Annotated in this window: 110 protein-coding genes and 2 tRNA genes (2 of these 112 running past the window's edge); 72 read left to right on the forward strand and 40 right to left on the reverse strand. The window is 61.3% G+C overall.

The features are described 5' to 3' along the window. A protein-coding gene (locus CCGE531_RS02785; protein WP_245459053.1) for a GNAT family N-acetyltransferase crosses the window boundary here: on the forward strand, positions 1-833 show its 3' portion. It extends 7 nt beyond the left edge of the window; only the last 833 of its 840 coding nucleotides appear in the window; its start codon lies off the left edge, out of view; its stop codon occupies positions 831-833. 2 nt (positions 834-835) lie between these two features. Here the strand turns inward: CCGE531_RS02785 and CCGE531_RS02790 are convergent, their stop codons facing one another. Both CCGE531_RS02790 and CCGE531_RS02795 read right to left on the reverse strand, forming a co-directional pair. Continuing rightward, the gene (locus CCGE531_RS02790) at positions 836-2,245 is read right to left on the reverse strand and encodes an adenylate/guanylate cyclase domain-containing protein (RefSeq protein WP_120662821.1); all 1,410 of its coding nucleotides are present in this window, start codon (positions 2,243-2,245) and stop codon (positions 836-838) included. 168 nt (positions 2,246-2,413) lie between these two features. Further along, on the reverse strand, positions 2,414-4,702 hold the full coding sequence (locus tag CCGE531_RS02795; RefSeq protein ID WP_120662822.1) for an NADP-dependent malic enzyme: 2,289 nt from the start codon (positions 4,700-4,702) through the stop codon (positions 2,414-2,416). Positions 4,703-4,814: 112 nt separating this feature from the next. Between CCGE531_RS02795 and mutS the strand changes: the two genes are divergently transcribed. The 20 genes from mutS (at position 4,815) to CCGE531_RS02895 (ending at position 26,954) form a co-directional block, all read left to right on the forward strand. Next, positions 4,815-7,556, forward strand: a complete 2,742-nt coding sequence (gene mutS / locus CCGE531_RS02800) for a DNA mismatch repair protein MutS (RefSeq protein WP_120662823.1) — start codon at positions 4,815-4,817, stop codon at positions 7,554-7,556. A gap of 25 nt (positions 7,557-7,581) precedes the next feature. Then, positions 7,582-7,878 (forward strand): hypothetical protein, encoded by a 297-nt coding sequence (locus CCGE531_RS02805; protein ID WP_245458961.1) that lies wholly within the window; start codon positions 7,582-7,584, stop codon positions 7,876-7,878. A 149-nt stretch (positions 7,879-8,027) separates the two neighbouring features. Further along, on the forward strand, positions 8,028-10,943 hold the full coding sequence (locus tag CCGE531_RS02810; RefSeq protein WP_120662824.1) for a [protein-PII] uridylyltransferase: 2,916 nt from the start codon (positions 8,028-8,030) through the stop codon (positions 10,941-10,943). Beyond that, positions 10,940-12,541 (forward strand): murein biosynthesis integral membrane protein MurJ, encoded by a 1,602-nt coding sequence (gene murJ, locus CCGE531_RS02815; RefSeq protein ID WP_120662825.1) that lies wholly within the window; start codon positions 10,940-10,942, stop codon positions 12,539-12,541. Before CCGE531_RS02810 ends, murJ begins: the two co-directional genes overlap by 4 nt. 270 nt (positions 12,542-12,811) lie before the next feature. Further along, positions 12,812-13,204 (forward strand): VOC family protein, encoded by a 393-nt coding sequence (locus CCGE531_RS02820; RefSeq protein WP_120662826.1) that lies wholly within the window; start codon positions 12,812-12,814, stop codon positions 13,202-13,204. Positions 13,205-13,316: 112 nt separating this feature from the next. Next, a complete protein-coding gene (gene trpS / locus CCGE531_RS02825) occupies positions 13,317-14,381 on the forward strand; it encodes a tryptophan--tRNA ligase (RefSeq protein ID WP_120662827.1) in 1,065 nt (354 codons plus the stop codon). A gap of 74 nt (positions 14,382-14,455) precedes the next feature. Continuing rightward, positions 14,456-14,947, forward strand: coding sequence for a universal stress protein (locus tag CCGE531_RS02830; RefSeq protein WP_120662828.1), 492 nt, complete (start codon positions 14,456-14,458; stop codon positions 14,945-14,947). A 117-nt stretch (positions 14,948-15,064) separates the two neighbouring features. Further along, positions 15,065-15,631 carry a NifU family protein gene (locus CCGE531_RS02835; RefSeq protein WP_120666417.1) on the forward strand — a complete coding sequence of 189 codons (567 nt, stop codon included), beginning with the start codon at positions 15,065-15,067 and terminating at the stop codon, positions 15,629-15,631. A 24-nt stretch (positions 15,632-15,655) separates the two neighbouring features. Next, positions 15,656-16,312 carry a tRNA (adenosine(37)-N6)-threonylcarbamoyltransferase complex dimerization subunit type 1 TsaB gene (gene tsaB, locus CCGE531_RS02840; protein WP_120662829.1) on the forward strand — a complete coding sequence of 219 codons (657 nt, stop codon included), beginning with the start codon at positions 15,656-15,658 and terminating at the stop codon, positions 16,310-16,312. Positions 16,313-16,314: 2 nt separating this feature from the next. Further along, positions 16,315-16,809: an N-acetyltransferase gene (locus CCGE531_RS02845; RefSeq protein WP_120662830.1), complete on the forward strand. Its 495-nt coding sequence runs from the start codon at positions 16,315-16,317 to the stop codon at positions 16,807-16,809. 121 nt (positions 16,810-16,930) lie between these two features. Next, positions 16,931-17,359, forward strand: a complete 429-nt coding sequence (locus CCGE531_RS02850; protein ID WP_120662831.1) for a Fur family transcriptional regulator — start codon at positions 16,931-16,933, stop codon at positions 17,357-17,359. A gap of 30 nt (positions 17,360-17,389) precedes the next feature. After that, entirely contained in the window at positions 17,390-18,187 is a 798-nt protein-coding gene (locus CCGE531_RS02855) for a lysophospholipid acyltransferase family protein (protein ID WP_120662832.1), read from the forward strand. Positions 18,188-18,247: 60 nt separating this feature from the next. Next, a complete protein-coding gene (miaB, locus tag CCGE531_RS02860) occupies positions 18,248-19,660 on the forward strand; it encodes a tRNA (N6-isopentenyl adenosine(37)-C2)-methylthiotransferase MiaB (RefSeq protein ID WP_120662833.1) in 1,413 nt (470 codons plus the stop codon). A gap of 30 nt (positions 19,661-19,690) precedes the next feature. Continuing rightward, positions 19,691-20,743, forward strand: a complete 1,053-nt coding sequence (locus CCGE531_RS02865) for a PhoH family protein (RefSeq protein WP_120662834.1) — start codon at positions 19,691-19,693, stop codon at positions 20,741-20,743. Between the two features lie 18 nt (positions 20,744-20,761). Beyond that, positions 20,762-21,268 carry an rRNA maturation RNase YbeY gene (gene ybeY / locus CCGE531_RS02870; RefSeq protein ID WP_120662835.1) on the forward strand — a complete coding sequence of 169 codons (507 nt, stop codon included), beginning with the start codon at positions 20,762-20,764 and terminating at the stop codon, positions 21,266-21,268. Between the two features lie 25 nt (positions 21,269-21,293). Then, positions 21,294-22,466 carry a hemolysin family protein gene (locus tag CCGE531_RS02875; protein WP_120662836.1) on the forward strand — a complete coding sequence of 391 codons (1,173 nt, stop codon included), beginning with the start codon at positions 21,294-21,296 and terminating at the stop codon, positions 22,464-22,466. A 179-nt stretch (positions 22,467-22,645) separates the two neighbouring features. Next, positions 22,646-24,247, forward strand: a complete 1,602-nt coding sequence (gene lnt, locus CCGE531_RS02880; RefSeq protein ID WP_120662837.1) for an apolipoprotein N-acyltransferase — start codon at positions 22,646-22,648, stop codon at positions 24,245-24,247. Between the two features lie 151 nt (positions 24,248-24,398). Next, positions 24,399-24,815, forward strand: coding sequence for a helix-turn-helix domain-containing protein (locus CCGE531_RS02885; RefSeq protein ID WP_120666419.1), 417 nt, complete (start codon positions 24,399-24,401; stop codon positions 24,813-24,815). A 187-nt stretch (positions 24,816-25,002) separates the two neighbouring features. After that, entirely contained in the window at positions 25,003-26,256 is a 1,254-nt protein-coding gene (gene metK, locus CCGE531_RS02890) for a methionine adenosyltransferase (RefSeq protein WP_120662838.1), read from the forward strand. Beyond that, positions 26,253-26,954, forward strand: a complete 702-nt coding sequence (locus CCGE531_RS02895; protein ID WP_120662839.1) for a tRNA (guanosine(46)-N(7))-methyltransferase TrmB — start codon at positions 26,253-26,255, stop codon at positions 26,952-26,954. Before metK ends, CCGE531_RS02895 begins: the two co-directional genes overlap by 4 nt. A 161-nt stretch (positions 26,955-27,115) precedes the next feature. On the opposite strand, the gene CCGE531_RS02900 is transcribed toward CCGE531_RS02895, so the two are convergent. Continuing rightward, positions 27,116-27,373: a DUF1150 family protein gene (locus tag CCGE531_RS02900; RefSeq protein WP_120662840.1), complete on the reverse strand. Its 258-nt coding sequence runs from the start codon at positions 27,371-27,373 to the stop codon at positions 27,116-27,118. A gap of 159 nt (positions 27,374-27,532) precedes the next feature. Continuing rightward, positions 27,533-27,964 (reverse strand): Hsp20 family protein, encoded by a 432-nt coding sequence (locus CCGE531_RS02905; protein WP_120662841.1) that lies wholly within the window; start codon positions 27,962-27,964, stop codon positions 27,533-27,535. A gap of 231 nt (positions 27,965-28,195) precedes the next feature. Here CCGE531_RS02905 and CCGE531_RS02910 point away from each other — a divergent pair, with 231 nt between their 5' ends. After that, positions 28,196-29,140: a nucleoside hydrolase gene (locus CCGE531_RS02910; RefSeq protein WP_120662842.1), complete on the forward strand. Its 945-nt coding sequence runs from the start codon at positions 28,196-28,198 to the stop codon at positions 29,138-29,140. 65 nt (positions 29,141-29,205) lie between these two features. On the opposite strand, the gene CCGE531_RS02915 is transcribed toward CCGE531_RS02910, so the two are convergent. From CCGE531_RS02915 to CCGE531_RS02925, 3 genes are all read right to left on the reverse strand, one after another. Then, positions 29,206-31,551, reverse strand: coding sequence for a methyl-accepting chemotaxis protein (locus CCGE531_RS02915; RefSeq protein WP_120666420.1), 2,346 nt, complete (start codon positions 31,549-31,551; stop codon positions 29,206-29,208). A 193-nt stretch (positions 31,552-31,744) separates the two neighbouring features. Beyond that, entirely contained in the window at positions 31,745-32,644 is a 900-nt protein-coding gene (locus CCGE531_RS02920) for a ribokinase (protein WP_120662843.1), read from the reverse strand. A gap of 103 nt (positions 32,645-32,747) precedes the next feature. Continuing rightward, on the reverse strand, positions 32,748-33,926 hold the full coding sequence (locus tag CCGE531_RS02925) for a DNA recombination protein RmuC (RefSeq protein WP_120662844.1): 1,179 nt from the start codon (positions 33,924-33,926) through the stop codon (positions 32,748-32,750). Positions 33,927-34,112: 186 nt separating this feature from the next. Between CCGE531_RS02925 and def the strand changes: the two genes are divergently transcribed. From def to truA, 5 genes are all read left to right on the forward strand, one after another. Next, positions 34,113-34,628 carry a peptide deformylase gene (def, locus tag CCGE531_RS02930; protein WP_120662845.1) on the forward strand — a complete coding sequence of 172 codons (516 nt, stop codon included), beginning with the start codon at positions 34,113-34,115 and terminating at the stop codon, positions 34,626-34,628. A 64-nt stretch (positions 34,629-34,692) separates the two neighbouring features. Next, positions 34,693-34,983: a plasmid stabilization protein gene (locus tag CCGE531_RS02935; protein ID WP_120666422.1), complete on the forward strand. Its 291-nt coding sequence runs from the start codon at positions 34,693-34,695 to the stop codon at positions 34,981-34,983. Continuing rightward, on the forward strand, positions 34,980-35,399 hold the full coding sequence (locus tag CCGE531_RS02940) for a type II toxin-antitoxin system VapC family toxin (protein WP_120662846.1): 420 nt from the start codon (positions 34,980-34,982) through the stop codon (positions 35,397-35,399). The genes CCGE531_RS02935 and CCGE531_RS02940 overlap by 4 nt, the downstream gene beginning before the upstream one ends. A gap of 72 nt (positions 35,400-35,471) precedes the next feature. Further along, entirely contained in the window at positions 35,472-36,419 is a 948-nt protein-coding gene (gene fmt, locus CCGE531_RS02945; RefSeq protein WP_120666423.1) for a methionyl-tRNA formyltransferase, read from the forward strand. After that, positions 36,419-37,225 (forward strand): tRNA pseudouridine(38-40) synthase TruA, encoded by an 807-nt coding sequence (gene truA, locus CCGE531_RS02950; RefSeq protein WP_120662847.1) that lies wholly within the window; start codon positions 36,419-36,421, stop codon positions 37,223-37,225. The genes fmt and truA overlap by 1 nt, the downstream gene beginning before the upstream one ends. A gap of 15 nt (positions 37,226-37,240) precedes the next feature. Here the strand turns inward: truA and CCGE531_RS02955 are convergent, their stop codons facing one another. The 3 genes from CCGE531_RS02955 to dapD all read right to left on the reverse strand — a co-directional run bounded on the left by CCGE531_RS02955 (position 37,241) and on the right by dapD (position 40,037). Then, entirely contained in the window at positions 37,241-37,840 is a 600-nt protein-coding gene (locus CCGE531_RS02955; RefSeq protein ID WP_120662848.1) for a hypothetical protein, read from the reverse strand. Beyond that, positions 37,827-39,020 (reverse strand): succinyl-diaminopimelate desuccinylase, encoded by a 1,194-nt coding sequence (gene dapE / locus CCGE531_RS02960; protein WP_120662849.1) that lies wholly within the window; start codon positions 39,018-39,020, stop codon positions 37,827-37,829. The genes CCGE531_RS02955 and dapE overlap by 14 nt, the downstream gene beginning before the upstream one ends. Positions 39,021-39,179: 159 nt before the next feature. Next, on the reverse strand, positions 39,180-40,037 hold the full coding sequence (gene dapD, locus CCGE531_RS02965) for a 2,3,4,5-tetrahydropyridine-2,6-dicarboxylate N-succinyltransferase (protein WP_120662850.1): 858 nt from the start codon (positions 40,035-40,037) through the stop codon (positions 39,180-39,182). Positions 40,038-40,251: 214 nt separating this feature from the next. Here dapD and CCGE531_RS02970 point away from each other — a divergent pair, with 214 nt between their 5' ends. Further along, the gene (locus tag CCGE531_RS02970; RefSeq protein WP_120662851.1) at positions 40,252-41,124 is read left to right on the forward strand and encodes an LOG family protein; all 873 of its coding nucleotides are present in this window, start codon (positions 40,252-40,254) and stop codon (positions 41,122-41,124) included. A 62-nt stretch (positions 41,125-41,186) separates the two neighbouring features. Here the strand turns inward: CCGE531_RS02970 and CCGE531_RS02975 are convergent, their stop codons facing one another. Both CCGE531_RS02975 and CCGE531_RS02980 read right to left on the reverse strand, forming a co-directional pair. Continuing rightward, positions 41,187-41,822: a calcium-binding protein gene (locus CCGE531_RS02975; RefSeq protein WP_120662852.1), complete on the reverse strand. Its 636-nt coding sequence runs from the start codon at positions 41,820-41,822 to the stop codon at positions 41,187-41,189. A 113-nt stretch (positions 41,823-41,935) separates the two neighbouring features. Continuing rightward, positions 41,936-42,640: a pyrimidine 5'-nucleotidase gene (locus CCGE531_RS02980; RefSeq protein ID WP_120662853.1), complete on the reverse strand. Its 705-nt coding sequence runs from the start codon at positions 42,638-42,640 to the stop codon at positions 41,936-41,938. A gap of 217 nt (positions 42,641-42,857) precedes the next feature. Here CCGE531_RS02980 and CCGE531_RS02985 point away from each other — a divergent pair, with 217 nt between their 5' ends. Together CCGE531_RS02985 and CCGE531_RS02990 are read left to right on the forward strand one after the other, a co-directional pair. Then, positions 42,858-43,628, forward strand: coding sequence for an isocitrate lyase/phosphoenolpyruvate mutase family protein (locus CCGE531_RS02985; RefSeq protein ID WP_120662854.1), 771 nt, complete (start codon positions 42,858-42,860; stop codon positions 43,626-43,628). Positions 43,629-43,699: 71 nt separating this feature from the next. Then, positions 43,700-44,125 (forward strand): lipocalin-like domain-containing protein, encoded by a 426-nt coding sequence (locus CCGE531_RS02990; protein WP_120666425.1) that lies wholly within the window; start codon positions 43,700-43,702, stop codon positions 44,123-44,125. Between the two features lie 187 nt (positions 44,126-44,312). On the opposite strand, the gene argB is transcribed toward CCGE531_RS02990, so the two are convergent. Continuing rightward, complete coding sequence (argB, locus tag CCGE531_RS02995) at positions 44,313-45,200, reverse strand: acetylglutamate kinase (protein WP_120662855.1); 888 nt, start codon at positions 45,198-45,200, stop codon at positions 44,313-44,315. A gap of 181 nt (positions 45,201-45,381) precedes the next feature. Here argB and CCGE531_RS03000 point away from each other — a divergent pair, with 181 nt between their 5' ends. From CCGE531_RS03000 to CCGE531_RS03010, 3 genes are all read left to right on the forward strand, one after another. Further along, a complete protein-coding gene (locus CCGE531_RS03000; protein WP_120662856.1) occupies positions 45,382-45,921 on the forward strand; it encodes a sigma-70 family RNA polymerase sigma factor in 540 nt (179 codons plus the stop codon). Then, complete coding sequence (locus CCGE531_RS03005; protein WP_120662857.1) at positions 45,918-46,631, forward strand: anti-sigma factor; 714 nt, start codon at positions 45,918-45,920, stop codon at positions 46,629-46,631. Before CCGE531_RS03000 ends, CCGE531_RS03005 begins: the two co-directional genes overlap by 4 nt. Positions 46,632-46,842: 211 nt before the next feature. Continuing rightward, positions 46,843-47,400: a fasciclin domain-containing protein gene (locus CCGE531_RS03010; protein WP_120662858.1), complete on the forward strand. Its 558-nt coding sequence runs from the start codon at positions 46,843-46,845 to the stop codon at positions 47,398-47,400. A gap of 75 nt (positions 47,401-47,475) precedes the next feature. Here the strand turns inward: CCGE531_RS03010 and yihA are convergent, their stop codons facing one another. Together yihA and CCGE531_RS03020 are read right to left on the reverse strand one after the other, a co-directional pair. Continuing rightward, positions 47,476-48,135: a ribosome biogenesis GTP-binding protein YihA/YsxC gene (gene yihA, locus CCGE531_RS03015; RefSeq protein WP_120662859.1), complete on the reverse strand. Its 660-nt coding sequence runs from the start codon at positions 48,133-48,135 to the stop codon at positions 47,476-47,478. A gap of 124 nt (positions 48,136-48,259) precedes the next feature. Then, positions 48,260-48,772: a DUF6428 family protein gene (locus tag CCGE531_RS03020; protein ID WP_120662860.1), complete on the reverse strand. Its 513-nt coding sequence runs from the start codon at positions 48,770-48,772 to the stop codon at positions 48,260-48,262. A gap of 42 nt (positions 48,773-48,814) precedes the next feature. Between CCGE531_RS03020 and CCGE531_RS03025 the strand changes: the two genes are divergently transcribed. Genes CCGE531_RS03025 through arsK form a run of 4 tightly spaced genes read left to right on the forward strand, consistent with a single transcriptional unit; the run spans position 48,815 to position 51,488 of the window. Further along, positions 48,815-49,168, forward strand: a complete 354-nt coding sequence (locus CCGE531_RS03025) for a metalloregulator ArsR/SmtB family transcription factor (RefSeq protein WP_120662861.1) — start codon at positions 48,815-48,817, stop codon at positions 49,166-49,168. Positions 49,169-49,193: 25 nt separating this feature from the next. After that, complete coding sequence (locus CCGE531_RS03030) at positions 49,194-49,895, forward strand: MIP/aquaporin family protein (RefSeq protein WP_120662862.1); 702 nt, start codon at positions 49,194-49,196, stop codon at positions 49,893-49,895. Continuing rightward, the gene (arsC, locus tag CCGE531_RS03035; protein WP_120662863.1) at positions 49,892-50,320 is read left to right on the forward strand and encodes an arsenate reductase (glutaredoxin); all 429 of its coding nucleotides are present in this window, start codon (positions 49,892-49,894) and stop codon (positions 50,318-50,320) included. Before CCGE531_RS03030 ends, arsC begins: the two co-directional genes overlap by 4 nt. After that, positions 50,295-51,488 (forward strand): arsenite efflux MFS transporter ArsK, encoded by a 1,194-nt coding sequence (gene arsK / locus CCGE531_RS03040; protein ID WP_162943839.1) that lies wholly within the window; start codon positions 50,295-50,297, stop codon positions 51,486-51,488. The genes arsC and arsK overlap by 26 nt, the downstream gene beginning before the upstream one ends. A 107-nt stretch (positions 51,489-51,595) precedes the next feature. On the opposite strand, the gene yidC is transcribed toward arsK, so the two are convergent. The 3 genes from yidC to rpmH are packed head-to-tail and all read right to left on the reverse strand — an operon-like array spanning position 51,596 to position 53,959. Continuing rightward, a complete protein-coding gene (gene yidC / locus CCGE531_RS03045) occupies positions 51,596-53,398 on the reverse strand; it encodes a membrane protein insertase YidC (protein WP_120662864.1) in 1,803 nt (600 codons plus the stop codon). Beyond that, on the reverse strand, positions 53,398-53,799 hold the full coding sequence (gene rnpA / locus CCGE531_RS03050; protein ID WP_120662865.1) for a ribonuclease P protein component: 402 nt from the start codon (positions 53,797-53,799) through the stop codon (positions 53,398-53,400). Before rnpA ends, yidC begins: the two co-directional genes overlap by 1 nt. A gap of 25 nt (positions 53,800-53,824) precedes the next feature. Next, on the reverse strand, positions 53,825-53,959 hold the full coding sequence (gene rpmH, locus CCGE531_RS03055; RefSeq protein WP_041677194.1) for a 50S ribosomal protein L34: 135 nt from the start codon (positions 53,957-53,959) through the stop codon (positions 53,825-53,827). A 419-nt stretch (positions 53,960-54,378) separates the two neighbouring features. On the opposite strand from rpmH, the gene CCGE531_RS03060 reads away from it, so the two are divergent. The 3 genes from CCGE531_RS03060 to CCGE531_RS03070 all read left to right on the forward strand — a co-directional run bounded on the left by CCGE531_RS03060 (position 54,379) and on the right by CCGE531_RS03070 (position 58,283). Beyond that, a complete protein-coding gene (locus CCGE531_RS03060; RefSeq protein ID WP_120662866.1) occupies positions 54,379-56,388 on the forward strand; it encodes a methyl-accepting chemotaxis protein in 2,010 nt (669 codons plus the stop codon). 202 nt (positions 56,389-56,590) lie between these two features. Then, positions 56,591-58,081 carry a HAMP domain-containing sensor histidine kinase gene (locus tag CCGE531_RS03065; RefSeq protein WP_245459055.1) on the forward strand — a complete coding sequence of 497 codons (1,491 nt, stop codon included), beginning with the start codon at positions 56,591-56,593 and terminating at the stop codon, positions 58,079-58,081. 125 nt (positions 58,082-58,206) lie between these two features. Further along, a tRNA-Arg gene (locus CCGE531_RS03070) sits at positions 58,207-58,283 on the forward strand. A 127-nt stretch (positions 58,284-58,410) separates the two neighbouring features. On the opposite strand, the gene CCGE531_RS03075 is transcribed toward CCGE531_RS03070, so the two are convergent. Together CCGE531_RS03075 and CCGE531_RS03080 are read right to left on the reverse strand one after the other, a co-directional pair. After that, positions 58,411-59,967: an MDR family MFS transporter gene (locus tag CCGE531_RS03075; RefSeq protein WP_120662868.1), complete on the reverse strand. Its 1,557-nt coding sequence runs from the start codon at positions 59,965-59,967 to the stop codon at positions 58,411-58,413. Next, positions 59,964-60,413, reverse strand: coding sequence for a MarR family transcriptional regulator (locus CCGE531_RS03080; RefSeq protein WP_120662869.1), 450 nt, complete (start codon positions 60,411-60,413; stop codon positions 59,964-59,966). Before CCGE531_RS03080 ends, CCGE531_RS03075 begins: the two co-directional genes overlap by 4 nt. Positions 60,414-60,581: 168 nt before the next feature. On the opposite strand from CCGE531_RS03080, the gene CCGE531_RS03085 reads away from it, so the two are divergent. Further along, the gene (locus CCGE531_RS03085; protein ID WP_245459056.1) at positions 60,582-61,037 is read left to right on the forward strand and encodes a BA14K family protein; all 456 of its coding nucleotides are present in this window, start codon (positions 60,582-60,584) and stop codon (positions 61,035-61,037) included. Between the two features lie 46 nt (positions 61,038-61,083). Here CCGE531_RS03085 and CCGE531_RS03090 read toward each other — a convergent pair whose 3' ends face one another. After that, on the reverse strand, positions 61,084-62,010 hold the full coding sequence (locus CCGE531_RS03090; protein ID WP_120662871.1) for an oxidoreductase: 927 nt from the start codon (positions 62,008-62,010) through the stop codon (positions 61,084-61,086). 227 nt (positions 62,011-62,237) lie between these two features. Here CCGE531_RS03090 and CCGE531_RS03095 point away from each other — a divergent pair, with 227 nt between their 5' ends. The 6 genes from CCGE531_RS03095 (at position 62,238) to CCGE531_RS03120 (ending at position 68,591) form a co-directional block, all read left to right on the forward strand. Further along, a complete protein-coding gene (locus tag CCGE531_RS03095) occupies positions 62,238-62,936 on the forward strand; it encodes a methyltransferase domain-containing protein (RefSeq protein ID WP_120662872.1) in 699 nt (232 codons plus the stop codon). A 12-nt stretch (positions 62,937-62,948) separates the two neighbouring features. Further along, positions 62,949-63,602 carry a TetR family transcriptional regulator gene (locus CCGE531_RS03100; protein ID WP_120662873.1) on the forward strand — a complete coding sequence of 218 codons (654 nt, stop codon included), beginning with the start codon at positions 62,949-62,951 and terminating at the stop codon, positions 63,600-63,602. 244 nt (positions 63,603-63,846) lie between these two features. After that, positions 63,847-64,728 (forward strand): aldo/keto reductase, encoded by an 882-nt coding sequence (locus tag CCGE531_RS03105; protein ID WP_120662874.1) that lies wholly within the window; start codon positions 63,847-63,849, stop codon positions 64,726-64,728. 560 nt (positions 64,729-65,288) lie between these two features. Beyond that, the gene (locus CCGE531_RS03110) at positions 65,289-66,593 is read left to right on the forward strand and encodes an alpha/beta hydrolase (RefSeq protein WP_205586465.1); all 1,305 of its coding nucleotides are present in this window, start codon (positions 65,289-65,291) and stop codon (positions 66,591-66,593) included. 235 nt (positions 66,594-66,828) lie between these two features. Beyond that, complete coding sequence (locus CCGE531_RS03115) at positions 66,829-67,539, forward strand: SDR family oxidoreductase (protein ID WP_120666431.1); 711 nt, start codon at positions 66,829-66,831, stop codon at positions 67,537-67,539. Between the two features lie 14 nt (positions 67,540-67,553). Then, complete coding sequence (locus CCGE531_RS03120; protein ID WP_120662875.1) at positions 67,554-68,591, forward strand: 4-hydroxyproline epimerase; 1,038 nt, start codon at positions 67,554-67,556, stop codon at positions 68,589-68,591. A 221-nt stretch (positions 68,592-68,812) separates the two neighbouring features. On the opposite strand, the gene CCGE531_RS03125 is transcribed toward CCGE531_RS03120, so the two are convergent. Beyond that, on the reverse strand, positions 68,813-69,247 hold the full coding sequence (locus tag CCGE531_RS03125; protein ID WP_120662876.1) for an RbsD/FucU family protein: 435 nt from the start codon (positions 69,245-69,247) through the stop codon (positions 68,813-68,815). Further along, positions 69,231-70,478, reverse strand: coding sequence for an ROK family transcriptional regulator (locus CCGE531_RS03130; protein WP_120662877.1), 1,248 nt, complete (start codon positions 70,476-70,478; stop codon positions 69,231-69,233). Before CCGE531_RS03130 ends, CCGE531_RS03125 begins: the two co-directional genes overlap by 17 nt. Positions 70,479-70,724: 246 nt before the next feature. On the opposite strand from CCGE531_RS03130, the gene CCGE531_RS03135 reads away from it, so the two are divergent. The 6 genes from CCGE531_RS03135 (at position 70,725) to CCGE531_RS03160 (ending at position 76,942) form a co-directional block, all read left to right on the forward strand. After that, a complete protein-coding gene (locus CCGE531_RS03135) occupies positions 70,725-71,750 on the forward strand; it encodes a sugar ABC transporter substrate-binding protein (protein ID WP_120662878.1) in 1,026 nt (341 codons plus the stop codon). Between the two features lie 178 nt (positions 71,751-71,928). Then, positions 71,929-72,993 carry an ABC transporter permease gene (locus tag CCGE531_RS03140; RefSeq protein WP_120662879.1) on the forward strand — a complete coding sequence of 355 codons (1,065 nt, stop codon included), beginning with the start codon at positions 71,929-71,931 and terminating at the stop codon, positions 72,991-72,993. Next, the gene (locus CCGE531_RS03145) at positions 72,969-73,778 is read left to right on the forward strand and encodes an ATP-binding cassette domain-containing protein (RefSeq protein WP_205586466.1); all 810 of its coding nucleotides are present in this window, start codon (positions 72,969-72,971) and stop codon (positions 73,776-73,778) included. The genes CCGE531_RS03140 and CCGE531_RS03145 overlap by 25 nt, the downstream gene beginning before the upstream one ends. After that, positions 73,775-74,407: a nucleoside triphosphate hydrolase gene (locus tag CCGE531_RS03150; RefSeq protein ID WP_120662880.1), complete on the forward strand. Its 633-nt coding sequence runs from the start codon at positions 73,775-73,777 to the stop codon at positions 74,405-74,407. The genes CCGE531_RS03145 and CCGE531_RS03150 overlap by 4 nt, the downstream gene beginning before the upstream one ends. A gap of 143 nt (positions 74,408-74,550) precedes the next feature. After that, positions 74,551-75,591 carry a dihydroorotase gene (gene pyrC, locus CCGE531_RS03155; RefSeq protein WP_120666434.1) on the forward strand — a complete coding sequence of 347 codons (1,041 nt, stop codon included), beginning with the start codon at positions 74,551-74,553 and terminating at the stop codon, positions 75,589-75,591. Between the two features lie 199 nt (positions 75,592-75,790). Then, positions 75,791-76,942 (forward strand): GGDEF domain-containing protein, encoded by a 1,152-nt coding sequence (locus CCGE531_RS03160; RefSeq protein WP_120666436.1) that lies wholly within the window; start codon positions 75,791-75,793, stop codon positions 76,940-76,942. A gap of 16 nt (positions 76,943-76,958) precedes the next feature. Here the strand turns inward: CCGE531_RS03160 and CCGE531_RS03165 are convergent, their stop codons facing one another. After that, positions 76,959-77,438 carry an anthrone oxygenase family protein gene (locus CCGE531_RS03165; RefSeq protein WP_120662881.1) on the reverse strand — a complete coding sequence of 160 codons (480 nt, stop codon included), beginning with the start codon at positions 77,436-77,438 and terminating at the stop codon, positions 76,959-76,961. Further along, entirely contained in the window at positions 77,435-78,265 is an 831-nt protein-coding gene (locus tag CCGE531_RS03170; protein WP_120662882.1) for an NmrA family NAD(P)-binding protein, read from the reverse strand. The genes CCGE531_RS03165 and CCGE531_RS03170 overlap by 4 nt, the downstream gene beginning before the upstream one ends. 99 nt (positions 78,266-78,364) lie before the next feature. On the opposite strand from CCGE531_RS03170, the gene CCGE531_RS03175 reads away from it, so the two are divergent. The 3 genes from CCGE531_RS03175 (at position 78,365) to CCGE531_RS03185 (ending at position 80,842) form a co-directional block, all read left to right on the forward strand. Next, a complete protein-coding gene (locus tag CCGE531_RS03175; protein WP_120662883.1) occupies positions 78,365-79,015 on the forward strand; it encodes a TetR/AcrR family transcriptional regulator in 651 nt (216 codons plus the stop codon). A 124-nt stretch (positions 79,016-79,139) separates the two neighbouring features. Next, positions 79,140-79,838: an orotate phosphoribosyltransferase gene (locus tag CCGE531_RS03180; protein ID WP_120662884.1), complete on the forward strand. Its 699-nt coding sequence runs from the start codon at positions 79,140-79,142 to the stop codon at positions 79,836-79,838. A 77-nt stretch (positions 79,839-79,915) separates the two neighbouring features. Next, positions 79,916-80,842 carry a carbohydrate kinase gene (locus CCGE531_RS03185; RefSeq protein ID WP_120662885.1) on the forward strand — a complete coding sequence of 309 codons (927 nt, stop codon included), beginning with the start codon at positions 79,916-79,918 and terminating at the stop codon, positions 80,840-80,842. Positions 80,843-81,240: 398 nt separating this feature from the next. Here CCGE531_RS03185 and pgi read toward each other — a convergent pair whose 3' ends face one another. Next, the gene (gene pgi, locus CCGE531_RS03190) at positions 81,241-82,866 is read right to left on the reverse strand and encodes a glucose-6-phosphate isomerase (RefSeq protein ID WP_120662886.1); all 1,626 of its coding nucleotides are present in this window, start codon (positions 82,864-82,866) and stop codon (positions 81,241-81,243) included. A gap of 172 nt (positions 82,867-83,038) precedes the next feature. Then, the gene (locus CCGE531_RS03195; protein WP_120662887.1) at positions 83,039-84,736 is read right to left on the reverse strand and encodes a long-chain fatty acid--CoA ligase; all 1,698 of its coding nucleotides are present in this window, start codon (positions 84,734-84,736) and stop codon (positions 83,039-83,041) included. 350 nt (positions 84,737-85,086) lie between these two features. Between CCGE531_RS03195 and CCGE531_RS03200 the strand changes: the two genes are divergently transcribed. After that, positions 85,087-85,479 carry a PRC-barrel domain-containing protein gene (locus tag CCGE531_RS03200; protein ID WP_120662888.1) on the forward strand — a complete coding sequence of 131 codons (393 nt, stop codon included), beginning with the start codon at positions 85,087-85,089 and terminating at the stop codon, positions 85,477-85,479. 61 nt (positions 85,480-85,540) lie between these two features. On the opposite strand, the gene CCGE531_RS03205 is transcribed toward CCGE531_RS03200, so the two are convergent. Beyond that, positions 85,541-85,936, reverse strand: coding sequence for a VOC family protein (locus CCGE531_RS03205; protein ID WP_120662889.1), 396 nt, complete (start codon positions 85,934-85,936; stop codon positions 85,541-85,543). Between the two features lie 171 nt (positions 85,937-86,107). Between CCGE531_RS03205 and CCGE531_RS03210 the strand changes: the two genes are divergently transcribed. Then, positions 86,108-86,491 (forward strand): YciI family protein, encoded by a 384-nt coding sequence (locus tag CCGE531_RS03210; RefSeq protein ID WP_120662890.1) that lies wholly within the window; start codon positions 86,108-86,110, stop codon positions 86,489-86,491. Positions 86,492-86,540: 49 nt separating this feature from the next. On the opposite strand, the gene CCGE531_RS03215 is transcribed toward CCGE531_RS03210, so the two are convergent. The 4 genes from CCGE531_RS03215 to CCGE531_RS03230 form a co-directional block, all read right to left on the reverse strand. Further along, positions 86,541-87,290 (reverse strand): ABC transporter permease, encoded by a 750-nt coding sequence (locus CCGE531_RS03215; RefSeq protein WP_120662891.1) that lies wholly within the window; start codon positions 87,288-87,290, stop codon positions 86,541-86,543. Beyond that, on the reverse strand, positions 87,287-88,234 hold the full coding sequence (locus CCGE531_RS03220) for an ABC transporter ATP-binding protein (protein WP_120662892.1): 948 nt from the start codon (positions 88,232-88,234) through the stop codon (positions 87,287-87,289). Before CCGE531_RS03220 ends, CCGE531_RS03215 begins: the two co-directional genes overlap by 4 nt. Further along, the gene (locus CCGE531_RS03225) at positions 88,231-89,397 is read right to left on the reverse strand and encodes an ABC transporter permease (RefSeq protein WP_120662893.1); all 1,167 of its coding nucleotides are present in this window, start codon (positions 89,395-89,397) and stop codon (positions 88,231-88,233) included. The genes CCGE531_RS03220 and CCGE531_RS03225 overlap by 4 nt, the downstream gene beginning before the upstream one ends. Before the next feature lie 121 nt (positions 89,398-89,518). Continuing rightward, positions 89,519-90,427 carry an ABC transporter substrate-binding protein gene (locus tag CCGE531_RS03230; RefSeq protein WP_120662894.1) on the reverse strand — a complete coding sequence of 303 codons (909 nt, stop codon included), beginning with the start codon at positions 90,425-90,427 and terminating at the stop codon, positions 89,519-89,521. Between the two features lie 448 nt (positions 90,428-90,875). Here CCGE531_RS03230 and CCGE531_RS03235 point away from each other — a divergent pair, with 448 nt between their 5' ends. The 3 genes from CCGE531_RS03235 (at position 90,876) to CCGE531_RS34640 (ending at position 93,239) form a co-directional block, all read left to right on the forward strand. Next, the gene (locus CCGE531_RS03235; RefSeq protein WP_120662895.1) at positions 90,876-92,102 is read left to right on the forward strand and encodes a LysR family transcriptional regulator; all 1,227 of its coding nucleotides are present in this window, start codon (positions 90,876-90,878) and stop codon (positions 92,100-92,102) included. Between the two features lie 195 nt (positions 92,103-92,297). Beyond that, a complete protein-coding gene (locus CCGE531_RS34115) occupies positions 92,298-92,534 on the forward strand; it encodes a hypothetical protein (RefSeq protein ID WP_162943840.1) in 237 nt (78 codons plus the stop codon). Between the two features lie 315 nt (positions 92,535-92,849). Next, entirely contained in the window at positions 92,850-93,239 is a 390-nt protein-coding gene (locus CCGE531_RS34640; protein ID WP_205586467.1) for a hypothetical protein, read from the forward strand. A 162-nt stretch (positions 93,240-93,401) separates the two neighbouring features. On the opposite strand, the gene CCGE531_RS03245 is transcribed toward CCGE531_RS34640, so the two are convergent. From CCGE531_RS03245 to CCGE531_RS03265, 5 genes are all read right to left on the reverse strand, one after another. Then, the gene (locus tag CCGE531_RS03245) at positions 93,402-93,701 is read right to left on the reverse strand and encodes a putative quinol monooxygenase (protein WP_120662896.1); all 300 of its coding nucleotides are present in this window, start codon (positions 93,699-93,701) and stop codon (positions 93,402-93,404) included. Between the two features lie 147 nt (positions 93,702-93,848). Beyond that, positions 93,849-94,727, reverse strand: a complete 879-nt coding sequence (locus CCGE531_RS03250; RefSeq protein ID WP_120662897.1) for a glycosyltransferase — start codon at positions 94,725-94,727, stop codon at positions 93,849-93,851. Positions 94,728-94,906: 179 nt separating this feature from the next. After that, positions 94,907-95,386: a hypothetical protein gene (locus CCGE531_RS03255; protein WP_120662898.1), complete on the reverse strand. Its 480-nt coding sequence runs from the start codon at positions 95,384-95,386 to the stop codon at positions 94,907-94,909. A 178-nt stretch (positions 95,387-95,564) separates the two neighbouring features. Continuing rightward, positions 95,565-95,640: transfer RNA gene (locus tag CCGE531_RS03260), tRNA-Thr, on the reverse strand. Between the two features lie 138 nt (positions 95,641-95,778). Further along, positions 95,779-96,738: a nitronate monooxygenase family protein gene (locus tag CCGE531_RS03265; protein ID WP_120666438.1), complete on the reverse strand. Its 960-nt coding sequence runs from the start codon at positions 96,736-96,738 to the stop codon at positions 95,779-95,781. 389 nt (positions 96,739-97,127) lie between these two features. Here CCGE531_RS03265 and CCGE531_RS03275 point away from each other — a divergent pair, with 389 nt between their 5' ends. Beyond that, a complete protein-coding gene (locus tag CCGE531_RS03275) occupies positions 97,128-98,366 on the forward strand; it encodes a hypothetical protein (RefSeq protein WP_120662900.1) in 1,239 nt (412 codons plus the stop codon). Between the two features lie 128 nt (positions 98,367-98,494). On the opposite strand, the gene ppk2 is transcribed toward CCGE531_RS03275, so the two are convergent. After that, positions 98,495-99,376, reverse strand: a complete 882-nt coding sequence (gene ppk2, locus CCGE531_RS03280; protein WP_120662901.1) for a polyphosphate kinase 2 — start codon at positions 99,374-99,376, stop codon at positions 98,495-98,497. 247 nt (positions 99,377-99,623) lie between these two features. On the opposite strand from ppk2, the gene phoR reads away from it, so the two are divergent. The 7 genes from phoR (at position 99,624) to phoB (ending at position 107,283) form a co-directional block, all read left to right on the forward strand. After that, positions 99,624-100,880 (forward strand): phosphate regulon sensor histidine kinase PhoR, encoded by a 1,257-nt coding sequence (gene phoR / locus CCGE531_RS03285; protein ID WP_120662902.1) that lies wholly within the window; start codon positions 99,624-99,626, stop codon positions 100,878-100,880. Positions 100,881-101,064: 184 nt separating this feature from the next. After that, entirely contained in the window at positions 101,065-102,099 is a 1,035-nt protein-coding gene (locus CCGE531_RS03290; RefSeq protein ID WP_120662903.1) for a substrate-binding domain-containing protein, read from the forward strand. A 63-nt stretch (positions 102,100-102,162) separates the two neighbouring features. After that, the gene (gene pstC / locus CCGE531_RS03295; RefSeq protein ID WP_120666439.1) at positions 102,163-103,644 is read left to right on the forward strand and encodes a phosphate ABC transporter permease subunit PstC; all 1,482 of its coding nucleotides are present in this window, start codon (positions 102,163-102,165) and stop codon (positions 103,642-103,644) included. After that, positions 103,641-104,975, forward strand: a complete 1,335-nt coding sequence (gene pstA / locus CCGE531_RS03300; RefSeq protein ID WP_120662904.1) for a phosphate ABC transporter permease PstA — start codon at positions 103,641-103,643, stop codon at positions 104,973-104,975. The genes pstC and pstA overlap by 4 nt, the downstream gene beginning before the upstream one ends. Before the next feature lie 13 nt (positions 104,976-104,988). Beyond that, positions 104,989-105,804, forward strand: coding sequence for a phosphate ABC transporter ATP-binding protein PstB (pstB, locus tag CCGE531_RS03305; protein WP_120662905.1), 816 nt, complete (start codon positions 104,989-104,991; stop codon positions 105,802-105,804). 51 nt (positions 105,805-105,855) lie between these two features. Continuing rightward, complete coding sequence (gene phoU / locus CCGE531_RS03310) at positions 105,856-106,569, forward strand: phosphate signaling complex protein PhoU (RefSeq protein ID WP_077468624.1); 714 nt, start codon at positions 105,856-105,858, stop codon at positions 106,567-106,569. 30 nt (positions 106,570-106,599) lie between these two features. After that, positions 106,600-107,283: a phosphate regulon transcriptional regulator PhoB gene (phoB, locus tag CCGE531_RS03315; protein WP_120662906.1), complete on the forward strand. Its 684-nt coding sequence runs from the start codon at positions 106,600-106,602 to the stop codon at positions 107,281-107,283. Between the two features lie 151 nt (positions 107,284-107,434). Here phoB and CCGE531_RS03320 read toward each other — a convergent pair whose 3' ends face one another. Next, entirely contained in the window at positions 107,435-107,968 is a 534-nt protein-coding gene (locus CCGE531_RS03320; protein WP_120662907.1) for a GcrA family cell cycle regulator, read from the reverse strand. A gap of 424 nt (positions 107,969-108,392) precedes the next feature. On the opposite strand from CCGE531_RS03320, the gene CCGE531_RS03330 reads away from it, so the two are divergent. The 3 genes from CCGE531_RS03330 to CCGE531_RS03340 all read left to right on the forward strand — a co-directional run bounded on the left by CCGE531_RS03330 (position 108,393) and on the right by CCGE531_RS03340 (position 111,718). Further along, positions 108,393-109,592: an aspartate aminotransferase family protein gene (locus CCGE531_RS03330; RefSeq protein ID WP_120662908.1), complete on the forward strand. Its 1,200-nt coding sequence runs from the start codon at positions 108,393-108,395 to the stop codon at positions 109,590-109,592. A 170-nt stretch (positions 109,593-109,762) separates the two neighbouring features. Next, the gene (gene argF / locus CCGE531_RS03335; RefSeq protein WP_120662909.1) at positions 109,763-110,680 is read left to right on the forward strand and encodes an ornithine carbamoyltransferase; all 918 of its coding nucleotides are present in this window, start codon (positions 109,763-109,765) and stop codon (positions 110,678-110,680) included. Positions 110,681-110,728: 48 nt separating this feature from the next. Then, the gene (locus CCGE531_RS03340) at positions 110,729-111,718 is read left to right on the forward strand and encodes an Hsp33 family molecular chaperone (protein WP_120662910.1); all 990 of its coding nucleotides are present in this window, start codon (positions 110,729-110,731) and stop codon (positions 111,716-111,718) included. Positions 111,719-111,828: 110 nt separating this feature from the next. Here the strand turns inward: CCGE531_RS03340 and apaG are convergent, their stop codons facing one another. Next, positions 111,829-111,998: the 3' portion of a Co2+/Mg2+ efflux protein ApaG gene (gene apaG, locus CCGE531_RS03345; protein ID WP_120662911.1), read on the reverse strand. 223 nt of this gene lie beyond the right edge of the window; only the last 170 of its 393 coding nucleotides appear in the window; the start codon falls outside the window, past its right edge; its stop codon occupies positions 111,829-111,831.

A 111,998-nucleotide genomic window follows, 5' to 3' on the forward strand; every position in this document is an offset into this window, starting at 1 on the left:
AGTCTTCAAAGGCAACGGTTGCGCCGGTTGCCAGCGATGTGCTCGGACGCATCGGAAATTTAGAAACGCGCCTTGCCCGCACGGCGCGTGAAATCGATGCCGCTCAGGCCGTCCGCTATCGCGTTTTCGTCGAGGAGATGAACGCGCAGCTGCCGGCCGACGCCATGCGTCGCCAGCGTGATGTCGACAGTTGGGACGCCATTTGCGACCATCTTCTGGTTTTGGACCGTTCGATCGAGGGCGATTCGGAAGACCAGATCGTCGGCACCTATCGCCTGCTGCGCCAGGAAGTAGCCATGGCCAATGGCGGCTTCTATTCCTCTTCGGAATTCGACATCGACACGCTTCTCGTCCGCCATCCGGACAAGCGTTTCATGGAGCTCGGGCGCTCCTGCGTATTGCCGGACTATCGCAACAAGCGCACGGTGGAGCTGCTCTGGCAGGGCAATTGGGCCTATGCGCTGAAGCATGGCATGGGCGCGATGATCGGTTGCGCCTCTTTCCCCGGCGTCCTTCCGGAACAGCATGCGCTGGCTCTGTCCTTCCTCTATCATAATGTCGTTGCCAAGGACGAATGGACCGTCGGCGCTTTGCCGTCGCTTGCTCGCAACATGGATCTGATGCCGGTCGAAGCCATCAATCCGAAAAAGGCGCTGATGGCGATGCCGCCACTGATCAAGGGTTATCTGCGCCTCGGTGCGATGGTCGGCTCGACCGCCGTCGTCGATCAGGCCTTCAATACGACAGATGTCCTGATCGTCCTGCCGATCGCCAGCATTTCGGACCGCTACGTCAATTATTACGGCGCGGATGCCGGTCGCTTCGCGAGCTGATCTCAAGGGATCGCAAAAATATCGATCGCATCCGTAATGCCGCGAAGCGAGACATGATGCGATTGCGGCTTCAAACCCCGCGTCGTCAACAATTCGGCGGCGCGGGCATTCTCCAGTACCGCGCTTGTGGCAAATATCTCGCTCGACGTCGCCAGATGCTGCACGCGTGAGGCGATATTGACCGTTTGTCCGAAATAATCCTGCCGCTCGTTCAGGCTGACCGCAATGCACGGTCCCTCGTGGATGCCGATCTTCAGAAGAAGATCGTCGTTGCCGCGTTCCCTGTTGAGGCTCGACATGGCCTCTCGCATCCGCATCGCCGCGGCGAGCGCCCGGTCCGGCGTCGGGAAAGTGGCCATGACGGCGTCGCCAATGGTTTTGACGACCGCACCGGCCTCCGCCCCCACGATCTCGTGCAGGATACTGAAGTGTGTCTTGACCAGATCGAAGGCGGCAAGATCGCCGACCCGCTCGTAGAGTTCGGTCGAACCGCGCAGATCGGTGAAGAGAAAGGTGAGGCTGGCGATTTTCAGCCGCTGGTTGATGTCGATCGTATCGGTCCGGTATATGTCGCGGAAGGTCTGGTTGGAGAGCAGCCGCTTGGCGGTCAGGAATGGCCGGCGCTGGCCGAGCAGCGTGTGAAGTGCGTCATTGGCGATGCATACCGACGGCAGGGTGCGGACCTCCGTGTGGTTCTCTATGACGATGCGCAGCGGGCCGGGTCTAAGCTCGATGGTGTCGTGGTGCCGATGCATGCGATCGAAGACGAGCGTTATGCTCTGCCGTTCCTTGGATGGTTCGCCCTTTACGTCGATGAACTGCGCGCTATGGGTAACCGGTTCAAAAATAATGACGAATTCGGCCGGCAGCTGCAGCGATACGACAGCCTTTTCGCCCGCCGGCAGCTCCAAGGCTTCCAGCAGGAATTCATCGACCTTTTCCTCATAGCCCTCCTCCGGAAGGTCGACGCCCGAACTCCAGTAGATCTGGCGAAAATATTCATGAGGCGGCAAATCATGCGGATTGTGGGCGCCGATGTGGCGCAAGCGCGGACTGACGGTGAAGGTGACTTCGACCATCTCGTCGAGCGTCGGCTCGTAGCCGGCCGCACACAGGGTGCAGCTATAGGCTTCGCTCTGGACTGACTTCAGCGATGTATTGGCATCCAGAACGCCGCCGCATCCCGGACACAGCACATTCCACGACATCTCGAACAGGCCAAGGCGCGCGGCGTGCAGAAACGCGCTGATGGTTTGTTCTTCGTCGAAGCCATGGTCGTCGGCGAAGGCGAGCGCATTCATGCGGTTGAGCTTGCGGTCGGACGCCTCAAGGACCATCCGCTCGATTGCGTCGACAATATCCGGCCGCGCCGAATGGCGCAGCACTTCGAACAGGGGCTGAGCTTCAGTCATCCCCCATCCTACACCTATTTCATAGGGCAGCCATCATCTTTGTTCGGCCGCCCCAGAGTGGTTCAGTTTTTCGCGGAATCTCTGAACCACTCTATCTCTTTGTTGTCTCGCAATTCCGGACGGAAAACCGCTGCGCACTTTTCCTGGAAATTGCTCTAGTGGCAAAAGTCAGGCGCCTGCACCGTAGGCGGCGATGGCAGCCATGTTGACGATGTCGGAATCCTTGGCGCCCATGGAGGTGATCTGCACCGGCTTGTCGAGGCCGACGAGCAGTGGCCCGATCACGGTGGAGCCGCCGAGTTCCTGCAGCATCTTGGTGGAGATCGCCGCCGAATGGAACGCCGGCATGACGAGAACGTTTGCCGGCCCGGAGAGCCGCGAGAAGGGATAGAGGCTCTCCATGATCTTGCGGTCCAGCGCCACGTCGGCGGACATTTCGCCGTCGAATTCGAAGTTCAAATGGCGATGATCGAGGATGTTGACAGCTTCGCGCACCCGCTCGGAGCGTTCGCCCGAGGGATGGCCGAAGGTGGAATAGGCGAGCATGGCGACGCGCGGCTCATAGCCCATACGGCGGGCAAAGCCGGCAGCTTCCTCGGCGATATCGGCGAGCTCCACGGCCGTCGGCATGTCGTGCACGGCGGTATCGGCGACGAAGACGGTGCGGCCCCGGGCAAGCACGATCGATATGCCGATCACTCGGTGCCCCGGCTTGGCGTCGATGCAGCGGCGCACGTCTCCGAGCGCCGTCGAATAATTACGCGTCACGCCGGTCACCATGCCGTCGGCGTCTCCCAGCGCCACCATGCAGGCGGCGAAGTGATTGCGGTCGTTGTGGATCAGGCGCGTCACATCGCGATGCAAGTAGCCCTGGCGCTGCAGCCGGGCATAGAGATAGTCGATATAGGCATCGCCGCGCTTGGAAATGCGCGCGTTGACGATTTCGAGACCGGGGCGATTGAGATCGATGCCCGCGCGTTCGGCGGTGGCTTCGATCAGATCTTCGCGGCCGAGCAGGATCGCCGTGCCGAGCCCCTGATTGGCATAGGAGAGGGCAGCGCGCATGACCTGTTCTTCTTCTGCCTCGGCAAACACGATGCGCTTCTGGTACCGCCGTACGCGCTCATAGAGCTGTGACAGCGTCGAGGCGATCGGATCGCGCCGGGCCGAGAGCTCACGGGCATAGGCATCCATATCGGGCATGTCGCGGCGGGCGACGCCGCTTTCGATCGCCGCCTTGGCGACAGCCACCGGGATGGCCGAGATCAGGCGCGGGTCGAATGGCACCGGGATGATGTATTGCGCGCCGAAGCGCGGCCTTGCGCCCTGATAGGCGGCGACCACGTCGTCCGGCACGTCTTCGCGCGCCAGGCTTGCCAGCGCGTTGACGGCGGCAATCTTCATCTCGTCATTGATGGTGGTGGCGCGCACGTCGAGCGCGCCACGGAAGATATAGGGGAAGCCAAGGACGTTGTTCACCTGGTTCGGATAGTCCGAGCGCCCCGTCGCCATGATGGCGTCGTCACGGATGCGGGCGACTTCCTCCGGCGTGATTTCCGGATCGGGATTGGCCATGGCGAAAATGATCGGCTTGTCCGCCATGGAGCGGATCATATCTTCGGAGAAAGCATCCTTCTGCGAAAGGCCGAGAACGACGTCGGCACCCTGCATCGCTTCAGCCAGCGTGCGCTTGTCGGTCTTGACGGCATGCGCCGACTTCCACTGGTTCATGCCCTCGCTGCGGCCCTGGTAGATCACGCCCTTCGTATCGCAAAGGACGACGTTCTCCGGGTTGAAGCCCATGGCCTTGATCAGTTCGATGCAGGCGATGGCCGCCGCACCTGCGCCGTTGCAGACGAGCTTGGTGGTCTTCAGGTCGCGGCCCGTCAGTTCGAGCGCATTGATCAGGCCGGCGGCGGCGATAATGGCGGTGCCGTGCTGGTCGTCATGGAAAACGGGGATGTCCATCAGCTCGCGCAGCCGCTGCTCGATGATGAAACAGTCAGGCGCCTTGATATCCTCGAGATTGATGCCGCCGAAGGAGGGGCCGAGATAGCGCACGCAATTGATGAATTCGTCGACATTCTCCGTGTCGATCTCGAGATCGATCGAATCGACGTCGGCGAAGCGCTTGAAGAGGACGGCCTTGCCTTCCATGACAGGCTTGGAGGCGAGTGCGCCGAGGTTGCCGAGGCCGAGAATGGCCGTGCCGTTGGAGATGACGGCGACCATGTTGCCGCGCGAGGTATAGTCGTAGGCGGTGGCCGGATCGGCCGCGATCGCTTTTACGGGAACGGCGACGCCGGGCGAATAGGCAAGGGAAAGATCGCGCTGGGTTGCCATCGGCTTGGTCGGGTTGATCTCAAGCTTGCCGGGGCGGCCGTTCTTGTGGAAATCGAGCGCTTCCTGCTCGGTGATCCCCGTTCCCGAACGCGACTTGCTCTTGCTGTCAGCCATTGTTCCTCCAAACCTCCTGTGGGCGACCGGTCCCTCTTGCCCGATAGCTGTTGTCTTCTATAGCGGCGCGCGGATAGGGTGGCACCTCATTTTTTGGAAAAACTGCACCTCCGTGAACGAACGTATTAACGCCAGCATCGATGCTTTCTCGGCCGCCGAGCTTGCCTCGGAGGAAAGCCGCGCCTCGGCTACTCCGATGATGGAGCAATATATCGAGATCAAGGCGAACAATCCCGGTTCGCTGCTGTTCTATCGCATGGGCGACTTCTACGAATTGTTCTTCGAAGACGCCGTCGACGCCTCGCGCGCGCTCGGCATCACGCTGACGAAGCGCGGCCAGCACATGGGGCAGGATATCCCGATGTGCGGCGTGCCGGTTCATGCCGCCGACGACTATCTGCAGAAGCTGATTTCACTGGGCTTCCGCGTCGCCGTCTGCGAGCAGGTGGAAGATCCCGCCGAGGCGAAGAAGCGTGGCGGCAAGTCGGTGGTGCGGCGTGACGTCGTCCGCCTCGTCACGCCTGGCACGATCACCGAAGAAAAGCTGCTTTCGCCCTCGGAATCCAACTATCTGATGGCGCTCACCCGCATTCGCGGCGGCGCCGAGCCGCAGCTGGCGCTCGCCTGGATCGATATTTCGACGGGTGTGTTCCGGCTGGCAGAGACGGAAGCCTCAAGGCTGCTGGCCGATATCCTGCGCATCGATCCGCGCGAGCTGATCCTGCCGGATACGATGTTCCACGATCCGGAATTGAAGCCGGCTTTCGACATACTCGGCCGCACCGCCGTTCCGCAGCCGGCGGTGCTGTTTGACAGCGCCAGCGCCGAGGGCCGCATCACGCGCTATTTCGGCGTTTCCACGCTTGACGGCTTCGGCACTTTCAGCCGCGCCGAACTGGCCGCCGCTGCCGCCGCCATCGCCTATGTTGAAAAGACCCAGCTTGCCGAGCGGCCGCCGCTCGGGCTTCCGGAGCGTGAAAGCGGCGCCTCCACGCTTTTCATCGATCCCGCCACACGCGCCAATCTCGAACTGGTTCGCACGCTTTCAGGCGATCGCAACGGTTCGCTGCTGAAGGCGATCGACCGCACCGTGACCGGCGGCGGCGCCCGACTTCTCGCCGAACGGCTGATGTCGCCGCTCACCGATCCGCAGCGCATCAACGAGCGTCTGGATTCGATCGGCTTCCTGACGGAGGAGCCATCGCTTTGCAGTGATCTGCGCTCCGCCTTGAAGCATGTGCCCGACATGCCGCGCGCCTTGTCTCGGCTGGCGCTCGATCGTGGCGGTCCGCGCGATCTCTGGGCGATCCGCCAGGGGCTGGCGGCGGCGGCCGATGTCGCGCGCATGCTCGGTGGCGCACTTCTGCCTGAGGAATTGAAGGGTGCGCTGGCCGGGCTCAGCGCATTGCCTGCCGATCTCGAAGCCATGCTCGCCGCCACCCTTGCCGAAGAGCTGCCTCTGCTGAAGAGGGATGGCGGTTTCTTAAGAGATGGGGCGAATGCCGAGCTGGACGAAGTGCGGGCACTGCGCGACCAGTCACGCCGTGTCATCGCCGGCCTGCAGCTGCAATATGCCGAGGAAACCGGCATCAAGTCGCTGAAGATCAAACATAACAATGTGCTCGGCTATTTCATCGAGGTCACGGCCGGCAATGCCGGTCCGATGACGGATACGAGCGAGGCCAAGGCGCGCTTCATCCATCGCCAGACGATGGCGAACGCCATGCGCTTCACCACGACCGAGCTTGCCGATCTCGAAAGCCGCATCGCCAATGCCGCCGACAAGGCACTGGCCATCGAGCTGAAAGCCTTCGACCATATGGTCGCGGCCGTTGTTGCCGCCGCCGAGGCGATCAAGGCCGGCGCCCGCGCTCTGTCGGTGATCGATGTCGCGGCAGGTCTTGCGCTGCTGGCCGAGGAGCAGGCCTATTGCCGTCCCCTCGTTGACGCGAGCCGCATGTTCGCCATCGAAGGCGGCCGCCATCCGGTTGTCGAACAGGCGCTGCGCCGCCAGGCGAGTGGACCCTTCGTCGCCAACAATTGCGATCTTTCTCCACAGGCTGACGGCAAGGATGGCGCCATCTGGCTGCTGACTGGCCCGAACATGGGCGGTAAGTCCACCTTCCTGCGCCAGAACGCGCTGATTGCCATTCTCGGGCAGATGGGCTCTTTCGTGCCCGCCGCATCGGCCCATATCGGCATCGTCGATCGGCTGTTCTCGCGCGTCGGCGCTTCCGACGATCTGGCGCGGGGACGTTCGACCTTCATGGTCGAAATGGTCGAGACGGCGGCGATCCTCAATCAGGCGACCGAACGTTCCCTTGTCATTCTCGACGAGATTGGTCGCGGCACCGCTACCTTCGACGGCCTTTCGATTGCCTGGGCCGCCGTCGAGCATCTGCATGAAGCCAACCGATGCCGAGGCCTCTTCGCCACCCATTTCCACGAGCTGACCGTCCTGTCGGAAAAGCTTGGCCGGCTCTCCAATGCCACCATGCGCGTCAAGGAATGGGATGGCGACGTCATCTTCCTGCATGAGGTCGGACCGGGTGCTGCCGATCGCTCCTACGGCATTCAGGTGGCACGTCTTGCCGGCCTGCCGGCCTCGGTGGTGGCGCGCGCCCGCGACGTTCTGACGCGGCTTGAAGATGCCGACCGCAAGAATCCGGCAAGCCAGCTCATCGACGACCTGCCTCTCTTCCAGGTAGCTGTTCGTCGCGAGGAGGCGAGCGGCCGGCGAGAACCCTCCAAGGTCGAGGAGCGGCTGAAGACGCTCGATCTCGACGATCTGACGCCACGAGCCGCCCTCGACGTGCTCTACGAGTTGAAGAAAACCCTCACCAAGACCGGCTGATCACAGGCGATATCCCAAGGACAACATGATGCATCTCGAAGTTCTTCTCGCCGAAGTCCGCATTCTGGGCGAGCGCTTCTCTCCGATTGCCGCCCGCGGCAAGATCTGTGGCGAGGGTGAGCCCCCGGACTGTGAATCCGATCGCGGCCTCCTCGACATCACTCTGTCCTGCAGCCGCATTTCCGACATCTGCTCGAAGATCGCAAAGGCCGGCTATTGGGAATGCGAACGCGAGATGGTGACGCAGATCGGCGCCCAGTCGCGCAACATATTACATAGCCTGAACGAGCTCAGGCGGGCGATCGAGCCGGCAAGGCCCTAAAACTGCCGGTTTCTGCGTCGATTGCCGTCACGCTTCGTCAACTTTGGCCCGGTAGACACCATAGGGATCGTCGATTCCATGCATTCTACCCTCGAGAGACCCGGGCGTAGAATGCCTGTGTCAATCGCAGGCCAAAGGGGCTATAGCGCATGCAGACGAGAAGACAGGCGCGCCAGCAACGGGCCGCTGTCAGCGAACAGAAAGCCGATCGGCAGAGCATGGAAACGCATCATATCGATTTTTCGACCATTCTCGATGTCTCCGCGCTAAGGGCGGAATGCGAGGCTCTCGCCAAACGCCGCCTGGACAAGAATGAGGAGCGTTCCGCTCTGCTCGCGCTGTTGAAAAAGGCGAGCCAGGAGGGACGCGAGGCGGCGCGGCGGTCGCTGATCGCGGAAGGCGGCGGCCTTGATTGCGCTTATCGGATCTCCTGGCTGCAGGACCAGATCATCACCATCCTCTACGACTTCACCGTCCGTCACGTCTATCCGAAGCAGGCGGGTGCCTTCTCCGTGACGGCGGTCGGCGGCTATGGCCGCGATACGCTGGCGCCGGGATCCGATATCGATCTTCTCTTCCTCTTCCAGCCGAAGCCGGAGAGCGACACGCACAAGGCGGTCGAATTCATTCTCTATATGCTCTGGGACATGGGCTTCAAGGTCGGCCACGCCACGCGCACGGTCGAGGAATGCATCCGCCAGGCCAAGTCCGACATGACGGTGCGCACCGCCGTCCTCGAAACCCGCTATATTTGCGGCAACGCGCCGCTGGAGCGCGAGCTGCAGGCGCGCTTCGACAAGGAAATCGTCACCAATACCGGCCCGGAATTCATCGCCGCCAAGCTCGCCGAGCGTGACGAGCGCCATCGCAAGGCCGGCGATACCCGCTATCTGGTCGAGCCCAACGTCAAGGAGGGCAAGGGCGGCCTGCGCGACCTGCACACGCTCTTCTGGATCTCGAAATATTACTACCATGTCCGCGATCCCGCCGAACTGGTGAAGCTCGGCGTACTCTCGAAGCAGGAATATCGCCTCTTCCAGAAGGCCGAGGACTTCCTTTGGGCCGTGCGCTGCCACATGCATTTCCTGACCGGCAAGGCGGAAGAGCGGCTTTCCTTCGATATCCAGCGCGATATCGCCGAAGCCCTTGGCTATCATGCCCGCCCCGGCCTTTCGGCCGTCGAGCGCTTCATGAAGCACTATTTCCTTGTCGCCAAGGATGTCGGCGATCTCACGCGCATTCTCTGCGCGGCGCTTGAGGATCAGCAAGCCAAAGCCACCCCGGGGCTCACCGGCGTCATCAGCCGTTTCGCCAACCGTTCGCGCAAGATCGCCGGCACCGTCGAGTTCGTCGAGGATCGCGGCCGCATCGCGCTTGCCAATCCCGATGTCTTCAAGCGCGATCCGGTCAGCCTCATCAGGCTGTTCTTCGTCGCCGACATCAATGGCCTCGAATTTCACCCGGATGCGCTGAAGCGCGTCACGCGATCGCTGAACCTGATCGACAATGATCTGCGCGAGAACGAAGAGGCGAACCGCCTGTTCCTGGCCATCCTGACCTCGAAGCGCGATCCCGCATTGATCCTGCGCCGCATGAACGAGGCCGGCGTGCTCGGCCGCTTCATCCCGGAATTCGGCAAGATCGTCTCAATGATGCAGTTCAACATGTATCATCATTATACGGTGGACGAGCATCTGATCCGCACCGTCGACGTGCTGTCGGAGATCGACAAGGGCAAGGCCGAGGATGTTCATCCGCTGACCAACAAGCTGATGCCCAATATCGAGGATCGTGACGCCCTCTATGTTGCCGTGCTCTTGCACGATATCGCCAAGGGCCGCGAGGAAGATCACTCGGAAGCCGGCGCCAAGGTGGCGCGCAAGCTCTGCCCGCGCTTCGGCCTTTCGCCGAAGCAGACGGAGCTCGTCGTCTGGCTGATCGCGGAACACCTGACTATGTCGATGGTCGCCCAGACGCGCGACCTGACCGATCGCAAGACCATCATCGATTTCGCCGACCGGGTGCAGTCGCTCGACCGGCTGAAGATGCTGCTGATCCTGACGGTCTGCGACATCCGCGCCGTCGGTCCGGGCGTCTGGAACGGCTGGAAAGGCCAGCTGCTGCGCACGCTCTATTACGAAACCGAACTGCTGCTTGCCGGCGGCTTCTCCGAAGTGTCGCGCAAGGAGCGGGCCGAAGCGGCAGCCGAAGCGCTTGAACAGGCTCTTGCGGATTGGAGCCAGAAGGACCGCAAGGCCTACGTCAAGCTGCACTACCAGCCCTATCTGCTGTCCGTGCCGCTGGAGGATCAGATCCGCCACACGCAGTTCATTCGCCAGTCGGACAAGGCGGATAAGGTGCTTGCCACCATGGTGCGCACCGACAGCTTCCACGCCATCACCGAGATCACCGTTCTGTCGCCCGACCATCCGCGCCTGCTGACCGTGATTGCCGGCGCATGTGCGGCGGCCGGCGCGAATATCGCCGACGCACAGATCTTCACGACATCGGACGGCCGCGCGCTCGACACTATCCACGTCAGCCGCGAATTTCCCGACGATGCCGACGAGCTGCGCCGCGCCGGCACCATCGGCAAGATGATCGAGGATGTGCTGGCCGGCCGCAAGCGGCTGCCGGAAGTCATCGCGACGCGCACGAAGAACCGCCGCAAGAACAAGGCCTTCGTCATCCCGCCGTCGGTGATCATCACCAACAGCCTCTCCAACAAGTTTACGGTCATCGAGGTCGAATGCCTCGATCGCCCTGGCCTCTTGTCGGAAATCACGGCCGTTCTCTCGGACCTGTCGCTCGATATCCAATCGGCGCGCATCACCACCTTCGGCGAAAAAGTCATCGACACCTTCTATGTTACCGATCTCGTCGGGCAGAAGATTTCCAACGAGAACAAGCGAGCCAATATCACTGCGCGCCTGAAGGCGGTCATGGCGGGCGAGGAGGATGAAATGCGCGAGCGCATGCCATCAGGCATCATCGCGCCCGCCGCCACGCGCAGCGTCGCCGTCGAAAAGTCAGACCCCGAGAAGAAAGCCGGTTCTGCCGCATGAGCCTAGTCAAGAAATTCATCACGGTCGGTGGTGCGACGCTTGGCAGCCGCATCTTCGGCTTCGCACGCGAAACCCTGATGGCCGCCGCCCTCGGCACCGGGCCGATGGCTGACGTCTTTTACGCCGCCTTCCGCTTTCCGAATCTCTTCCGCCGCCTCTTCGCCGAAGGCGCCTTCAATGCCGCTTTCGTGCCGCTCTTTGCCAAGGAAATCGAGGCGAACGGCATCGACGGAGCAAAACGCTTCTCCGAAGAAGTGTTCGGCGTCCTCTTCTCGGTCCTGTTCCTGATCACCGTCGTCATGGAACTGGGCATGCCGCTAATCGTGCGCTGGATCATCGCGCCAGGCTTTGCCGACGACCCGGAGAAATTCACGATCACGGTGCGCATGGCCGCCGTCATGTTCCCCTATCTCATGTGCATGTCGCTGACGGCGATGATGAGCGGCATGCTGAATTCGCTGCATCATTTCTTCGCAGCGGCGGTGGCGCCCATCTTCCTGAATGTGGTCATGATCGGCGCGCTGTTCTATTCGCTCTATTTCGGCGCGCTGCCGCTGCAGACCGCCTGGTATCTGTCCTGGGGCGTACTAGCGGCCGGCATCCTGCAATTGCTCGTCGTCTACATCGGCGTCCGCCATGCCGGCATCAATATCGGCTTCCGCTGGCCGCGCGTCACGCCGAACGTCACGCGGCTGTTGATCCTCGCCATTCCCGCAGCCGTCACCGGCGGCATCACCCAGATCAACCAGATGATCGGCCAGGCGATCGCCTCCAGCCGCGAAGGCGCGATCGCCGCCCTGCAATATGCCGACCGCATCTACCAGCTGCCGCTCGGCGTTGTCGGCGTTGCCGTCGGCGTGGTGCTGCTGCCGGAGCTTGCCCGCGCCCTGAAATCGGGCCACCTGAAGGAAGCCGCCAATCTGCAGAACCGTTCGATGGAATTCGTGCTGTTCCTGACCTTGCCGGCCGCCATGGCGCTCTGGGTCCTCTCGGACGACATCATCCGCGTGCTCTACGAGCGCCGCGCCTTCCATCAGGAAAACACCCTCATCGTCGGCTCGATACTCGCGATCTACGGGCTCGGCCTGCCGGCCTTCGTGCTGATCAAGGCGCTGCAGCCCGGCTTCTACGCCCGCGAGGACACCAAGACGCCGATGCGCTTCTCCGGTGTGGCGGTCGCCGTCAATTGCGCCATCGCGCTCAGCCTCTTTCCCTATATGGGCGCGCCCGGCATCGCGGTCGCGGAGGCGACGGCCGGGTGGATCAGCACGGTTCTGCTGTTCACGACGCTGCTGCGCCGTGGTTATCTGACCTGGGAATGGGGGCTCGCGCGCCGTACCGCGCTGCTGCTTGTTTCAGCCGGCGTCATGACCGGCGCGATCATCTATCTGCAGCATCGTTGGGAACCCTATCTCGCCTCCGGCGCCTCGCTGCTGACCAAGGTGAGCACGCTCGGCCTGCTGATCGCGATCGCCATGGCAATCTATTTCGCCGTCGCCTTCCTGATCGGCGGCGCCGATCTCGGCATGATCCGCCGCAACATCAACCGCAAATCCGCCGCCGCTGCGCCGGATGCCGAGGTGGTGAACGGGGAGTAGGGGGCAAATCGGAGTCCGGCGTCTGCTGAAACCTCTATAACCCCCCTCTGTCGCTGTCGCGACATCTCCCCCACAAGGGGGAGATTGGTAATATGTGGTGGCCTCTCACGCCCAATTAATATCGCATCTGTTGAAGCCGAGGCTATTGTTTCTGCAGGACATGCGGCAAACTCCTAACGATCTCCCCCCTTGTGGGGGAGATGTCACGAAGTGACAGAGGGGGGTGCGCACTCTCCGCAAACTCGCAATCAATTTGATCCCGGAGCCCCCATGCCCCAATCCCTCTTCCTCGTTACCCTCGTCGTCGATGATTACGATCGCGCCAAGGCCTTCTATTGCGGTACCCTTGGCTTCGATTGCCTTCAGGACGAAGTGCAGCCGGAGGGCAAGCGCTGGGTCGCCGTCAAGCCGAAGGGCGGCGAGGGGGCGGCGCTGTTGCTGGCCCAGGCCGCCAGCGACAATCAGCGCGCCGCAATCGGCAACCAGACCGGCGGCCGCGTCGGCTTCTTCCTGAAGACCGACGATTTTGCCCGCGATCATGCCGCGATGAAGGCAAAGGGCGTGCGCTTTCTGGAGGAGCCGCGCCACGAAGTCTATGGCACGGTGGCGGTCTTCGCTGATCCCTACGGCAACACCTGGGATCTGATCCAGCATTCTTCCTGAGACTCTACCATATAGCCTCTTGATCCTGCCTGATCCCGCGTGCATAAGCCGCTCGAAACCAAGGGTCGAGCGCGAGCTCGCCCAGGCCCTCCACAAGCCTTTTGAGGACGACATGACCGAATTCAAGCCGCTCGTATTCTCCGGCGTTCAGCCCACGGGCAATCTCCACCTCGGCAATTATCTCGGCGCGATCCGCAAGTTCGTGGCCCTGCAGGAAAACAACGACTGCATCTATTGCGTCGTCGACATGCATGCGCTGACCGCCCAGCTCGTGCATGACGACATGCCGGGCCAGACGCGTTCGATCACCGCGGCGTTTCTTGCCGCCGGCATCGATCCGGAGAAGCATATCGTCTTCAACCAGTCGGCCGTGCCGCAGCATGCCGAGCTTGCCTGGATCTTCAACTGCGTCGCCCGCATCGGCTGGATGAACCGCATGACGCAGTTCAAGGACAAGGCCGGCAAGGACCGCGAGCAGGCCTCGCTCGGCCTTTACGCGTATCCGAGCCTGATGGCCGCCGATATTCTGCTTTATCGCGCCACCCATGTTCCTGTTGGAGACGACCAGAAGCAGCATCTGGAATTGACCCGCGACATCGCCATGAAGTTCAATCTGGATTTCATGGAGCACATTCGCCGCTCGGGCTACGGCATCGATATCACCGTTGGCGACGAGCCGGTGCATGCCTATTTCCCGATGGTCGAGCCGTTGATCGATGGCCCGGCGCCGCGCGTCATGTCGCTGCGTGACGGCACGAAGAAGATGTCGAAATCCGACGCCTCGGACCTGTCGCGCATCAACCTGCTCGACGACGAGGAAAACATCTCGAAGAAGATCCGCAAGGCCAAGACCGATCCGGATGGCTTGCCGAGCGAAATCGCCGGTCTCGCCGGCCGCCCCGAGGCCGACAACCTGGTCGGCATTTATGCGGCCCTTGCCGACAAGTCGAAAGCGGATGTCCTGTCCGAATTCGGCGGCCAGCAATTCTCCGTCTTCAAGCCGGCGCTGGTCGATCTTGCCGTGCATGTGCTCTCGCCGATCACCATGGAAATGCGCCGCCTGATGGCCGATCCCGGCCACATCGACGCCGTGCTCCGCGATGGCGGTGCCCGCGCCCGTGCTCGCGCTGACGTGACGATGAAGCAGGTTCGCGACATCATCGGCTTTCTCTATTGATGATGTCGTAATGGAAGCTTCCACCTGAAAACGGGGGCTTGCAAAACGTCCCCTTCGGGTGTCAGAGTCGCCGCATGGTATCAAAACGTCTCTCACGGCTCGAAGGTCACCGCCGCAAGTTCATGGCGGTCATCGACGGCACGCCCGAATGCCAGCGCGCCGTCCATTATGCCGGCCGGCGCGCCAAGAATTCCAATGGCGGCCTCGTCTTGCTCTACGTCATCCCCGAAGGCGATTTCCAGCAATGGCTCGGCGTCGAGGAGATCATGCGGGCGGAAGCACGCGAGGAAGCCGAGGCGGCAACCGCAAAGGCGGCGCAGGCCGTCCGCGAAAATATCGGCATCGATTCGGAGATCGTCATTCGCGAGGGATCGGCCGCCGAGCAGATCAATGCGGTGATCGAGGATGACCGGGATATCGCGCTTCTCGTGCTTGCCGCCGGTTCCGCCAAGGAAGGCCCGGGCCCGCTCGTCTCGTCGATCGCCGGGCGCGCCGCGGCCTTTCCGATCCCGGTGACTGTGCTTCCGGACACGCTGAACAACGAGGAAATCGACGCCCTCAGCTGATCGGCGCATGCCATTTCTTGAGAAACACTCTCTTGAATAGAATGGCCAAAAGGCCTATCTTCTTTTGAAATGTTCTAAAGTCGGGGCAGGGTGTTCGCCCGCCGCATGGAGATCAAGATGTTCATTCAGACCGAAGCGACGCCGAACCCCGCGACCCTCAAGTTCCTGCCGGGCAAGGTGGTGATGGAAAGCGGCACGGCCGAGTTCCGTAGCGCCGAGGAAGCCGAGGCTTCGCCGCTTGCTGCCCGCCTCTTCGAGATTCCGGGCGTGACCGGCGTCTATTTCGGCTATGATTTCATCTCGGTCTCCAAGGAAAGTCAGGAATGGCAGCATCTGAAGCCCGCCATCCTCGGCTCGATCATGGAGCATTTCATGTCCGGCAAGCCGGTCATGGGCTCTTCCTCGGTTTCTTCTGAAGTGCAGGATGCCGGCGGCGAATTCTTCGACGAGGGCGACGAGGCGATCGTGCTGACCATCAAGGAATTGCTGGATACCCGCGTGCGTCCGGCCGTTGCCCAGGATGGCGGCGACATCACCTTCCGCGGCTTCCGCGACGGCAAGGTCTATCTCAACATGAAGGGATCCTGCGCCGGTTGCCCGTCGTCGACGGCGACGTTGAAGCATGGGGTGCAGAACCTGCTGCGCCATTTCGTCCCGGAAGTGCAGGAAGTCGAAGCCGTTTAATCTCCGTATTTCGGAAAAATTGACATGATCGTACTGGCGCTCGACACGGCAGGTGTGGATTGCGCTGCCGCTGTGTATGATAGCGGCAGTGATTCTGTGATGGGGGAGGTCACGGAAACGATCGGACGGGGACATGCCGAGCATCTGATGCACGTTGTCGACGAGGCGCTGGCGAAAGCCGGTATGACGCTTTCGGCGATCGAGCGTGTCGTCGTGACCGTCGGCCCCGGTTCCTTCACCGGCATCCGCATCGGCGTCGCAGCCGCTCGCGGTTTTGCGCTCTCCCTCGATATCTACGCGGTTGGTGTTACGACCCTCGAGGTCATGGCGGCGACCGTGCGAGCACAGAATCCGGGCAAGTCGGTTCTGGCTGCCATCGACGCCAAGCGCGAGGAGATCTATCTCCAGGGCTTCGATGCCGATGGCAACCCGCTGGACGAGGCTCGGGCCGTGACGATCGACGAAGCGCGGGCGATTGCCAGCGCCTTTGACGGCATCGTCACCGGCACGGCCGTCGCCCGGTTGAGCGATGCGCCGCCGGCGGAGCGGCCAGACGCATTTCCGATTGCCATCATCGCCCGGCTGGGCGCCGGCAAGCCCGCCGGCGAAAAGCCGAAGCCGCTTTATCTTCGCGGACCCGATGCCAGACCGCAGGCCGGATTCGCAGTTGCCAGGCAATAGAAATGCTCGAATCCTATCTTACTCTGAAAGCCGAATACGAAATCATCCCGATGGAGCTGAAGGATTGCGTCGAAGTGGCGCTGCTGCACGGCGAACGCTTCCCTCGTGTTTGGGACGAGACCGAATTTCAGGATCTCCTCTCGCAGGAGACCACCTTCGGCTTCGTCGCCCGCCAGACCAACGCCATCCTCAAGAAGGCGCTTCCAGGATTCGTGCTGGCGCGGCATGTGGCAGGCGAGGGCGAAATCCTGACGATCGCCGTCAACGCCAAGCTCGGACGCTCCGGCCTCGGCTGGAGGCTGATGCAGGCCGCCCTCCGCGAAGCCCGCAGTCGCGGCGGCGAAGCCATGTTCCTGGAGGTTGATGGCGGCAATCAGCCGGCGCTCGGCCTCTACCGCAAGCTCGGTTTCGAGACGGTCGGCGAGCGCAAGGCCTATTATGTCAGCGACAACGGCACGAAATCGACGGCGCTTGTCATGCGCCGCGTTCTTCGCTAGAGCATTTTGCAGCCAGGTGGCATCACTTGGCGTCGCATAAATGCGGCAAAACAAACGGATAGAGCGGCAATTCGGCGCTCTGATCCTTGTGACAGTCCAAATAGACCGAAGACAGCATTTGATGGAAGACGCCGTAAAATCCCTGGAGGAGCTTTGCGCCGAGCGCGGCATGCGCATGACGGAGCAGCGCCGGATCATCGCGCGCATCATCGAGAATTCCGGCGATCACCCGGATGTCGAGGAGCTTTACCGCCGCTCGGTGCAGGTGGATGCGAAAATCTCGATCTCGACGGTCTATCGCACCGTCAAGCTGTTCGAGGACGCCGGCCTTCTTGCCCGCCACGATTTTCGCGATGGACGGTCCCGCTATGAGACCGTGCCGGAAGAGCATCATGATCACCTGATCGACCTGAAGAGCGGTGCCGTGATCGAATTCCACTCGCCGGAGATCGAGGCGCTGCAGGAGCGTATTGCCCGCGAACACGGCTTCAAACTCGTCGACCACCGGCTGGAGCTTTACGGCATCCCGCTGAAGAAGGACGAAGGTTGACGTGAAGGCTTTCATGCAGGAGCGAATGATTTGATGACCTGGCTGCGCATCGGCTGTGCCGCCCTGGTCATTGGCGTCGTCAGCGCCGTGATGCTGCCGCTGCAGATCCTCTGCCTGCGCTTCGACTGGAAGCTCAGGCGATATCTGCCGCGCTACTGGCATCGCATCGTCTGCTATTGGCTTGGCGTGCGCATCCATGTGGTCGGCAGGATGGAGACGAGCCGGCCGTTGATGCTGGCCTCCAACCATTCGTCCTGGCTCGATATCCTCGTCCTGTCGGCCGTGGCCGACGTCTCCTTCATCGCCAAGTCGGAAGTGCGGGATTGGCCGATTTTCGGCCTGTTCGCGCAGTGGCAGAAGAGCGTGTTCGTCGAGCGCGAGCAGAAGCGCAAGACCGGCGAACAGGTCAACGAGATCGCCGACCGCATGGCCGATGGCGAAATCATGGTGCTGTTTCCGGAGGGAACCACCTCCGACGGCAATCGGCTGCTCGAGGTCAAGTCTTCGCTGTTCGGCGCAGCCGCCGCGGCGCTGCCGAAGGCGCCCGGTGCCGTCGTGCATGTCCAGCCCGTTGCGGTCGCCTATACCCGCGTCCATGGCACGGCAATGGGCCGCTACTATCGCCCCCTGACGGCATGGCCCGGCGATATCGAGCTCGTGCCGCACCTGAAGGGCATCGCCCAGTGCGGCGCGATTGATGTCGACGTCTGCTTCGGTGAGGCGGTCGATTATCGCGCCGGCACCAACCGCAAGGAAGTCAGCGCCATCATTGCGCGGCGTATCCGAACCATGCTCGCCAGCCGCCTTCTGGGGCGCGAGATCGCCTGATTTCCAGGTGGTTCCAACTTTTCCGTTTTCTCCGAAAGCAAAAGCCACTACATAGCGGCCATGACCAAGGACAGCCTAACTCTCGACGCCCCGGTGGCCGATGCCTCGCAGCTCGGCCCCCGCGACGGCTCCAACAGCCGCAAGGTCTTCATCAAGACCTACGGCTGTCAGATGAACGTCTACGACTCGACGCGGATGAGCGATGCGCTTTCCCGTGACGGCTATGAGCCGACCGAGGACATGGAAGAGGCCGATCTCGTCCTGCTGAACACCTGTCATATCCGAGAAAAAGCGGCCGAAAAGGTCTATTCCGCGCTCGGCCGCCTGCGTGACATGAAGAAGCGCAAGGCTGCCGACGGCCGCGAGATGATGATTGGGGTTACCGGCTGCGTCGCACAGGCGGAGGGCGAGGAAATCCTGCGCCGCGCGCCTGCCGTCGACGTGGTCATCGGCCCGCAGACCTATCATCGCCTGCCGGACGCGCTTCGCCGCGCCAAGGAAGGCCAGCGCGTCGTCGACACCGAATATGCGATCGAAGACAAGTTCGAGCATCTGCCGATACCTGAGAAGACGAAGATTCGCGCGCGCGGCGTCACGGCCTTTCTGACAGTGCAGGAAGGATGCGACAAGTTCTGCACTTTCTGTGTCGTACCCTATACGCGCGGCTCCGAAGTTTCCCGCCCGGTCTCGCAGATCGTCGAAGAGGCCGAGAAACTTGTGGATGGCGGCGTGCGCGAAATCACCCTGCTCGGCCAGAACGTCAATGCCTGGCATGGCATCGGCGCCAGCGGCGAAACCTGGAGCCTCGGCGATCTCCTTTATCGCCTGGCCGAGATCCCTGGTCTTGCGCGCCTGCGTTACACGACCAGCCACCCGCGCGACATGGACGACCGGCTGATCGGCGCGCATCGTGACCTGCGCACGCTGATGCCCTACCTGCATCTGCCCGTCCAGGCCGGCTCGGACCGCATCCTGAAGGCGATGAACCGGCGGCATACCGCCGTGGAATACCTCGCGCTCATCGAGAAGATCCGCGCCGTACGCCCTGATATCGCGCTATCAGGCGATTTCATCGTTGGCTTCCCGGGGGAGACAGACCAGGATTTTGAGGATACATTGAGACTGATCGAGGAGGTGAATTATGCACAGGCCTTCTCGTTCAAATATTCCACGCGGCCGGGCACGCCCGGCGCGGAATTGAAGGATCAGGTGCCCGAAGAGGTCAAGACGGAGCGGCTGGAGCGTTTGCAGGCATTGTTGCTGAAGCAGCAGCATGCTTTTGCTGAGGCTTGCGTGGGCAAGGTTGTGGATATCCTTCTGGAAAAGCCGGGCCGGATGCCGGGACAGTTGATTGGACGCTCTCCCTGGCTGCAATCTGTGAATGTTGATGCAAAAGCATCGCAAATCGGTGACATTATTAACGTACGAATCACCGGAACCAGCACCAACAGCCTTTTTGCTGATTTGCTCTAGGTTCCGGACGGGCACAAGGAGCCGCACCGCTTGAACGGACAGGAATTGGTTTCTTCTTCATCGCGCCAGCCCCGCACCGCGAGCGACGCCAATCACTTCACCCTGACGTTCGAGAATAATCGGTTCGCCAGCGAACTTTTCGGGCAGTTCGACCAGAATTTGAAGCTGCTCGAGGAGCGGCTTGGCATCGATGCCCGCGCCCGCGGCAATTCCGTCGTCATAACAGGCGATGTGCTGGCCACCAATCAGGCACGACGGACGCTCGATTACCTCTATGACAAGCTGCAAAAAGGCGGCAATGTGGAGCGTTCCGACGTGGAAGGGGCAATCCGCATGGCGGTTGCCGCCGACGATCAATTGACGCTGCCGACCATGGAGAGAAAAGCCAAGTTGACGATGGCGCAGATTTCGACGCGCAAGAAGACGATCATCGCCCGCACGCCGACCCAGGATGCCTATATGCGGGCGCTGGAGCGCTCCGAGCTCGTCCTCGGCGTCGGCCCCGCCGGTACAGGCAAGACCTACCTCGCGGTTGCCCATGCCGCCCAGCTTCTGGAGCGCGGCGCGGTGGAAAAGATCATCCTGTCGCGACCGGCCGTCGAGGCCGGCGAGCGTCTCGGCTTCCTGCCCGGCGACATGAAGGAAAAGGTCGATCCCTATCTGCGTCCGCTCTATGACGCGCTCTACGATATGATGCCGGGCGACAAGGTCGAGCGCGCCATCACCGCAGGCGTCATCGAAATCGCGCCGCTCGCCTTCATGCGCGGCCGCACGCTCGCCAATGCCGCCGTCATCCTCGACGAGGCGCAGAACACGACATCAATGCAGATGAAAATGTTCCTGACCCGCCTCGGCGAGAACTCGCGGATGATCGTCACAGGCGATCCGAGCCAGATCGACCTGCCGCGCGGCGTCAAGTCCGGCCTGGTGGAAGCGCTGCAGCTGCTGGACAGCGTCGAGGGCATCACCATCGTTCGCTTCAAGGATACGGACGTTGTCCGCCATCCGCTGGTGGCGCGCATCGTCCGGGCCTATGATTCCACCTATGCCGTCAAGGCAGAGGAAAGCGATCCGCAGATCTGATCTGCGGTGCGGAAACCGATGGCCGAACTCGATATACAGATCAGCGTGGAGGAGGGCGACTGGCCCTCCGAAGAGCAGTTGCAAGTCCTGGCCGAGCGGGTGTTGGGAGCTGCGGCCGCCTATTTGAAGACGCATGAAAAGCAACCTTTTCCGAAGACGGCGCCTGAATTGTCGCTTGTGTTCACCGACGACGCCTCCATCCGCGAAATCAATGCGGAATGGCGCTCGCAGGACAAGGCGACGAATGTCCTTTCCTTCCCGGCCTTCCCGCTGCAGCCCGGCGGCAAGCCCGGCCCGATGCTTGGCGACATCATCATCGCCAGGGAGACGGTGGAGCGCGAGGCGATCGATCTCGAAAAGAGTTTTGACGACCATCTGACGCATTTGATGGTGCATGGTTTCTTGCATCTCTTCGGCTACGACCATATGAATAATAGCGAAGCCGAAAGAATGGAGGGGCTGGAGACTCGCATTTTGGCGAAGCTTGGCCTATTTGATCCCTATGCGGGACAAGACCCCATTTGATTTGAACCCTGCCTGACCAGGAACAATGAGCGACTTTACGACAAGATCGGCCCCCGAGGCCAAAGATGGAGCCGATGCAGCCTCCTCCGACGAGGTAGGCAGTAGTAGCAACGGCAAGCGATCACATTCTTCCTTCTGGGCGCGCGCTGCGCGTATCCTGCGACCGGCACAGGACTCTGCCCGGCTGCGCGAGGATCTCGCCGACGCGTTGATGACCAACGTCGCCGGTGACGATACCTTTTCCCCGGATGAGCGAGCGATGTTGCACAACATCCTGCGTTTCCGCGAGGTACGCGTCGAGGATGTCATGGTGCCGCGCGCCGATATCGAGGCGGTAGACCAGAATATCACCATCGGCGAACTGATGATCCTGTTCGAGGAAAGCGGCCGCTCACGCATGCCCGTCTACGCCGACACGCTGGATGATCCGCGGGGTATGGTGCATATCCGCGACCTGTTGTCCTATGTCGCCAAGCAGGCTCGAAACAAGCGCCGCGGGGGCAGCGCCAAGACGGCAGCCACTGCTGCGCCCGCGCCCGCGACTGAGAAGCCGGCGCGCTCGGCCAAGCCGAATTTTGACCTTTCGCGCGTCGATCTTCAGAAGACGCTGGCCGAGGCCGGCATCATCCGCAAAATCCTGTTCGTGCCGCCCTCGATGCTGGCTTCCGATCTCCTGCGTCGCATGCAGGTCAACCGCACGCAGATGGCGCTTGTCATCGACGAGTATGGCGGTACTGACGGTCTTGCTTCGCATGAGGACATCGTCGAAATGGTCGTCGGCGATATCGACGACGAGCACGATGACGATGAAGTCATGTTCAAGCGCGTCTCCGAAGACGTCTTCGTTGCCGATGCCCGCGTCGAACTCGAAGAGATCGCCGCCGCGATCGGCTCGGATTTCGATATCGCCGAGCAGGTGGACGAGGTCGACACGCTCGGCGGCCTGATCTTCTCCGCACTTGGCCGCATTCCGGTGCGCGGCGAGGTCGTGCAGGCGCTTCCGGGCTTTGAATTCCACATTCTCGATGCCGATCCGCGGCGCATCAAGCGGGTTCGCATCACGCGCAAGCGCCATCCCGCCCGCCGTCGGCCGACCGTCAAGCTGGAAGGTGAGGCAGGTGCGCCCGAACGCGATTTGCCGGCGCCGGAAACAATTGTTGAGGAAACCTCGACCGGGTCCAACACCGCCAGCCATTAGAGCAATTTCAGAAAAAGTGCGTAGCGATTTTCCATCCGGAATTGCTAGGAAACAAAGAGATAGAGCGGTTCAGAGTTCCGTGAAACGCTGAACCGCTCTAATCGGCACTTCAGCGGGACAAATCGCTCCATTTTTGAAAGACTGCGGCCAGTTGATTCGCAGTTGAACGGAGCTGGCGCATGGAATGGCTTTCGGGCCGGGTGATCCTCGTCTGGGGTTTCAAACGTGCGTTGCTTGTGATTTTTGCCGGTGCCATCGGCGTTCTGGCGCTGCCGCCTTTCGGCTTTTTCGCCGCGATGTTCGTCTCCTTCACGCTGCTGGTCTGGCTGCTGGACGGGGTTGCCGCGGGCCCGGACAGTGGCCTGCTCGGACGGCTGTGGCCGGCCTTCTTCACCGGCTGGCTGTTCGGCTTCGGTTACTTCGTCGCGGGTCTCTGGTGGCTCGGCCATGCGCTGCTGATCGATGCCGACGAGTTCGCCTGGGCCCTGCCGCTGGCGATCCTCGGTCTTCCTGCCTTTCTCGCGGTTTTCTACGGCGTGGCGACCATGCTTGCCCGTATCCTGTGGTCCGATGGCATGGGGCGCATCGCCGCACTCGCATTCAGCTTCGGCATCCTGGAATGGCTGCGCAGCTTTCTCTTCACCGGCTTTCCCTGGAACGCCATCGGCTATGGCGCCATGCCCATTCCGTTGATGATGCAGTCGGCGCATCCAATCGGCGTGCTGGGTGTCACGGTGCTTGCCGTTTTCGTCTTCGCGGCACCGGCATTGCTCGGCACGCGTCAAGGGCGGCTGCCGGGGATCGGCCTTGCCGTCCTCATCGTTACAGCGCATTTCGGCTACGGCTATTATGCGCTTAGCCAGCCGGAAGCTCCGCTCACCGATGCCAAGACGGCGCCGGTCGTGCGCATCGTTCAGCCTTCCATCGACCAGGAAACCAAGATGGACACGGCTGCCGATCGCGCCGCCATCTTCGACAAGCACCTGGCGCTTTCGGTTCAGCCGCCGGCAAACGGTGGCAAGCGGCCTGACATCATCGTCTGGCCCGAGACTGCGGTGCCCTTCATCCTGACCGACAACCGGGATGCCCTTGCCCGCATTGCGGATCAGCTCGAGGACGATCAGATCCTGATCACCGGTGCCGTCCGCGTCGAAGACATGGGACCGGGCGTCGAGCCTCGCTACTACAATTCGATCTACGTCATCGACGGGCGCGGCCAGATCATCGGCGCGTCCGACAAGACCCATCTCGTGCCCTTCGGCGAATATGTGCCCTTCGAACACATCCTCAGCTATCTCGGCATCGAGAATGTGGTGGAATTGCCGGGAGGATTTTCCGCGGCGGCCAAGCGGCAGCTGCTGACCTTGCCCGATGGCCTCAAATTCTATCCGCTGATCTGCTACGAGATCATCTTTCCGAATGAGATGACGCCGGAGATCCGGCAGGCCGATGCCATCCTCAACGTCACGAATGATGGCTGGTTCGGCGACACGCCCGGTCCATACCAGCATTTCCTGCAGGCAAGGGTGAGGGCGGTGGAGCAGGGGCTGCCGCTGATTCGAAGCGCCAATACCGGCATTTCAGCTTTTGTTGATCCGCATGGGCGCGTGCTTTCTGGTGTCGATTATAATCAACAAGGCTTCATTGATACCACTTTAGGTGGCGCAACCCTATCGCGCATCGACGACAAGGCCAGGAAAATATACTTTTGGTTGATTATCGGGGTAGCCGGCATAATCGCCTTGATTTCACGCATGGGTTTTATTTCCAGGGTGAATTGACCAAAAAACCCTAAAATTGCATAGTGCTTAGTGTCCGCCTTTCGAACGTAAACTGGAGGCCTTGGGGGCGTCGGCTGCAACGTGGCGTTATAGGGGTGGTGAAGGGTACCGGGTGGCAGGTCCTGAATTCAACCTATGTTAGGGTATTATGATGATTGAAAACAAAAAGAAGCCGAACCCCATCGACATTCATGTCGGTAGCCGCATACGCCTCCGCCGCACGATGCTTGGCATGAGCCAGGAGAAGCTCGGCGAAAGCCTGGGAATTACCTTTCAACAGATTCAGAAATACGAAAAAGGCACCAACCGCGTTGGCGCCAGCCGCCTGCAGAATATCTCCAGCATCCTCAATGTCCCGGTTTCCTTCTTCTTCGAAGATGCGCCAGGCGATCACTCGGCCGCCGGCGGCATGGCCGAGGCGTCCAGCTCCAACTACGTCGTCGACTTTCTGTCCTCTTCCGAAGGATTGCAGCTCAATCGCGCCTTCGTGAAAATTTCCGATGGCAAGGTCCGGCGCAAGGTCGTCGAGCTGGTCAAGGCGCTGGCCGCCGAGGCGGATGCCGAGTAGCCCTCGAAGCAAGGTCGAACCGATAAAGTCGAGAGGCGGTCATTTTTGGCCGCCTTTTCTGCATTTACGGCAAAATTTTATCACTCTGGCTGGGATATAAAGATATATTTATGTCCTTGTGCGGCTTGTTTTTCGAGCTGGAGGCGAATATCAAAAGCGGAGATTTGTTCTTTGAGGGGAATCCCGCATGCGCGCGAATTATCTGTTTACGAGTGAGTCTGTTGCCGAAGGTCACCCGGATAAAGTCTGTGACCGCATCTCCGATGAAATCGTCGATCTGGTTTACCGCGAGGCCACGAAGACCGGCGTGAACCCTTGGACCGTGCGCATCGCATGCGAGACCCTCGCCACCACCAACCGCGTCGTCATCGCCGGCGAAGTTCGTCTGCCGCCGAGCCTGATGAAGAAGGACAAGGATGGCAACGACGTCATCAATCCTTCGAAGTTCAAGGCGGCCGCCCGCCGCGCCATCAAGGATATCGGCTACGAGCAGGATGGCTTCCATTGGAAGAAGGCGCGCATCGACGTGCTTCTGCACTCGCAGTCCGCCGATATCGCCCAAGGCGTCGATAATGCCGCTGACCAGCAGGGTGACGAAGGCGCTGGCGACCAAGGCATCATGTTCGGCTATGCCTGCCGCGAGACCCCGGACCTCATGCCGGCACCGATCTACTATTCGCACAGGATCCTGCAGCTGCTCGCCGCCGCCCGCAAGAAGGGCGATGGCGACGTTGCCAAGCTGGGTCCGGACGCCAAGAGCCAGGTGACGGTCCGTTACGTCGACGGCAAGCCGTCCGAAGTGGCCTCGATCGTGCTTTCCACCCAGCATCTCGATGATAGCTGGGATTCGACGAAGGTTCGCTCCGTCGTCGAGCCCTACATCGTCGAAGCGCTCGGCGACCTGAAGATCGCTTCCGATTGCAAGTGGTACATCAACCCCACAGGCAAGTTCGTCATTGGCGGCCCGGACGGCGACGCTGGCCTCACCGGCCGCAAGATCATCGTCGACACTTACGGCGGCGCAGCCCCGCATGGCGGCGGCGCTTTCTCGGGCAAGGACACGACCAAGGTCGACCGTTCCGCGGCCTATGCCGCTCGCTATCTCGCAAAGAACGTCGTTGCCGCCGGCCTCTCCGACCGCTGCACGATCCAGCTGTCCTACGCCATCGGCGTTGCCCAGCCGCTGTCGATCTATGTCGATCTGCATGGCACGGGCAAGGGCGTCAGCGAAGACCAGGTCGAAGCGGCCATCCGCAAGAACATGGACCTTTCGCCGACCGGCATCCGCCGTCACCTCGATCTCAACAAGCCGATCTATGCCAAGACCTCGGCCTATGGCCATTTCGGCCGCAAGGCCGGCCGCGACGGCTCCTTCTCCTGGGAGCGTACGGACCTGGTCAAGGCTCTCAAGGAAGCCGTAAAGCTCCGGGAAGCTGCATGATCGATACCGAGCGTCGGTCGCGGGCGACGGAAGCATTCTTCGGCCGGCGCAAGGGTAAGGCCTTGCGCGGCCAGCAGGCTGAAAAGCTGGAAGCATTGCTGCCACAGTATATCGTCGATCTTTCCGCCCCGGCGCCGCAGCCGCTGAATGATCTTTTCCCGGTGCCGACCGAGCGTCTGCGCCTGGAAATCGGCTTCGGCGGCGGCGAGCATCTCATTTATAGGGCGCTGGAGCAGCCGAAGACCGGCTTCATCGGCGTAGAACCCTTCGTCAATTCAATGCAGAAGCTGCTTGTGCGCGTCGACGACGCCGGCGCGCACAATATCCGCGTCTACAATGACGACGCGACGCAGGTACTGGATTGGCTGCCGGACGGCTGCCTCGACCAGATCGACCTGCTCTATCCCGATCCCTGGCCGAAGAAGAAGCACTGGAAGCGCCGCTTCGTTTCACAGGTGAACCTTGCCCGCTTCCACCGCGTCCTGAAGCCCGGAGCCCTCTTCTGCTTCGCGTCCGATATCGACACCTATGTCAACTGGACGCTGCAGCATTGCCATGCGCATGGCGGCTTCGAATGGACTGCCCGGAATGCCGCCGACTGGCTGACGCCCTATGAGGGCTGGCCGAGCACGCGCTATGAGGCAAAGGCCCGGCGCGAAGGGCGCTCGTCCGCCTATCTGACCTTCAAAAGGGTCTGATTGCTCGTTTTCCAGGGCAAAAATTGGGGATCTCAGTGACCGCATCATCCTGTATGGACCGCCGCTCGAGGCGGTCTGGATCATGCGCATGCGTCGCGGGATGGGCCGGTTCGATGCGGTCCTTGCGAGCGGTGAAGTTCACCGCCGGGCGACGCTCGTGGTCAGTGCAGGCTGACCGTCTTCAGTTCGTCTTCCGCGGCACGATAGAAGGTGCTGGAGCGATTGTCCGTTAACAGGATCGGCGTGCCGTCGGCACCGAAAAGCGCCCAGAGATCGACATCAGGGTCGATGCTCGGCGCTTCCGGGAAGCAGCGCGATACTTCGGACCAATCCATTTTTCTGACATAAGCGACCTCGCCGGCGCCGATATTGGCAAGCTCGGATTGGGTCAGGCGGGCGGTAGCTTCTTTCAATAACATGCTCGTACCTCCACAGCATGAGGGACCAACGGCTCAGAGCATGGTGCCGAAAAATGCAAGCGGCTTTCGGGCGACATCATGCTCTAATTATTTGATTCTAGGCCGGATTCAGATTTCAGGTCGATTCGACCTAAAATTACCCGGCTCTAGGCCGTTGTCTTACTGTGAGACCGAAATGTTAATTTTCTTTACTATGCGGTCCGGTTCCGGCCGGATGAGGTCGACGGAGAGCAAGCCGTTCTTTAGCGTCGCGCCGAGCACCTGCATGCCGTCGGCAAGCACGAAAACGCGTTGGAATTGCCGGGCGGCGATGCCGCGATAGAGATAGTCGCGCTCACCCTGTTCGACCTGGCGTCCGCGGATCAGAAGCTGGTTTTCCTCGGTGCTGACATCGAGCTCCTCTTCCGAGAAGCCTGCCACGGCCAGCGTGATGCGCAGCCGCTCCGGCTCGCCCGACAGGCGGTCCGCACGCATCCGTTCGATATTGTAAGGGGGATATCCGTCACTGACCTTGGAAATCCGCTCCAGCGTCTTTTCCATGGTATCGAAGCCCAGAAGCAGCGGGCTCGCAAAGGGGGTCGTCCGGCTCATCGTCTCAAAGTCCTTGGGTAACAAGCGACCGTTCCGGACCTGATCTTCAGCACCCGGTTGTCCCTAATATGGGAGTACCCGCTTGTGAGTGCAAGCCATCGCATCTTCGCATTTGCGAGATGGAATCTTGCCGTGACGATTCGTTTCGTCACATGGCTTTCGAACGCTTGACAAAGCCTGACCGGACCCGCGACAAAGCCTGTCGATCTTTACCGGAGGAAAGCCACAGATATGACCGAACCCAGAAAAATCATCATCGATACCGATCCCGGTCAGGACGATGCCGCGGCGATCTTCCTCGCCTTCGGCAGCCGCCAGGAGATCGACGTTCTTGGCATCACCACGGTCGCCGGCAATGTGCCGCTGCGGCTGACGAGCCGTAACGCCCGCATCGTCTGCGAGCTCTGCAATCGCCGCGACGTCAAGGTTTTCGCCGGCGCCGATGCGCCGCTCAAGCGCAAGCTGGTCACCGCCGAGCATGTGCATGGCAAGACCGGCCTCGATGGCCCGGATCTGTCCGAACCGACCATGGAGCTACAGCCGGGCCACGCCGTCGATTTCATCATCGACACGCTGCGCAAGGAGCCGGAAGGGGCAGTCACCCTCTGTACGCTCGGACCGCTGACCAATATCGCGATGGCCTTCCAGAAGGCGCCTGACATCGTCGGGCGCGTGCGCGAACTTGTCATGATGGGCGGCGGCTTCTTCGAGGGCGGCAACATCACGCCGGCGGCCGAATTCAACATCTACGTCGACCCCGAAGCTGCCGACATCGTGGTCCGCTCCGGCGTGCCCATCGTCATGATGCCGCTCGATGTCACGCATAAGCTGCTGACCCGCAAGGATCGCGTCGCCCGCATCGCTGCCGTCGGCACTCCGCCGGCCAAGGCCATGGTCGAGATGCTGGAATTCTTCGAGCGCTTCGACATCGAGAAATACGGCTCGGACGGCGGCCCGCTGCACGACCCGACTGTGATCGCTTACCTTCTGAAACCCGAGCTGTTCAAGGGGCGCGAGTGCAATGTCGAGATCGAGGTAACGTCGGAGCTGACAGTGGGCATGACCGTTGTCGATTGGTGGCACGTCACTGACCGCAAGCACAATGCCAAAGTCATGCGCGATGTCGATGCCGACGGTTTCTTCGCGCTTTTGACGGAACGGTTCGCCCGCATCTGATCGGGACCATCAAAAAGGCCGCCGGATCGCTCCGGCGGCCTTTTGATTCATCAAACTGAGCCGGCTTAGAACTCTTCCCAGTCGTCCCGGGCAAGCGCATTGGCGCCCTGGGTCTGAGGAGCAGGCTTGCGCGTCGGTGCGGCCGCTGGTGCTGTTGCTCTGCGCGGAGAGACGGGCGCCCGCATCTGCTGGGCGGTGGCTCGCAATGCGCTGGCATTGTCCTGAGCGGCGCGTGCCGTGCGGAAGCGTGCGACGAGGGTCTTCAGCGTCTGGGCTTCCTCGGCAAGCGTCACGCTGGAAGCGGTGGTTTCCTCGACCATCGCGGCGTTCTGCTGGGTCACCTGATCCATCTGGTTCATGGCGGAGTTGATTTCCTTCAGCCCGATGGCCTGCTCGCTCGCGGAGGCGGAAATCTGGCGGATCAGGCCGTTGATCTCCATCACCTGCTGGGCGATCTTGTGCAGGGCGTCGCCTGTGCGGCCAACCAGATCCACGCCTTCTTTGACCTGTCCCGCCGAAGTGTTGATCAAGGTCTTGATTTCCTTGGCGGCATTGGCCGAGCGCTGGGCGAGTTCTCGAACTTCCTGTGCAACGACCGCAAACCCCTTGCCGGCCTCGCCGGCGCGGGCGGCTTCGACGCCGGCGTTGAGCGCCAGCAGGTTGGTCTGGAAGGCGATCTCGTCGATGACACCGATGATGCGAGACACTTCCTGCGACGACTGCTCGATGCCATGCATGGAGGAAATGGCCCGCTGGACGATCTCACCGGAGTGCTCGGCATCCTGGGACGCGGCATTGACGCTGCTTGCGGCGGTGCGGGCATTCTCGGCGCTTGAATTGACCTGCGCCGTGAGTTCGTTGAGGGCTGCTGCCGTCTCTTCCAGGCTTGCCGCCTGCTGCTCGGTGCGACGGGCGAGATCCGACGCGCTGTTGCTGATTTCACCGGTGCCGCTGCCGATGTTGCCGACGCTGACATTGACGGTGTGGACGGTTTCTTCGAGGCTCGCAAGCGCGGCATTGAAGTCCTGCTTGAGCTGGGCGTATTCGCCCGGGAAGTCGTCCGTGATCCGTTGATTGAGATTGCCCTTCGAGAGTTCGGCGAGGTTTTGTCCCAGAATGCTCACGATCTGGCGCTGCAGCGCGACGCTCTCGCCGCGTTCGGCTTCCGAACGGCGGCGCTCGCCCTCGGCAGCCAGGCGCTGATCGGTGGCTTCGCCTTCGAGGCGCTTGGTATCGGCCAGCTTGAAGCGGAAGCCTTCCAGCGCCTTGGCGACGGAACCGACTTCGTCGGCGCGGGCCTGGCCGGCGACCGGCTCGGCGTAGTTGCCGGCGCTGAGGCGGTTGACACTGGCGACGAGACCGGCGAGCGGCGTCTGCACGAAGCCGCGCACGGCGGCATAGAGAGCCAGCATGACGGCGGCGAGCACCAGGATGCCGGCGACGATCATCATATACGTCTGGTCACGCACCGGCGCCGCGATCGCGCTGTGCGGCACATCGATGAGGACGACCCAGGTCGCGCTGAGGCCCGGAACGGCGAAGGGATAGACGACGCGATCGAATTCCTCGCTGGCGTTTTCCGACAGGTTCCTGAGGACGTTTGCGGAGGAGGAGGTCAGCGCCGCCTTGATGACATCGGCGCCCGAGCCGTTATAATCCTTCATCAGCAGGTCCGGGGTCGGCGCGACGAGCCACTTGTTGTCCTGGGAAACCAAGAGAACGCGACCGGTGCCGAAAGGCTGCAGCTTCTGCAGCTTGGTGGAAAGCGAGGCAAGCGAGATGTCGACGCCCGCGATGCCGATCAGCTTGCCGCCTGATATCACCGGATAGGCGATCGAGCTCATGGTTGTGGGAACGTCGGTGCCCTGAGCCAGGTAGGGCGGGGTAATCGCACCCTTGCCGCTGTCGGCTGCAAGCTTCCACCAGGCGGCGGTGTAATCATTGTCGAAGGTGGAGTACTGGATGCCGCCGTCCTTGGTCTTGGACCAATAGGGCGTGAAGGCACCCTTGTCGTTGACGCCTTCATCCTTGTTGTTGGCAAGCTCCGTCGTCTTGCCGTCCAGCGCGCCGAGCTGCTCGCAGAACCAGCTGCCGAACGCGAAGGCGTTCTGTTCGACATTCGCCTTGAGGATGTTGATCATGCCCTTGCGATCGAAGGTATGGCCTTCGTGGCCGCGGCCGATGATGGCGGCCATGGAGCGGGCGGCGCTGGCCATTTCGCCGACATTGGCGGCGATCTCGTTGGAAATGGACTTGGCCTCGGTATTGGCCTGATCCATCGTCAGTGCCTCGACGCGATCGCGGGTCTGGGAAATCAATAAAAAGTTGGAGACCAGCAACACGAGCGCAATCGCCAGGCCGGTGACCAAGATCAGCTTGGCCGCAAGCGACTTCATACGAAAGATGAACATCATTTCCTCGAAAAAGCGATGCGTCGGATACACATTATCCAGATGCAAAGTCGGCGCAGGATGGCCCTGTCATGGGACCGCCGTTAAAATTCCTGCCGCAGCCGGAAGGCCATACGCGCCAGGCCAGAGGAGAATGATATGGAAGCGCAAAAATTTAATTAATTGCGCTTCGCATGGCCTACGAAATTTACTCTTAAAGCTTTTCGGCGACTTCGCTTGCAACCGGGATGGCCGGCTGCGCGCCCGGCTTCAGGCAGGCCAACGAACCGGCGACGGCAGCGCGGCGCAGGCTGGCCTTGAAATCAAGGCCCTGATCGAGGCTCGCGGCAAAATAACCGCAGAAAGTGTCGCCGGCACCGACCGTATCGACCGGCTCGATGACGAGGCCCTTGGCGCGCGAAAGCTCGCCGTCACGGACGGCGATGACGCCGTCGCCGCCAAGCGTGACGATCAGGGTCTGCCCGGTTTCGTCATGCAGCCGGACGAGGGCTGCTTCACGTTCGGCCGCCGACATGTTGTCCTGTCCGGCCAGCCGCTCGAATTCCGTCTCGTTGGCGATGACAATGTCGGCCAGCCGGCCGAGGCGGGCGGCCTCCGGGATCAGAGGGGCGAGATTGAGCACGGTGCGTACGCCCTTCGCCTTCGCAGCATTCAGCGCCATCTCGACCGCGGCGACGGGGATCTCGAACTGAAGCATCAGCGTATCGCCTGGGTTCAGTGCGGCGACGGCAGCCGCGGCATCTTCTGCCGTATTCGTGCCGTTGGCGCCGGGAACGACGGCGATCATGTTCTCGCCGTCGCCGCCCACCAGGATGAGGGCCGTGCCGGTCGGCTCGGACACGCGGCTAACGGCGGAAAGATCCGTGCCGGCCGCGTCGAGCAAGGCAAGCGCAGGCTCCGCAAAGCCATCATTGCCGACTGCTCCGCTCATGTGCACCGTTGCCCCGGCCCGGCGCGCGGCCAAAGCCTGGTTGGCACCCTTGCCGCCGGCGGCGGTGGAAAAGCCGTTGCCGGCGACGGTTTCGCCCGGCTTCGGCAAACGATCCGTGGTGGCGATGAGGTCCATGTTGATGGAGCCGAAAATAGTGATCATGCGGTGTCCTGCCCTGGCTGTTGATCTCGCATGACCCTGCCCGAAGGCCGCCTTATGTCTTTGTGGATCATGCGTCGATTGGGCGCGACACTGCCCGAAGCGATCAGTCCTCGTCAACTACCCTCAGCTTGAGTTGGCTGGTGCGGTTGTCGGCAGGCTTGGGCCGGTCCTCCGCACGCGCCTTCACCGGCTCTTTCGCGGTCTCGAATTCCAGCGCCTCTATCCGCTCGCCGCGCCTTGCCAGCTTGTCGGCCGAGGTGACGATCATGTCGACATCCTTCTGCGCCATGGCGAAATGGCCCTGGAGCTTGCGCACGCGTTCGTCCAGCCGCGAGAGATCGTCCATCAGATGCGCCACTTCGCTCTGGATGACATGAGCCTGCTCGCGCATGCGCTGGTCCTTCAGTACCGCCTGGATGACCTGGATCGACAGCATCAGCAGCGAAGGCGAGACGATGACGATGCGGGCGCGCTGGGCCTTCTGCACGATCGCTTCGAAATTCTCGTGGATCTCGGCGAAGATCGACTCGGACGGCACGAAGAGAAAGGCCGTATCCTGCGTCTCGCTCGGGATGAGATATTTTTCGGCGATATCGCGGATATGCAGCTCCAGATCCCTGCGGAATTGCTGGGCGGCGATCTTACCTTGATCGGGATTGGCGGCGCCGCGAATGGCGTTCCAGGCTTCCAGCGGGAACTTGGCATCGATAACAAGCGGCGGCGAGCCGTTCGGCATGCGAACGGTGCAGTCCGGCCGCGAGCCGTTGGAAAGGGTAGGCTGGAATGCGTAGGCGCCCATCGGCAGTCCATCGGCGATGATGGTCTCCATGCGCGCTTGGCCGAAGGCGCCGCGCGTCTGCTTGTTGGAGAGAATGGCCTGCAGGCCGACAACATCCTTTGCGAGTGTCTGGATATTGGTCTGTGCCGCATCGATGACGGCGAGCCTTTCCTGCAGTCGGCGCAGGTTTTCATGCGTCGAGCGCGTCTGCTCGCCGATCGTCGCCGTCACCCGTTGCGACATGCCGTCCAGCCGCTGGCCGATTGCCTGATTGAGCTCGGCCTGCCTGGAGCCGAATACTTCGGCCATGGTGGCGAGCCGCCCCTGCATCTCCGCCTGCGACCGTAGCAGCGCTGCCATCGTATGCTCGGCGTCGAGCATATCGTCCTCCGCGCGTGCTCTGCCGCGGACGAAAAGGACGATCATTGCGATAACAAGCAGAATGACGAGGCCGGTCAGAACCTGGACCGTGGAAATGGCTTGGCCGAAGACGATGAAGGACATGAAACCTGGCGCGCTGGTGACGTTCTTATCGGCACCATAGCAAAATTATTGTGAATATCCAGATCAAAACGTGAACAGAATTTTGGGGCCATTTGCGCCGACCCTGATGGCGATCGTTGAAAAAACACCGTCTCACCGCCATCTTGGCGATTCCATCGCACAACAAGATGCGTTATGGGAAACGTCATGACGATCAAGCCACTTATCATTTTGCCCGATCCGCTGCTCCGCCAGGCTTCGAAGCCCATTGAGCGCATCGATACCGACACTCAGCGCCTTGCCGACGACATGCTGGAAACCATGTACGACGCGCCGGGCATCGGCCTTGCGGCGATCCAGATCGGCGTCCCCCGCCGCATGCTCGTCATCGACGTTGCGCGCGAAGGCGAAGAGAAGAAGCCGCTGGTCGTCATCAATCCGGAAATTATCGCCTCGTCGGACGAGCGTTCGGTCTATGAGGAAGGCTGCCTTTCCATTCCGGATTATTACGCCGAAGTGGAGCGCCCGGCGCGCGTCACCGTCAAGCATCTCGACCGTGACGGCAAGGAGCAGCTCACCGAGGCTGACGGCTTGCTGGCAACCTGCTTGCAGCACGAGATCGACCACCTGAACGGCGTACTCTTCATCGACTATATCTCCCGTCTCAAGCGCGACATGGTGATCAAGAAATTCACCAAGGCCGCCAAGGGCAAGGCTCTCTGATCCCAGCCATTGAAAGAGAGGCTTGAAACGCCTATGATATCATTGATATCAAATGGAGGCGCGAGTGAGTGATCTTTTGATTCGCGATATTTCCGAGCCGATGAAGCACGATATCGCAGAACGGGCAAAGCAGGCCGGTCGCAGCCTCTCGGAAGAAGCAAAAGAACTTTTGCAGAAAGCCCTGATCGCAGAGAAAGCCGCAACGGAGGGCGCCGGAGTGTCTGCTTGGGACCTTCTGAGGCCAATTCTCTACGACGGCGATGATGCGGCGGCAACGGAATATGCCCGTATCATGGATGAGATCGAAGCAGAGCGAAAGACAGACTTCGGCCGTCCGGTCGAGGACTTCGAATGATCCTCCTCGATACGAATGTCATTTCCGAATTGGAAAAACCTGCACCCGATCAAAATGTTGCTATCTGGATGAAGGCTCGGCCAAGCACCGAGTTCTATCTTTGCGATGTCGTGGTGATGGAACAATCCTACGATGCTGAGCGCTTTTTACTTCGCACACGATCTGATCGCTACAAGCGAATTTTCAATGCGTTGCTTGCGTCGTTCCAAGGCAGGATACTTCGGTTCGATCAAAATTCCGCTATTGAGACAGGACGTATTCGCGCGCATCGTGAGCGCTCGGGGCATCAGATTTCCGTACAAGACGCCATGATCGCCGCCATCTGCCTTGCGAACGGTGCGACATTGGCGACGCGCAACACAAAAGACTTCGAAGGGCTTGATCTCAAGCTCATAAACCCGTTTGAAGGCGGCTAGCGTTTGACCTCGATGGCATGTGCAGTCGCTACCGGGTCAATCGAAACCTGATATCTTAGCCGGATGGATCGCATGTCGCTCAACATCATTTTCATGGGGACGCCCGAATTCTCCGTACCGACGTTGCGGTCCTTGATCGATGCCGGACATAAGGTTCGCGCCGTTTATACACAGCCGCCGCGCCCCGGCGGCCGGCGCGGGCTGGACCTGCAGAAATCGCCGGTGCATCAGGCGGCCGAATTGCTGGGCCTGCCGGTTTTCACGCCCGTCAATTTCAAGGATCCCGACGAGCGCCAGCGCTTTCGCGATCTCGATGCCGATGTCGCCGTCGTCGTGGCCTACGGCCTGCTGCTGCCGGAAGCGATCCTGACCGGCACGCGGCTTGGCTGCTACAACGGCCATGCCTCGCTGCTACCGCGCTGGCGCGGTGCCGCGCCCATCCAGCGGGCTATCATGGCCGGCGACAGCAAGACCGGTATGATGGTGATGAGGATGGATAAGGGACTCGATACCGGGCCGGTCGCTCTGACGCGCGAAGTCGAGATCGACGACACCATGACATCAGGCGAGCTGCATGACAGGCTGATGCTCGTGGGCGCGAGGGTGATGGCCGAGGCCATGAACAAGCTGGAGCATAACGAGCTGCCGCTGACCGCCCAGCCGGCCGAAGGTGTGCTCTATGCCGCAAAGATCGACAAGGGCGAAACACGCATCGATTTCGGCAAGCCGGCGGCCGATGTTCACAATCATATTCGCGGCCTGTCGCCGTTTCCCGGTGCCTGGTTCGAGGCTGAAATCGCCAGCAAGTCCGAGCGCATCAAGGTGCTCGGCTCGGAATTGGCCGAGGGCACAGGAGCCTCCGGCCAGGTCCTGACGGATGATCTCGTCATTGCCTGCGCGTCCGGTGCCATCAGGCTGACGAAGCTGCAGAAGGCTGGCGGCAAGCCACTGGCGGCGGCCGATTTCCTGCGTGGCACGCCGATCGTGCCAGGCACTGTGCTTGCCTCGGAGCAGGCCTGATGCCGCGTTACAAAATGACCGTCGAATATGACGGCATCCCCTATGTCGGCTGGCAGCGCCAGGAGAACGGCCCCTCGGTGCAGGGCGCAATCGAAGGCGCCATCCTGTCGCTGACGGGCGAGGCGGTTTCGATCCGTGGAGCGGGGCGTACCGATTCCGGCGTGCATGCCATGGGTCAGGTCATGCATGCCGACCTTTCCAAGGAATGGAAGACCTATACGCTGCGCAATGCGCTCAATGCCCATCTGAGGCTTGCCGGGGAGCGGGTCGCCATTCTCGATATCGTCGAGGTCGACGCGCGCTTCGATGCGCGCTTTTCGGCCATCCGCCGTCACTATCTCTATCGCATCATCGCCCGCCGCGCGCCGCTGGCGCTGGAGGCCGGACGCGCGTGGTGGGTGCCGAAGGACATGGATCACGAGGTCATGCATGCCGCGGCGCAGACCCTGGTCGGCCTGCACGATTTCACCACCTTCCGTTCGGCCCATTGTCAGGCAAACAGCCCGGTGCGGACGCTCGACCGGCTGGATGTGGCACGCAGCGGCGAACTCATCGAGATCCGTGCCACGGCGCAAAGCTTCCTCCACAACCAGATCCGGTCCTTCGCCGGTACCTTGAAGCTCGCGGGCGAGGGCAAATGGACGCCCGATGATGTGCGCGCGGCGCTGGAAGCTCAGGATCGCAAGGCCTGCGGCCCCGTCGCCCCGCCGGACGGGCTCTATTTCATGCAGGTGGATTATCGCGATGACGCCGGTCTGCCTGGCGGCGAGGGGAAGAATACCGATGATGGCGAGGATCTCTCGTAGCCCGCTACGACTGCCTCAAATCGGCGGGTAGACCCCGAGGAAGCGCTGCAGGAAGTCCGTCAGCAGCAGGTTTGGAATGAGCAGCATCAGCGTCAGGGTGCCGACGAAGAGCGGATGCGTGCCGCAGATCATCCTGAGGATGCGCGCCAGCGAAAAGATGGTAGCCATGGTCAGCGCCAGCGATAGAAGCGCTGCCACGCCCTTCGAGCCGGGAACAAAGACGATCATGGCAACGAGCAATGCGTTCAGATAGTTTGCCGGCACGAAAAGCCAGTTTACGGTAACGACGATCGGCGCGAACTTGTCGCCGAAGCGGAAGATCAAAAGCAGTATGCCGGCGAGGATGGGAGGTATCAGCCAATTCGCCGCCTCGACCAGCGCCAGACGCAGGAAGAAGGCCAGACCGGTCGATGTTTCGGGCGGCATGGCGGTCAGATAGGCCCGCTGCCACCATAGCCACGAAATGCCGATCGACGGCAGGCTCCAGAGGACGGCCCAGAAGGAGCGCAGCATGCCTCGGTCCGATATGTCCAGATACTGGAAGCCGCGCGCATCCATGCGGATCAGCAGCCACAGGCCGGACAGATAATATTGGACTTCCCTAAAGGTCGGCATTCTCGAACCAGCGCTGGATGAAGGTCTGGTAGATCCCGGTCAGCGTTTCGAGATCCGAGAGCGCCACCCGCTCGTCGACCATATGCATGGTCCGGCCGACGAGGCCGAATTCCACGACAGGGCAGTAGTCCTTGATGTAGCGGGCGTCGGACGTGCCGCCGGTGGTCGAAAGCGTCGGCCTTTGACCGGTGACATTTTCGACGGCGGCGGAGAGCGAAGCGATCAGCGCATTGTTGCGCGTCAGGAAGACGTGGCTCGGGCGTTCCGACCAGATGATGTCGTATTTCGCCGGCGGGCGGCCGGGGCGGAGCGTCTCGTCGGCGGCTGCCGCATCGAGGCGGGCAATGATCTCGGCCTTCAGCGTATCGGCCGTCCATGTGTCGTTGAAGCGGATGTTGAAGGCTGCGGTCGCCTTGGCGGGGATGACGTTGGTGGCGGCATTGCCGACGTCGATGCTCGTCACTTCGAGGTTGGACGGCTGGAAATTGTCCGTGCCGGCATCGAAGGGCGGGTCGAGCAGCGCTTCCGTCAGCTTGATGATGCTGCGGACCGGATTGTCGGCGAGATGCGGATAGGCGGCATGGCCCTGGACGCCGTGGACGGTGATGAAGCCGGAGATCGAGCCGCGACGACCGATCTTGATCATGTCGCCCAGCCGGTCCGGGTTGGTCGGCTCGCCGACCAGCGACGCATCCCATGTCTCGCCACGCTCGGCAGCCCATTGCAGCAGCTTGACCGTGCCGTTGATCGCCGGTCCCTCTTCGTCGCCGGTGATGAGGAAGGAGATCGAGCCGGCAGGCTTGCCGTTCTTCTCGATATGGCGTGCCACGGCTGCCACGAAGCAGGCAATGCCGCCCTTCATGTCGACGGCTCCACGGCCGAAAAGTTCGCCATTGGCGATTTCGGCGGCAAAGGGCGGATGGCTCCAGGAAGCGGTATCACCGACCGGAACGACATCCGTATGCCCGGCAAACATCAGATGCGGCCCATCCGCGCCGAGCCGCGCATAGAGGTTCTCGATATCGGGCGTTCCCGGCTCGCTCGCCGTCATGCGCTCGACCTTGAACCCCAGCGGCAGCAGCATATCGGCAAGCGCGGTCAGCGCGCCGCCTTCGGCCGGGGTGACTGAGGCACAGCGAATAAGGGTCTGCAGATTGGAGACAGGATCGGTAATGGTCATCGGGGGCAACTTATCCGGCGGGAAATGGCAAAGCGATGGCAAAGGATCGGCGACGAGTCGAAAATCTTTGCCGCGATTCCAGCAATCGCACAGGCATGCTCACCCGGCAAGCATGAGGGAAGCGCGATGTGACGACCGCGCTCCCAAAAATTGCAAAGATCAGTCGCGCAGCAGCTCGTTGATGCCGGTCTTCGAGCGGGTCTTTTCGTCGACGCGCTTGACGATGACGGCGCAATAGAGGCTGGGGGCCGGCTGGCCGTTCGCCATGATATTGCCGCTCGGCAGCGCGCCGGCGACGACGACCGAATAGGGCGGAACTTCGCCATAGGTGATCTCGCCGGTGGCGCGATCGACGATCTTGGTCGACTTGCCGATAAATACGCCCATGCCGAGCACCGAACCCTCGCGGACGATGCAGCCTTCGACGACTTCCGAGCGGGCGCCGATGAAGCAATTGTCCTCGATGATCGTCGGGCCGGCCTGCATCGGCTCCAGCACGCCGCCGATGCCGACGCCGCCGGAGAGGTGCACATGCTTGCCGATCTGGGCGCAGGAGCCGACCGTCGCCCAGGTGTCGACCATGGTGCCTTCGCCGACATGGGCGCCGAGATTGACGAAGGACGGCATCAAGATGGCGTTGGGAGCGATATAGGCGGAGTGGCGCACGACGGCGTTCGGCACGGCGCGGAAGCCGGCTTCGCGGAAGCGGTTCTCGCCCCAGCCCTCGAACTTCGAGGGAACCTTGTCCCACCAGGTGGCATTGCCGGGGCCGCCTTCGACGATCTTCATGTCGTTCAGGCGGAAGGAGAGCAGAACCGCTTTCTTGAGCCATTCGTTGACGGTCCAGTTGCCGTCGGCACCGCGCTCGGCCACGCGAACCTTGCCGCTGTCAAGGAGATTGAGCGCCGTCTCGACGGCCTCGCGGACTTCGCCGCGCGTCGACGTGTTCACATTGTCGCGATTGTCGAAGGCAGCCTCGATGGACTTTTCGAGGGAGGCGAGATCGTTAGCACTCATGGGAATTCCTTAAAACGTCAGTGCCTATCGTGATTTCCGGCAAGGGTCCGGAAGCGGTCGATTGGTCCTATAGCATGGATATCGAGAATGGAATGTCTTTTCCGCGCCGATTGAGCTTGGATTCAAGGCGTTGTAGGGGCATATGCAAGAGCTTGGCCGTTCTCGTCCAAGGGCGGGAACGGCCCGTCATGATCGATTCGAAAGGCATGAATAGATGAGCAAGGGCAAGAACGGCAGGCTGAGGCGTAAGGACGGGGTTTGGGACCCGTTGAAGACGAGTTCGGCGGACAAGAAGCGCGCCGAGTCCGTGCCGCGCACGCCGCAGTCGATGTCGCCTTCCTACCGGCTTGCCTATGCCGATGAGGATTTCCTATGCCGTGAGGAACTGCGGCCGATCCGCCTGCAGCTCGAACTGCTGAAGACCGAAATGTATCTGACCGAACGCGGCATCACTTCGACCGTCGTCATGTTCGGAGGCGCGCGTATTCCCGCGCCCGGCACCAATGCATGGGCCGCCCGCAACGACGTTCAGCGCGCCAACCTCGAGGCCGCATCGGTCTATTACGAGGAGGCGCGCAAGTTCGCCCGGCTCTGCTCCCGCTATTCCGCCGGCTTCGACTTCCACGAATATGTCGTGGTCACAGGCGGCGGCCCGGGCGTGATGGAAGCGGGCAATCGCGGTGCGGCCGAAGAAGGAGCGCCGTCGATCGGCCTCAACATCGTGCTGCCGCACGAGCAGGCGCCGAACGCCTATGTCACGCCGGAACTCAGCTTCAATTTTCACTATTTCGCGATCCGCAAGATGCACTTCATGATGCGCGCCAAGGCGATCGCGGTATTTCCGGGCGGCTTCGGCACGCTGGACGAATTGTTCGAATGCCTGACGCTGATCCAGACCGGCCGCATGGAGCGCCTGCCGCTCATTCTCTTCGGCGAGAAGTTCTGGCGCAGCATCATCAATTTCGAAGCGCTGGCCGAATTCGGCACCATCGCGCCCGACGACGTCAAGCTGATCAGCTTTGTCGATACCGCCGACGAAGCCTGGAAGATCGTCACGGATTTCTACGAGCACGATAACGGGCACTGATAACGAAAAGCCCGCCATCGCAGAGGCGAGGGCGGGCTCTCGGATCGGGTTGATCGACCGGTTTACAGCAGCGGCCGGTTCGGCATGTCGTCCAGCGAGATTACGCCGTCATGGTTACGATCCATGCGGTCGAAGAGCTTGTTGGCCGCGTCTTCGGCTTCCTGCTTGCTGATCTGGCCGTTTTCGTCCTTGTCGATGCGATGGAACATCATCATTCCGCGCATCATGCCTGCTTCGTGCATGAAGCGGCCATGCGGCCTGTGATGGCGTGGCCCATTATTGTCGCCATTGTTGTCGGCCTGAGCCTGATCGCCCTTGCTCTGATCGTTCTGGGCCTGATTATTGCCCTGATCGTCGTTTGCCTTGGCGCGCTCGGCCTTCCATTCCTTGATGCGTTCCTGACGATAGGCGCGCAATTCGCCGGGGGTGATCTCGCCGTCGTGGTTGGTGTCGATCTGGTCGAATATCTTGTCGACGCCGGCCTTCACCTCATCCCGGGTGACCTTCGTGTCGCCGGGCTGGCCGAATTGCTTCAGCATGCGCACATAGACGATTTCCGGCGAAAAGCGAGGTCCATGCCAGCGTCCGCCATGCCCGCCCCGTGCCTCGTCGCCCTGCGCTGCAAAGCTTGCCTGGGCGGCAGCACCCACTAGAAGGGCGGCGGAAAGTCCCGCAAGAAGAAATTTTTTCCCGTTCATCGTTTTTCCTTTCGTGTCGAGGAATGGTCAAACGATACGGCTGGCGGTCGAAAACGACCAATTAAACCTCTGTAAGGCGGATGAAACTTTCGTAACCCCGCCCTAATGAATGGTTAAATCAACGCCTTGAGGAAACTCGTCAGGTCGTCGGTCACATAGTCGATGTGATCATCCTCGCCGGTCGTCCGCTCCCACCATTCGACGACGGTCGTCTCGAGGTTCTGGGGCACCAGCAGCACGGTTTTCATGCCGAGCGCCTTGGGCACGGTCAGATTGCGCGGCAGGTCTTCGAACATGGCCGCCTTTTTCGTGTCCACCCGGTTGAGGCTCATGAACTTGTCATAGGTCGAGCCGGCTGGCTTCGGCACGTAGTCGGCCGCAACGATATCGAAAATGTCGTCGAAACTGTCGAGAATGCCGAGCGCGCCCGCCGTCGCCTGGGCATGTTTGACGCTGCCATTGGTGAAGATGAACTTGCGTCCCGGCAATGCCTTGATGGCGGCGGCCAGCTCCGGCTGCGGCGTCAGCGCCGAATAATCGATTGCATGCGCCTTTTCCAGGAAATCATTGGGATCGATACCGTGATGGATCATCAATCCCTGCAGGGTCGTGCCGTGCTCGAGGTAATATTGCTTCTGCAGCTTGCGCGCTTCTTCCCGCTCCATCTGCAAGAGGGCGGAGACATAGGCGGTCATGTTCTTGTCGATCTGGGCAAAGAGATTGACATGATGCGGATAGAGCGTGTTGTCGAGATCGAATACCCAATCGCGGATATCGGCGAAATCTGATGGCTCGGATAGTGTTTTTGCGTGGCTCATGCCTGTCTTATGGCATGCCCGCTCCGGGCGGGGGAAGGAAAATATTCATGCTGCGGCATCTCAGCCATATTGGGGAGATTGCCGTGTGATCCAATGCCGGTTATGATTTTACCATTGATTTCCAGGGTTTTACTCTATTTGCCATGTGAGGGAGAGCTTACGCTCTTTCCGGTCGCGGAGCGGAAATCGCCCGGCCGGGCTTTTCGGAGGGGATGCGATGAGTCAGGTGGAAAAGGCGCAGGAATTCGCGCGGCTGCACCGCAAGGGTGAGCCGGTGATCCTTTTCAATATATGGGATGCGGGCTCCGCCAAGGCTGTCACCGAAGCGGGCGCGAAGGCGCTGGCGACGGGAAGCTGGTCGGTCGCCGCGGCCAATGGTTTCGGCGACGGCGAGGCGATACCTTTGTCGCTGCTGGCGGTGACCGCCAAGCTGATCTCGGTAACGAGCCCGCTGCCCCTCTCGGTCGATTTCGAGGGTGGTTACGCCGTAGAGCCGGAGGAAGTCGCCGCCAATGTCGAAAAGATCATGGATCACGGCGCCATCGGCATCAATTTCGAGGATCAGGTGATCGGTGGTCAGGGCGTTCATCCCATCGAGACGCAGGCGGCACGCATCCGCGCCATACGCGAAATGGCCGATCGCCGGGAAATCCCCTTGTTCATCAACGCCCGCACCGATCTCTTCCTGCAGGAAAGCGATACGGCGCATCATCAGCTCTTGTTGGACGATGCCTTTCAGCGCGCCGATGCTTTTGCTGAGGCCGGTGCCAGCGGCTTCTTCGCACCGGGCCTCGTCGAACCGGAGCTGATCGGCGCCCTTTGCGAGCGCTCGCCTCTGCCGGTCAACATCATGGTGCGCCCGACGACGCCTGACAACGTGACCATGGCAAAACTCGGCGTCAGCCGCATCAGCTACGGGCCAGCGCCCTACCGTTCGGTCATGGGAATGCTGAAAAGCGAGGCCGAGGCCATCTATCGGCCGGCTTGAGCATAGTAGGAGACAACCTGCCCGACCTTCAACAGGTGGGTACATTCAAGCAAACTGCTGCAGGAGCGAATATGTCTGAGCGCGACACTAGGCTCCACGGTTGCTGGCGGTTGGTTTCTTTTGAGACTGAGCTTCAGGATTCAAGGGAGCGCAGCCAACCGTGGGGCGACCATCCCAATGGGCACCTTATTTTCGGCTCTGATGGGCGAATGATGGTGCTGGTTACCGCAGGCGCGCGGGAGCCAGGGAATACAGATGAGAAACTGTTGGGACTTTTCCGTACGATGATGGCCTATGCCGGCCGCTATCGGATAGAGGGGGATAGGTTCATCACAAAGATTGACTCATCGTGGAATGAAGCCTGGAACGGCAGTGAGCAGGAACGCTTCTACAAGCTTGATGGAGACGCGCTCGAGGTCTTTACAGGCTGGATGCCCAATCCGTTGGTATCGGGAAATCCAATAGGAAGAGCTGTGCTCAAGTTTAGACGCGAGTAATTTCCCTTACGCCGAGTTCGCAACTCGTCGCTAGTTTGCATAACGCAACGCCTGGCGCTGATAATGCGGCCGGGTGGTTTTAGTCCAAGCCATCGCGATATCCGTTGTGCTTCACAGCCCAACGGAATCACAACAGATTGGAATCACCCGATTTCTTTTTCAGGCAGCCTCTGAGAGGCGACCGTCCTTACGGAACGATCAGCGTGCCGGCGCCGTGCTCGGTGAAGATTTCGAGCAGCACGGAGTGCGCCGTCTTGCCGTTGAGGATGACGACGCCCTGAACACCCGCCTTGATGGCGTCGATGCAGGTCTCGACCTTCGGGATCATGCCGCCGGAAATCGTGCCGTCGGCGATCAGCGCGTGCGCCTGCGCCACGGAAAGCTCCTTGATGAGCTGGCCCTGCTTGTCGAGCACGCCCGGAACGTCGGTCAGGAACAGCAGGCGTGTGGCGCTCAGCGCGCCGGCGATCGCGCCAGCAAAGGTATCGGCGTTGATGTTGTAGGTCGCGCCGTCGCGGCCGGGGGCGACCGGGGCGATGACCGGGATCATCTCGGACTTCGCAAGCAGGTCGAGCAGGGTGCGGTCGACTTCGACCACCTCGCCGACGAAGCCGAGATCGAGCACGCGCTCGATGTTCGAATCCGGATCCTTGATGGTCTTGTGTGCCTTTTCGGCGAAGACCATGTTGCCGTCCTTGCCGCAAAGGCCGATCGCCCATTCGCCGGTCTGGTTGATCAGCGCGACGATTTCCTTGTTGATCGAGCCGGCAAGCACCATTTCGACGATCTCAACCGTCTTCTGGTCGGTGACGCGCAGCCCGCCTTCGAATTTCGATTCGATACCCATCTTCGTCAGCATGGCGCCGATCTGTGGGCCGCCGCCGTGGACGACGATCGGGTTGACGCCGGATTGCTTCAGGAGGGCGATATCGGCGGCAAAGGCCTTGCCGAGTTCGACGTTGCCCATGGCGTGGCCACCATATTTCACGACGATGGTCTTGTTTTCATAACGCTGCATGTAGGGCAGCGCCTGTGCGAGCAGGTTGGCTTGGAGTTCGCTTTGGGCTTCGGACATGGTGCACCCTTCGGAATTGTTCGCGGGCCTTTTATCTCAAGTTTTTGACAGAGGGAATAATCATATCGGGATTAGTTGACGCTATGTCACATGAGCGTCGCTGAAATTGATGGCCTTGGCACGTTTGCCGTGGGACAGTTTTCTTCTAAAGATAGTGCAGGCGTCACCCCGGGGAAGTTGGATGGCGAGCGAGGAGATGGAAGCCCTGATCGGTCGCGTCGCCATGCGTGATCAGAAAGCCTTTGTTGCGCTCTACAAACGCAGCAGCTCAAAACTTCTTGGTGTTTGCCTGCGTATTGTCGGTAACAGAGCGGATGCGGAAGAAGTTTTGCAGGAGGTCTATATCAGGATCTGGCAGCGCGCCGAGCAGTTTACAGCCTCGGAAGGGCCGGCGATGCCCTGGCTGACGGCGATCGCGCGCAATCGGTCCATCGATTTCGTCCGCGCACGCAAGCCTGTGGCCGACGAAATAGACGCAGCCTACGATCTCGCCGACCTGGAACCCGGCCCTGAAGAGCAAGCAATCGTGAAGGGAGAGGGAAGGCGGATTGACAGGTGCATGGAAGAGTTGGAAGCTGATCGCGCACGGGCCGTTCGCAGCGCCTATGTCGAGGGCTTGAGCTACCAAGAGCTCGCCGACCAACACGCTGTGCCATTGAATACTATGCGCACCTGGCTGCGCCGAAGCCTGATTAGACTGAGAGAGTGCATGGACCGATGAGTACGCCCGATCAAAGCAAGGGAGGCCGCTCCCGCGATGAAGTCCTGGCCGGAGAATATGTGCTTGGCGTGCTTTCCTTGGAGGATCGGCAGAAGGTCGAGCGCCGCATGCGCAGCGATCGCCAATTTGCCGCCATCGTCAGCCGTTGGGAGCAGAACCTATCGGAATTCAACGAAGAATATGAAGCGGTGACGCCTGCGGCTACCGTGTTTCCGAAGATCGAAAAGAGGATTTTCGGGGAAGTGGCGCTCGGCGCCCATCTCTGGAATTCGCTCATGCTTTGGCGCTCGGTCGCCTTCGGCTCGTTGTTTGCGGCAGCCGGCGTGCTCGTCTTTGCCATCACGAACGAGGGTGCCTTGCGGCCTGCCCCCGGCAAGCAGCTCACTGCATCCCTTTCCGGCCAGAACAGCCCCATCAATCTCCTGGCCAATTATGATGCCGCCAATGGGCGCCTGAAAGTGACGCCGATCGCTGCCGGCAAACCGGAAGAGAAATCGCTGGAGTTATGGCTGATTCGCGGCAGCGATCCCGCAGAGGCCCTGGGTGTCCTGCCGCAGACCGGCGACGGCGAAATCGTTCTGCCACCGGAACTTCACGGCAAGTTGACAGAAGGCGCGATCATCGCCGTCAGCGTCGAGCCCTTCGGCGGCTCGCCGACCGGCAAGCCTACGGGCGATGTCGTCGCTTCCGGTACGATCCATTTTCCTTGACGAATCTCGGCTAAAGCATTTCCAGGAAAAGTGCGTCGCGGTTTTCCGTCCGGAATGCGTAAGCAAACAAAAAAGATAGAGCGTTTTCGCGATTCGAAGAAAAGCGGAAAGGCTCTAGCGGAAACGCAATCGGCTGAAACTCTTTTCAGCGCGCTCCGTATCTTCTTCCGACCCCGCCTGATCGGGGCAATAGAGAGGAAGAGGAAACGTCATGATCAAGACCGTGTTTCGCGTTGCCGCCGTGGCGGCAATGCTGTCTGCCGCAACCAGCCTTGCCTATGCCAAGGATCCCACGGTGGGCGGTGCTGCGATGTATGCCAGCAAGAACATCATCCAGAATGCCGTAAATTCGAAGGATCACACGACCCTGGTCGCGGCCGTGAAGGCAGCGGGCCTGGTCGACACGCTGGAAGGCAAAGGCCCTTTCACGGTCTTTGCTCCGACCAATGAGGCCTTCAAGCAGCTGCCGGCCGGCACCGTGGAAACACTGCTGAAGCCGGAAAACAGGGAAAAGCTGGTAAAGGTGCTGACCTGCCATGTCGTGGCTGGTGACGATATGGCCGCCGCCATCAGGAAATGGACAATGAGTAAAGGCGGAGAATACGATCTGAAAACGGTCGGCGGCTGCACGATCAAGGCCATGGACAAGGGCGGCAAGCTGACGTTGACCGACGAGGCCGGTGGCACCGCTCACATAACGATCGCCGACGTCAAACAGTCGAACGGCGTGATCCATGTCGTCGACAAGGTGTTGTTGCCGAAAATGTAATCTTTCGCGGCAACACGGCCGCCGTTCCCCATAGCGGGGTAAGGAGCGGCGGCCTCATCCCGTGGATGCGAGCAGTCAGACGTCGATCCCGACCGTATGCCTGATCGCCTGACGCAGTTCATCCAGTCCTTCACTCTTCTCCGAGGAGGTCGCGAGAATGCCCGGATAGGCGGCTGGGCGCTTGCGGATTTTTTCGGCGGTATCGGCCAGCAGCTTCGGCAGGCCCGCTTCCTTGATCTTGTCCGTCTTGGTCAGCACGATCTGATAGGAAACAGCGGCCTTGTCGAGCAGACCCAGAACTTCCTCGTCGTTTTTTTTGATACCGTGGCGGCTGTCGATGAGCACATAGACGCGCTTCAGGGTCGTGCGTCCGCGCAAATAGTCGAAGACAAGCTTCGTCCAGGCATCCACCTGTTCCTTCGGCGCTTGCGCATAGCCGTAGCCCGGCATGTCCACCAGCGCCATGGGCGGCAGATCGGCGCCTTCGCCGGAAAAGCCGTCGGGCACGAAATAGTTGAGCTCCTGCGTGCGGCCCGGCGTATTCGAGGTGCGCGCAAGCCCCTTGTGCCCCACAAGCGCATTGATCAGCGACGACTTGCCGACATTGGAGCGCCCGGCGAAAGCGACTTCGAAAGGCCCTTCCGGCGGCAGAAACTTCATGGCCGGCACGCCGCGGATGAAGATCCACGGGCGCCCGAAAAGCGGCTTGTCGTCTTTGGTCGTCTGGTCTGCCATTCTCTCGATCTTTGCTTGTTTCGTGGATTGGCTTCAAGCTTTTGTCCGCGAAAGTCAAGTTTGGATCGGCATTTGGCTTCGTGGCGCCGAGCTTCGTTGTCGGCTCCAAAGAGTCATACAACGACTAACTGCAGCACTTGGCGGCGTTTGCTGATCCGCAGCAGGCGGCAGCCTGGGTCTGCTCCGCCAGCCACCGGTCACGTGGCTTGCAGCTGGCCGCGCGCGCCGTGAGCTCGACATACACGGCATCGTCGCCGATAACAGGAGCCGATGCGCAGTAGAGCTGCATCGGCCGCACCCCGTCGCTCACCTCAAAGGTCAGCCTCGCTGAACCGTCGAGCTGCACGTGCTCGGAAACTTTGCGGATGATGGCAGCGAATTTGCCCGCTGGCATATGGGTGCGGTCGCCTTCCTCGATATCCCAAAGCTGCACGAAAATCTCCGCCCAAGCTTCCGGGTTGGCCCCGCAGTCCAGTGCCGAAAACTGTCCGGCTTTGACCTCGGTGACATGATAGCCCGGCCTCACCGGCCGGCCGTCATAGCGGAATACGAGGGGCAGATCGCGGGAAGCGGCCAAGGTCTCAAGCAGAAGCCCGAGGCTGATATCCGAAGCTGGGGTCTTGTCGATCGCATTCATTTGAGGTACTCCATATTTCAACATTTCAAGGATTGTTGAAATATGGATGAAGGTCAAGCCCTCGCTTCGTTCGGCGCGCTCTCTCAGGAGACCCGCCTGCAGATCGTCCGCATGCTCGTCGTTGCCGGCCCTGACGGCATGGCTGCGGGCGCGATTGCAGAGAAGCTCGACGTATCGCCCTCGAATGTCTCGTTCCATCTGAAGGAACTGGATCGGGCCGGCCTCATTGGCCAGCAGCGGGAATCCCGCTCTATTGTCTACACCGCCAATTACGATGTGCTTGGAGGTCTCGTCCGCTTCCTGATGGAAGACTGCTGCGCGGGACATCCGGAGGTCTGTGCCCCGGCGGCGGAAGTCGCCGCCTGTTGTGTACCAGCTGCGAGAAACGTTCCATGAATATGCTGATCCGGGGCCTGAAACCATGACATCTTTTCCGCTTTCACGCCGCCTTGTCTCGGAGGCCCTGGGCACGGCCCTCCTGGTCGCGACGGTCGTCGGTTCGGGCATCATGGCCGACCGGTTGACGACCGATACGGCGCTTGCGCTGCTCGCCAATACGCGGCCCACGGGGGCGATCCTTGTCGTGCTGATCGTCGTCCTGGGGCCGATATCCGGCGCTCACTTCAACCCCGTCGTATCGCTCGTCTTCATGATGCGCCGCGAGCTGACCGCGATGTCGGCCCTGGGCTATATCGTCGCGCAGATCCTTGGCGGGATTGCGGGGACGATCCTCGCACATGCCATGTTCGAACTGCCGCTGCTGCAGGCCTCGACAACCATCCGCAGCGGTGGGGCGCAATGGCTGGCCGAGGTGACGGCCACCTTCGGCCTTGTCTTCGTCATCCTCTCCGGCCTGCGGTTTCGCGCCGACGCCGTGGCATGGCTGGTCGGCCTCTACATCACGGCTGCCTACTGGTTCACCGCTTCCACCTCCTTCGCCAATCCGGCTGTCGCAATCGCCCGCTCGCTGACGAACACCTTCGCCGGCATCCGTCCCGTTGATCTGCCGGGTTTTATCGTGGCGGAAATCCTCGGCGCATTGCTGGCACTGACGCTAGCGAACTGGCTGCTGATGGAAGCCCGCAATCCTCAAGCTCTCGCTGAAACGGAACCTGCCCCATGACCATGGATGTTACGATCTACCACAATCCCGACTGCGGCACCTCGCGCAACACACTGGCGATGATCCGCAATGCGGGCATCGAGCCGACCGTCATCGAATACCTGAGCAATCCGCCAAGTCGCGATGATCTCATCAAGATGATCGCCCATTCGGGTTTGACCGTCCGGCAGGCGATCCGCGAAAAGGGCACGGCCTATGCCGAGCTCGGCCTCGACAATCCGGACCTGACCGATGCCCAGTTGCTCGACGCGATGTTGAAGGATCCGATCCTGATTAACCGCCCGTTCGTCGTCACGCCCATGGGCACGCGTCTGGCCCGGCCTTCGGAAGTCGTCCTGGATATCCTGCCCGATACGCATAAAGGCCCGTTCACCAAGGAAGATGGCGAGCAGGTTCTCGATGCAGACGGCAAGCGCCTTGTCTGAACGGGTGCCCCTTCTTGCTGTGCTCGCGCTTGGCGTCACACAGATCATGGGGTACGGCACCCTCTATTACAGCTTCAGCATCCTCGCGCCCGATATGGCCGCGCAGTTCGCATGGTCGAGCGAATGGGTTTTCGGCGCATTGTCGGTCGCACTTCTGACAGGCGGCCTCACGGCACCGTGGCTGGGCGTGCTGTTCGACAGGATCGGCGCCGCACGGGTGATGACGATCGGCTCCTTCGTGGCGGCCGCCGCTCTGGCCGCCTGCGCCTTCGCGCCCAACAAGGCGGCCTACGTCGTAGCCCTCATTGCGATCGAGGTTTCAGCCAATCTGGTCCAGTATGGCGCGGCCTTTGCGCTGCTCGTGCAAATCCGGCCACAGGTCGCTTCTCGCAGCATCACCTATCTGACGCTGATTGCCGGGTTTGCCTCGACAATCTTCTGGCCGATAACCACGGCACTCCACGCGCATCTCGCCTGGCAGAACGTCTATCTGATTTTCGCCGTCCTCAATCTCTGTATCTGCCTGCCGATCCACGCGTGGTTGTCGCGTCAGGGAACCACGCGCGGGGCGAAGGCATCGACCGCCGCTCCGCGCGTCGAGGGTGTGTTGCCACCCGCTCGCCGCCGCCTTGGCTTTGCGATCATGGTCACGGGTTTTTCGCTGATGTCGCTCGTCAGCTCGGCCATTCTGGTGCATCTAGTGCCGCTGCTGTCCGGCCTCGGCCTTGGCGCGACCGCGGCCCTCGTAGGGACACTCTTCGGCCCGTCGCAGGTCGGCAGCCGCCTCATCAACATGGTGTTCGGCAAGAACCTGCCCGCACTCCATCTGGCCTTGATCGCCTCGACGCTAATTCCGGGCGGAGTGCTTGTGCTTCTGCTTTCGGCGCCATCCGTGCCCGCCGCCATGGCCTTCGCGATGATCTTCGGCATGGGCAACGGCCTCCTGAGCATCGTCACCGGGACGCTGCCTCTGCATCTTTTCGGCAGCGACGGCTACGGGAGGCTTCAGGGGAAGATGATGGCGGCGCGGCTGATCCTTTCAGCTCTTGCCCCGTTCGTCCTGGCCTTCGCGATGGAGAATATCGGCATCACACCGTCACTTGCCGTCACAGCTGCTCTGGGTGGGCTTTCCATCGTTGCTCTATCGTCCATCGCAGCATTGCGATGACCGCTAGTGGCGGCGCATTGTTGCCGCGTGCCTCCGATACCGCAGTTCCTGTCGATGGCATCTGCCGCCAAATAAAGAAAAGCCCCGCCGGAGCGGGGCTTTTGCCGTCATTTCGATGGGGCCGGTTTTCGCTTGAACAGGCCCTTCAGATTGTCGAAGAGCTCCACCTTCACGCCATGGCGCTTCATGATGATCGACTGCTGGATGACCGAGAGCGTGTTGTTCCAGGCCCAGTAGATCACGAGGCCGGCCGGGAAGCTTGCCAGCATGAACATGAATACCAGCGGCATCCAGTTGAAGATCATCGCCTGCGTCGGGTCCGGCGGGGTCGGGTTCATGCGCATCTGGAAGAACATGGTGACACCCATGATCAGCGGCCAGACGCCGAGATGCAGGATGGTCGGGGCCGCAAAGGGCAGCAGGCCGAACAGATTGACGATCGAGGTCGGATCCGGCGCGGAAAGGTCCTGGATCCAGCCGAAGAACGGTGCGTGGCGCATCTCGATGGTGATGTAGATCACCTTGTAGAGCGAGAAGAAGATCGGGATCTGCAGGAGCACAGGCCAGCAGCCCGCGATCGGGTTGATCTTCTCTTCCTTGTAGAGCTGCATCGTTGCCTGTTGCAGCCCCATGCGGTCGTCGGCGAACTTGGCCTTCAGCTCTTCCATCTTCGGCTGCATGCGCTTCATGTTCGCCATCGAGGCATATTGCCGGCTGGCGAGCGGGAAGAAGAGCGCCTTCACAACGATGGTGGTGCAGAGGATGGCGACGCCGAAATTGCCGAAGTAGCGGAAGAAGAAGTCCATCAGCTTGAACATCGGCTTGGTGATGAAATAGAACCAGCCCCAGTCGATCAGGCGGTCGAAGCGCGGGATCGAGTAGCTGGTCTCATAGCGGTCGATGACCGGAACTTCCTTGGCGCCGGCGAAGACGAGGTTCTTCAGGTCGATCGACTGACCGGGAGCGACCGTGATGGCATCTTCCTTATAGTCGGCCTGGTAGCGTGGCGTGCCGTCGGTGAAGTGCGAGAAGCGGGCATCATATGCGGTCGCCTGCGGCGGCACGATGGTTGCGGCCCAGTACTTGTCCGTCATGCCGAGCCAGCCGCCCGTCGCCTTGGCGGGCGTCGTGGCTTCCTTTTCCGTCGCGGCATACTTGGTCTCGATCAGGCCGTCGTCCCCGATGACGCCGATGAAGCCTTCATGCAGGACGTAGGCGGAAGGCGTCTCGGGCTTGTTGTAGCGGGTGACGCGGCCATAGCTCGACAGCGAAACAGGCGCCTGGCCGCTGTTGGCGATCTTGTCGCTGATCGTGAACATGTAGCGATCGTCGACGGAGATCGTGCGGGTGAAGGTGACGCCCTTGTCGTTGGTGTAGGACAGCGTCACTGGCGTCTTGTCGGTCAGCCTGTCGCCGCTTGCGAGCGTCCACACGGTAGACGGGCCGGGAACCGCGCCCGTCGTTTCGCCGCCGACATAGCCGAGCTCGGTGAAGTAGCCGTCCTTGGTGTCGGCCGGGCTGAACAGCGTGATGATCGGGCTGCTCTTGTCGACAGTCTCGTGATAGGTCTTGAGACGGAGATCGTCGAGGCGGGCGCCTTCCAGGTTGATGGAACCGGCAAGTGCCGGCGTATCGATGACGACGCGCGAGGAAGCGGTCTTGGCGACGGACTGGTCGCGGCTGAGAACCGTCGGCGCCGTCTGGCCGTTTGCCGGCAGCGAACCGTTCACCGCGGTGCCCGCGGCAGGCGATTGCGTCGTCTGAGCCTGCTGGGTCTGCTGGTGCTGCTTGGCGGCCTGTTCGGCCTGGCGCTGCGCTTCAAGGCGCGGATTCATATAGAAAAACTGCCAGCCGAGAACAATCAGCACAGACAGTGCAATTGCAATGAAGTAATTGCGGTTGTTTTCCATCATACTTTCCTGGAGCGGTCCGTTTCCGACCGTCGGTGTTTCGGCCTGGTTTCGATGCGGCTTACGAGTTCGCTCGCCAGTTTTTCGAAAGGCGCGGTCAGCACCTCGCGTCGCGCGACAACCACATAGTCGTGTCCGGGCTGCATTGCAAATCCGGCATGAAGCCGCACGGCTTCTTTCAGCCTGCGCCGCATGCGGTTGCGCTCCACCGCGTTGCCATGTTTTTTGGTAACGGTAAAACCGACGCGGGGTTCGGCGTCGGCGGTCTTGCGGTCCAGCATCTCTATCAGGAAGAAGCTGCCTCGGCGCTTCTCGCCTTCGCGGACGGCAAGAAACTGCGGCCGGCTTTTCAGCCGCCCGACAGTCTTTTTGGGTCGTTCATTCGTCAATTTGCCCGCCATCCTGGATCATCGGGCACTTCGGCCCTTAGGCCGAAAGACGCTTGCGGCCACGGTTGCGGCGAGCGGAAAGAACCGCGCGGCCGCCCTTGGTAGCCATGCGCGCACGGAAGCCGTGGCGACGCTTGCGGACAAGCTTGGATGGTTGGTAGGTACGCTTCATTTATTTAAACACCGCGGAGTGCGGCCCTTCTTGAGCTTTGCTTCAATAGCAAGGAGCGTTGTTGATTATGGCGAACGGACTTGGCCCGCAAGAGCAGGCACCGTGACCGGACGTGCGCGGGCTTATACGGATCAAGGCTCCGGAAGTCAATTATATGGGCGCAGATTCCTTGAATATAGGCAATTTCGCGCGATCGGCGGCGGTTGGTCTTTATATGGTCGCGGCTCCCGGCGGAATGTGCGCACAACCTTAAATATAGATTGCGCAATCTCTAAAATATACGGCAAGTATAGTGAGGAATGTCAGACGTTTAGATTAAAAATAACTCAATATAACATTAATGATTTTAGCCGATATCTAGCTCTATGTCGTAAAACCCATCGATTTATGGGGGATGGGATCTGCGCCGGAGGGGTATTGTGAAAATTCGCGGTAAAATAAATCTGCTTGTATCTGTCATGGCTGGGGCGGCGCTTCTGATTGGCGCCACTGCCCTCTATGCGTTGCATCAATATGACCAAAAATTACAGAGCTATGAGCAGACGGCGAGCCGCGCTTACATGGGCGAGCGCCTGAACCGCTACGTGACCGCGGTGGTCATGGAAGCGCGCGGCATCTATGCCGCCGCTGCGGCAAAGGACGTCAAACCCTTTGCCGATGGGCTGATGGCGGATCTCGATGAAATCGACAAGGTACTGACGAACTGGGCGCCTCTGGTGCCGGAGGCGCAGAAGCCGGAATTCACCAAGCTGCAGGCCCGCGCCCAGGAGTTTCGCGTTTTTCGCACGGAAACGGCCAGGCTCAGCGTGACCGATGGCCCCGATGCCGCCGGCAAGCAGGGCAACAACGAGGCGAACCGCGCCAACCGCAAGGCTTTCCAGGCTGAGATCGATGCGGTCGTCCAGACTGACAAGGCGGAACTTGCCAAGGCGGAGGCCGAGATTACAACCTTCCACAGCAACGTCCTGTGGGTCGTCGTCGGCATCATGGTCGCCGGTATCGCGGCTGGCGTCGGCCTCGGCGCCTATATCGGAACCGTCCATCTGAGCCGCCCGATCCGCAAAGTGACCGATGCGATAAAGAATGTCGCCAACGGTCATTTCGATATAGGGGTGCCGTTTGCTGGCCGTGGCGACGAAATCGGCGAGATGGCGGCGGCCGTCGACGTCTTCAAGGAAAACGGCATTGCCGTGCGCCGCATGAACGCCGAGGAAACGGCCATGCGCGCCAAGAGCGACGAGCTTCAGTCGAGCATGTCTCTCGCAGTCTCGGCCGCAGCGGCCGGCGATTTCAGCCACCGCATCGGGAAGGATTACGGCGACGCCAATCTCAATCGCTTTGCTGGCAACGTCAACGAGCTGTTGATGAGCGTCGATAGAGGCATCGGTGAAGTCCGCCGCGTCATTGCGAGCCTGGCTGACGGTGATCTGACGCAGGCGATGAAGGGCGAATTCCAGGGTGCCTTTGCCGAGTTGCAGCAGAACGTCAATGCGACGCTCGCAACGCTGAAGAGCACCATGAGCGAAGTGCGCGGGACCACCGGTTCGATCAACTCCAACACCAATGAACTGCGCCACGCCAGCGACGACCTCTCCAAGCGCACCGAACAGCAGGCGGCCGCTCTCGAGGAAACCTCGGCAGCGCTCGACGAGATCACCTCCGTCGTGCAGAACTCGACGGAGCGGGCGCGCGAGGCGAGCGTCATGGTCGGCGAAGCCAAGGACGACGCGGCTCGCTCCGGCACGGTGGTTCGCAACGCGATCGACGCCATGGGCCGCATCGAACAGGCCTCGCGCGAGATCAGCCAGATCATCGGCGTGATCGACGACATCGCCTTCCAGACCAATCTTCTCGCATTGAACGCAGGCGTCGAGGCGGCGCGTGCCGGCGAGGCGGGCAAGGGCTTCGCCGTCGTCGCTCAGGAGGTGCGCGAGCTCGCTCAGCGCTCCGCCACGGCGGCCAAGGATATCAAGGCGCTGATCGGCAAGTCCGGCGGCGAGGTGCAGGTCGGCGTCAAGCTCGTGCAGGCGACCGGCGAGGCACTGTCCTCCATCGAGGCCCGCGTGCTGAAAATCAACGATCACATCCATTCGATAGCGACAGCGGCGCGCGAACAGGCAACGGGCCTGTCCGAGGTGAACAAGGCCGTCAACCAGATGGACGAAGTCACCCAGCGCAATGCCGCCATGGTCGAGGAAATGTCGGCTGCGACCCATCGCCTGGCGGGCGAAGCCGATGGCCTTGTCCATCTCGTCTCGCGCTTCAAGGTGGATGCCGCCAATGTCTCCGCACCCGTGGCCGCCCGCACCGAGACGCATCGTCCCACAGCCTCGCCGGCACGCCGCATGATCGATAGGGTCGCGACCGCGTTCGGAGGCGGCGCGGCGGCCGCACCGGCCACCGCGGCCAAGGGCTGGGAAGAATTCTGATCTTTCGAATGGGAAGCTAAATGCAAGGCCGGCCAAGGCGCCCGAACGGCGCGGCCGGCCTTGCCTGTTTGTCCAAGCGCGGAGCCGATTGGAAAAAAGCCCATAATCACCTATTATCCAGTTTCGATGAGGTCGCCATCAGGTCGCTTTGCAGCGAAGCGGGACAATTGAAATGGACAGTGGGCAGGACAAGGACGCCGCAATGAGCGGCAAGGTCGCCAAGGGCGGCCTGTCCCAGTTTTGCCGGCCCACGGGCATCTTTGGCGGCCTTTCCGGCAAGCTCCTCATCCTGACCGTTGTTTTCATTTCCGTGGCGGAAGTGCTCATCTTCGTGCCCTCCGTCGCCAATATGCGGCTGCGCTGGCTGCAGGATCGGCTGAACACGGCCGCCGCCGCCGCCATCGTCATCGACGGCCTGCAGCCGGCCGAACTGCCCCGCGCGCTGCAGAAGGAGACATTGATGGCCACCGGCACGCGGGCCATCGTTCTGCGCAAGGACGGCACCTCGCGCCTGCTGGCGACAGCCGAAATGCCGGCCTCGGTCGATGACAAATACGATCTCAGCGACGTCTCTCAGCTGACCGCGATCAAGGATGCGCTCGATACGCTGCTGTTTGGCGGTAACCGCATCATCCGTGTTTTCGGCCCCGTCGGCGGCGATGCCAATACCGGCATCGAGGTCGTGCTGAAGGATACCCGCCTGCGCAACGCAATGCTGGCCTATTCTGTCAGCGTGTTTTTCGTCTCCATCCTGATCTCGCTGTTTACGGCGACGCTGATCTTCTTTGCGATCAACCGCATGATGATACGCCCGATCCGCCGGCTGACGGACAGCATGCAGGCCTATTCGGACGATCCGGAGGATCCGGGCCGCATCCTCGTTCCCGACAGGGGAGGCGACGAGCTTGCCGTGGCCGGCCGCCATCTCGCCTCGATGCAGTCGCAGCTGCAGAAGACCTTGAAGCAGCAGAAGAATCTCGCCGCTCTTGGCCTTGCCGTTTCGAAGATCAATCACGACATGCGCAATATCCTCTCGGCCGCGCAACTGATGTCGGATCGACTTGTCGATGTGGATGACCCGATGGTCAAGCGCTTCGCGCCGAAGCTGTTGCGCACCATCGACCGCGCAGTCGGCTATACGACCGAGGTGCTGTCCTACGGCCAGACCTCCGAGTCGGCGCCGCGCCGGCGCAAGATCCGTCTCCTCGAGCTCGTCGGCGAGGTCCGCGATATCCTCGCGATCGATCCCGATAGCGGCATAGAATTCGCCGAGCAGCTCAGTCCGGATCTGGAGGTCGATGCCGACGGCGAGCAGTTGTTCCGCGTCATTCACAATCTCTGCCGCAATGCCCATCAGGCGCTGATCGCTTTCGGCGAGACGGATCCGGACAGCATCAGGCGCATCACGGTATTGGCCCATCGAATCGGCAGTGTCGTCAGCATCACCGTCGATGACACAGGACCCGGCATGCCGCAGAAGGCCCGCGAAAACCTCTTCACGGCTTTCCGCGGTTCGGCCCGCTCCGGCGGCACGGGTCTTGGCCTGGCGATTGCCCGTGAACTCGTCCTTGCCCATGGCGGCACCATCGCGCTCGTCGAAAAGCCGATGGCCGGCACGCAGTTCCGCATCGAGATTCCCGACCGCCCCGTATCCCTCGATGACTACCGCAGCAGAAACCTCCAAGAAAGATGATTGTTTTCAGGTGCTTGGCGTCAATATGCACGAAAATCGCGATCTTTTTCACAAATCCACTTGCATTCCCTCAAGGGACCCTTTAGAGAACCGCCCACGCCAACGGTTTCTTCCGTTTCGGCCACGCACCCGTAGCTCAGCTGGATAGAGCACCAGACTACGAATCTGGGGGTCAGGAGTTCGAATCTCTTCGGGTGCGCCATTTTCTTCTTCCCATTTCGACGTCCGGCTTTGCCCTCTCCAGAGGCATTGCGTTTCCCGAACATTCACCGTCAGGCGAGTGTCGATCGGCCATTCTGCTTTGCAGTTGGCAGTTCCTTGAGCATCGGTCAGCCAGGGCGCTTCGTACCCTGCCCATGATCCGCCTTCAGCGGCAATTCCGGCAGAAACAGCAGTGCGATCAGCGCCAGCGCAACGATGGCCGTTCCCGTTGCGAATGTCATGGCGATCGCGTGGCGATAGAGTGCTATTGCCGCGGCATGAGCCTCGGGGGAGGCGGTCGCGAGCTGCTTCAGGCCGGCTTCGGTCAATGACGATATGTGGATGCCATCCAGCGGGCCGCCGGCATTCTGCACGCGGTAGGCCAGGATGGCGCCGGAGCCGGTGACTCCGATGAGGCCGCCGAGCGAGCGGAAGAAGGCAAGTGTTGCGGTCCCGACGCCGCGATGGGCAAGCGGCAGGGCATTCTGCACGGCGATCGTCATCGTGGGCATGACAAGCCCGAGCCCGAGGCCGAGGGCGAAGATCATGGGCTCGATGATCCAGAAGCCCTGGCTGGTGGCCGCAGCCCAGGCAAGAACGGCGAAGGCCGCCGTTGCCAGGCTGAGGCCGCAAAGCTGCGCCGGCTTGTAGCGCCCGAAGCGATGCAGCAGCACGCGCCCGTTAAACATTGAGGAGATGACGAAACCAACCATCAGCGGTCCGGTCAGAAGGCCGGATTGCGAGGGACTGACACCCAGGACCATCTGGAAGAACAGTGGAAAGAACAGGCTCGCGCCGAGCATGCCCATGAAGGTAAGGGCGAGCACGAGGCAGGCCACGACGAACAGCTGGTTGCGGAAGAGATCGGGTGGCAGCACCGGCTCGGGCTCGCGCCGGATATGCAGGATGAAAAAGACGAAAAGGACGAGCGCTACGGCGGAAAGGCCGAAGATCTCGGGCGAGTTCCAGGCCCATTCATTGCCGCCGAGTGCGAGCACCAGCAGGAAGCTCGTCGTGCAGCCGGTCAGCAGCGCCGCGCCGAGATAGTCGATGTGGCGGCTGCGCGCCTGATGCGGCCGCTTCAGTGCGCGGCCGATCATGACGAGGGCGACGGCGCCGATCGGCAGGTTGACGTAGAAGATCCAATGCCACGACAGGAGATCGGTGATGATGCCGCCGACGATCGGGCCGATGACGCTGCAGACGGCGAAGACGGCCGCGATCGAGCCCTGATTGCGCCCGCGTCTTGCCGGCGGCACGAGGTCGCCGATGATGATCTGCGCCAGCGGCAGCAATCCGCCGGCACCGATGCCCTGGATCGCCCGGAAGATGATGAGCTGCATGAGCGTCTGCGCCATGCCGCTCAGCACCGAACCCAAAAGGAAGATGAGGATCGCCGCGTAGATCATCGGCTTGCGGCCGTACTGGTCGCTGAGCTTGCCATAGAGCGGCATGGTGCTGGTCGAGGCGAGCACATAGGCGCTGACGACCCAGGACAGATGCGTCAACCCGCCGAGATCGCTGACGATGCGCGGCAGCGCGGTCGCGACGATGCTCTGGTCGATGGCGCCGAGGCCGAGAACGATCATCAGGCCGAATATGACGGCGCGGATCTCGCGGCGATCGGGCTGATCGACCGTTGTCGGCACCGGCCGGGGAGCGGTGTTTATGCTTTCTGCGTTCATTGACCGATCTCCATGAGCGGTTCGATTGCGGCACGGATGGCATCGCGCTGTTGAGGCGACAGTTTGACGAGCTCCGCGGCGAGCCAATCGGTTCGCCGCTGCTTCAGGCGGCGAATGAATTCCTGCCCCTTCTCGGTGGCAATCAGACCATTGCGGCGCCGATCGTTCGGATCGGGCTCCGCGCGCGCGATGAGGCCATCCCGCTCCATGGCTTTCACATGCCCTGATATCGTCGGTCCACGCAGCCTCTCCATCCGCGCCAGCTCGGCAACGCCGATGCCCGGTTGGCGAATGATGGCGACCAGCAGCAGGGCGTGCAGCGGCGACAGCCCAGCCTCGTCGCTCTCGCGTCGCAATTGCCGGTATAGACGATGGAGGGCAGGCCGCAGCGCTTCGGCGAGCGCATAGGCATCTTCGATCCCGTGATGGCGGTCGGCTTTGCTCATCGAGCCTCGCTTATCAGTATATAGGTAGGCTTCCTATCTATAGACCTATCGCGTGAGATGTACTTGCGCAAGCGATAATATTATGAAACATTTTCAATCATTGCGCGTCGTCCGATCGTATTGCGACTTGCAAGGAGGAGAAGAGCTGTGAAACGTTTCCTGACAACCGTGACAGTGACTGCCCTGAGTACCCTGCTTAGCATTACCTCTTTCGATCCGGCCGCGGCAGCGCCGATCCAACCCCTGATCCAGCCGGCAATCCAGCAAACGGAAAGCCAGCCGGCCGGCGTGACCGAAGTGCAATATCGCCACCACAACCGGCACTATCGCCGGCACTACCGTCCGCATTATCGGCCGCACTACCGTCCGCATTATCGCCCGGGCTATTGGCATGGGCATCGCGGCTATCACTATGCCCGTCCAGGCTACCGGCGCTATAGCGATGGCTGGTGGTATCCGATGGCCGCTTTCACCGCCGGCGCAATCATCGGCGGAGCCGTCGCCAATCCGCCTCGCGGCAGTGCCCACGTTCGCTGGTGCGCGGGCCGGTATAAGACATACCGCGCTTCCGATAACACCTATCAGCCGACCAACGGCCCGCGCCGCCAGTGCGTAGGCCCGTGATGTGACCGCCGTTCGATCCCTCCCTGCCGAGCAGGGAGGGGTTGTTTCAGGCGGCCGCGGTCAACTGCTCCGAAACATCCCACAGCCGCCGCCAGATGGCTTTGTCGCGGGCGTGCGAAGCGATCTTGGCGCGCACTGGCGGGCCCCTGAGTTCGTAAAAACCATTGGGGCCATACATGGCGCCGCCCTCCGCCGTGGGCGAGGTGGCGGCAAAGAGCGTCGGCAGGGCGCCGGCCGCTGCCGTATGCGATAGAAGCGGCCCCAGCAATCTCGTCATGATTTCGAGGCTGCCGGCCCGATCGCGGCCCATGCGTGGACCGGTGGTCTGCAGGCCAGTCGCAGCGTAGCCGGGATGGGCGGCAATGCTTTTCAGCTTCCAGCCTTCGGCGCGGGCGACGCGGTCGAGCTCCAGGCTGAACAGCAGCGTTGCCAGCTTCGATTGGCAATAGGCGGACCAGGACCGATAGCGCCCGCGCCACTGCAGATCGTCGAAATTGATCCTGCCGCTGCGATGGGCCAGGCTGCTGACAGTGACGACGCGCGGACTGTCGGCCTCGAAAACCTTCGGCAACAGCCGCATCGTCCAGGCGAAATGTCCGATATGATTGGCGCCCATCTGCATCTCGAAACCGTCTTCCGTCTCATGCCGATCGGGAATGGCCATGACACCGGCATTGTTGATGAGCAGATCGATACGCGGCACGGCGGCGGCGATGCGGCCCGCGGTACGGGCGACGGAATCGAGGCTGGCGAGATCCAGCGGTTCGAACGTGACGTCCGCCGCCGGTGTTGCCGCGCGGATCTTGGCGAGCGCTTCATTGGCCTTGGTCTCGTTGCGCGAGGCGATGATGACCTTTGCGCCGGCGCCCGCCAGAGCCTTTGCCGCCTCGTAGCCTATACCGCTGTTGGCGCCCGTGATGACTGCGATGCGGCCTGTCTGCGACGGGATATCCTTCACTGTCCAGTCTGGCATTGCGGAACTCCTGTAAAGAGATTGGCATTGCCCATTGTATCTGGTGATTTCTATACTAAATGCAAGTTTGCAATAGATGAAAATATGTAAGCGCGAAATCCACGGTCACGCCTGCATTATCAACGATTTCGACGGCCTGATGGCGCGGTATGCCTTTGAATTGCCACGCTGCTCGGTCCTCATCGTTTCCACATATGGTATCGTGGCCGAAGATTGGATTTTGCGGAATGACGACAAAGACCTCATGCGCTGATTTTGTGCAGTTCTTCCGCTCCTGGGTCAGCAATCCCCTGCGCGTTGCCGCGGTTGCGCCTTCGGGCGAGCGGCTGGCGAGATTGATGACGCAGGAGATCGAGCCGCTCGACGGGCCGATCCTCGAGCTCGGGCCGGGCACGGGTGTCTTCACACGCGCGTTGCTGGCGCGTGGCATTCCGGAAGGCGCGCTCACGCTCATAGAGTTCGGCGAGGAATTTGCCGCTCGATTGCGCGGGCGCTTTCCCGAAGCGCGGGTAGTGCATATGGATGCGGCGCAGCTTGGCCAATGCGGCCTTTTCGATGAAGCGCCTTTCGGCGCCGTCGTCAGCGGTTTGCCGCTGCTGTCCATGCCGCCTTCGAAAGTCGCGGCCATCGTCGGCGGCGCCTTCGAAACGATGAAACCCGGAGGGGCCTTCTATCAGTTCACCTATGGCCCGCGCTGTCCGGTGCAAAAGTCGATGCTGGAAAGTCTCGGGCTGAAGGCAACGCGCATCGGCGGCACGGTACGCAACATTCCGCCCGCCGGCGTCTACAGGATATCGCGGCAAAATCCGCTGGAACTCTCGATCAATGGTTCCAAATATCGTAGCACCGTAGAGGGTGTCGGAATCACTGCATTGATGCCGGAAGCCGGCCATGCCGGTACGGGGCGGCCCGAAGCAAATGCGTAGCAGGGGTAGTGGATGGCGGAAAAGCCGGATGTGGATATCGCGGTGAAGGAAGGCCGGCGCGAGCGCAAGCGCCGTCAGACCCGCGAACGCATCGAATCCGTCGCCCTGAAACTCTTTCTCGAGCGTGGCTTCGATGCCACCACCATCGAGGATATCACCGAAGCCGCCGACGTTTCCAAGCGCAGTTTCTTCGATTACTTCCCCAGCAAGGAGGATGTAGTCACCGCCTGGCAGGATAGTTTCTCCGGCGAGCTCATTCATGCCGTGGCTGCCCAGCCACCGGATGCCTCTCTTTTCGAGGTCGTCGAGGCAGCCATCCATGCTGCCCTTCGCGCCGCCACGGCGGATCCCCAGCGCCTCGCGCTGGTGGCCTTGATCAGCGACACCCCGGCGCTCCGCGCGCGTGATCAGCTGAAATACGTCAAGCTGGAAAGGAAGCTTGCGGACGCCCTGCATGCCCGCGGGCGTGGCGGCGAGGAAGAGCGTTTCCGCTTGAGCATCCTCGCGGCGGTCGTCGTCACCATGCTGCGTGTGGGCGGCGAGCGTTGGAGCGCGGCTCGGCAGACGGTTTCGCTGGAAGAATTCGCGGAGAACATGTTCGACGAGCTTTGGACGGCACTTGCCGATCTTGGCGGACAGGCTGAGATCCGTACACGCACCACTTGATCTCGATCCGGGTGATGTAGCCGGCGGCGATCGCGGCCGATCGCAAATGAAGCGCGAACGCTTGCGGACTGTGTATTCATCTCGCTGCCGCGCATTGTACAAGTCGCGATGCTGCCCCATGTAGTATCGGTCGCGACGCCCATTCTCTCCCTCGCGAAAAATTCGATTTGCCCGTCAAATCTCGGCTCCTCCCCGGATGCCGAAACGCAAAACACATTTCAGACCAGCAAAAGGGACTATAACCATGTCAGCATTCGATGCAGCCAAGTCCGGTCAGTTCAAGATCGGCGGTGACCTCCCCGTTCATCGTCTCGGTTTCGGTGCCATGCGCATCACCGGTGCCGGGATCTGGGGCGAGCCCGAAGACCATGACGAAGCCGTCCGCACGCTGAGGCGCCTGCCGGAACTCGGCATCAATTTCATCGATACGGCAGACTCCTATGGCCCGGACGTCTCCGAACGCTTGATCAAGGAGGCGCTCCACCCCTATGGCCACGGTCTCGTCGTCGCGACCAAGGGCGGGCTCACCCGCACAGGTCCGAACGTATGGGTGCCTTTGGGCCGTCCCGAATATCTGATCCAGCAAGCGCACAAGAGCCTGCACAATCTCGGCGTTGACCGCATCGATCTCTGGCAGCTCCATCGCATCGACCCCAAGGTGCCGGCGGCTGAGCAATTCGACGCCGTGAAATCGTTGCTGGATGACGGTATCATCCGCCATGCCGGCTTGAGCGAAGTCTCCGTTGCCGACATCGAGGAAGCATCGAAGCGTTTCAAGGTGGTGACGGTGCAGAACCGCTACAATCTGGTCGATCGCACCAGCGAAGACGTGCTCGACTATTGCGAAAGGCATGGCATCGGCTTCATTCCCTGGTTCCCGCTGGCCGCCGGCGATCTCGCCAAGGAAGGCTCGCTGCTCGACAGCATTGCCAGGAAGCACAATGCCGCGCCGAGCCAGATCGCGCTTGCCTGGGTGCTGAAGCGCAGCCCGGTTATGCTGCCCATCCCCGGAACGGGCAAGGTCAAGCACCTCGAGGAAAACACCGCGGCGGTCGATATCGTCCTTTCCGACGAGGAGTTTGCCGCGCTGGACGCCGAAGGCAAGAAGGCGTTCAAGGCGGCCTGAGCCGAAAATTGTTTGGCCGGAGGGGCATGTGCTCCCCCGGCCGAGAGGTTGCCGAGGTGTCGGCCCGGCGCGACTTCCTTGCAAAAGCGGCCATCACAATCATGTGAATCACAGGTTTCGGCAAATTTCGACTGGAAAATAGGCGATAAAATGCCCAAATTGCCGGTGCTATGCGGGATTTTTGGCCTATGCGCATAAAAGCAATGCGCTTAGCGCATTGCTGCATTGCGAAAGCCGATCTGTTCATCCCGACCCTCTCGTTATATCTATTTGTTCGAAGGCAGCGCACTCCTCCTCCCAGCGCTCCTTCAATGATTGGCAACACTCCTCCTCCCAGTTGCCAATCCGGATCAAGAGCCCGATGCATCCTCCTCCCGCATCGGGCTCTTTTTTATTTTCAGCCCGATTATCAGTTAGCGGTGTTGGACGATAGCGTTGCGCCTTTGCAATGCCGTCGCGAATTAGCATCGCGTCATGAGCCAAAGAACCGCTGGAGCCGCTTGCGCCGTGGATATGCATGCGTAGAGTGGCGCAACATTCTGGCGGTAAGGAAAGGTTGCATGATGCAGCGCATGGCGGGTTCGCACCGATGGGGAAGGGCGCTTTTCCGAACCGCGGCCATGGTTGTGACCTTGTCTCTGGCCGCCTGTGGCCGCCCGATCGGCGTCATGCAGCCTGTTTCCGAAAACGTGCCGGGCACATCGAAGGTCGATCTCCTCGTCGCCACCACGCGCCTGCCGGACAAGGATCCGTCAATTCTTTTCTCGGGCGAACGTGGGCCAGGGCTGAAGGTGGATGCCGTCAGCGTTTCCATCCCGCCCGAGGCCAATCGCAAGGTCGGCCAGGTCCAGTGGCCGAGCCGCTTGCCCGGCAACCCCTTGAAGAATTTCGTTACCGTCGCCGTCAAGCCGCTGGCGGGCGAAACGGAGGGACGCGCCTGGGTGCATGCGGAGCTGCCGAAGGACAAGCGGGTGCTGATCTTCGTGCATGGCTTCAACAACCGCTATGAGGATGCGGTCTATCGCTTCGCGCAGATTATTCACGATTCGCATGCCGAAGTGGCGCCGATCGTGTTCACCTGGCCGTCGCGCGCCAGCATCTTCGACTATGCCTACGACAAGGAAAGCACCAACTATTCCCGCGATTCGCTTGAAGAACTGCTGCGGCGCGTCGCGGCCGATCCCTCTGTCGGCGATATCACCGTCATGGCGCATTCGATGGGCAGCTGGCTCGCGGTCGAATCCCTCCGGCAGATGGCGATCCGTAACGGCCGCGTCGCGCCGAAGATCAAGAACGTCATTCTGGCCTCTCCCGATCTCGACGTCGATGTCTTCGGGCGGCAGTTCGCGGCACTCGGCAAGGACAAGCCGCATTTCACGCTGTTCGTTTCGCGTGACGACCGCGCGCTCTCCCTCTCAAGGCGCATTTCCGGCAATATCGACCGCCTCGGCCAGATCGATCCAGCGGCCGAACCCTATCGCAGCGAACTGGAGAAGCAGGGCATCACCGTGCTCGATCTTACCAAGCTCAAGACCGGCGATGGCCTGAACCATGGCAAGTTCGCCGAAAGCCCGGAAGTGGTGAAGCTGATCGGGGCGCGGCTGATCGCCGGCCAGACGATCACCGATTCCGATGTCGGTATCGGCGATGCGGTCGGCGCCGTCGCCATGGGGGCTGCGCAAACGGTCGGCAGCGTGGCGGGCGCGGCGGTCAGCGCCCCGATTGCCATCTTCGATCCGCGCACCCGTCGGAACTATGGCGAACAATGGCGCCGTGTCGGTGCTTCCGCCGGCAATACCGTCGGCTCGCTGGGCGATAGCGTCGAGACGACCGGGAGCAATGTCGGGGAAGCACTGAAGCAATAACGCTATTGTCACGCGATGCCGAAGCCCATCGCGACCCTTCAACCCGCCTGAAAACGCCATAGCCACCTTGCTCAATCTGATATATCAGAGAGTCGCATCGGTTGACGCGCGACCTACTTGTGAGTGGCTTCAGACATGGGCGGCGACAGCCCAACCGGTGGCCGATATGATGGCCGGCATAAGGTCCACGGTCGACATGGCGCCGTTCCGCATCAACCGCTACCAGGAGGAAACAATGTCCGATATCGAAAAGCCCGTTGCACTGATCACCGGCGGTGGCCGCGGCATGGGTGAAGCGATCGCCCGCGAGCTTGCCGCCAATGGCTATCGCCTGGCGCTGATGTCGCCATCGGAGAGCTGCGAGACGCTGGCGGCCGAACTCGGCGGCGTCGCCTCGCGCGGCGTGGCGGAAAAGGCCGAGGATATCCAGGCGGTCTTCGATCTGGCGATGAAGAGCTATGGCCGCATCGACGCCGTGGTCAATCATACCGGCCATCCGCCGAAGGGCGATCTGCTCGATATCTCGGACGAGAGCTGGACGCTCGGCTCCGATATGATGATCCTGTCGCTCGTGCGCATGGCGAGGCTGGTGACGCCGGTCATGCTGAAGCAGGGCAAGGGCGCCTTCGTCAACATCACCACCTTTGCCGCCTACGAGCCGTCGCTGGTCTTCCCGGTATCCTGCACCTATCGCGCCGCGGCCGGCGCCTTCACCAAGCTCTATTCCGATCGCTATGCGGCCGACAATATCCGCATGAACTGCATCCTGCCCGGCTATATCGACAGCCTGAACCACAAGCCGGAAACCGCCGACAAAGTGCCGATGAAGCGCATCGGCCTGATGAGCGAGATCGCCAAGACGGCAGCCTTCCTGCTGTCGGATGGCGCCGGTTACATTACCGGCCAGAATATCCGCGTCGATGGCGGCATTACGCGACACGTCTGATTGGAGCATATGAGATGAGATGGAAGCGCACGATCCAGCTGCTGGATGTTCATTGCGAGGGAGAAATCGGCAGGGTTGCCATCGGCGGCGTGCCGAAGATCCCGGGCAACAGCATTGCCGAGCAGCTGCATTGGCTGAATACCGATCCCAAGGGCCAGGAGCTGCGCCGCTTTCTCGTGCTGGAGCCGCGCGGCGCGCCGATCGGCTCCGTCAACCTGCTGCTGCCGGCGAAGCACCCCGACGCCGATGCCGGTTTCATCATCCTGCAGCCGGATCAGGCGCATGCGAGCTCGGGTTCGAATTCCATCTGCGTGACCACGGCCCTGCTCGAATCCGGTATCGTCGAGATGAAGGAGCCGGAAACGGTGGTCACGCTCGATACGGCCGCCGGCCTTGTCCGCGCCACGGCGACCTGCCGCGACGGCCGTTGCGAGAAGGTGCGGCTGACCATGGTGCCGTCCTTCGTGCATGAGCTGGACGTCGAGCTCGACACGCCGCAATGGGGTAAGATCAAGCTCGATCTCTGCTATGGCGGCATCTTCTATGGGCTCGTCGATGTCGGCCAGATTGGTCTGACGATCGAAAAGACCAATGCGGCGGCCCTCGTTCAGGCCGGCATGATCATCAAGGATGCGATAAATCGGGCAATGACCGTGGTTCATCCGGAAATTCCGGCGATCTCGGGCGTCGCCTATGTGATGTTCCGCGACATCGACGCCGATGGCGCTATTCGCACCTGCACGACCATGTGGCCCGGCCGCGCCGACCGCTCGCCCTGCGGCACGGGCAACTCCGCCAATCTGGCGACCCTGCATGCTCGCGGCAAGGCCAAGGTCGGCGATGTCTTCAAATCCCGCTCGATCATCGGTTCGGAGTTCGAGGTGGGCTTGCAGGCGGTGACCGAGGTCGCCGGCAGGCCGGCCATTATCCCGACGATCACCGGCCGCGGCTTCACCTTCGGTCTCAGCCAGGTGGCGCTCGATCCCTTCGACCCCATGGCGGAAGGCTTCGCCATGACGGATGTCTGGGGGCCTTCGGCGGGGGATATTTGAGAGAGGGCAATCGACTCCCGTCGCATGGAAAGTTTTGCCCCTCACCCTAACCCTCTCCCCGCATGCGGGGTGAGGGGACTAGTTCTGCATTCTCGTCTAAGTAAATTGCTGGTAGGGAGAGGCTGTGGGTGCGTCCATCCCCTTCGCCCCGCTTGCGGGGAGAGGTGGCCGCCCTTCGACAAGCTCAGGGCGCCGGATGAGGGGCCTTTTCGGCCAACCTCCTACCCCTTCGGATAAATCACACCCTTGCGCAGGATGATATTGCCATAGAGCCTTGGCTCGCTGGTCTGTATCAGCGCATGCGCCTGCTTCACCCGCTCGTAGAATTCCGCCGGCAGCAGCGGCACGACCCTGATCTCGGGCACATGCCGGGCGCAGCACTCGATCATCTCGGCGTGGACGGGATCGACGGCGTCGCGGTCCTGACGGACGGTGGCGCGGAAAATCGCCTGCGGCACGAAATCGTCGATCGGCAGCACGCTCAGCACGGCATCGAGCACGCGGATGACGCCGTGGCCGTCGAGACGGATGAGGCGGCGCCCATGCTCGAGGCCGGGATAGTTGCCGTCGACAAGAGCGATTTCGTCGCCATGGCCCATGGCGCGCAGTGTCGCCAGCAGCTCGGGGCTCAATAGCGGGTCAATGCCCTTCAGCATGCTCAATCTCCTTGAAAAGAACGTTCTGGTCGATCAGGTAGCGCGCGAAGATCGGCAGGCTGGCGGCGCCGATGGCGCGTGCCTGTGGCCCCACGGCCCCCTCGATGATCTCGGGCATAACGACGCCTTGGAGATCGAGTTCCGCGGCCGCCCTGGTTGTCGCGCGCACCACGCGTTCCCGCACCCAATCGGGGAAGCCGCCGTCGATGACGGCGGCGCTGAAATCGATGACCGAGGCGGACGCGACGATCGCCTGCGCCAAGGCCTTGGCCGTATCCTGGATCCAGATTTCCAATGGCTCGCCGAAGTCGATCCAATTGTCTGCCGAATACCAGAGAGGTTGCGGGTCGAAGCCATGATCGCGCAAAAGGTTCTCGAGCACGAAGATCGAGGCGATTTCCAGAAGCTGGCGGTTCTCGCCATTACGGCCGCGCACGGGCAGCGGGCCGAGCGCACCGGCCGTGCCGGTCCGTCCGACGAAGGTCGACGAATTAAGGACGATGCCGCCGCCGAGGAAGGAGCCGATGAAGAAATAGACGAAATCCGGATAGCGTGGGCCGACGCCGAAGACGAGTTCGGCGCCGCAGGCACTGGTGGCGTCGTTCTGCAGCATCACGGGGTAGGGCACGCGCGAGGCGATTTCGGCCCGCAGGTCGAAGCCGCGCCAGACGTCCATGGCCCCGGGCGGCGATCCGACCTGCTCGGCCCAATTCCACAGTTCGAACGGCGCGGCGACGCCGATCCCGGCGATTTTCTGCCGCTGGTCCTCGCTGAGGCGTCCCTCCAGCTTCCATACGCCGGCCGTGACGAAGGCGAGAATGTCCTGCGGCATGGGATAGGGATAGGTTTGATGAAGCTGCATCCTGATGCCGCCGACAAAATCCATCAGCACCAGATCGGCGCTGCGCCGGCCGATCTTCACTCCGAAGGAGAGCACCGCGTCAGGGTTGAGGCGCATGGGAATGGATGGCTGCCCGACGCGCCCGCGAACAGGTGCGTCGCGAGACAATAGGCCGTCCTTCTCCAGTTCCCGCATGATGACGGAAACGGTTTGCGCCGAAAGGCCGCTGCGCCTGGCGATATCGGCCTTCGAAAGCGCGCCGTGACGGCGCACGAGCGACAGGACGAGCCGTTCGTTATGGGCGCGCACGCCGAGCTGGTTCGCACCCCCGCTGGGGTCGAGAATCGCTGGTGTTGTGGGTGTTTCCTCAGGGTCGTGCACGAGAGACATGAGCCTGCTCCTTCCATCATGGCCATGCCTTAATTTTTTCCAGAATGCCACATCGAATTAATAATTCAATCCGATTTATTTATTGACAGGTCGAAATCTTTAGGCTCAGATATGGGCGTTGAGGATGTGCATATGGCCTTGGAGGAGGTCCACCGAAAATAATCCGACAGGCATTGCGCATCTCTACGCCGGGCTCCGCTCCGTGATTGCCGGACGGTCTGGCCTTTCAAACATCGGGAGGATTGAATGAAGAAATCTGTTATTTCCGCCGCGCTCGCCGCTCTTGCGATCGGCGTTGCCTTCGCCGCACCCGCCAAGGCTGCCGGCGTATCCGCCTGCCTCATCACCAAGACCGATACCAATCCCTTCTTCGTCAAGATGAAGGAAGGCGCGACCGCCAAGGCCAAGGAACTCGGCGTGACGCTGAAGTCCTATGCCGGCAAGATCGACGGTGACAGCGAAAGCCAGGTCGCCGCCATCGAAAGCTGCATCGCCAGCGGCGCCAAGGGTATTCTGATCACCGCTTCCGACACGAAGGGCATCGTTTCCTCGGTCAAGAAGGCACGCGATGCCGGCCTGCTGGTCATCGCGCTTGACACGCCTCTGGAACCGGCTGACGCCGCCGACGCGACCTTCGCCACCGACAACCTTCTTGCCGGCAAGCTGATCGGCGAATGGGCTAACAAGACGCTGGGCGCCAAGGCCAAGGACGCCAAGATCGGCTTCCTCGACCTGACGCCGTCGCAGCCTTCCGTCGACGTGCTGCGCGACCAGGGCTTCATGATCGGCTTCGGCATCGACCCGAAGGATCCGAACAAGATCGGCGACGAAACCGATGCGCGCATCGTCGGCCATGATGTCACCAACGGCAACGAGGAAGGTGGCCGCAAGGCCATGGAAAACCTCCTGCAGAAGGATTCCAGCATCAACGTCATCCACACGATCAACGAACCGGCCGCTGTCGGCGCCTATCAGGCCCTGAAGGCCGTCGGTTTGGAAAAGCAGGTTCTGATCGTGTCCGTTGACGGCGGTTGCCCGGGTGTCAAGTCCGTCAAGGAAGGCGTGATCGGCGCCACGTCACAGCAGTATCCGTTGATGATGGCTGCCCTCGGCGTCGAGGCGATCAAGAAGTTCGCCGATAACGGCGAAAAGCCGAAGCCGACCGAAGGCAAGTCCTTCTTCGACACCGGCGTCTCGCTGGTGACGGACAAGCCGGTTTCCGGCCTGAAGTCGATCGACACCAAGGAAGGCACGGCAAAGTGCTGGGGCTAAGCCTCATCCTGAATTTGGCGTGATCCAATCCGAAAGCCGCTTCACACTTTTCGCTGAAGCGGTCCTTCGGTTCGCGATTGTGCCTTCCTGACATCAACGCCGGCCGGACCTCAGATCCGGCCGGTTTCAACACCCGGCGGTTTCCGCGTATAATTCGGCGCGGCAGCGGAGGAATACAATGACCGGAGCACAGGAATTCGAGCGTGTTCTCGATGGCAGCGACAAGAATGTCGCCTCGTTCGAGCACCAGGATGTTTCTCTTCTCAAACGCATGCAGCATTTCTTGCATTCGACGCCGGCCGCCGTGCCGTTGATCGTATTGGTGATGGCGATCATTATCTTCGGCTTTGCCATCGGCGGGCGGTTCTTTTCCGCCTATACATTGACGCTAATCCTGCAGCAGATCGCGATCGTCGGCATTCTCGGTGCCGCCCAGACGCTGGTCATCCTGACCGCCGGCATCGATCTGTCGATCGGCGTGATCATGGTCATTTCCTCCGTCGTCATGGGCAACGTCGCCGTCACTTACGGCCTGCCGACGCCGGTCGCCATTATCGCCGGCATGGCCGCGGGCGGCCTCTGTGGGTTGCTCAACGGTTTCCTCGTCGCCAACATGAAGCTGCCGCCGTTCATCGTGACGCTCGGCACCTGGAATATCGTCATGGCGACGAATTTCATCTATTCCGCCAATGAAACCATCCGCGATACCGATGTCGATGAAAAGGCGCCGCTCCTGCATCTCTTCGCGGTCAGCTTCCGGCTTGGCGGCGCGGTGCTGACCGTCGGCGTCATCGCCATGGTGCTGCTGGTGTTGGGCCTATGGTATATTCTCAATCACACGGCCTGGGGCCGGCATGTCTATGCTGTCGGCGATGATCCGGAAGCGGCGAAATTGTCGGGCATCCAGACCAAGAAGGTGCTGCTCGCCGTCTATGGTGTTTCGGGACTGATCGCGGCCTTTGCCGCCTGGGTTTCGATCGGCCGCAACGGCTCGGTCTCACCATCGTCGGCCGTGACGGACTTCAATCTTCAGGCGATTACCGCGACCGTGATCGGCGGCATCTCGCTCTTCGGCGGCCGTGGCTCGATCCTCGGCACGCTCTTCGGCGCCATGATCGTCGGCGTCGTCTCCATGGGCCTCAATATGCTCGGAGCCGATCCGCAGTGGAAGGTCCTCCTGACGGGCGTGCTGATCATCGGCGCCGTCGCGATCGATCAATGGATCAGAAAGGTATCGGCATGACCACGACTGGCGAACCCCTTCTCACCGCGCGTGGCCTCGTCAAGCGCTATGGACGCGTGACCGCGCTCGACAACGCCGATTTCGATCTCTATCCCGGCGAAATCCTTGCTGTTATCGGCGACAACGGCGCCGGAAAATCCTCGCTGATCAAGGCGATTTCCGGCGCGGTGACACCCGATGAAGGCGAGATCATGCTGGAAGGCAAACCTGTTCATTTCAGGTCGCCGATGGAAGCGCGCGAGGCTGGCATCGAAACGGTCTACCAGAACCTGGCGCTGTCGCCGGCGCTCTCGATCGCGGACAACATGTTCCTCGGTCGCGAGATTCGCAAGCCCGGCGTCCTCGGCTCCGTCTTCCGCATGCTCGACCGGCCGGCCATGGAAAAGCGCGCCCGCGACAAGCTCACCGAACTCGGCCTGATGACGATCCAGAACATCAACCAGGCGGTGGAAACGCTCTCCGGCGGCCAGCGCCAGGGTGTCGCCGTGGCGCGTGCCGCCGCCTTCGGTTCCAAGGTCGTCATCATGGACGAGCCGACGGCAGCCCTCGGCGTCAAGGAAAGCCGCAAGGTTCTGGAACTCATCCTCGATGTGCGTGCGCGCGGCTTGCCGATCGTCTTGATCTCGCACAACATGCCGCATGTCTTCGAGGTTGCGGATCGTATCCACATCCATCGCCTCGGACGACGCCTGACCGTCATCAATCCGAAGGAATACACCATGTCCGACGCCGTTGCCTTCATGACCGGCGCCAAGGCGCCGCCGGCGGAGACCGTGGCTGCATGAGCTCATCGCTCGAGGACATTGCCGGCGAGATCATCGCGCGCGCCGGCAATGCCAGACGCTTCCTGGTGGCGATTGCCGGCCCTCCCGGCGCCGGCAAGTCGACGCTGGCCGACAATGTTGCCAAGGCTTTGAACGCCAGGGGCGAAAGCGCCGAAGTCCTGCCGATGGACGGCTTCCACATGGACAATGCCGTGCTGATCGAGAAGGGACTTCTGAAGCGAAAGGGCGTGCCGGAAAGCTTCGACGTTCGCGCCTTTCTCGATATCGTCAAGGCCGTGCGCACCGCCGATGAGGAGGTGCTGGTACCGGTTTTCGATCGCTCGCGCGAGCTTGCCATCGCCTCGGCTCGCATCGTCCCGGCCGATCACCGCTTCATTGTCGTCGAAGGAAACTACCTGCTGTTCAGCCAGGGCAAATGGGCGGAACTGGAAGGCCTGTTCGATTATTCGATCATGCTCGCCCCACCCATGGAAGTGCTGGAAGAGCGGCTGTGGGCGCGCTGGAGGGGCTACGATCTCGACGAAGAGGCGGCCAGCGCCAAGGTTTACGGCAACGATCTGCCCAACGGCCGGCTGATTCTGGAAAACCGCCGCCGCGCCGACGTTACCATCGATATCGTGCAGGACTGAACTTCGCCATCATTTAACCGCGGTCGCGGATTGTTTTGCGATGGCGGTTGGTGCTATCGAAGCGCAATATCGAAAAGCACGATCCCGAAAAGGCCGAGGCAGCGTTCGGGCAGGATCGCGCTCACATTCCAGAGGTCGCGCCCATGCAAAAGTTCACCATCCGCCGTCCTGACGACTGGCATCTGCATTTGCGTGACGGAGCCATGCTGGAAGGCGTGATCGGCGATACCTCCAGGCATTTCGCCCGCGCCATCATCATGCCCAATCTCCTGCCGCCCGTCGTGACGACGGCGGACGCCGCTGCCTATCGCGAACGCATCCTTAAAGCGCTGCCGGCCGGTGATCGCTTCCAGCCGCTGATGACGCTCTACCTCACCGAACACACCAGCCCCGACGATGTCGAGGAGGGAAAGAAGAGCGGCCTGATCACGGCGGTCAAGCTCTACCCGGCGGGCGCGACGACCAACTCCCACGGCGGCGTGCGCGATCTGAACAGGGCCATGCCGGTGCTGGAGCGCATGGCGAAGATCGGCCTGCCGCTCTGCGTCCATGGCGAAGTGACGACGCCCGAGGTCGATATTTTCGATCGCGAGGCGGTGTTCATCGAAACCGTGCTCGATCCGCTGCGCCAGCGACTGCCGGAGTTGAAGGTCACGATGGAGCATGTGACCACGTCGGACGGCGTCAACTACATCAAATCGGCGAAGGCAAACCTCGCCGGCTCGATCACGACGCATCACCTGATCATCAACCGCAACGCCATCCTCGTCGGTGGCATTCGTCCGCATTATTACTGCCTACCGGTCGCCAAGCGCGAAAGCCATCGCCTGGCGCTGCGCGCGGCTGCTACGAGCGGCGATACCAGGTTCTTCCTCGGCACGGATTCTGCTCCCCATGTCGATCCGTTGAAGGAGTGCGCCTGCGGTTGCGCCGGTATCTATACTTCGATCAATACTATGAGCTGCCTTGCCCATGTCTTCGAGCAGGAGGGCGCTCTGGAGAGGCTGGAAGCCTTCGCGTCGCTGAACGGACCCGCCTGGTATGGGCTGCCGGCCAACGAGGACAGCATCACCCTGGTGCGCCGCCCCGATGCCGTGACGTTCCCGGCCAAGATCGAAACGGGCGCCGGTCCGGTCACCGTCTTCGATCCCATGTTCCCCCTGCATTGGGATGTTGAAGGCTGAATTTAGATTTAGATTATATAAGTAAATTCAAATTTACACGCAATATTGTAGTAACGCATCCGTATTTGCCGCGATATGGAACGTATATTTTACTGATATATATTTTCTTTATTATTTGCCGTAACCAATTTGATACCCCTTGAAGCCTAGCGTGTCATCGATCCCCTGCGGTAGAAAATGAAACCGTTGAAAGAGCATGATGCTGGTCGACTATAACTCCCTACTTCTGGCCCTCGGCGTTTCCGCGTCCTGCCTCGCGGTCACATTGGTCGGAAGTTGGTTTTCCCGCCGACCTGATACCTTTCTCCTGACGTGCTCTGCCGGCCTTGTGCCTCTCGTCGCCGGGATCTTCATCTACGGCGCCTATGTCGACCAGCCGCGGCCGTTTTTTGCCATCCTGACTTTCGTGCTGTTTTTCATCGGCTTTGCGACCATTTGGATGGCGGGTCATCAGTTCCGCACGCGCCACCTCTCCAAAGCTCGCTTCGCTCTCGGCTGCCTGACCGGCATCGGCGCTTCGGTAGGCCCTATGCTCGCCGGCTACGATGGGCTGGCTTTCATCGGCGACAATATCGTCATCAGTATACTTTTGCTTCTGACGGCGCGCGAATACTGGCTGAGCCGGCGTGAAGCGCCTACGCCCCTTTACGGTATCACCGCGCTTTACACGCTGACCGCCATTTCCTTTGTGCTCTGCGCGACTGTATTGATCGCCGATGGCAAGCTCGTGCTCGGGCACGCGCCGGACAATTGGGCCGAGGATGTCAGTCTTGCCGTCTGCATTGCCGGGATGACCGGGATCGGCGCATTGTCGCTTGCGCTGCACCAGTGGCGCCAGGCCGCGTTCCACCGCCAGGAGGCGATCACCGATTCCCTGACCGGGTTGCTGAACCGCCGGGCCTTGTTCGATCTCTATGGCCGCCGCAGCTTCGGCCCGTCCATGGCCGTCATCATCTTCGACATCGACCGCTTCAAGACGATCAATGATCAGCACGGCCACGCCACCGGCGATCTCGTGCTCAAGCTTTTCGGCCAGGAACTCGCCTTCGGTTTGCGGCCTTCCGACACGGTGGCGCGTCTGGGAGGCGAGGAATTTGCGCTCGTTCTCGACAATGCGCTGCCGGGTCGCGCGGAGCAGGTCGCTGAGCGGGTGCGTGATGCCTTTGCGGCGCGGGCAATCAGCGTCGACGACAAAACTTTGGTCTGCACCGTCAGCGCCGGGGTTGCTACCGGCACAATCAAGGGCCTGGGCTTCGACAACGTTCTTCGCGCTGCCGATAAGGCGCTCTACGAGGCCAAACGCAACGGCCGCAACCGTGTCGAGGTTGCGGCTTATCTGCATGCCGTCTAAAGCGCGTCGCGATCTTTCAGAACAGGGCTTTCACGAAGGCACAGGCGGCCAATAGGGACGCCACCGTGCGTACATGGTTCCACCAGACCCAGTCGCTGAGATAGGTCGACCATAGCTGTGCCGACTCTGCGGAATGGCCGTCGAGCTTGTCGATCGCGTCGTTCAGCGGCACATTGAACACCATGGTCGAAAGAAAGCTCGCGACGATATAGAGCGCCGCACCTGTCAGCATCATTATGCTGATGCCGCCCCGCCAGTAGAGAATTGCCATCACGGCGATGAAGAGCGACAGCGCGGCCGTCAGCAGGAACAGCACGATGAAGGGTGAGCGTACGATCGTCGTGTTGATCGATTGCATGGCGGCGATCCCCTGGTCGACGGGAAGACGGGCGAAGGCCTGCATGATGAAGGTCGAGAAGGCGAAGTAGACGCCGGCGAGAAGGCCGCTGCTGAGTGCTGCGACGATAAGGGCGATATTGGTGATCGGAAAGGTCATGACTGGACACTCCAGATGCCGGTTGCGGCGGTTTGACGGGCATAATCGGAAAAGTCTTTCGCCTGCCTGCCGAGGATCTGCCTGACGCCGTCCATCACGGGCGAGTTGCGGCCGTCGAGCACCTCCGTGAAAAGCTCGCGGAGGAGATCGGTCGTCTCCAGCGGCAGGCCGTAGGCGGTCATCTCGGCGATGAACGCATCGATTGGAACCGTTTCGTATTCGATGGTCCTGTTGGAAGCCGTTGCGATTTCGGAAACCGCCTGGCGAAAGGTCAGGGCGCGCGGTCCCGTCAGCTCGTAGGTCTGGTTGCGGTGACGGGGATCGGTGAGACACTCGACAGCCGCGTCGGCAATGTCGTCGGCATCGACGAAAGGCTCCGGCACATCGCCGGCCGGCAAAGCGAGCTTTCCCTGGAGAAGCCCGTCCACGAAAGCGCCTTCGCTGAAATTCTGGTTGAACCAGCTGGCGCGCAGCACGGTGTAGTCCACACCGACGGCCTTGAGTTTCTCCTCGCTGCGGAGGGCTCCGTCTTCGCCTCGGCCGGAAAGCAGAACGATATGCCCGACACCGGCTTCAGCAGCCGTCTTGGCAAGGGTCGCGATGGCCTCCGCTGCCCAGTCGACCGAAAGGTCCGGCTGGAATGTGACGTAGGCGGCGGAAGAGTCTTCCAGCGCCTTGTGCCAGGTGCTGCGGTCCTGCCAATCAAAACGGGGTGTCGTCGAGCGGGACGCGGCGCGAACCGTGATGCCGCGCTCGTTCAGACGTTCGGCGACGCGGCCGCCGGTTTTTCCCAGTCCGCCGATGATGGCGATGGTCGAGATCTGCATTTCAAGCTCCTCCTGCACAAAATGTGATAAACTCTCTCATTTGCGAAATGTGATAAACTCTCTTATATTGCTTGTCAACAGTCACAGGCAGGGAAAGACATGATGCAGGAACCGATCGCGAGACGCAGGCGCAGCAAGGACGAGGCTGGTACGCCGCGTCGCATACCCAGCCAGCAGCGCGGCCGCGAACGCGTGGAGCTGATCCTTTCGGTGGCATCCGAACTGATTGCCAAGAATGGCAGCGATGCGCTGCGCATGGGCGAGATCGTCGAAAAAGCAGGTGTCTCCTTCGGTTCGCTCTATCAATATTTCCCGGACAAGACCGCGATCATCCGCGTGCTGGCGGAGCGCTTCAACGAGCAGGGGCGGCAATGCGTCGAGGACGAGCTGGTGGCGATCAGAAGCCGCGATCAGCTCCAGGCGGCCCTTGGGCGCATTGTCGATGGCTATTACGCCATGTTCCTCGATGAACCCGTCATGCGCGACATCTGGCACGCGACCCATGCCGACAAGCTGCTGCAGCAGGTCGACGCGGAAGACATGGAATGGCATTCGCAGGCATTTCTCACCGTTCTCGAGCGCCTCTGGCCTGAGCGCGACCAAGGCGAACTCGCAAGGATCGCCCGATTGACCATGCAGCTGGTCGCCGCTGCCGTCCGTTACGCGATTTCAATCGAACGGGAAGAGGGCGACAGGGTCATTGCGCTGTTCAAGGCGATGCTCCCCGCTGATCTCGGCGCACTGCGATGATCGCCCCCGGCCGCCTTTACCCGCAGCGGCCGCGACATATCCGCAAAAGCTTCTATTCGTCTGGAAACTCGGGCCGCTTGCTGCTATTGCCGCTGGAACATTAGCGCTGCGAAGGAGGCCCCGCATGACCCAGATGACATTTACCGATCGCGCCATCATGGCTGAGCTGGTGGCCAGGATGCTTTGGGAGATCAAGGCGGTCCATTTCAGCGCCGACAAGCCCTATAAGCTTGCCTCCGGCATGGCGAGCCCGGTCTATATCGACTGCCGCAAGCTGATCTCCTATCCGCGCATCCGCTCGACGGTCATGGATTTCGCCGCAAGCATCATCGTGCGTAACGCGGGTTTCGAGCAGTTCGATTGCGTTGCCGGCGGCGAGACGGCGGGCATTCCCTTTGCTGCCTTTCTGGCCGAGCGTCTGAACCTGCCGATGATCTATGTCCGCAAGCAGCCGAAGGGCCATGGCCGCAACGCCCAGATCGAAGGCGATATGCGGGATGGCGCCCGCGTGCTCGTCATCGAGGACCTGACCACGGCCGGCGGCAGCATGTTCACCTTCATCGACGCCATCCGCGCGGCCGGCGGCATCGTCGATCATGGCATGGCGCTGTTTTACTACGGCATCTTCCCTGAAGCGGAAGAGCGCTTCGCCAATGGAAAAGTCCGCCTGCACCACATCGCCACCTGGCGCGATGTGCTCGCCGTCGCCAAGGAACAGAAGCTGTTCGACGACAAGACGCTGGAGGAAGTCGAGGCCTTTCTCAATGCGCCGCTCGCCTGGTCCGGACGGAACGGCGGCATTTCGGAGCTGCCCACAAACTGACGCTTTGCTTTTGCATTGAATCTATCTAATCGATTTATGAGACTGGACACGACAGACGCGCTCTTTGGGAGGCCGGAATGATATTGTGCTGTGGCGAAGCTTTGATCGACATGCTGCCGCGTGAGACGACGCAGGGCGAAAAGGGCTTTGCCCCCTATGCGGGCGGCGCGATCTTCAACACCGCGATAGCGCTTGGCCGCCTTGGCATTCCCACGGGCTTCTTCACCGGCATCGCCGACGACATGATGGGCGATATCCTGCGCGAGACGCTGTCTGCTTCCAAGGTCGATTTCAGCTACTGCGCCATCACGCCGCGCCCGAGCACGATCGCCTTCGTCAAGCTCGTCAACGGCCAGGCGACCTATGCCTTCTACGATGAAGGCACGGCGGGCCGCATGATCACCGAGGCCGATCTACCGGCGCTCGGCGATGATTGCGAAGCGCTGCATTTCGGCGCGATCAGCCTGATCCCTGATCCGTGCGGCGCGACCTACGAGGCGCTGATGAAGCGCGAGCATCAGAGCCGGGTGATCTCGCTCGATCCGAACATTCGCCCGGGCTTCATCAGGGACAAGGCGGCGCATATGGGCCGCATCGGCCGCATGGCGGCCATGTCCGACATTCTGAAATTCTCGGACGAGGATCTGGAGTGGTTCGGCATCGCTGGAAACCATGACGAACTCGCCGCCCACTGGTTAAACCAGGGCGCCAAGCTCGTCGTCGTTACCAAGGGTGCCGAGGGCGCGACGGGCTATACCAAGTCGCTGAAGGTCTCCGTGCCGAGCGAACGCGTCACCGTCGTCGATACGGTCGGCGCCGGCGATACCTTCGATGCCGGCATTCTGGCATCGCTGAAGATGAACAACCTGCTGACCAAGGCGCAGGTGGCTTCGCTCGACGAGCGGGCATTACGGGATGCCCTCGGGCTCGGCGCCAAGGCTGCGGCGGTGACCGTGTCGCGCGCAGGTGCTAACCCGCCCTGGGCAAGTGAGATCGGGGTTTAGTCTTTAGCTATTGAGGGTGTGGAGGGGCCACACCCCCTCTGTCACTTCGTGACATCTCCCCCACAAGGGGGGAGATTGGTAGCCCGTGGCGCTCTCTCGCACCAAACAAATCTTGCAGCTGTTAAGAGAGTTTTTGTCTTCGCAGAAGGTGCGACAAACTCCCAACGATCTCCTCCCTTGTGGGGGAGATGTCAGCGAAGCTGACAGAGGGGGGTATTTCACCACATATTGGATAAATGCGATCGGCCCCCAATTTAACCCTCCCCTTGAGGGGGAGGGTCGGCACGCAGTGCCGGGGTGGGGTGATCCTTTGGGCCTTCCGGCGCGGAAAGCAGTTGTCACCCCCACCCGCCGCTTTGCGGCGACCTCCCCCCTCAAGGGGGAGGTGAATAAGCGCCTTACTTCGCGCGGCTTGCCAGCGCAGCCACCAGCCCCTGCGTCGAGGAATCGTGGCCGGCAGCGCTTTCCTTGCCTTCGACGACCGGGAGCAGGCCCGTTGCCAGTTCCTTGCCGAGTTCGACGCCCCACTGGTCGAAGGAGTTGATGCGGAAGAGCACGCCTTCGACGAAGACGCGGTGTTCGTAGAGCGCGATCAGGCGGCCGAGCGCATAGGGCGTCAGCTTGTCGTAGACGAAGGTGATCGACGGGCGGTTGCCGGTGAAGACGCGGTGCGGCGCGATGAAATCGGCCTTTTTGTCATCCATGCCCTTGGAGGTGAGCTGGGCCTTGGCTTCCGCGAAGGTGCGGCCCTTCATCAGTGCTTCCGACTGCGCCAGGCAATTGGCCATCAAGAGCTGGTGCTGGTGACGCAGGTTCGGCTCGAAGCCATTGGCGGCGATCATGAATTCGGCCGGGATGACGCTCGTGCCCTGATGGATGAGCTGGTAAAAGGCGTGCTGGCCGTTGGTGCCGGGCTCGCCCCAGACGACCGGGCCGGAATTGCCTTCGACCGGCGTGCCGTCGATGGTGACGCCCTTGCCGTTCGATTCCATGTCGAGCTGCTGCAGATAGGCCGGGAAGCGCGACAGGCGCTGGTCGTAGGGCAGGATCGCGCGGGTCGGATAGCCGAGCACGTTGCGATGATAGAAGCCGATGAGGCCGAGCAGCATCGGCAGGTTTTCCTTGAAGGGCGCCTGGCGGAAATGGTTGTCCATCGCATGCGCGCCATCGAGGAACTTGCCGAAGTTTTCCGGACCGACGGCGATCATCAGCGGCAGGCCGATCGCCGACCAGATCGAGTAGCGGCCGCCGACCCAATCCCAGAAGCCGAAGACGCGTTCGCTGTCGATGCCGAAGGCGGCGACCTTGTCGAGTGCCGTCGAAACGGCGGCGAAGTGGTGCTGCACGGCGGCTTCGCCGAGCGCATCGGCGATGAACTTGCGCGCCGTCTGGGCATTGGTCATCGTTTCGATCGTCGTGAAGGTCTTGGACGCGACGATGAAGAGCGTCGTTTCCGGCGAAACGAGCTTCAGGATATCGGCGATATGGGCGCCGTCGATGTTGGAGACGAAGTGCGAGCGCGGACCGTCGTGGAAGGGCGCCAGCGCCAGCGTCGCCATGACCGGGCCGAGATCGGAGCCGCCGATGCCGATATTGATGACGTCGGTGATCGCCTTGCCGGTCGAGCCCTTCAGCGCGCCGGAGCGGATGCCGTCGGCAAACTTGCCCATGGCGGCCAAAACGCCGTTGACGTCGGGCATGACATCCTTGCCGTCGACCAGCACGGGCGTATTGGAGCGGTTGCGCAGCGCGGTGTGCAGCACGGCGCGGTTTTCGGTGAAATTGATGGCGACGCCCGAGAACATTTCCTCGCGCTTGGCAGCGATGCCGCCCTCGGCCGCGAGCTTCTCGAGCAGGGCGAGGATTTCGTCGTTCACCGCCGTCTTGGAGTAATCCATCAGCAGGTCGTCGACCGAGGCGCTGAAGCGGGAAAAGCGGCTGGAATCGGCGGCAAAGGCGGCGCGGATATCGGCGGCCTTCGTTGCCGATGCGGTGCTCTTCAGTTGATCGACGAGGGCGTTCATGGGGACTCCTTGCGGTTCGCGCCGCTTGCCGTCCGGAGAGGGCAGGGCACTCTGAGTTGGTCGCGGAAACTATTCCCTATGTAGGGCGTAAATCAAGTTCACGTATCATCCAAAACGAAAAAAGCCGCTCGCGAAAAAGGGCGAGCGGCCTCCTGAATGGCACGGAATTATGTCAGCCGCGCAACTCCTTACGCAGGATCTTGCCGACGTTGGATTTCGGCAGTTCCGAGCGGAATTCGATGAAGCGCGGGCGCTTGTAATTGGTCAGGTTGGCTGCGCAATGCGCTTTGACGTCAGCCTCTGTCAGGGCCGGGTCCTTCTTGACGATGAAGAGCTTCACCGCCTCGCCGGAATGCTGGTCGGGCACGCCGATCGCCGCGGCCTCGAGAATGCCCGGATGCATGGCGGCAACTTCCTCGATCTCGTTCGGATAGACGTTGAAGCCCGACACCAGGATCATGTCCTTCTTGCGGTCGACGATCTTGGTGAAGCCGCGCTCGTCCATGAAGCCCATGTCGCCGCTGCGGAAGAAGCCGTCCAATGTCATCACGCGCGCGGTCTCGGCCGGCTGCTTCCAGTAGCCGGCCATAACCTGCGGCCCGCGGATGCAGATCTCGCCGACTTCGCCGAGCGGCAGCGAGTTGCCGTTCTCGTCGCGAATGTCGAAATCCGTGCCTGTTATCGGCAGGCCGATGGTGCCGCTGAATTCCGGGCTGTCGAAGCGGTTGGCGCTTGCGACCGGCGATGTCTCGGAAAGGCCGTAGCCTTCGGTGATCCAGGCGCCCGTCATCTTCTGCCAGCGCTCGGCGACCGGCCGCTGCACCGCCATGCCGCCGGCAAGCGTTGCGGTGTTGGAGAGATCGAGCTTGGTGAACTCCGGATTGTTCATCAGCGCGTTGAGCAGCGTGTTCAGGCCGGGGAACATATCGAACTTGTATTTGCCCAGTTCCTTGATGAAGGCCGGTATGTCGCGCGGGTTGGCGATCATGACGTTATGGCCGCCGAGTGACACGCCCATCAGCGAATTCACCGTCAGTGCGAAGATGTGATAGAGCGGCAGCGCGCAGACGAAGGTCAGTTGCTCCGGGCGCGGCTTGTTGATATAGGCGGATTGCAGCCAGAGCAGCAGTTGCAGCTGGTTGGCGAGCAAATTGGAATGGGTGAGGATCGCGCCCTTGGCAACGCCGGTCGTACCGCCGGTATATTGCAGGAAGGCGATGTCGCCGCCGGTGAGCGCGGACGGCTTCAAGGGCAGGCGCGCGCCCTCGGAGATCACGCCCTTGAAACTGCGGTGGCCGGGGATGGACCACGCCGGTACGAGCTTCTTCACCTTGCGGACGATGAAGTTGACGATATGGCCCTTGACGCCCAGCATGTCGCCGAGCGCGGTGACGACGACATGGCGCACATCCGTATGGGCCAGCACCTGCTCCACCGTATGGGCAAAATTCTCCAGAACGAAGATCGCCTTGGCGCCGCAGTCGCGCAGCTGGTGCTCGAGTTCGCGCGGCGTGTAGAGCGGATTGACGTTGACGACGACGAGGCCGGCGCGAAGGATACCGTAAACCGTAATCGGGTTCTGCAGCACGTTCGGCATCATGACGGCGACACGGTCGCCCTTCTGAAGGCCGAGGCTCTGCAGCCAGGCGGCTATCTTGCGCGTCTGCTGGTCAAGATCGCGATAGCTGATGGATTTGCCCATGCTGGTAAAGGCGAGCCGGTCGGCGTAGCGCGCGCAGCTTTTCTCCAGCAGGTCGACGAGTGACGCATGCTCCAACGGCGGCAATTCCGCCGGTACGATGTCCGGATAAGACGCGAGCCATATTTTCTTGACCTGCGGTCTATCCGAAGGAGCGGAGACTGAATTCATGCGCACTTCCTCCTTTACGCATCATCACCACGCCCCGCCGTCCTTGGGCGGCGGTTATGTAAAGTGTCACTGCGCGATCGAAAAGTCTCCCGCTTTTCACATCGTCGCAGCCTTTGCTCTCAACTAAATCATTGGAGCATCACGGAAGCTACAATAACCTTGACGTAAACGTCAATAAATCTTCTGCGCTCACGTTTTTTTACAGTTTTGAAAAAAAGGCTGGAACTTTTGCAATAACGGAGCGTTAATAGGGCCGTGGGTGTAAACCCATCGGAGCATCGTGCTGCCCCAAAGAGCAGATCGGACGCTCCACGATTTTATGTGACGCGTATCCAAAAGGAGGTGCGCATATGCATAATGAGAGTGCCGAGATCTCGGGCCGTGACCTTTACATCAAGGACATGTCGATGCTGGTTGCCTGCGACCGCGTCGAGGGATCCAGGGTATTCGGTTCGGATGGCAAGCAGATTGGTCATATTGAACGCCTGATGCTTGAGAAAAGTGATGGACGCATCGCTTTCGTCATTTTGAGCTTCGGCGGCTTCTTCGGCATCGGCCAGGAGCACTACCGGCTGCCGTGGGAGAAGCTGCGCTACGATGCCCGCATCGACGGCTATCGCGTCAGCATGACCAAGAACGACATCGAAAAGGCATGCCGTTTCGCCGCCAAGGACGATCACGACCATAAGAATCATGGCCACAAGAGCCACGATTATTTTGGCGTGCCGCCCTATTGGATGTGAGCGCGCTGACAAAGCCGGTTCGGCAGGGCCCCGCCGACGCGGGGTGCCGATATGTGTGCTTTTATTGAAACCGCCCATGCCTTTGAACGACTTCGATCTTGTAACCGTCGGGGTCGGTGACGAAGAAGACGAGCGCAAAGAGCTTCCCATCCCGATTGAGTTCGATGATGTTGCCCGGGTTGAGCCCCAGCGCGGTCATGCGCGCATGTTCGTCTTTCAGCTCCGCGACCGAGACCGCAAGATGGCCGTAGGCCTCCCCTAGCGGATAGGGCGCGGTGCGGCCCTGGTTGATTGTCAATTCCAGTTCGAAGCCCGTCTCGTCATTGCTGAGATAGATCAGTGTGAAGGTCTCGAAGGCGATGCGGTCGGCGATCTTCAGCCCGAAAGCCTTGTCGTAGAATTCGATCGAGCGCGCTTCGTCGAGCACGCGGATCATCGAATGAATCATCTTGGCCATCGGCGCCTCCTTGGATCGTCAGGGCATTATCTCTTCACAGCCAATGCCATCGGCAACCGGGGAAGGCAAGCCTGCGGAAACGCGTCATTGCCGCGCCCTGGTGCAGATCCGGGGTTTCCGGATGGCGATCGGTCTGGTTAACTCCCGAGCATACGATTGAGGGGGAAATCCATGTACTACGCCATTCTGGCCTATCATGAAGAAGGCATCGTCGAATCCTGGAGCAAGGAGGAAGACGCCGCATTGATGACCGAGCTGCTCGATATCAATGACCGCATGGTCGCGCAAAGGTCATTGGGACCGGCCGCGCGGCTGGGGTCGACCCAGAACGCCGTCACCTTGCGCGGGCCGGGCGCGGGACTGGTCATCGACGGCCCGTTTGCCGAAACCAAGGAACAATTGCTCGGCTTCTACGTCGTCGATTTTCCGACGCGCGATGCGGCAGTCGAGGCCGCGCGCGAGCTGCGCCGCGCCAATCCCACTGCTGTCTATGAAATCAGGCCGGTCGCGCTTTACCTGCCCGGCGCGCCTTTGCCTTCCGGCGAAGGCGATTGACGAAGACATGTGCGGCGCCGGCCGCGAGGACTGGCGGTGGTCTTCGATCTCAGTGGGATTGCAATCCGATCTTGCTCGTGACTGACCGCTCGATCATTTCCATGCCGTCATAGATCAACACCGCCATCAGGCCGACGATGAGGCCGCCCTGCAGGATGAAGGCGGTGTTGTCGTTGATCAGCCCGGCGATGATGACTTCGCCGAGCCCCTTGGCGGCGACGGTGGAGCCGATCGTCGCGGTGCCGATATTGATGACGGTCGCGATCTTCAGCCCCTCGATGATCAGCGGCAGGGCAAGCGGCAGTTCGACACGAAACAGGCGCTGCCGGCCGCTCATGCCCATGCCGTCGGCGGCATCGAGGACAGAGGCCGGCACCTGCTGCAGGCCGGCAACCGTATTTTCGAAGATCGGCAGCAGCGCATAAAGAAAAAGCGCGATCAGGGTCGGCACCGCGCCGAAGCCCGTGGTCGAAATGGCAAGCGCCAGCACGGCAACCGGCGGGAAGGTCTGCCCTGCATTGGCGATCGCGCGCGACAGCGGCAGGAAATCGGCGCCGATCGGCCGCGTGACGAAGATGCCGCCGAGAACGGCCAGGATCCCGCTTGCGGCGATCGAGATCAGGATCAGTTCGAGATGGCTGAGCGCCAGGCTCGGCAGGCTGTTCTGCGTATAGATCGGCGACGCCCCGAACTTGGTAAGCGGCGCAAGGACAGGCGTCAGCCACTCCGGACGGAACAGCAGCACCAGCAGCAGCGCCAGGGCGAGGAGGCGGAAGAGATTGGCGGCGAGAAATTTCATGCCTTGCGGCCCAGCTCGATCAGATGCCGGATCGAGATCGAACCGACGGGCACCTTGCGCTCGTCTTCGACCGTCGCCTCGTCCGCGCCCTGCCAGATCAGCTCAGCCAATGCGTCGCGCAGGTTGAGCGTCTGCGGCAGGCTGTGGCCGAGGCCAGGCCGCAGCGGCTGCATGCTCTCCTTCAGCGGCAGCAGCGACATCAATTTCAACGCGCGATCGGACGTGCCTGTCAGCTGCTGCACGAAAGGATCGGCCGGCTCAGTCAGGATCTTCTCGGGCTCGGAGCATTGCAGCAGCTTGCCTTCGCTCATGACGGCGATCTTGTCGCCGAGATGGAAGGCCTCGTCCATGTCGTGGGTGACGAGGATGACGGTCGTGCCGAACTGCTTCTGGATGGCGAGCAGATCGTCCTGCGCCTTGCCGCGGATGACGGGATCGAGCGCGCCGAAAGGCTCGTCCATCAGCAGCAGCTCCGGCTCGGCCGCAAGGGCGCGCGCCACGCCAACGCGTTGCTGCTGGCCGCCGGAAAGCTGGCTCGGATATTTGTCGGCAAAAGTGCCGGGGTCGAGATGGAAGAGATCCAGGAGTTCTTCGACGCGACGGTCGATGCGGGTCTTCTCCCAGCCGAGCAGCTCGGGGACGGTGGCGATATTCTGCGCGACCGTGCGATGCGGAAACAGCCCGTGGCCCTGGATAGCGTAGCCGATGCGGCGGCGAAGCTCGGTCGCCGGCACGTTGATGATGTCCTCGCCGCCAACCGAAATATGGCCTTCGGTGATCGGCACCAGCCGGTTGATCATGCGCATCAGCGTCGACTTGCCGGAACCGGAGGTGCCGACGATGACGGTGATCGTGCCTTTTTCCATGCTCATGCTGACATTATCGACCACGGTGGCGCTGCCGTAGCGTTTGGTGACGCCCTTGAGCTCGATCATGTTGGTCATGCGCGTTGTCCCCGGATGCTGTCGATGACCGCATCGAGGATGACGGCCGATGAGAAGGCGAGAAAGACCGTCGGCACCGCGCCGAGCAGCACGAGGTCATTGGCCGTCTGGCCTATGCCCTGGAAGATGAAGAGGCCGAAGCCGCCGCCGCCGATGAGCGCCGCCACGGTGACGAGGCCGATCGCCTGTACCAGCACGATGCGGATGCCGGTGAGAATGACCGGAAAGGCGAGCGGCAGGTCTATGCCGGTGAGGATCTGCCGGCGCGTCAGGCCCATGCCGGCGGCGGCATCGCGCACGGAGGGATCGACGCCGGCAAGACCGACGACGGTATTGGCGACGACGGGCAGCAGCGAATAGATGACAAGCGCCACCAGCGCCGGCGCCACGCCGATGCCCTTTATGCCGATCGCGGCGGCCAAGGGCACGTTGGCGGCGATATAGCCGAGCGGCAGCATCAGGATGCCGAACAGCGCCAGGCTCGGAATGGTCTGCACCAGGCTCAGCGCCCGCAGCACCACGGCGCGGAGGCGCGGCTGCCAATAGCAGAAGATACCGAGCGGCAAGGCAAGCACGATGGCGATGGCGACGGACCCGAGGGAGAGGAACACATGGCCGAGCGCCTCATGCCAGAACTTGTCGGCATTGTTGGCGTATTCCTTCATGATCGAGAGATTGTCGAGCAGGCCGGAGCGCAGCACGACGGCGAGCAGGGCGGCATAGAGCGCCAGTGCCGCAACCCGCAGCCATGGCGTCAGGCGCAGCTTCACCAGAGCGTCCGAGATCATCAACCCCACAACGGCCAGCAACACCCAGAAGGAGCCGCCGGGCGTGATACGCGCCACGGTGCTGCCTGCCGGTGTCGCGGCGGTCGAGACGAGGCCGAGCGTAACGATCAGCGTGGCGATCGCAAGCGTTGCGATGCCGAGTCGGATGATCTGATTGCGCAGGAAAAGTGCGGCAAGCGCTGCTGCCGCCAGGAGGATAAACAGGACAATAGCGGCCGGCTGGGCAATGAGCTGGGTCAGCAGCTGAGGCTTGCCGGCGGCGATGCGGTTTGCCTTGACGATGATGAACGGCATCCAGGCCATTGCCAGCGCGCCGCCCGCCACCAGCACCACTCCGAGACGGTCCACTCGGCGGACCGCTAGCGCATCTTCCATCAGGCAAGCTCCGTCAGCGCATGGGCCGAGAATTCAAGGCGGGTTCGGACAAGACCATGCCCATTCGAATGTCCGCGGCTCCACTTTATCAAAATGGAGCCGCCGGAGCAGCGGCAAAGCCTTACTTCAGGAAACCATTCTCCTTGAGGTAGGATTCGGCGACAGCCTTGGCCGGCTCGCCATCGACCTGAATGCGGCCGTTCAGCTTGCGCAGCACGTCGGCGGTCAGGCCCTTGAAGATCGGAGCCAGAACCTCTTCGATCTTCGGATTGGCCTTCAGCACGGCTTCGCGGATGATCGGCGTCGGTGCATAGACCGGCTGTACGCTCTTGTCGTCCTCGAGGACGGTCAGTTCGGCCGCTTCGATGGCGCCGTCGGTGCCGTAGACCATGGCGGTATTGACGCCGTTGGTCTGGTCGGCCGCGGCCTTGATCGTTGCCGCCGTATCGCCGCCCGAAAGCACGACTTCCTGATCCGGCTTCAGCTTGAAGCTGTAGGTGGTCTCGAAAGCCGGCAGGGCTGCCGGAGAATTGACGAATTCGGAAGAGGCGGCGATCTTGACCGAGCCGCCGCCGGCAACCCACTTGCCGAAATCGGACATGGTCTTCAGCTTGGCCGGGCCGGCGACATCGCTGCGCACGGCGATCGCCCAGGTGTTGTTGGCGGGCGAGGGCGTCAGCCAGACGACCTTGTTGGCGTCATAGTCCAGCTTTTTAGCGAGATCGTAGCCCTGCTGCAGGTTCTTCCAGGCGGCATCCTCGGCCTTGTTGAAGAAGAAGCCGGCATTGCCGGTATATTCGGCATAGATGTCGATCTCGCCCGCGGTGATCGCCTTGCGCACGACCGGCGTCGTGCCGAGCGCGATGCGATCCTGCGCCTTGATGCCGTTGGCGTTGAGCGCGGCAAGGATGATGTTGCCGAGCAGCGTTCCCTCGGTATCGATCTTCGAGGAGACGACGACGTCGGCAGCGTTGGCGCCACTGGCAAGGAGGGCCGTCAGCGTGGCGGCAAGTGCAAGTTTCTTGAACATGATGTTTCCCTTTGTACCCCGTTAAATCTTTGTTCTGCTTGCCCGTGCCGCCTCGCTAGGCCGCAGTCCGGACAGGCAGGCTTCGAGCGGGCCGGCGGCCCACAGGCAAATTCGTGGCTGCTTCAGGCACGTAGCGTTCATCGCGGAAAAGTCGATGTCGCTTCGGATTCCCGTTGCAGTCGCGCGATTATGACGAGGGTACTCGACATTCGCGCGAAATTGGATTTCTTTTTTCGGGGGCAAGTGCGTTTGTTTTTGTTCCCCTTACCCGTTTGGCGCTGTTCCGATCTCATTTTCGCGGCTGGATCAGTGAGGCGACAAGGAAACGATAGCGATCGCTTTTCGGCTTAGGGATATCTTTTTTCGAGAACACATCATATCGTCGGGATACTGTTGACATTGCTGTGGTCGAGGCAGGCCAGGCGCTGCGGATGAGAGGGAATGGGATTTGTATCTCGGCGCATTGTTCGTAGCCGACATGGTGTTCTCCGTCGGCTCGGTGAGGGAGACCGCGCGCCGGCTCTCTTTCTCGGCCTCGACCGTCTCCAGCGCGCTGCGCCGGCTCGAAACCGAGCTGGCTATGAAGCTGGTCGAGCGTGCGTCCGGCGAGCTTGCGACCCTGTTGGCGAGCTCGAAGGTTCAGAAGGGGCTGCAGCCTATTCTCGCCAACATCCGCCAGCTTTCGGTCCTGATGAGGGAGCCGCCGACTCCGCAAGGCTATGATCAGTGGGCCGCGCGCCTGCCGTTGAAGATCGCCACCATCGAACGTTTCCTCGAGGTCGCCGATCAGGGCAGCATCAATCGCGCCGCCCGCCGCCTGCGGTTGGGGCAGCCGCAGCTTTCGTTGCAGATCGCCAATCTGGAGGAGCTGTTCGGCTGCCGGCTGCTCGAGCGGCAGGCACAAGGCTCGGTGCTGACGGAGGCGGGGCAGGAGGTCCATGCCATCCTCGCCTCCATCGCGCAGGCCTGGGACGAGATGAAAGCGGCGGCGGACGAGCGCTTTCAGCGAACCGCCCGCGCGGTCCGCATCGGATCGATCATTCCGACCGGCTCGGAAAGCTGGGTGGCGCGCTCGCTCGCAAGCCTGGTGTCGCGCTGGAACATCGGCGGCAACCGCAACATGCTGTCGCTGATGCTGATGACGGCCGACGATCTGCGCGAAGCGCTTCGATCCGGCCGCATCGACGTCGCCATCGTCGATTCCGTCTTCGGCCTCGACGCTTTCGAGCATATGGAGTTGGTCGCGACCGACATGGTGGCGATCGCCCCGCCCGACAGCACGGAAGAGACGTTCGCCGCACTCGTGGAAAACCATCCGCTGTGCGTGCCGAGCCCGCGCACCGGTATCGGCAATGCCGCGACCGCCTTCGGTTACGACAGCCGTGATCGCCGCCGGTTTCGCGGCCGTGACATCACCTCGGCCGACTCGCTGCCCGTCATCGTCGACCTTGTCGCCAATCACGGCTACGTTTCGTTTCTCGGGCGTGTCAGCGCCTTGCCGATTGCAGACAAGGTCCGGATCGTCGATCCGGATGAGCTCCTGCCATTGTCCTATCATCTCGCCCATAATGGCCGCAAAGCCTCGGTCGAAGCCTGCCGGCTGATCGAGCAGGCGGTTCGCGAATTGGTGGGCGATATGGCGGCGCCGCGAAAGCGCTTGCCCTCCCGAAGCTAAAGCAATTCCAGGAAAAGTGCTGAGCGGTTTTCCGTCCGGAATTGCAGGAAAACAAAGAGATAGAGCGGTTCAGGGATTCCGCGGACAGCTGAACCGTTCCAGCGGAACTATTGCGCCATTTTCGCGTTCAGGTAGGTTAGGTTAGTCCGGGCGTACGCAGCCGGGGGGCTTGTTCGGCACCCAAGGAGACTATAGATGAAAATTCTTGCAACGGCGCTTATCGCATTAGGCATTCTCGCTTTACCCGCCACTTATGCTGAGGCGCGTAATCATCACCACAGCTGGCATCACCATCGGCCTGTCGTGATGCATCATCACCACCGTCATCATTATTATCGCCCTCATCATGGTGGCTCGCACCACCATTACGGCTGGCGGCATGGCTCACGCCATCATCGCTGGCACGGCCAGCCGCATTTCTCGCATAACTGACGATAGCGGCTGGACATGAAAACGGCGCGCTGAGCGCCGTTTTTGACATCCCGCATGATGGTCCAAACCTCCTTTGCTGGACCGTTAACCCCGCAACGATCCTTTCGCTAGGCTTGCGGTTTCGGCACCGCCCACCCCCCCCTTGCTGGTTGACGAACTGAGGCTTCGCGAGCCCATGAGCGATAAAGGCACCGCGAAAGCGCCTGCGCTCAGCCGCAAGTGGAACTATCGAAGGCTCAATTGCGTTTATTATCTGGTCCGGACGACGCGAATGATCCGAGTCGCGTTTGCGTCCGGCGTTCAAGGAGGCTGGAAATGAAAATTCTGGCAACAGCGCTCATAGCGCTAGGCATGCTCGCGCTGCCTGCAACCCATGCCGAAGCGCGTCGTCACTATCATCATTGGCACCACCATCATCACCGAGTGATGGTCTATAGGCACTACTATTATCACCGCGACTACTATCGCCCGTATTATCGCTCGTATCCCTCTTACTACCGGCCGTATTATGGCTATGATGAGCCCTACTATGGCGGCTATCAGCCACTTTACTCGTTCGGTTTGTTTGGCGGCTTCGGCGGCTTTCACCACCGTCATCACGGCTGGGACGGCGACCGTGGATATTATCATGGCGGATATCACGGCTGGCATGGCGGCGGCGGACATTGGCGGTACTACAATCAGCCGCATTTCTCGCACAACTGACGAGCCGGCCGATAGCAAAACGGCGCCTTTCGGCGCCGCTTCCTAGAGCATTTCCGCTTTTCTTCGAATCGCGAAAACGCTCTATGTTCTTGTTTTTACGCATTCCGGACGGAAAACCGCTGCGCACTTTTCCTGGAAATGCTCTAGTGAAGCTGGATCGGCTCAAGCCGGGTTCAGCACATGAACGGCGCGCTCGGCCATCAGATGCTTCACCTTCTCGCCATAAGCAGCCATGTGCGCGGACGCCGCATGGGCCTTCATTGCCTCCATGCTTGCCCATTTCTCGACCACGACGAACGTCTCAGGCCCGAAAGCCGGATCTGCTCCTTCGACATCGACGACGGCGGTATATTCGATGCAGCCGTCTTCGGCATGAACGGCCGGAACATTCGCCTGGAAGACGTCGAGCACCTCGGCACGCTTGCCGGGCTTCGCGGTGAGGATGGCGAGAACGTGGATCATGATGATGTCCTTGAAACGATAGGCAATGGGGATGGAGAATAACGGAGACAGCCGATTGCGCGGCCGGTTTCAATCTCTATCACGGAACGGGGCAATCCGAACGCCGAACTTCAGGTTTGTTGGTCGCGCAGCGAATCTTAGCCGGCCTCACATCCGGTTGATGTGCTTCGGATCGAGCGATCCGCTCAGCAGATGACCGAAGGCGATGAGGTTGCCCTGCAGGCGGCCGCGCCGGTCGATATAGGGCGGCGGGCTGACGGAGCCGGCGAGGTTTGAGGCGACGTTGCCGCCCATCAGCTTCAGCGCCCATTTCAGCGAGACGGAGCGCTTCTTGACGAGGTAAAGCGGATTGGCCACCTGGGAATATCCCAGGCGCAGGCCCGACGTGCGGCCGGCCTTGACACCGAGATGGACGCCGCGCAGGCGATTGAACTTGACGATCTTGCCGAAGGGACGCAGCCGCCGGCACAGATCGACGTCTTCCTGCCAGCCGTAGAGCGGCAGATTCTCGTCGAAATAGATGCCGTTTGCGAGCATCTGCTTCCGGCGGAAGATCATGTTGCAGCCATAGGCGTTGTGCGTGGCCTCGATCGTCGACGCCGGAAAGGGGGTGGCATCGGCTGCGAGCGCTTCGTCGGCTTCGTCCACCGTCAGGCCCGCCCCTAGGATACCGTCCCGGACGACTTCGCCGGTCGCCACGACGATCTCTTCATCCGCCTCGAACAGGGCTTCCGTCTCGGCGAGATAGTTCGTTGCCGGGAAGAAATCGTCATCGAAGAAGACGACCACATCAATGCCGACGGCTGCATCGATGATGGCATTGCGCTGCGGGCAGCTTCCCTGCGGCGAGGAGAGGATCGTCACCGGAAACGGCGCAGAGCGCAAGCGCGCCATGTCGATATCGTCATCCTTGGTCGGGCACAGGAAGAGGTGATCCGGCTTGCGTGCCTGCGCGGCCAGCCTGTCGATCATTGCGGCGAGTATAGCCTTGCGACCGCATGTCGCCACGCCAACGGCAATCTTCATGGTGCATTCCCCCGAGCGTTATCCCGAGGTGCACAGAACCATCGAAATCTGAATCTTTGGTTGTATTAATTCCCTGCATTCAACGCATCGTCATAAAGCCGCTTCATTCGCCGGAAGCGCGGCAGCTACCCAGGTCTTGCCGGGCTGATTGCAGCCGCTGGCGCTGACTTTAAGATGGCTCACTTGAAATCACTGGGTATGTAAGGCTTGCATTTATAGGGTGTCGAGCCTTCCTGATCCCGAACGACCGCATTGCCTTCGGGATCAAGCTTCAAAGTCCAAGCTGTTTGTAAGCCGTTCGACCCCATGAAACCTCCGGTGAATGTCACGTCGTCTCCTTGCCGGTTGAATCCGGTGACACCGCCGAGATGGCGTTGATATTCCTGCGAGCGCATGACGACGCCGACGAGAGCCGCTGATCCGGTGGACGCTGACAGACCGTATCCGCCATTGGGCGCGCAAGGTGTCATGTCGGAGATAAATGGGCCGCTGATGCAACTGAGAATATGGCCGAACTGCTTTTTGGAATTCAGGTGAACATATACATTGGCGTCGCCGTCACCCTTACAGAGCAGATGCGTTGGCTTCTCTGCGGGAGCTGCCAACGCCGTTCCGGCGACTGCCAGATAGGCGGCGGCGATTGCCTTCACGAGCTTCATAGAGATCTCCGGTTCAGCCATCTTCAGCTCACACTTTCGAAAAGTCGAGCGCAGTCCATTGTGTTCTTGATGACATCCGATCCCTGAATTGCTTCGGATTGCGATATTGCAGCCACGACCATAGAGGCGCCAAGGAGCAGCGACGCAGATCATTCGATGCTAAGTATTTAGAAACAAATGGTGCCGCTTGCAGGACTCGAACCTGCGACCCCATCATTACGAATGATGTGCTCTACCACCTGAGCTAAAGCGGCATTCTGCGGAGCATTCGGTTCGGCCCCGCGATTTGCATGGCGCTGATACAGTCTATGCCGTCAGATTTCAAGCGCTCAAATCGCCAATCGGCAAAAAAGCGGGATGCTTGTGAAAAAAGAACCTTTTTTCGGTGCCGGTCAGAGCGTCAGCCGGGCGCGTGCCTGCCGGTATTCCGCCTCCAGCCGGTCGACGAGTGCTGAAACGGGCTGGATGGATTTGACGGCGCCGATGCCCTGGCCGGAGCCCCAGATATCCTTCCAGGCCTTCACGCCGGTCGTGGCGGCTTCGAAATCCATTTTCGAAGGGTCGGCCTCGGGCAATTTGTCGGGATCCATGCCGGCGGCGCGGATCGAGGGTTTCAGATAATTGCCGTGAACGCCGGTGAAATAGTTGGAATAGACGATATCGGCGGCGGTGCCCTCGACGATCGCCTGCTTGTAGGCGTCCGCCGCGCGCGCCTCTTCCGTCGCGATGAAGGGCGAGCCGATATAGGCGAGATCGGCGCCTGCCGCCTGCGCCGCCAGGATGCCGCCGCCGGTGGCGATCGCACCCGCCAGCAGCAGCGGCCCGTCGAACCATTCACGGATCTCCTGCACGAGGGCGAAGGGCGAAAGCTGGCCGGCATGGCCGCCGGCGCCTGCGGCGACCGCGATCAGCCCGTCCGCGCCCTTGCGGATCGCCGAGTTTGCATGCCGGTTATTGATGATGTCGTGCAGCACGACGCCGCCATAGGAATGCACGGCCGCATTCACCTCGGGCACGGCGCCGAGCGAGGAAATGACGATCGGCACCTTGTACTTCACGCAAAGCATAAGATCGTGTTCCAGGCGCTTGTTCGACGCATGGACGATCTGGTTGACCGCAAATGGAGCTGCCGGCCGCTCCGGATTTGCGGCATTGTATGCGGCAAGATCTTCGGTAATCATCGCCAGCCACTCGTCGAGCTGGCTTTCGGGGCGGGCATTCAGGGCGGGAAAGGAGCCGACGACGCCGGCCTTGCATTGTGCCAGCGTCAGCGCCGGATGCGAGATGATGAAGAGAGGCGAAGCCACGACCGGCAGGCGCAGATGCTCGGTCAGGATCGAGGGAAGGGCCATGAACATCATCCGATATTTGACGTTTACGAAAACGTCAAAGGGATAGCAGATGCGGACCGCGAGGGGAAGATGGAGGAGGAAATAGGCAATGGGGATTAGGCAGTAGGGAATAGGCAGTGGGCAATAGGAAATGGGCGATAGCGATTGACTGCCTTCGCAACACGCTCTTGCCTACTGCCTACTGCCTACTGCCTACTGCCTACTGCCTCCCTCCACCCCATTTGCGTCGTCTTTGCCGTTTATCCCCGCCCGAGTGTCCGCGGCTCCCGCCGGAGGCTTGCGTATTGCCGGACGGGGCGTTACCGAATCCGGTTAACGAATGCTAAAACTATGGCTGTCTTGCCGGTAGAATATGCGAGTATGCCGCGAGTAAGAGTAAAGGACCTGATGTGAGCGGATTAGAAACGGCTATCAGAAGCGCGTTGGAGCGGTCCGATCGCGCCAATCCGGAGATCCGGGCTCGCATCTATCAATCGGCACGGCAAGCACTGGAAGCCGGCCTCCGCAAGCAGGACATCACCGATATCGACATCGTCGCCGCCCAGCGTCAGCGACTGGAAGCGACGATCCGGCAGATCGAGGCCGAGGAGCGCACCCGCCCGGCGCAGGCGGTGCCTGTTTCGCCGGAGCTTGATATTCCACCTGCTTCCTCAGCCCCATCCCAATCGGAAGCCGTGCAGCGACCGGAGCCGGTCATGAGCGTGCGCGGCGAAACCCGCGACCCACCGCTTTCGGCGCGCGCGCCTGCTGTCGCCGAGCCGATGTCGGTGGCGCCCGCAGCGCGTGAGGGCGATTTCGGCGATATGCGCGCCGGCCCCGCCGATCATCTCGGCGCTGACAGCGACACACGCTCGGTGGCCGATGCGCCGGCCCCTGCCCGATCGATGAACTTCAAGCCGGAGCGGGCCGCCGCGCGCCGCAAGCCCCGCAAGTTTTTCTCGCGCCTGCTGATCTTCTGCATCCTGCTCGCCTTTCTCGGTGTCGGCGCCTGGTGGATCAAGACATCAGGCGTCTTCATGTCTGCCGCGCAGAGGGATACGAGCGTGCGCAACCCGCCGGCGCATGTCGATTCGCAGGATTTCAGCGGCAATAGCAGCGATGCCGATACGTCCGAAGAGGACGACAACAGTGGTCCCGTCAATCCTGGACTGGCGACCATCGACCCGCAGAACAGCTTCTCCGACGAATGGGTCGAAGTATTGAAGCCGACGGACGCGCAGAAGGTCGCGACCGGGCAGCAGTCGAAGGCGGAGAATGTCTCGGAAAATGACGGGCCGGCCGTGCGGCTGACCTCGCTCAGCAGCGGTCCGGACGGTAACGCGACGATCGAGGTGCCCGTAAATGTGCTGCAGCGGATGGCAGGCAAGCCATCGACGATCGCATTGACGCTGCAGTCCACCTCGGACGCGCCGACGCAGATCACCGTGGAATGCGATTTCGGTTCGCTCGGCCGCTGCGGCCGTCATCGCTTTACCGTCACTCGCCAGAAGACGGATGCGCTCTTTCAGGTCCAGTTCGATCGCTCGCTGGCGCCGACCAGTCCCGGCCGCCTCGTCATCAACAGCGATGTCGATGGCAAGGCTCGCGGCGTCAATGTCTACGCCATCCGCGTTCTGCCCGGGCAATAGAGCATTTCCAGGAAGAGTGCGCAGCGGTTTTCCATCCGGAATGCGTTGGGAAATAGGAAGATGGAGCGTTTTCGCGATTCGAAGAAAAGCGGAAATGCTCCTAGACCCCAACCTGGACGGTCTTTCGCCTATTTGAAAAAACTTGCTCCCATGCCGAGGATCTTGTCGTCGATTTCGCCGATGGCTTTCTTGTCCTTGTCGTCATAGTCGAGCGTCAGCAGAATGTGCCGGATGAGGTTCAGGCGCGCGCGCCGCTTGTCGTTGGCGCGGAGGACGGTCCAGGGCGCATGATCGGTATGCGTTTCCTCCAGCATGCGATTGCGCTTTTCGCCGTAATCCTTCCATTTCGGCAGGGCGGCGATATCCATCGAGGAAAGTTTCCAGACCGCGCGCGGATCATGGCGCCGGTCGTGGAAGCGCTTCAGCTGCATCTCCCGGCCGATATCGAGATAGAATTTGAAGAAATGGATGTCGTCATGGACGATAAGCCTTTCCATCCGCGGCGCCTGCTTCAGGAACTGCTCGTATTGCTTCGGCGTGCAGAAGCCCATGACCGGCTCGACGCCGGCGCGGTTATACCATGAGCGGTCGAACAGCACGAATTCGCCCGCCGTCGGGAACTGGGCGACATAGCGCTGGAAATACCATTGGCCGGCCTCGCGATCCGTCGGCTTGGTCAGTGCCACGACGCGCGCGAGGCGAGGGTTCATATGTGCCGAGGTCGCGGCGATCGATCCGCCCTTGCCGGCCGCATCGCGTCCTTCGAACAGTGCCATCACCCGCCTGCCGGTCGCCTGCAGCCAGAATTGCACTTTGATGAGCTCGATCTGCAGCGCCTTCAGTTCGTCCAGATAATCCTCTTCCTTGAGCTTCTTCCTGTAGGGATAGTCGCCTGATGTCAGCGCCTCGTCGTCGATCCAGTCTGGCAGGACGGGATCGTCGACATCGAACATGCGCTTTGTGCCATGGATATCCAGTTCCACCGCGCGGCTTTCGGCTTCTTCTCCCATATATCGGCTCCTCGGTTGTTTATGCCTCGTTAATCCTGCCGCTTGGCTGCGGCAAAAAAAGCTCTTCGGGGAAATTGGAGCTTTTATTCAATAGTTTCAAGCCCTTTGCCCACTTCCTCTTTTGCCGGCTACATTTATTATTGTCAGTTACCGGCTTCTGTGGATAGAGCCGAATACTTCTGTCATGAATCACGTCTAAGACGCGGAATCCAGCATTCCATGACGGTAGGCGAAGGGACGGGCGCATTTGGAAGACGAATGGTCATTTGTCAGGAAGTTGGCGGCGCGGCTGCGGCAGGAGGTTGCCATCCTCATCTTGGCGACGCTCATCGCCATACTTGCACTCATTGAAGGCATCAATACCGGCGCCGTATTCTGGATCTGGATCATCGTCATGATCGTCACGCTGCTGCGCCCGCCGCTGGTGGAGCGCGTGGTGGTGCCGTCGCAGGCCGAGCCGGCGCCCATCGATCCGCAGGCGCTGTTGCATACCGTTTTCTCAGGGTTGGCGGCGCTCGATATGCCGGTGCTGATCATCGACCGCGAGGCATCCGTGCTGTTGCAGAATGCCGCCGTCGAAAAAGCCTTCGGTGCGTTTCCGATCGGCGCCCATATCTCTTCGAAGCTGCGCTCGCCGGCCCTGCTCGACATGGTTCGCGAAACCATCGCCACCAACACGCCGAACCAGATCGAGCATTCCGAGCGACTGCCCTCGGAGCGGGTCTATATCGTCCGCATCGCGCCCATCGACGTGCCGGAGACCGATGCGCAGGCGGGCGCGCTTTTCCTGCTCTCCTTCCGCGACATTTCCGAGCTGCGACATATCGATCGCATGCGCTCCGATTTCGTCGCCAATGCCAGCCATGAATTGCGCACGCCGCTCGCGTCGCTGCGGGGCTTCATCGAGACGATCCAGGGGCCTGCCAAATCGGATCCGAAGGCGCAGCAGCGCTTCCTCGGGATCATGCTGGACCAGACGACACGCATGAGCAGGTTGGTCGACGACCTGCTGTCGCTGTCCAGGCTGGAGCTGAAGTCGCACATCGCGCCGGATCAGAAGGTGGATCTGGTGCCGCTGCTCGGCCATGTGCGTGACTCGCTGCTTCCCCTTGCCGGGGATCTCGACATCTCGATCAACCTGCACCTGCCGCCGGGCAAGGTCGAGGTATCGGGCGATCGCGACGAGCTGGTGCAGGTCTTCGAAAACCTGATCGAGAACGCCTGCAAATACGGTCAGGAGGGCAAGTTGGTCGATGTTTCGCTCCGGAACGATGCGGGCCAGGGCGTCGAGGTCGTCGTCTCCGACCAGGGGCCGGGGATTCCCGCGGAACATGTGCCGCGCCTGACCGAGCGCTTCTATCGCGTAAGCGTTGAGGACAGCCGTTCCAAGAAGGGCACTGGTCTCGGGCTTGCCATCGTCAAGCACATTCTGACCCGCCACCGCGCCAGATTGATCGTCAAGTCCGAAGTGGGAAAGGGAACTGACTTTACCGTCCGTTTCTGAACGCCTCTATTAATCGCCATTTCGGGTAAGATTTATCCAAACAATATCAGATAGATGATCTGTCATAATTGTTTCACTCGCCTGACATAAAAGGGCGGTGTTTTCGCCAGTAAGAATGGATTGCTGGAAAGGTGGATGTGGCGTCCGCAACAGCGCTCTTCAAAGCTCATCAAGGGGATTCGTTATGAATGCTTTGAAATTATCCATTCTTGCGCTGGTTGCGTCGGCTGCTTTTGCAGGCGCTGCCGCGGCGCGCGATCAGATTCAGATCGCCGGCTCGTCTACGGTATTTCCCTATGCCAAGATCGTCGCCGAGTCCTTTGGCGAGACCTTTACCAACTTCAAGACTCCCGTGGTGGAATCCGGCGGCTCCGGAGCCGGCCTGAAGGAATTCTGCAAGGGCGTCGGAACGGATTCCATCGACATCGCCAATTCGTCGCGCCCGATCAAGGGCAGTGAAGTCGAAGCCTGCAAGGCCGCCGGCGTCGCTGATATCCAGCAGATCAAGATCGGCTATGACGGCATCGTCTTCGCCTTCGACAAGAGCAATCCGGACATCAAGTTCGAGCCGGTCGATCTCTACAAGGCGCTTGCCGCCGAGGTCGCCGTCGATGGCAAGCTGGTTGCCAACCCTTACAAGAAGTGGTCGCAGATCAATCCGTCGCTGCCGGATTTCGAAATATCAGCCTATATTCCGGGCGAGAAGCACGGCACGCGCGAAGTCTTCGAGGAAAAGGTGCTTGCCGCCGGCTGCAAGGCCTCCGGCGCGGTTGATGTGATCAAGGCCACGGTCAAGGATGCCGACCAGCAAGCCAAGAAGTGCATTGCCGTGCGCAAGGATGGCGTTGCGGTCGATATCGACGGCGACTACCCCGAAACGCTGGCCCGCATCAATGCCAACAAGCATGGCATCGGTGTTTTCGGCCTGTATTTCTTTCAGAACAATGCCGACAAGCTGAAGGTCGCCACCGTCAGCGGCATCGTGCCCTCGGGGCAGACGATCGCCGATGGCACCTATCCTGTGTCGCGGCCGCTGTTCTTCTACGTCAAGAAAGCCCATCTGGGTGTCATCCCTGGGCTTAAGGAATATGTCGATTTCTTCACGAGCGATCAGATGATCGGACCGGACAGCCCGCTGGCGGAATACGGCCTCGTGCCGGCGCCGGATGCCGAGCGCGGCCAGATCCGCAAGGACTTCGCTGACGGGAAGATCATGTGAATGCGTAAGGACAGAGCGGCGGCGCGGGCCTTTGGCTGCGCCGGCGTTCGCCGGGGAATGGGAATGAGTGTATCGCTACTGCTGCTGTGCCTGTCGGTCATCGGCGCCTTTGCTTTCGTGCTGGGGCGGGTGAGAGCGGCTGCGCTGTCGGGCGGCAGATCTTCGTCCATGCATTCCCGGCTCGGCTATCACGGTGCCTATGCCGCCATCTGGGCGGTGCTTCCGGCTTTGGCGCTCGTCTGTGTCTGGCTGGTCGTCAGTCCCGTCGTGATCGATCGCCTGGTCACGAAATCCTTTCCGGAGGAGGTAAAGTCTCTGCCGCAGGCGGAGCTTAACCTCAGCTACGGCATGGCGCGCAGCATTGCCCGCGGCATGCGTCAGCTGGATAGTCGGGAGCTTGCCGACGTTGCCGGCGGCACGGCTGACCTGCAATTACTGCTGGCGCAGAAGGGCGTACCGCTCGCGGCTCGTCCCACCGGCTACATGATCGATGCCGCCAACAAATATAACGGCATGCGCGAAATCAGCCGGATGGTGATGTCCGCGGTCGCGATCCTTTTGTCGCTGCTTTGCGCGCTCCGTGGCTTGCGCGTCATCGCTCCGCGTTTCCGCGCCCGCAACCGCGTCGAACAGGTCATTCTCGGTGCGCTGATCGTCGCCTCCTCCATCGCCGTTCTGACGACGGTCGGGATCCTCATCTCGATGCTTTCGGAAGCGGCGCGTTTCTTCAGTCTGGTGCCTGCGAACGAGTTCTTTTTCGGAACCATCTGGGATCCGCGCTTCGCCGGCGCCGGCTCGCAGACGTCGGGCACCTTCGGTCTGATACCGCTGCTGGCGGGAACGATCTATATCAGCCTCGTCGCGATGCTTTTCGCCGTGCCCATCGGCCTGTTCGCTGCAATCTACATGGCCGAGTATGCCTCGGCGCGCGTTCGGTCCATCGCCAAGCCGATGCTGGAAGTTCTGGCCGGCATTCCGACGATCGTCTACGGCTTCTTCGCCCTCGTCACCGTCGGTCCCTTCCTCAGGGACATCTCGGCCGAGATCGATGGTCTTTTGACGGGAAGCTACACAAGCTTCATCGAGGCTCAGAGCGTGCTGACGGCGGGCTTCGTCATGGGCGTCATGCTCATTCCTTACGTCTCCTCGCTGTCGGACGATATCATCATGGCGGTGCCGCGGTCGCTCCGCGACGGCTCGCTCGGCCTCGGCGCCACCCGCTCGGAAACGGTCAAGCGCGTCCTGCTTCCGGCAGCGCTTCCGGGCATCGTCGGCGCGCTGTTGATGACGGCCTCGCGCGCGATCGGCGAAACGATGATCGTGGTGCTGGCTGCCGGCGTGGCGGCGCGCATGCAGTTCGATCCCTTCGAGCCCATGACCACCGTGACCGTGAAGATCGTCAACCAGTTGACCGGCGACCTGGAATTCACCTCGCCGCAGACGCTTGTCGCCTTCGCGCTCGGCATTACGCTGTTCTTTCTGACGCTGTGCCTCAACGTCTATGCCCTCTACGTCGTCCGCCGCTACAGGGAGCAATACGAATGAGCGACGTCGTATCCTCCCCGGTGTCGAATATGCCGCGTGGGCTCACACCGGGCGCGCCAGCGCGACGTGATATCGGCATCAAGCGGCGCTATGCCGCCGAGCGCCGCTTCCGCACCTGTGGCGTCACGGCCGTTATCTTCGGCCTCGTCTTCCTTGTCATCCTGATCTCGACCGTAGTCCGCAACGGTTACACCGCCTTTGTTCAGACATCGATCACCCTGCCGATCGAATTCACGGAGAAGATGATCGATCCCACAGCCAAGCGGGCCACCGATCCGAAGGTCCTCGTTGCAGCCAATTATCCGGTTCTGGTGCGTGACGCGCTAGTGAAAGCCTTGGATATCGATCCCGCCAATCGCACGCTCGTTCGCGAGGCGACTGCGATGGTGTCGGATAGCGCCAGGATCGTGCTTCGCGACCGGGTGCTTGCGAAGCCTTCGATCATCGGCACGACGCAGAACGTCACCTTCCTTGCCAGCGCCAGTATCGATTCCGCCAACAAGGGGCAAATCGATCTGACCGTCGATGAGAAGGATCGCAAGGTATCCGACCGGCAGGTCGCCTGGATGAAGCAGCTCAGCGAAAGCGGCGCCCTGTACAAGGCGTTCAACAGCGGTCTCTTCCTGTCGGGCAATTCCAGCCGCCCGGAAGCCGCCGGCCTCGGCGTCGCGCTGATCGGCTCGCTCTATCTGATGCTGACCGTGCTCGTGCTCGCTCTTCCCGTCGGCGTCGCCACCTCGATCTATCTGGAGGAATTCGCGCCGAAGAACCGGCTGACCGACCTGATCGAGGTCAATATCAACAACCTCGCCGCCGTGCCTTCCATCGTCTACGGCCTGCTGGGCCTCTCGGTATTCATCAACATAATGGGGCTGCCGCGCTCGGCTTCGCTCGTCGGTGGGCTGGTGCTGAGCCTGATGACGCTGCCGATGATCATCATCGCCACGCGTTCGGCGCTGCGCGCCGTACCGCCGTCGATCCGCAGCGCCGCGCTCGGCCTCGGCGCATCGCGCATGCAAGTGGTCTTCCATCATGTCCTGCCGCTTGCCATGCCAGGCATCCTGACAGGCACCATCCTCGGGCTTGCCCATGCGCTCGGCGAAACGGCGCCGCTGCTCTTGATCGGCATGGTCGCCTTTGTCGCCAACTATCCGACATCGCCCCTCGATCCTTCGACGGCGCTGCCGGTGCAGATCTACATGTGGGCGAGCGAGGCCGAGCGTGCCTTCGTCGAAAGAACGTCCGGGGCCATCATCGTCCTGCTCTTCTTCCTCGTCGCGATGAACATCGGCGCCATCCTGCTGCGCCGCCGCTTCGAGCGGCGCTGGTAGGGAGGGCCGAGGAATGAACATGATGAGCGAAGCCGCAAGCGAAAAAGCACTGGCCAAGAAAATGACGACGATCCCCTACAAGATGATCGGCCAGGACGTTTCGGTCTTTTACGGGGATAAGCGCGCGCTCTTCGATGTCAATCTGAAGATCCGCGCCAATACGGTGACGGCGCTGATCGGCCCTTCCGGCTGCGGCAAGTCCACCTTCCTGCGCTGCCTCAACCGCATGAACGATACGATCGAGACCTGCCGCGTCACCGGCAAGATCACGCTCGACGATCAGGACGTCTACGACAACAACATCGATGTCGTGGAATTGCGCGCGCGTGTCGGCATGGTCTTCCAGAAGCCCAACCCGTTTCCCAAGTCGATCTACGAGAACGTCGCCTACGGGCCGCGCATCCATGGCCTGCATCGCTCCAAGGCCGATCTCGATCATATCGTCGAGACCAGCCTGCAGAAGGCGGGCCTGTGGGGCGAGGTCAAGGACAGGCTCCATGATGCCGGCACGAGCCTTTCGGGCGGTCAGCAGCAGCGCCTTTGCATCGCGCGCGCCGTTGCCGTCAGTCCGGAAGTCATCCTGATGGACGAGCCGTGTTCGGCGCTCGATCCGATCGCCACGGCAAAGGTCGAGGATCTTATCCATGAGCTGCGGGAAAACTTCACGATCGTCATCGTGACGCATTCCATGCAGCAGGCAGCCCGCGTCTCGCAGCGCACCGCAATGTTCCATCTCGGCCATCTGGTCGAGGAGAACGATACCGATAAAATGTTCACCAATCCCGACGATTTCCGCACGCAGGATTACATCATGGGCCGTTTTGGTTGATGATATCAAGCGCGCGGACCCTTTCACACAGTTCACCTTGAGGATAGAAAAATGGTCTCCACTCACATTCTCTCTGCCTATGACGAAGACCTGAAGTTCCTGACGCGCCGCATTGCGGAGATGGGCGGCCTGGCCGAGCAGATGGTCAGCGACAGCGTTCGCGCATTGGTCCAAAGCGATACCGGTCTTGCGCAGAAGGTCATCTCAGACGACGTCATCCTCGACCATGCCGAGCGTGAAGTCGGCGACAAGGCGATCGTCACCATCGCACGCCGGCAGCCGATGGCGGCAGACTTGCGCGAGATCATGGGCTCGATCCGCATCGCTTCCGACCTGGAGCGCGTCGGCGATCTCGGCAAGAACACCGCAAAGCGCGTCATCGCCGTGCAGGGCACCGGCGTTCCGCGCCGTCTCGCCCGCGGCATCGAGCACCTCTCCGAACTGGCGCTGAGCCAGCTCAAGGAAGTTCTGGACGTCTACGCCACCCGTTCGCCGGACAAGGCCGTATCGATCCGTGAGCGCGACGAGGAAATCGACGCCATGTACACCTCGCTCTTCCGCGAGATGCTGACCTACATGATGGAAGATCCGCGTAACATCACCACCTGCACGCATCTTCTGTTCTGCGCGAAGAACATCGAGCGCATCGGCGACCATGCCACCAACATCGCCGAGACGATCTATTACATGGCGACCGGCGCCCAGCCCGAAGGCGAGCGCCCGAAGGATGATACCGCCAACACCGTCGGCGCGGTGACGGAATAATCTGGAAGCGAAAAAGGAGACCAAAGGCGCATGGTTCCGAGAGTTGCTGTTGTAGAAGACGAGGAAGCGCTGAGCGTTCTGCTGCGCTACAATCTCGAGGCCGAAGGCTTCGAGGTCGACACCATCCTCAGAGGCGATGAGGCCGAGCTGCGTCTTCAGGAGCGCATCCCCGATCTCCTGATCCTCGACTGGATGCTCCCCGGCGTGTCCGGCATCGAGCTCTGCCGCCGGCTGCGTATGCGGCCGGAGACGGAGCGCCTGCCGATCATCATGCTGACGGCCCGCGGCGAGGAAAGCGAGCGCGTGCGCGGGCTTTCCACCGGCGCGGACGATTACGTTGTCAAGCCGTTCTCGACGCCGGAGCTGATGGCCCGCGTCAAGGCGATGCTGCGGCGTGCCCGTCCGGAGGTTCTCTCCACGGTGTTGCGTTGCGGCGATATCGAGCTGGACCGCGAAACCCATCGCGTCCACCGCAAGAGCCGCGAAGTGCGGTTGGGGCCGACGGAATTCCGCCTGCTGGAATTCCTGATGTCCTCGCCGAGCCGTGTCTTCTCGCGCTCGCAGCTGCTGGACGGCGTATGGGGGCACGATATCTATGTCGACGAACGCACTGTCGACGTCCATGTCGGACGCCTGCGCAAGGCGCTCAATTTCTCCAATATGCAGGATGTCATCCGCACCGTTCGCGGCGCGGGCTACTCCATGGAAGCCTGAGCGGCAGAGCCCGCTCAGGCATCAACATTACAGCGCCGCGCGCCTTTCAAGACGCGCTAAGGTCGCTGTAACACCTTAAAATTATGCAGTAGTGGCGGAAATAGAAAACGGGCCTCAAGGGCCCGTTTCTTTTATCTCCGCGATGGGGATCTCAGCCGCGTGGCTGGGCCGGCCGACGTCGTTCATGCACCGGCTGATAGGCCAGGCGCTGATGATAGCCGCAATAGGGCGACGCATCCGGGCTTTCGTTGCCGCAGAAGTGGAAATCGTCCTTCAGCGGGTCGCCCACCGGCCACTTGCAGGTGCGCTCGGTAAGCTCCGTCAGGCCAAGACGCCGGGAGATCGGAACGACGACGTTCGATGCCGGGCGATATTGGATTTCATTGACGGCATCGACCTCGATTTCTTCCTTGAGCATGGTTGCGCCCTGCTGGCGGGTAACCGTGCGGGTTGCAACGCGAGACGTGTAATTCGGGGCGCGGGGCGCAGCACTGCTGCGCTTTGGCGTGCGTGCAGCCGCCGCGGTGCCACCCGCCTTCGCTCGGCCGGGAAGGTTCAGGCGGTGCACCTTGCCGATGACGGCATTACGGCTCACGCCGCCAAGCTGCGCCGCGATCTGGCTGGCGCTCAATCCTTCGGACCATAGCTTCTTCAGCTTTTCGACGCGTTCGTCTGTCCAATTCATGCCCTGTCTCCGCTGTCGCGTTTCCGATGGCAGAATCCCTCACCATTGCCTCGCATGGGATCGAGGCGCGAAACGCTCTAAAATTGTGGTGACTAGTTCCGCCGCATGCAGTCTAGCAATTGGTTTTTAACCTAGTGTGAGGCTGACTCCGTGACAAGAGTCGCGGGAATCTTGAGGAATCGATTTCGAGGTTTTCCCCAACTTGCTGCCCCGGCGTGGCATTTCTGCAATAGGCAGTGCCGAACGCATCCCTTTTGGCCGTGGGCGCTTTCTCGCACCTGCTAAATCGCCAGTTTTGTTGACATCGCGGTGCAAAACATCAATAGTGCCCAGGCCGCCGCAAGGCGGCATTTTTGATTTTTTCGGACCCGTTTCATCGTATGGAAGCGATTGGTCCTTAGGGTTGTGATCGAGGAGATATGCCATGGCAGAGACCGCGCCGCTTTACGATACCTATCTGCGTGCTCCGCTGCGGTTCGAGCGAGGCGAGGGCGTCTGGCTGGTTACCGAAAACGGCGAGCGCTACCTCGATTTCGCAGCCGGCGTTGCGGTCAATTCGCTGGGTCATGCCCATCCTCATCTGGTCGCCGAATTGAAGGCGCAGGCCGACAAGGTCTGGCATCTGTCCAACCTCTATGAAGCACCCGGCCAGGAAAAGCTGTCGAAGCGGCTGACGGAAGTAACCTTCGCCGACAAGGTGTTCTTCACCAATTCGGGCGCCGAGGCGCTGGAATGCGCCATCAAGACGGCGCGGCGCTATCAATTCGCCAAGGGACATCCCGAAAAGTTCCACATCATCACCTTCGAAGGCGCCTTCCACGGCCGCACCATCGCGACGATCGCCGCCGGCGGCCAGGAGAAATACATCGAAGGCTTCGGCCCGAAGGCGCCGGGTTTCGATCAGGTGCCGTTCGGCGATCTCGATGCCGTTCGCGCCGCCATCACCGATGCGACGGCCGCGATCCTGATCGAGCCGGTGCAGGGCGAGGGCGGCATTCGTCCCGCGACCAACGAATTCCTGCGCGGCCTGCGCGAGATTTGCGACGAGCATGGCCTGCTGCTGGTTCTCGACGAGGTGCAGTGCGGCGTCGGTCGCACGGGCAAGCTCTTCGCCCATGAATGGGCCGGCATCAAGCCGGATATCATGGCGGTTGCCAAGGGCATCGGCGGCGGTTTCCCGCTGGGCGCCTGCCTTGCGACGGCGGAGGCCGCCTCGGGCATGAAGGCAGGCACGCACGGCTCGACCTATGGCGGCAATCCGCTTGCCATGGCAGTCGGCAATGCTGTGCTGGACATCGTGCTCGCTGATGGCTTCCTGCAGCATGTGCGCGATATCGCTCTGGTGTTCCGCCAGGGCCTCGCCTCGCTGAAGGACCGTTTTCCCGACATCATCGAGGATGTTCGCGGCGAAGGCCTGATGCTCGGCATCAAGGCGGCAATACCGCAGGCGGATCTGCTGCAGGCGATCCGTGCCGAGCACCTGCTGGGCGTGCCGGCGGGCGATAACGTCATCCGCCTCCTGCCGCCGCTGGTCGTAACCGCTGACGAAGCGCGCGAAGGTCTGGCACGTCTCGATCGTGCCGCCGAACGCGCGCGCTCTGCCCGCATCAAGAAATCGGCTTGAACTCAACGCCCGCAGTCGGGGCGGTTACCGCGCCGCGCGTCGAAGCGACGCGCAAAGGACGCGGTAATACCTAGAAATCGCATAAGCCTTCCCTTAAATCGATGGCGATTTAAGGGGTTATGCGTGCCCCACGCGGGCGTTATTGTTTTTTCTGGAGTACAGGTGAGGACATGGCTTCTCCGAAACACTTTCTCGATCTCTCCGCCGTTCCGGCTGCCGAGCTGCGCAATATCATCGACGATGCGATCGTGCGAAAGCAGGCGCAGAAGGCCGGCACGGCCGACAAGCCACTGGCCGGCAAGATGCTGGCGATGATCTTCGAGAAGCCGTCCACCCGAACCCGCGTTTCCTTCGATGTCGGCATGCGCCAGCTCGGCGGCGAGACGCTGTTCCTTTCCGGCACCGAAATGCAGCTTGGCCGCGCCGAGACGATCGGCGACACGGCGAAGGTGCTGTCGCGCTATGTCGACGCGATCATGATCCGCACGACCGATCATTCGCGCCTGCTGGAACTCGCCCAACATGCGACCGTTCCGGTCATCAATGCGCTGACCGACGATACGCATCCCTGCCAGATCATGGCCGATATCATGACCTTCGAGGAGCATCGCGGCCCGATCAAGGGCAAGACGCTCGCCTGGACCGGCGACGGCAACAATGTCCTGCATTCGCTGATCGAAGGCGCCGCTCGTTTCGGCTATCGCATGAACATGGCGGTACCCCTTGGTTCCGAGCCGAAGGATCACTATCTGAACTGGGCCCGCAACGAGGGCGCCGAAATCATGCTCTCGCATGATGCCGACCGGGCGGTCGCCGGCGCCGATTGCGTGGTAACCGATACCTGGGTTTCCATGAATCAGGAACACCGGGCTCGCGGTCACAACGTCTTCCAGCCCTATCAGGTCAACAAGGCTTTGATGGCACAGGCCGGCCAAGACGCATTGTTCATGCATTGCCTGCCCGCCCATCGCGGGGAGGAAGTGACGGACGAAGTGATCGATGGTCCGCAATCCGTTGTTTTCGATGAGGCGGAAAACCGCCTTCATGCGCAAAAGTCGATTCTTGCTTGGTGCCTGGGCGCGATCTGAGGATATGAAGCCGCGCCTTGAGGGCGCGGGCGCAGTAGGAGTAAAGCAATGGCTGAAAATGCCGCCTCGCTGGGTCAATTCGATTTTGCCGGTGACGATCACGTCGTCCCCTTCCAGGTGGAGGGGCTCGATGTGCGCGGCCGCGCCGTGCAGCTTGGTCCGCTTCTGGACACGATCCTGGCCCGGCACGATTATCCGACGCCGGTAGCGCGCCTTTTGGCTGAGTCTATCGTTCTCACGGTTCTGCTCGGCACGTCGCTGAAATTCGAAGGCAAGTTCACCGTGCAGACCAAGGGTGACGGCCCCGTCGATCTTCTGGTCGCCGATTTCTCGACGCCGGAAAATGTTCGGGCCTATGCGCGTTTCAATGAAGAGGCGCTGGCAAAGGCCGTCGCCGAGGGCCGGACCGAACCGGAGCAGCTGCTCGGCAAGGGCGTGCTTGCCTTCACCATCGATCAGGGCCGTTTCAGCCAGCCCTATCAGGGCATCGTCGCGCTCGACGGCGCTTCGCTCGAGGAGATTGCCGGCACCTACTTCCGCCAGTCGGAGCAGATCCCGACGCGCGTGCGCCTGGGTGCCGCCGAGCTCTTCGATCGCGACGGGGATGGCAAGCCGCGTCATCGCTGGCGGGCCGGTGGCCTGATTGCGCAGTTCCTGCCGGAAGCGCCTGAGCGCATGCGCCAGCCGGACCTGCATGGCGGCGACGGCGATACCGGCATGCGCGATCATGCCGAGGACGATGCCTGGGCGGAAGCGCGCAGCCTGGTGGAAACCATCGATGCCGACGAGCTGACGGATCCGCTTGTTGGTACCGAGCGCCTTCTCTATCGCCTGTTCCACGAGCGCGGCGTGCGCGTCTATGAGCCGAAGGCGGTTTTCGATCGCTGTTCGTGCTCTCGCGACAAGTTGAAGGGTGTGTTGAAGGGCTTCACGGACGAGGAGATCGAGGCGAGCCAGGACAATGGCGAAATCGCAGTGACCTGCGAATTCTGCTCGACGACCTATCGCTTCGAAGCGTCCGAGATAGAAGCGGCCTGATGTCGCTCTGGAGTATTTCCAGGAAAAGCGCGCAGCGGTTTTCCGTCCGGAATGCTTAGCAAAACAAGAAGATAGGGCGTTTTCGCGATTCGAAGAAAAGCGGAAATGCTCTAATTCAGCGTGCGCAGCAGGTTCGGCGTATCCAGCGAAAAGGCGGGGATCTTGACATGGAACAGCTCCCCGTCGTCCGTCTCCATCTGGTAATGGCCGAACATCATGCCTGACGGCGTGTCCAGCGGACAGCCGGAAGAATATTCATAGGTATCCCCGGGTTTCAGGT

This window comes from Rhizobium sp. CCGE531, from assembly GCF_003627795.1.
GTDB lineage: Bacteria > Pseudomonadota > Alphaproteobacteria > Rhizobiales > Rhizobiaceae > Rhizobium.

Bases quoted from the DNA above. Each gene is read 5' to 3' on its own strand.
- CCGE531_RS03160 (WP_120666436.1), top strand. From the start codon at position 75,791: ATGCTGGTCGACTATAACTCCCTACTTCTGGCCCTCGGCGTTTCCGCG.
- CCGE531_RS02805 (WP_245458961.1), top strand. From the start codon at position 7,582: ATGATGCATCTCGAAGTTCTTCTCGCCGAAGTCCGCATTCTGGGCGAG.
- ppk2 (WP_120662901.1), bottom strand. From the start codon at position 99,376: ATGGGAGAAGAAGCCGAAAGCCGCGCGGTGGAACTGGATATCCATGGC.
- CCGE531_RS03140 (WP_120662879.1), top strand. From the start codon at position 71,929: ATGACCGGAGCACAGGAATTCGAGCGTGTTCTCGATGGCAGCGACAAG.
- CCGE531_RS03340 (WP_120662910.1), top strand. From the start codon at position 110,729: ATGGCTGAAAATGCCGCCTCGCTGGGTCAATTCGATTTTGCCGGTGAC.
- CCGE531_RS02910 (WP_120662842.1), top strand. From the start codon at position 28,196: ATGACCGAACCCAGAAAAATCATCATCGATACCGATCCCGGTCAGGAC.
- truA (WP_120662847.1), top strand. From the start codon at position 36,419: ATGCCGCGTTACAAAATGACCGTCGAATATGACGGCATCCCCTATGTC.
- trpS (WP_120662827.1), top strand. From the start codon at position 13,317: ATGACCGAATTCAAGCCGCTCGTATTCTCCGGCGTTCAGCCCACGGGC.
- CCGE531_RS03090 (WP_120662871.1), bottom strand. From the start codon at position 62,010: ATGCCAGACTGGACAGTGAAGGATATCCCGTCGCAGACAGGCCGCATC.
- CCGE531_RS03000 (WP_120662856.1), top strand. From the start codon at position 45,382: ATGGCGAGCGAGGAGATGGAAGCCCTGATCGGTCGCGTCGCCATGCGT.
- CCGE531_RS02920 (WP_120662843.1), bottom strand. From the start codon at position 32,644: ATGATCACTATTTTCGGCTCCATCAACATGGACCTCATCGCCACCACG.
- CCGE531_RS03185 (WP_120662885.1), top strand. From the start codon at position 79,916: ATGATATTGTGCTGTGGCGAAGCTTTGATCGACATGCTGCCGCGTGAG.
- argF (WP_120662909.1), top strand. From the start codon at position 109,763: ATGGCTTCTCCGAAACACTTTCTCGATCTCTCCGCCGTTCCGGCTGCC.
- def (WP_120662845.1), top strand. From the start codon at position 34,113: ATGACGATCAAGCCACTTATCATTTTGCCCGATCCGCTGCTCCGCCAG.
- CCGE531_RS03080 (WP_120662869.1), bottom strand. From the start codon at position 60,413: ATGAGCAAAGCCGACCGCCATCACGGGATCGAAGATGCCTATGCGCTC.
- yidC (WP_120662864.1), bottom strand. From the start codon at position 53,398: ATGGAAAACAACCGCAATTACTTCATTGCAATTGCACTGTCTGTGCTG.
- CCGE531_RS02940 (WP_120662846.1), top strand. From the start codon at position 34,980: ATGATCCTCCTCGATACGAATGTCATTTCCGAATTGGAAAAACCTGCA.
- CCGE531_RS03100 (WP_120662873.1), top strand. From the start codon at position 62,949: ATGGCGGAAAAGCCGGATGTGGATATCGCGGTGAAGGAAGGCCGGCGC.
- CCGE531_RS34640 (WP_205586467.1), top strand. From the start codon at position 92,850: ATGAAAATTCTGGCAACAGCGCTCATAGCGCTAGGCATGCTCGCGCTG.
- CCGE531_RS03245 (WP_120662896.1), bottom strand. From the start codon at position 93,701: ATGATCCACGTTCTCGCCATCCTCACCGCGAAGCCCGGCAAGCGTGCC.
- CCGE531_RS02985 (WP_120662854.1), top strand. From the start codon at position 42,858: ATGAGTCAGGTGGAAAAGGCGCAGGAATTCGCGCGGCTGCACCGCAAG.
- fmt (WP_120666423.1), top strand. From the start codon at position 35,472: ATGTCGCTCAACATCATTTTCATGGGGACGCCCGAATTCTCCGTACCG.
- rnpA (WP_120662865.1), bottom strand. From the start codon at position 53,799: ATGGCGGGCAAATTGACGAATGAACGACCCAAAAAGACTGTCGGGCGG.
- CCGE531_RS03175 (WP_120662883.1), top strand. From the start codon at position 78,365: ATGATGCAGGAACCGATCGCGAGACGCAGGCGCAGCAAGGACGAGGCT.
- ybeY (WP_120662835.1), top strand. From the start codon at position 20,762: ATGGCCGAACTCGATATACAGATCAGCGTGGAGGAGGGCGACTGGCCC.
- CCGE531_RS02835 (WP_120666417.1), top strand. From the start codon at position 15,065: ATGTTCATTCAGACCGAAGCGACGCCGAACCCCGCGACCCTCAAGTTC.
- pstC (WP_120666439.1), top strand. From the start codon at position 102,163: ATGAGTGTATCGCTACTGCTGCTGTGCCTGTCGGTCATCGGCGCCTTT.
- CCGE531_RS02980 (WP_120662853.1), bottom strand. From the start codon at position 42,640: ATGAGCCACGCAAAAACACTATCCGAGCCATCAGATTTCGCCGATATC.
- CCGE531_RS02990 (WP_120666425.1), top strand. From the start codon at position 43,700: ATGTCTGAGCGCGACACTAGGCTCCACGGTTGCTGGCGGTTGGTTTCT.
- pyrC (WP_120666434.1), top strand. From the start codon at position 74,551: ATGCAAAAGTTCACCATCCGCCGTCCTGACGACTGGCATCTGCATTTG.
- CCGE531_RS03205 (WP_120662889.1), bottom strand. From the start codon at position 85,936: ATGGCCAAGATGATTCATTCGATGATCCGCGTGCTCGACGAAGCGCGC.
- CCGE531_RS34115 (WP_162943840.1), top strand. From the start codon at position 92,298: ATGAAAATTCTTGCAACGGCGCTTATCGCATTAGGCATTCTCGCTTTA.
- CCGE531_RS03200 (WP_120662888.1), top strand. From the start codon at position 85,087: ATGCATAATGAGAGTGCCGAGATCTCGGGCCGTGACCTTTACATCAAG.
- CCGE531_RS03220 (WP_120662892.1), bottom strand. From the start codon at position 88,234: ATGACCAACATGATCGAGCTCAAGGGCGTCACCAAACGCTACGGCAGC.
- pstA (WP_120662904.1), top strand. From the start codon at position 103,641: ATGAGCGACGTCGTATCCTCCCCGGTGTCGAATATGCCGCGTGGGCTC.
- CCGE531_RS03005 (WP_120662857.1), top strand. From the start codon at position 45,918: ATGAGTACGCCCGATCAAAGCAAGGGAGGCCGCTCCCGCGATGAAGTC.
- CCGE531_RS02820 (WP_120662826.1), top strand. From the start codon at position 12,812: ATGCCCCAATCCCTCTTCCTCGTTACCCTCGTCGTCGATGATTACGAT.
- CCGE531_RS02885 (WP_120666419.1), top strand. From the start codon at position 24,399: ATGATTGAAAACAAAAAGAAGCCGAACCCCATCGACATTCATGTCGGT.
- phoU (WP_077468624.1), top strand. From the start codon at position 105,856: ATGGTCTCCACTCACATTCTCTCTGCCTATGACGAAGACCTGAAGTTC.
- tsaB (WP_120662829.1), top strand. From the start codon at position 15,656: ATGATCGTACTGGCGCTCGACACGGCAGGTGTGGATTGCGCTGCCGCT.
- CCGE531_RS02845 (WP_120662830.1), top strand. From the start codon at position 16,315: ATGCTCGAATCCTATCTTACTCTGAAAGCCGAATACGAAATCATCCCG.
- CCGE531_RS02925 (WP_120662844.1), bottom strand. From the start codon at position 33,926: ATGTCCTTCATCGTCTTCGGCCAAGCCATTTCCACGGTCCAGGTTCTG.
- arsC (WP_120662863.1), top strand. From the start codon at position 49,892: ATGACCATGGATGTTACGATCTACCACAATCCCGACTGCGGCACCTCG.
- CCGE531_RS03255 (WP_120662898.1), bottom strand. From the start codon at position 95,386: ATGAAGCTCGTGAAGGCAATCGCCGCCGCCTATCTGGCAGTCGCCGGA.
- CCGE531_RS03115 (WP_120666431.1), top strand. From the start codon at position 66,829: ATGTCCGATATCGAAAAGCCCGTTGCACTGATCACCGGCGGTGGCCGC.
- CCGE531_RS02975 (WP_120662852.1), bottom strand. From the start codon at position 41,822: ATGAACGGGAAAAAATTTCTTCTTGCGGGACTTTCCGCCGCCCTTCTA.
- argB (WP_120662855.1), bottom strand. From the start codon at position 45,200: ATGTCCGAAGCCCAAAGCGAACTCCAAGCCAACCTGCTCGCACAGGCG.
- CCGE531_RS02915 (WP_120666420.1), bottom strand. From the start codon at position 31,551: ATGTTCATCTTTCGTATGAAGTCGCTTGCGGCCAAGCTGATCTTGGTC.
- CCGE531_RS02790 (WP_120662821.1), bottom strand. From the start codon at position 2,245: ATGACTGAAGCTCAGCCCCTGTTCGAAGTGCTGCGCCATTCGGCGCGG.
- lnt (WP_120662837.1), top strand. From the start codon at position 22,646: ATGGAATGGCTTTCGGGCCGGGTGATCCTCGTCTGGGGTTTCAAACGT.
- pgi (WP_120662886.1), bottom strand. From the start codon at position 82,866: ATGAACGCCCTCGTCGATCAACTGAAGAGCACCGCATCGGCAACGAAG.
- CCGE531_RS03330 (WP_120662908.1), top strand. From the start codon at position 108,393: ATGGCAGAGACCGCGCCGCTTTACGATACCTATCTGCGTGCTCCGCTG.
- CCGE531_RS03075 (WP_120662868.1), bottom strand. From the start codon at position 59,967: ATGAACGCAGAAAGCATAAACACCGCTCCCCGGCCGGTGCCGACAACG.
- miaB (WP_120662833.1), top strand. From the start codon at position 18,248: ATGACCAAGGACAGCCTAACTCTCGACGCCCCGGTGGCCGATGCCTCG.
- CCGE531_RS03265 (WP_120666438.1), bottom strand. From the start codon at position 96,738: ATGGCCCTTCCCTCGATCCTGACCGAGCATCTGCGCCTGCCGGTCGTG.
- CCGE531_RS03145 (WP_205586466.1), top strand. From the start codon at position 72,969: ATGGATCAGAAAGGTATCGGCATGACCACGACTGGCGAACCCCTTCTC.
- CCGE531_RS03150 (WP_120662880.1), top strand. From the start codon at position 73,775: ATGAGCTCATCGCTCGAGGACATTGCCGGCGAGATCATCGCGCGCGCC.
- CCGE531_RS03165 (WP_120662881.1), bottom strand. From the start codon at position 77,438: ATGACCTTTCCGATCACCAATATCGCCCTTATCGTCGCAGCACTCAGC.
- yihA (WP_120662859.1), bottom strand. From the start codon at position 48,135: ATGGCAGACCAGACGACCAAAGACGACAAGCCGCTTTTCGGGCGCCCG.
- CCGE531_RS03195 (WP_120662887.1), bottom strand. From the start codon at position 84,736: ATGAATTCAGTCTCCGCTCCTTCGGATAGACCGCAGGTCAAGAAAATA.
- CCGE531_RS03065 (WP_245459055.1), top strand. From the start codon at position 56,591: ATGAGCGGCAAGGTCGCCAAGGGCGGCCTGTCCCAGTTTTGCCGGCCC.
- CCGE531_RS03135 (WP_120662878.1), top strand. From the start codon at position 70,725: ATGAAGAAATCTGTTATTTCCGCCGCGCTCGCCGCTCTTGCGATCGGC.
- CCGE531_RS03120 (WP_120662875.1), top strand. From the start codon at position 67,554: ATGAGATGGAAGCGCACGATCCAGCTGCTGGATGTTCATTGCGAGGGA.
- CCGE531_RS02810 (WP_120662824.1), top strand. From the start codon at position 8,028: ATGCAGACGAGAAGACAGGCGCGCCAGCAACGGGCCGCTGTCAGCGAA.
- CCGE531_RS03170 (WP_120662882.1), bottom strand. From the start codon at position 78,265: ATGCAGATCTCGACCATCGCCATCATCGGCGGACTGGGAAAAACCGGC.
- CCGE531_RS02875 (WP_120662836.1), top strand. From the start codon at position 21,294: ATGAGCGACTTTACGACAAGATCGGCCCCCGAGGCCAAAGATGGAGCC.
- CCGE531_RS02850 (WP_120662831.1), top strand. From the start codon at position 16,931: ATGGAAGACGCCGTAAAATCCCTGGAGGAGCTTTGCGCCGAGCGCGGC.
- CCGE531_RS03215 (WP_120662891.1), bottom strand. From the start codon at position 87,290: ATGAAATTTCTCGCCGCCAATCTCTTCCGCCTCCTCGCCCTGGCGCTG.
- CCGE531_RS03180 (WP_120662884.1), top strand. From the start codon at position 79,140: ATGACCCAGATGACATTTACCGATCGCGCCATCATGGCTGAGCTGGTG.
- CCGE531_RS03130 (WP_120662877.1), bottom strand. From the start codon at position 70,478: ATGTCTCTCGTGCACGACCCTGAGGAAACACCCACAACACCAGCGATT.
- CCGE531_RS03025 (WP_120662861.1), top strand. From the start codon at position 48,815: ATGGATGAAGGTCAAGCCCTCGCTTCGTTCGGCGCGCTCTCTCAGGAG.
- dapD (WP_120662850.1), bottom strand. From the start codon at position 40,037: ATGAGTGCTAACGATCTCGCCTCCCTCGAAAAGTCCATCGAGGCTGCC.
- CCGE531_RS03230 (WP_120662894.1), bottom strand. From the start codon at position 90,427: ATGTTCAAGAAACTTGCACTTGCCGCCACGCTGACGGCCCTCCTTGCC.
- CCGE531_RS02895 (WP_120662839.1), top strand. From the start codon at position 26,253: ATGATCGATACCGAGCGTCGGTCGCGGGCGACGGAAGCATTCTTCGGC.
- CCGE531_RS03125 (WP_120662876.1), bottom strand. From the start codon at position 69,247: ATGCTGAAGGGCATTGACCCGCTATTGAGCCCCGAGCTGCTGGCGACA.
- CCGE531_RS03020 (WP_120662860.1), bottom strand. From the start codon at position 48,772: ATGAATGCGATCGACAAGACCCCAGCTTCGGATATCAGCCTCGGGCTT.
- CCGE531_RS03210 (WP_120662890.1), top strand. From the start codon at position 86,108: ATGTACTACGCCATTCTGGCCTATCATGAAGAAGGCATCGTCGAATCC.
- CCGE531_RS03110 (WP_205586465.1), top strand. From the start codon at position 65,289: ATGATGCAGCGCATGGCGGGTTCGCACCGATGGGGAAGGGCGCTTTTC.
- murJ (WP_120662825.1), top strand. From the start codon at position 10,940: ATGAGCCTAGTCAAGAAATTCATCACGGTCGGTGGTGCGACGCTTGGC.
- dapE (WP_120662849.1), bottom strand. From the start codon at position 39,020: ATGACCATTACCGATCCTGTCTCCAATCTGCAGACCCTTATTCGCTGT.
- CCGE531_RS03105 (WP_120662874.1), top strand. From the start codon at position 63,847: ATGTCAGCATTCGATGCAGCCAAGTCCGGTCAGTTCAAGATCGGCGGT.
- pstB (WP_120662905.1), top strand. From the start codon at position 104,989: ATGAACATGATGAGCGAAGCCGCAAGCGAAAAAGCACTGGCCAAGAAA.
- rpmH (WP_041677194.1), bottom strand. From the start codon at position 53,959: ATGAAGCGTACCTACCAACCATCCAAGCTTGTCCGCAAGCGTCGCCAC.
- CCGE531_RS02900 (WP_120662840.1), bottom strand. From the start codon at position 27,373: ATGTTATTGAAAGAAGCTACCGCCCGCCTGACCCAATCCGAGCTTGCC.
- CCGE531_RS03030 (WP_120662862.1), top strand. From the start codon at position 49,194: ATGACATCTTTTCCGCTTTCACGCCGCCTTGTCTCGGAGGCCCTGGGC.
- phoB (WP_120662906.1), top strand. From the start codon at position 106,600: ATGGTTCCGAGAGTTGCTGTTGTAGAAGACGAGGAAGCGCTGAGCGTT.
- CCGE531_RS02955 (WP_120662848.1), bottom strand. From the start codon at position 37,840: ATGCCGACCTTTAGGGAAGTCCAATATTATCTGTCCGGCCTGTGGCTG.
- CCGE531_RS03290 (WP_120662903.1), top strand. From the start codon at position 101,065: ATGAATGCTTTGAAATTATCCATTCTTGCGCTGGTTGCGTCGGCTGCT.
- arsK (WP_162943839.1), top strand. From the start codon at position 50,295: ATGCAGACGGCAAGCGCCTTGTCTGAACGGGTGCCCCTTCTTGCTGTG.
- CCGE531_RS03095 (WP_120662872.1), top strand. From the start codon at position 62,238: ATGACGACAAAGACCTCATGCGCTGATTTTGTGCAGTTCTTCCGCTCC.
- CCGE531_RS02970 (WP_120662851.1), top strand. From the start codon at position 40,252: ATGAGCAAGGGCAAGAACGGCAGGCTGAGGCGTAAGGACGGGGTTTGG.
- CCGE531_RS02830 (WP_120662828.1), top strand. From the start codon at position 14,456: ATGGTATCAAAACGTCTCTCACGGCTCGAAGGTCACCGCCGCAAGTTC.
- CCGE531_RS02795 (WP_120662822.1), bottom strand. From the start codon at position 4,702: ATGGCTGACAGCAAGAGCAAGTCGCGTTCGGGAACGGGGATCACCGAG.
- CCGE531_RS03010 (WP_120662858.1), top strand. From the start codon at position 46,843: ATGATCAAGACCGTGTTTCGCGTTGCCGCCGTGGCGGCAATGCTGTCT.
- CCGE531_RS02905 (WP_120662841.1), bottom strand. From the start codon at position 27,964: ATGAGCCGGACGACCCCCTTTGCGAGCCCGCTGCTTCTGGGCTTCGAT.
- metK (WP_120662838.1), top strand. From the start codon at position 25,003: ATGCGCGCGAATTATCTGTTTACGAGTGAGTCTGTTGCCGAAGGTCAC.
- CCGE531_RS03320 (WP_120662907.1), bottom strand. From the start codon at position 107,968: ATGAATTGGACAGACGAACGCGTCGAAAAGCTGAAGAAGCTATGGTCC.
- CCGE531_RS03250 (WP_120662897.1), bottom strand. From the start codon at position 94,727: ATGAAGATTGCCGTTGGCGTGGCGACATGCGGTCGCAAGGCTATACTC.
- CCGE531_RS03225 (WP_120662893.1), bottom strand. From the start codon at position 89,397: ATGGAAGATGCGCTAGCGGTCCGCCGAGTGGACCGTCTCGGAGTGGTG.